Origin of the sequence: Halomonas sp. QHL1 (assembly GCF_001882345.1) — a bacterium.
Lineage (GTDB): Bacteria > Pseudomonadota > Gammaproteobacteria > Pseudomonadales > Halomonadaceae > Vreelandella.
In genome coordinates, this window is record NZ_MINL01000001.1 from 1,062,351 (window position 1) to 1,177,693 (window position 115,343).

General features: G+C 53.9%; 109 protein-coding genes, 2 pseudogenes and 1 riboswitch (1 of these 112 only partly in view). Of the genes and pseudogenes, 41 read left to right on the plus strand and 70 right to left on the minus strand.

What is annotated here, in order from left to right:
• Positions 1–13 precede the first annotated feature (13 nt).
• From QHL1GM_RS04840 to QHL1GM_RS04850, 3 genes are all read left to right on the plus strand, one after another.
• On the plus strand, positions 14–418 hold the full coding sequence (locus QHL1GM_RS04840) for a PA2779 family protein (protein ID WP_071693457.1): 405 nt from the start codon (positions 14–16) through the stop codon (positions 416–418).
• Positions 419–482: 64 nt separating this feature from the next.
• Complete coding sequence (locus tag QHL1GM_RS04845) at positions 483–1,412, plus strand: PA2778 family cysteine peptidase (RefSeq protein WP_071695918.1); 930 nt, start codon at positions 483–485, stop codon at positions 1,410–1,412.
• A gap of 292 nt (positions 1,413–1,704) precedes the next feature.
• Positions 1,705–2,907, plus strand: coding sequence for a diguanylate cyclase (locus QHL1GM_RS04850; protein ID WP_071693458.1), 1,203 nt, complete (start codon positions 1,705–1,707; stop codon positions 2,905–2,907).
• A 52-nt stretch (positions 2,908–2,959) separates the two neighbouring features.
• On the opposite strand, the gene sthA is transcribed toward QHL1GM_RS04850, so the two are convergent.
• From sthA to QHL1GM_RS04895, 9 genes are all read right to left on the minus strand, one after another.
• Entirely contained in the window at positions 2,960–4,351 is a 1,392-nt protein-coding gene (gene sthA / locus QHL1GM_RS04855; RefSeq protein WP_071693459.1) for a Si-specific NAD(P)(+) transhydrogenase, read from the minus strand.
• 63 nt (positions 4,352–4,414) lie between these two features.
• Entirely contained in the window at positions 4,415–4,669 is a 255-nt protein-coding gene (nqrM, locus tag QHL1GM_RS04860; protein ID WP_022523176.1) for a (Na+)-NQR maturation NqrM, read from the minus strand.
• A 232-nt stretch (positions 4,670–4,901) separates the two neighbouring features.
• On the minus strand, positions 4,902–6,134 hold the full coding sequence (gene nqrF, locus QHL1GM_RS04865) for an NADH:ubiquinone reductase (Na(+)-transporting) subunit F (protein WP_071693460.1): 1,233 nt from the start codon (positions 6,132–6,134) through the stop codon (positions 4,902–4,904).
• A 72-nt stretch (positions 6,135–6,206) separates the two neighbouring features.
• Complete coding sequence (gene nqrE, locus QHL1GM_RS04870; RefSeq protein ID WP_009286984.1) at positions 6,207–6,824, minus strand: NADH:ubiquinone reductase (Na(+)-transporting) subunit E; 618 nt, start codon at positions 6,822–6,824, stop codon at positions 6,207–6,209.
• Position 6,825: 1 nt separating this feature from the next.
• Positions 6,826–7,494, minus strand: a complete 669-nt coding sequence (locus QHL1GM_RS04875) for an NADH:ubiquinone reductase (Na(+)-transporting) subunit D (RefSeq protein ID WP_071693461.1) — start codon at positions 7,492–7,494, stop codon at positions 6,826–6,828.
• 2 nt (positions 7,495–7,496) lie between these two features.
• The gene (locus QHL1GM_RS04880; protein WP_071693462.1) at positions 7,497–8,318 is read right to left on the minus strand and encodes a Na(+)-translocating NADH-quinone reductase subunit C; all 822 of its coding nucleotides are present in this window, start codon (positions 8,316–8,318) and stop codon (positions 7,497–7,499) included.
• Positions 8,318–9,544, minus strand: a complete 1,227-nt coding sequence (locus QHL1GM_RS04885) for an NADH:ubiquinone reductase (Na(+)-transporting) subunit B (protein WP_071693463.1) — start codon at positions 9,542–9,544, stop codon at positions 8,318–8,320. Before QHL1GM_RS04885 ends, QHL1GM_RS04880 begins: the two co-directional genes overlap by 1 nt.
• Complete coding sequence (locus tag QHL1GM_RS04890; RefSeq protein ID WP_071693464.1) at positions 9,544–10,893, minus strand: Na(+)-translocating NADH-quinone reductase subunit A; 1,350 nt, start codon at positions 10,891–10,893, stop codon at positions 9,544–9,546. Before QHL1GM_RS04890 ends, QHL1GM_RS04885 begins: the two co-directional genes overlap by 1 nt.
• A 309-nt stretch (positions 10,894–11,202) precedes the next feature.
• Positions 11,203–12,657, minus strand: a complete 1,455-nt coding sequence (locus QHL1GM_RS04895; protein WP_071693465.1) for a glyceraldehyde-3-phosphate dehydrogenase — start codon at positions 12,655–12,657, stop codon at positions 11,203–11,205.
• Positions 12,658–12,889: 232 nt separating this feature from the next.
• Here QHL1GM_RS04895 and mfd point away from each other — a divergent pair, with 232 nt between their 5' ends.
• Complete coding sequence (mfd, locus tag QHL1GM_RS04900) at positions 12,890–16,339, plus strand: transcription-repair coupling factor (RefSeq protein ID WP_175540351.1); 3,450 nt, start codon at positions 12,890–12,892, stop codon at positions 16,337–16,339.
• 111 nt (positions 16,340–16,450) lie between these two features.
• On the plus strand, positions 16,451–17,632 hold the full coding sequence (locus tag QHL1GM_RS04905) for a L,D-transpeptidase family protein (protein ID WP_071693466.1): 1,182 nt from the start codon (positions 16,451–16,453) through the stop codon (positions 17,630–17,632).
• A 179-nt stretch (positions 17,633–17,811) separates the two neighbouring features.
• Here the strand turns inward: QHL1GM_RS04905 and QHL1GM_RS04910 are convergent, their stop codons facing one another.
• From QHL1GM_RS04910 to QHL1GM_RS04935, 6 genes are all read right to left on the minus strand, one after another.
• A complete protein-coding gene (locus tag QHL1GM_RS04910) occupies positions 17,812–18,075 on the minus strand; it encodes an Lpp/OprI family alanine-zipper lipoprotein (protein WP_008956598.1) in 264 nt (87 codons plus the stop codon).
• A 230-nt stretch (positions 18,076–18,305) separates the two neighbouring features.
• Positions 18,306–18,935, minus strand: a complete 630-nt coding sequence (locus QHL1GM_RS04915) for a murein L,D-transpeptidase family protein (RefSeq protein WP_071693467.1) — start codon at positions 18,933–18,935, stop codon at positions 18,306–18,308.
• A gap of 154 nt (positions 18,936–19,089) precedes the next feature.
• Entirely contained in the window at positions 19,090–19,554 is a 465-nt protein-coding gene (locus QHL1GM_RS04920; RefSeq protein WP_071693468.1) for a hypothetical protein, read from the minus strand.
• 48 nt (positions 19,555–19,602) lie between these two features.
• Positions 19,603–20,064: a DUF6586 family protein gene (locus tag QHL1GM_RS04925; protein ID WP_071693469.1), complete on the minus strand. Its 462-nt coding sequence runs from the start codon at positions 20,062–20,064 to the stop codon at positions 19,603–19,605.
• Entirely contained in the window at positions 20,061–22,688 is a 2,628-nt protein-coding gene (gene topA, locus QHL1GM_RS04930) for a type I DNA topoisomerase (RefSeq protein WP_071693470.1), read from the minus strand. The genes QHL1GM_RS04925 and topA overlap by 4 nt, the downstream gene beginning before the upstream one ends.
• Before the next feature lie 314 nt (positions 22,689–23,002).
• Entirely contained in the window at positions 23,003–25,585 is a 2,583-nt protein-coding gene (locus tag QHL1GM_RS04935) for a DUF3141 domain-containing protein (protein WP_071693471.1), read from the minus strand.
• A 244-nt stretch (positions 25,586–25,829) separates the two neighbouring features.
• Here QHL1GM_RS04935 and QHL1GM_RS04940 point away from each other — a divergent pair.
• Together QHL1GM_RS04940 and lipA are read left to right on the plus strand one after the other, a co-directional pair.
• Positions 25,830–26,817: pseudogene (locus tag QHL1GM_RS04940) on the plus strand (LysR family transcriptional regulator).
• Between the two features lie 177 nt (positions 26,818–26,994).
• Positions 26,995–28,059, plus strand: a complete 1,065-nt coding sequence (gene lipA, locus QHL1GM_RS04945; protein WP_071693472.1) for a lipoyl synthase — start codon at positions 26,995–26,997, stop codon at positions 28,057–28,059.
• 106 nt (positions 28,060–28,165) lie between these two features.
• On the opposite strand, the gene lipB is transcribed toward lipA, so the two are convergent.
• The 11 genes from lipB to QHL1GM_RS05000 form a co-directional block, all read right to left on the minus strand.
• The gene (lipB, locus tag QHL1GM_RS04950; protein ID WP_071693473.1) at positions 28,166–28,828 is read right to left on the minus strand and encodes a lipoyl(octanoyl) transferase LipB; all 663 of its coding nucleotides are present in this window, start codon (positions 28,826–28,828) and stop codon (positions 28,166–28,168) included.
• A gap of 2 nt (positions 28,829–28,830) precedes the next feature.
• Positions 28,831–29,142 (minus strand): YbeD family protein, encoded by a 312-nt coding sequence (locus QHL1GM_RS04955; RefSeq protein WP_071693474.1) that lies wholly within the window; start codon positions 29,140–29,142, stop codon positions 28,831–28,833.
• A gap of 112 nt (positions 29,143–29,254) precedes the next feature.
• The gene (locus QHL1GM_RS04960) at positions 29,255–30,454 is read right to left on the minus strand and encodes a D-alanyl-D-alanine carboxypeptidase family protein (RefSeq protein WP_071693475.1); all 1,200 of its coding nucleotides are present in this window, start codon (positions 30,452–30,454) and stop codon (positions 29,255–29,257) included.
• A gap of 111 nt (positions 30,455–30,565) precedes the next feature.
• Positions 30,566–31,579 carry a septal ring lytic transglycosylase RlpA family protein gene (locus QHL1GM_RS04965; protein WP_071693476.1) on the minus strand — a complete coding sequence of 338 codons (1,014 nt, stop codon included), beginning with the start codon at positions 31,577–31,579 and terminating at the stop codon, positions 30,566–30,568.
• Positions 31,576–32,637 carry a lytic murein transglycosylase B gene (mltB, locus tag QHL1GM_RS04970; protein ID WP_071693477.1) on the minus strand — a complete coding sequence of 354 codons (1,062 nt, stop codon included), beginning with the start codon at positions 32,635–32,637 and terminating at the stop codon, positions 31,576–31,578. Before mltB ends, QHL1GM_RS04965 begins: the two co-directional genes overlap by 4 nt.
• A gap of 85 nt (positions 32,638–32,722) precedes the next feature.
• On the minus strand, positions 32,723–33,883 hold the full coding sequence (gene rodA, locus QHL1GM_RS04975) for a rod shape-determining protein RodA (protein ID WP_071693478.1): 1,161 nt from the start codon (positions 33,881–33,883) through the stop codon (positions 32,723–32,725).
• A gap of 3 nt (positions 33,884–33,886) precedes the next feature.
• Positions 33,887–35,794, minus strand: a complete 1,908-nt coding sequence (mrdA, locus tag QHL1GM_RS04980) for a penicillin-binding protein 2 (protein WP_071693479.1) — start codon at positions 35,792–35,794, stop codon at positions 33,887–33,889.
• Between the two features lie 86 nt (positions 35,795–35,880).
• Entirely contained in the window at positions 35,881–36,348 is a 468-nt protein-coding gene (gene rlmH, locus QHL1GM_RS04985; protein WP_040480586.1) for a 23S rRNA (pseudouridine(1915)-N(3))-methyltransferase RlmH, read from the minus strand.
• Positions 36,345–36,731: a ribosome silencing factor gene (gene rsfS, locus QHL1GM_RS04990; RefSeq protein WP_071693480.1), complete on the minus strand. Its 387-nt coding sequence runs from the start codon at positions 36,729–36,731 to the stop codon at positions 36,345–36,347. Before rsfS ends, rlmH begins: the two co-directional genes overlap by 4 nt.
• Positions 36,732–36,809: 78 nt before the next feature.
• The gene (nadD, locus tag QHL1GM_RS04995; protein WP_071693481.1) at positions 36,810–37,469 is read right to left on the minus strand and encodes a nicotinate-nucleotide adenylyltransferase; all 660 of its coding nucleotides are present in this window, start codon (positions 37,467–37,469) and stop codon (positions 36,810–36,812) included.
• A gap of 9 nt (positions 37,470–37,478) precedes the next feature.
• Positions 37,479–38,786, minus strand: a complete 1,308-nt coding sequence (locus QHL1GM_RS05000) for a glutamate-5-semialdehyde dehydrogenase (RefSeq protein WP_071693482.1) — start codon at positions 38,784–38,786, stop codon at positions 37,479–37,481.
• Positions 38,787–38,986: 200 nt separating this feature from the next.
• On the opposite strand from QHL1GM_RS05000, the gene QHL1GM_RS05005 reads away from it, so the two are divergent.
• The 3 genes from QHL1GM_RS05005 to QHL1GM_RS05015 are packed head-to-tail and all read left to right on the plus strand — an operon-like array spanning position 38,987 to position 42,210.
• Positions 38,987–39,841 carry a hypothetical protein gene (locus QHL1GM_RS05005; protein ID WP_071693483.1) on the plus strand — a complete coding sequence of 285 codons (855 nt, stop codon included), beginning with the start codon at positions 38,987–38,989 and terminating at the stop codon, positions 39,839–39,841.
• Positions 39,838–40,770: a diguanylate cyclase gene (locus tag QHL1GM_RS05010; RefSeq protein ID WP_071693484.1), complete on the plus strand. Its 933-nt coding sequence runs from the start codon at positions 39,838–39,840 to the stop codon at positions 40,768–40,770. Before QHL1GM_RS05005 ends, QHL1GM_RS05010 begins: the two co-directional genes overlap by 4 nt.
• A gap of 42 nt (positions 40,771–40,812) precedes the next feature.
• On the plus strand, positions 40,813–42,210 hold the full coding sequence (locus QHL1GM_RS05015; protein WP_071693485.1) for a bifunctional DedA family/phosphatase PAP2 family protein: 1,398 nt from the start codon (positions 40,813–40,815) through the stop codon (positions 42,208–42,210).
• A gap of 18 nt (positions 42,211–42,228) precedes the next feature.
• Here QHL1GM_RS05015 and QHL1GM_RS05020 read toward each other — a convergent pair whose 3' ends face one another.
• Genes QHL1GM_RS05020 through mpl form a run of 3 tightly spaced genes read right to left on the minus strand, consistent with a single transcriptional unit; the run spans position 42,229 to position 44,906 of the window.
• Positions 42,229–42,852, minus strand: a complete 624-nt coding sequence (locus tag QHL1GM_RS05020) for a LysE family translocator (protein WP_175540352.1) — start codon at positions 42,850–42,852, stop codon at positions 42,229–42,231.
• Between the two features lie 3 nt (positions 42,853–42,855).
• Complete coding sequence (locus QHL1GM_RS05025; RefSeq protein ID WP_071693486.1) at positions 42,856–43,500, minus strand: flavin prenyltransferase UbiX; 645 nt, start codon at positions 43,498–43,500, stop codon at positions 42,856–42,858.
• A complete protein-coding gene (gene mpl / locus QHL1GM_RS05030; protein ID WP_071693487.1) occupies positions 43,497–44,906 on the minus strand; it encodes a UDP-N-acetylmuramate:L-alanyl-gamma-D-glutamyl-meso-diaminopimelate ligase in 1,410 nt (469 codons plus the stop codon). Before mpl ends, QHL1GM_RS05025 begins: the two co-directional genes overlap by 4 nt.
• Positions 44,907–45,179: 273 nt before the next feature.
• On the opposite strand from mpl, the gene QHL1GM_RS05035 reads away from it, so the two are divergent.
• Entirely contained in the window at positions 45,180–45,566 is a 387-nt protein-coding gene (locus tag QHL1GM_RS05035) for a glutaredoxin (protein WP_071693488.1), read from the plus strand.
• 68 nt (positions 45,567–45,634) lie between these two features.
• On the opposite strand, the gene QHL1GM_RS05040 is transcribed toward QHL1GM_RS05035, so the two are convergent.
• Positions 45,635–46,153 carry a hypothetical protein gene (locus QHL1GM_RS05040; RefSeq protein WP_071693489.1) on the minus strand — a complete coding sequence of 173 codons (519 nt, stop codon included), beginning with the start codon at positions 46,151–46,153 and terminating at the stop codon, positions 45,635–45,637.
• A gap of 299 nt (positions 46,154–46,452) precedes the next feature.
• On the opposite strand from QHL1GM_RS05040, the gene QHL1GM_RS05045 reads away from it, so the two are divergent.
• The 7 genes from QHL1GM_RS05045 (at position 46,453) to pepQ (ending at position 54,641) form a co-directional block, all read left to right on the plus strand.
• Positions 46,453–48,033, plus strand: coding sequence for an ABC transporter substrate-binding protein (locus QHL1GM_RS05045; protein ID WP_071693490.1), 1,581 nt, complete (start codon positions 46,453–46,455; stop codon positions 48,031–48,033).
• 206 nt (positions 48,034–48,239) lie between these two features.
• Positions 48,240–49,289 carry an ABC transporter permease gene (locus QHL1GM_RS05050; protein WP_071693491.1) on the plus strand — a complete coding sequence of 350 codons (1,050 nt, stop codon included), beginning with the start codon at positions 48,240–48,242 and terminating at the stop codon, positions 49,287–49,289.
• A complete protein-coding gene (locus tag QHL1GM_RS05055) occupies positions 49,286–50,242 on the plus strand; it encodes an ABC transporter permease (RefSeq protein ID WP_071693492.1) in 957 nt (318 codons plus the stop codon). Before QHL1GM_RS05050 ends, QHL1GM_RS05055 begins: the two co-directional genes overlap by 4 nt.
• Positions 50,243–50,249: 7 nt before the next feature.
• On the plus strand, positions 50,250–51,266 hold the full coding sequence (locus QHL1GM_RS05060) for an ABC transporter ATP-binding protein (protein ID WP_009287009.1): 1,017 nt from the start codon (positions 50,250–50,252) through the stop codon (positions 51,264–51,266).
• A complete protein-coding gene (locus tag QHL1GM_RS05065) occupies positions 51,263–52,336 on the plus strand; it encodes an ABC transporter ATP-binding protein (protein ID WP_071693493.1) in 1,074 nt (357 codons plus the stop codon). The genes QHL1GM_RS05060 and QHL1GM_RS05065 overlap by 4 nt, the downstream gene beginning before the upstream one ends.
• Before the next feature lie 49 nt (positions 52,337–52,385).
• On the plus strand, positions 52,386–53,297 hold the full coding sequence (locus tag QHL1GM_RS05070; protein ID WP_071693494.1) for a LysR family transcriptional regulator: 912 nt from the start codon (positions 52,386–52,388) through the stop codon (positions 53,295–53,297).
• Between the two features lie 45 nt (positions 53,298–53,342).
• Positions 53,343–54,641, plus strand: coding sequence for a Xaa-Pro dipeptidase (pepQ, locus tag QHL1GM_RS05075; protein WP_071693495.1), 1,299 nt, complete (start codon positions 53,343–53,345; stop codon positions 54,639–54,641).
• Positions 54,642–54,759: 118 nt separating this feature from the next.
• On the opposite strand, the gene QHL1GM_RS05080 is transcribed toward pepQ, so the two are convergent.
• Positions 54,760–55,356 carry an OmpW family protein gene (locus tag QHL1GM_RS05080; RefSeq protein ID WP_175540353.1) on the minus strand — a complete coding sequence of 199 codons (597 nt, stop codon included), beginning with the start codon at positions 55,354–55,356 and terminating at the stop codon, positions 54,760–54,762.
• Positions 55,357–55,569: 213 nt separating this feature from the next.
• On the opposite strand from QHL1GM_RS05080, the gene QHL1GM_RS05085 reads away from it, so the two are divergent.
• From QHL1GM_RS05085 to QHL1GM_RS05095, 3 genes are all read left to right on the plus strand, one after another.
• Positions 55,570–55,770 (plus strand): hypothetical protein, encoded by a 201-nt coding sequence (locus QHL1GM_RS05085; protein ID WP_071693497.1) that lies wholly within the window; start codon positions 55,570–55,572, stop codon positions 55,768–55,770.
• Positions 55,771–55,971: 201 nt separating this feature from the next.
• A complete protein-coding gene (locus QHL1GM_RS05090; RefSeq protein WP_071693498.1) occupies positions 55,972–56,826 on the plus strand; it encodes a MoxR family ATPase in 855 nt (284 codons plus the stop codon).
• 3 nt (positions 56,827–56,829) lie between these two features.
• Complete coding sequence (locus QHL1GM_RS05095; protein ID WP_071693499.1) at positions 56,830–58,011, plus strand: VWA domain-containing protein; 1,182 nt, start codon at positions 56,830–56,832, stop codon at positions 58,009–58,011.
• A 5-nt stretch (positions 58,012–58,016) separates the two neighbouring features.
• On the opposite strand, the gene QHL1GM_RS05100 is transcribed toward QHL1GM_RS05095, so the two are convergent.
• Both QHL1GM_RS05100 and QHL1GM_RS05105 read right to left on the minus strand, forming a co-directional pair.
• Positions 58,017–58,550 carry a cytochrome b gene (locus QHL1GM_RS05100; protein WP_071693500.1) on the minus strand — a complete coding sequence of 178 codons (534 nt, stop codon included), beginning with the start codon at positions 58,548–58,550 and terminating at the stop codon, positions 58,017–58,019.
• Between the two features lie 124 nt (positions 58,551–58,674).
• Complete coding sequence (locus QHL1GM_RS05105) at positions 58,675–59,238, minus strand: hypothetical protein (protein ID WP_071693501.1); 564 nt, start codon at positions 59,236–59,238, stop codon at positions 58,675–58,677.
• Between the two features lie 171 nt (positions 59,239–59,409).
• Between QHL1GM_RS05105 and QHL1GM_RS05110 the strand changes: the two genes are divergently transcribed.
• Positions 59,410–59,808, plus strand: a complete 399-nt coding sequence (locus tag QHL1GM_RS05110) for a RidA family protein (protein WP_071693502.1) — start codon at positions 59,410–59,412, stop codon at positions 59,806–59,808.
• Here the strand turns inward: QHL1GM_RS05110 and QHL1GM_RS05115 are convergent.
• On the minus strand, positions 59,768–61,234 hold the full coding sequence (locus tag QHL1GM_RS05115; RefSeq protein WP_071693503.1) for a cobyric acid synthase: 1,467 nt from the start codon (positions 61,232–61,234) through the stop codon (positions 59,768–59,770). The genes QHL1GM_RS05110 and QHL1GM_RS05115 overlap by 41 nt on opposite strands.
• Positions 61,235–61,857: 623 nt before the next feature.
• On the opposite strand from QHL1GM_RS05115, the gene QHL1GM_RS05120 reads away from it, so the two are divergent.
• The gene (locus tag QHL1GM_RS05120) at positions 61,858–63,201 is read left to right on the plus strand and encodes an alginate export family protein (protein ID WP_083570974.1); all 1,344 of its coding nucleotides are present in this window, start codon (positions 61,858–61,860) and stop codon (positions 63,199–63,201) included.
• Positions 63,202–64,294: 1,093 nt separating this feature from the next.
• Complete coding sequence (locus QHL1GM_RS05130; RefSeq protein ID WP_083570975.1) at positions 64,295–68,344, plus strand: Pls/PosA family non-ribosomal peptide synthetase; 4,050 nt, start codon at positions 64,295–64,297, stop codon at positions 68,342–68,344.
• 25 nt (positions 68,345–68,369) lie between these two features.
• Here the strand turns inward: QHL1GM_RS05130 and QHL1GM_RS05135 are convergent, their stop codons facing one another.
• The 4 genes from QHL1GM_RS05135 to QHL1GM_RS05150 all read right to left on the minus strand — a co-directional run bounded on the left by QHL1GM_RS05135 (position 68,370) and on the right by QHL1GM_RS05150 (position 71,369).
• Complete coding sequence (locus QHL1GM_RS05135; RefSeq protein WP_071693505.1) at positions 68,370–69,026, minus strand: 4'-phosphopantetheinyl transferase superfamily protein; 657 nt, start codon at positions 69,024–69,026, stop codon at positions 68,370–68,372.
• A gap of 398 nt (positions 69,027–69,424) precedes the next feature.
• Complete coding sequence (locus tag QHL1GM_RS05140) at positions 69,425–69,862, minus strand: nuclear transport factor 2 family protein (RefSeq protein ID WP_071693506.1); 438 nt, start codon at positions 69,860–69,862, stop codon at positions 69,425–69,427.
• A gap of 103 nt (positions 69,863–69,965) precedes the next feature.
• Entirely contained in the window at positions 69,966–70,478 is a 513-nt protein-coding gene (locus tag QHL1GM_RS05145) for an O-acetyl-ADP-ribose deacetylase (RefSeq protein WP_071693507.1), read from the minus strand.
• Between the two features lie 33 nt (positions 70,479–70,511).
• Positions 70,512–71,369 carry a bifunctional transcriptional activator/DNA repair enzyme AdaA gene (locus tag QHL1GM_RS05150; protein ID WP_071693508.1) on the minus strand — a complete coding sequence of 286 codons (858 nt, stop codon included), beginning with the start codon at positions 71,367–71,369 and terminating at the stop codon, positions 70,512–70,514.
• 220 nt (positions 71,370–71,589) lie between these two features.
• On the opposite strand from QHL1GM_RS05150, the gene QHL1GM_RS05155 reads away from it, so the two are divergent.
• From QHL1GM_RS05155 to QHL1GM_RS05165, 3 genes are all read left to right on the plus strand, one after another.
• The gene (locus tag QHL1GM_RS05155) at positions 71,590–72,510 is read left to right on the plus strand and encodes a glutaminase (protein WP_071693509.1); all 921 of its coding nucleotides are present in this window, start codon (positions 71,590–71,592) and stop codon (positions 72,508–72,510) included.
• Between the two features lie 206 nt (positions 72,511–72,716).
• Positions 72,717–73,535: a DUF1206 domain-containing protein gene (locus QHL1GM_RS05160; protein ID WP_071693510.1), complete on the plus strand. Its 819-nt coding sequence runs from the start codon at positions 72,717–72,719 to the stop codon at positions 73,533–73,535.
• A gap of 8 nt (positions 73,536–73,543) precedes the next feature.
• Entirely contained in the window at positions 73,544–74,146 is a 603-nt protein-coding gene (locus QHL1GM_RS05165) for a YqaA family protein (RefSeq protein WP_071693511.1), read from the plus strand.
• 24 nt (positions 74,147–74,170) lie between these two features.
• Here the strand turns inward: QHL1GM_RS05165 and QHL1GM_RS05170 are convergent, their stop codons facing one another.
• From QHL1GM_RS05170 to QHL1GM_RS05185, 4 genes are all read right to left on the minus strand, one after another.
• Positions 74,171–74,488, minus strand: a complete 318-nt coding sequence (locus QHL1GM_RS05170) for an antibiotic biosynthesis monooxygenase (protein WP_071693512.1) — start codon at positions 74,486–74,488, stop codon at positions 74,171–74,173.
• Between the two features lie 22 nt (positions 74,489–74,510).
• Positions 74,511–75,299 carry a slipin family protein gene (locus QHL1GM_RS05175; RefSeq protein WP_071693513.1) on the minus strand — a complete coding sequence of 263 codons (789 nt, stop codon included), beginning with the start codon at positions 75,297–75,299 and terminating at the stop codon, positions 74,511–74,513.
• 57 nt (positions 75,300–75,356) lie between these two features.
• Positions 75,357–76,718: a nodulation protein NfeD gene (locus QHL1GM_RS05180; RefSeq protein ID WP_071693514.1), complete on the minus strand. Its 1,362-nt coding sequence runs from the start codon at positions 76,716–76,718 to the stop codon at positions 75,357–75,359.
• Positions 76,719–76,993: 275 nt separating this feature from the next.
• Positions 76,994–77,401 carry a DUF4019 domain-containing protein gene (locus QHL1GM_RS05185; protein WP_071693515.1) on the minus strand — a complete coding sequence of 136 codons (408 nt, stop codon included), beginning with the start codon at positions 77,399–77,401 and terminating at the stop codon, positions 76,994–76,996.
• A 201-nt stretch (positions 77,402–77,602) separates the two neighbouring features.
• Between QHL1GM_RS05185 and QHL1GM_RS05190 the strand changes: the two genes are divergently transcribed.
• Positions 77,603–78,349, plus strand: a complete 747-nt coding sequence (locus QHL1GM_RS05190) for a class I SAM-dependent methyltransferase (RefSeq protein ID WP_071693516.1) — start codon at positions 77,603–77,605, stop codon at positions 78,347–78,349.
• A 99-nt stretch (positions 78,350–78,448) separates the two neighbouring features.
• On the opposite strand, the gene QHL1GM_RS05195 is transcribed toward QHL1GM_RS05190, so the two are convergent.
• The 4 genes from QHL1GM_RS05195 to QHL1GM_RS05210 form a co-directional block, all read right to left on the minus strand.
• Complete coding sequence (locus QHL1GM_RS05195; protein WP_071693517.1) at positions 78,449–78,940, minus strand: DUF1456 family protein; 492 nt, start codon at positions 78,938–78,940, stop codon at positions 78,449–78,451.
• Between the two features lie 94 nt (positions 78,941–79,034).
• On the minus strand, positions 79,035–79,457 hold the full coding sequence (locus tag QHL1GM_RS05200; RefSeq protein WP_071693518.1) for a Replicative DNA helicase: 423 nt from the start codon (positions 79,455–79,457) through the stop codon (positions 79,035–79,037).
• Between the two features lie 282 nt (positions 79,458–79,739).
• Positions 79,740–80,165 (minus strand): N-acetyltransferase, encoded by a 426-nt coding sequence (locus QHL1GM_RS05205; protein ID WP_071693519.1) that lies wholly within the window; start codon positions 80,163–80,165, stop codon positions 79,740–79,742.
• Between the two features lie 312 nt (positions 80,166–80,477).
• Entirely contained in the window at positions 80,478–80,903 is a 426-nt protein-coding gene (locus tag QHL1GM_RS05210) for a VOC family protein (protein WP_071693520.1), read from the minus strand.
• Between the two features lie 101 nt (positions 80,904–81,004).
• Between QHL1GM_RS05210 and soxR the strand changes: the two genes are divergently transcribed.
• A complete protein-coding gene (gene soxR / locus QHL1GM_RS05215) occupies positions 81,005–81,469 on the plus strand; it encodes a redox-sensitive transcriptional activator SoxR (RefSeq protein WP_071693521.1) in 465 nt (154 codons plus the stop codon).
• 170 nt (positions 81,470–81,639) lie between these two features.
• Positions 81,640–82,836 carry a DEAD/DEAH box helicase gene (locus tag QHL1GM_RS05220; protein WP_071693522.1) on the plus strand — a complete coding sequence of 399 codons (1,197 nt, stop codon included), beginning with the start codon at positions 81,640–81,642 and terminating at the stop codon, positions 82,834–82,836.
• Between the two features lie 57 nt (positions 82,837–82,893).
• Here QHL1GM_RS05220 and rho read toward each other — a convergent pair whose 3' ends face one another.
• From rho to QHL1GM_RS05255, 8 genes and pseudogenes are all read right to left on the minus strand, one after another.
• Complete coding sequence (gene rho, locus QHL1GM_RS05225; RefSeq protein WP_071693523.1) at positions 82,894–83,850, minus strand: transcription termination factor Rho; 957 nt, start codon at positions 83,848–83,850, stop codon at positions 82,894–82,896.
• Between the two features lie 82 nt (positions 83,851–83,932).
• A pseudogene (locus QHL1GM_RS19640) lies at positions 83,933–84,019 on the minus strand (transposase); the annotation flags it as partial.
• 280 nt (positions 84,020–84,299) lie between these two features.
• Positions 84,300–85,247 carry a DUF2971 domain-containing protein gene (locus QHL1GM_RS05230; RefSeq protein ID WP_071693524.1) on the minus strand — a complete coding sequence of 316 codons (948 nt, stop codon included), beginning with the start codon at positions 85,245–85,247 and terminating at the stop codon, positions 84,300–84,302.
• Positions 85,248–85,349: 102 nt separating this feature from the next.
• The gene (locus QHL1GM_RS05235; RefSeq protein ID WP_071693525.1) at positions 85,350–85,943 is read right to left on the minus strand and encodes a GTP cyclohydrolase II; all 594 of its coding nucleotides are present in this window, start codon (positions 85,941–85,943) and stop codon (positions 85,350–85,352) included.
• A 2-nt stretch (positions 85,944–85,945) separates the two neighbouring features.
• Positions 85,946–86,443 carry a DUF4231 domain-containing protein gene (locus QHL1GM_RS05240; protein ID WP_071693526.1) on the minus strand — a complete coding sequence of 166 codons (498 nt, stop codon included), beginning with the start codon at positions 86,441–86,443 and terminating at the stop codon, positions 85,946–85,948.
• A 417-nt stretch (positions 86,444–86,860) separates the two neighbouring features.
• Positions 86,861–87,472, minus strand: coding sequence for a cob(I)yrinic acid a,c-diamide adenosyltransferase (gene cobO, locus QHL1GM_RS05245; RefSeq protein WP_071693527.1), 612 nt, complete (start codon positions 87,470–87,472; stop codon positions 86,861–86,863).
• Positions 87,473–87,517: 45 nt separating this feature from the next.
• Positions 87,518–87,958, minus strand: a complete 441-nt coding sequence (locus QHL1GM_RS05250) for a YtoQ family protein (RefSeq protein ID WP_071693528.1) — start codon at positions 87,956–87,958, stop codon at positions 87,518–87,520.
• 89 nt (positions 87,959–88,047) lie between these two features.
• Positions 88,048–89,361, minus strand: coding sequence for a cobyrinate a,c-diamide synthase (locus tag QHL1GM_RS05255; RefSeq protein WP_071693529.1), 1,314 nt, complete (start codon positions 89,359–89,361; stop codon positions 88,048–88,050).
• 141 nt (positions 89,362–89,502) lie between these two features.
• Between QHL1GM_RS05255 and QHL1GM_RS05260 the strand changes: the two genes are divergently transcribed.
• Complete coding sequence (locus QHL1GM_RS05260; RefSeq protein WP_071693530.1) at positions 89,503–90,393, plus strand: NAD(P)-dependent oxidoreductase; 891 nt, start codon at positions 89,503–89,505, stop codon at positions 90,391–90,393.
• Between the two features lie 3 nt (positions 90,394–90,396).
• On the opposite strand, the gene QHL1GM_RS05265 is transcribed toward QHL1GM_RS05260, so the two are convergent.
• From QHL1GM_RS05265 to QHL1GM_RS05280, 4 genes are read right to left on the minus strand one after another with little or no spacing between them, the layout of a single operon-like run.
• Positions 90,397–91,167 (minus strand): ABC transporter ATP-binding protein, encoded by a 771-nt coding sequence (locus QHL1GM_RS05265; protein WP_071693531.1) that lies wholly within the window; start codon positions 91,165–91,167, stop codon positions 90,397–90,399.
• Complete coding sequence (locus QHL1GM_RS05270) at positions 91,167–92,138, minus strand: iron ABC transporter permease (RefSeq protein WP_071693532.1); 972 nt, start codon at positions 92,136–92,138, stop codon at positions 91,167–91,169. The genes QHL1GM_RS05265 and QHL1GM_RS05270 overlap by 1 nt, the downstream gene beginning before the upstream one ends.
• Positions 92,138–92,998: a cobalamin-binding protein gene (locus QHL1GM_RS05275; protein WP_368087061.1), complete on the minus strand. Its 861-nt coding sequence runs from the start codon at positions 92,996–92,998 to the stop codon at positions 92,138–92,140. Before QHL1GM_RS05275 ends, QHL1GM_RS05270 begins: the two co-directional genes overlap by 1 nt.
• A 43-nt stretch (positions 92,999–93,041) precedes the next feature.
• Positions 93,042–94,862, minus strand: a complete 1,821-nt coding sequence (locus QHL1GM_RS05280) for a TonB-dependent receptor (protein ID WP_071693534.1) — start codon at positions 94,860–94,862, stop codon at positions 93,042–93,044.
• A 144-nt stretch (positions 94,863–95,006) separates the two neighbouring features.
• Positions 95,007–95,242: riboswitch (cobalamin riboswitch) on the minus strand.
• A 75-nt stretch (positions 95,243–95,317) separates the two neighbouring features.
• Between QHL1GM_RS05280 and QHL1GM_RS05285 the strand changes: the two genes are divergently transcribed.
• Positions 95,318–95,935, plus strand: a complete 618-nt coding sequence (locus QHL1GM_RS05285; protein WP_071693535.1) for a hypothetical protein — start codon at positions 95,318–95,320, stop codon at positions 95,933–95,935.
• Here QHL1GM_RS05285 and QHL1GM_RS05290 read toward each other — a convergent pair whose 3' ends face one another.
• The 8 genes from QHL1GM_RS05290 to cobT are packed head-to-tail and all read right to left on the minus strand — an operon-like array spanning position 95,936 to position 102,090.
• A complete protein-coding gene (locus tag QHL1GM_RS05290) occupies positions 95,936–96,361 on the minus strand; it encodes a bifunctional adenosylcobinamide kinase/adenosylcobinamide-phosphate guanylyltransferase (protein ID WP_071693536.1) in 426 nt (141 codons plus the stop codon).
• Complete coding sequence (locus QHL1GM_RS05295; RefSeq protein ID WP_071693537.1) at positions 96,313–96,966, minus strand: histidine phosphatase family protein; 654 nt, start codon at positions 96,964–96,966, stop codon at positions 96,313–96,315. Before QHL1GM_RS05295 ends, QHL1GM_RS05290 begins: the two co-directional genes overlap by 49 nt.
• The gene (gene cobS / locus QHL1GM_RS05300) at positions 96,903–97,673 is read right to left on the minus strand and encodes an adenosylcobinamide-GDP ribazoletransferase (RefSeq protein WP_071693538.1); all 771 of its coding nucleotides are present in this window, start codon (positions 97,671–97,673) and stop codon (positions 96,903–96,905) included. Before cobS ends, QHL1GM_RS05295 begins: the two co-directional genes overlap by 64 nt.
• Positions 97,670–98,251, minus strand: a complete 582-nt coding sequence (locus QHL1GM_RS05305) for a bifunctional adenosylcobinamide kinase/adenosylcobinamide-phosphate guanylyltransferase (RefSeq protein ID WP_071693539.1) — start codon at positions 98,249–98,251, stop codon at positions 97,670–97,672. The genes cobS and QHL1GM_RS05305 overlap by 4 nt, the downstream gene beginning before the upstream one ends.
• Positions 98,248–99,354, minus strand: coding sequence for a threonine-phosphate decarboxylase CobD (cobD, locus tag QHL1GM_RS05310; RefSeq protein WP_071693540.1), 1,107 nt, complete (start codon positions 99,352–99,354; stop codon positions 98,248–98,250). The genes QHL1GM_RS05305 and cobD overlap by 4 nt, the downstream gene beginning before the upstream one ends.
• Before the next feature lie 8 nt (positions 99,355–99,362).
• The gene (gene cbiB / locus QHL1GM_RS05315; protein WP_071693541.1) at positions 99,363–100,355 is read right to left on the minus strand and encodes an adenosylcobinamide-phosphate synthase CbiB; all 993 of its coding nucleotides are present in this window, start codon (positions 100,353–100,355) and stop codon (positions 99,363–99,365) included.
• The gene (locus QHL1GM_RS05320; protein WP_071693542.1) at positions 100,352–101,044 is read right to left on the minus strand and encodes an adenosylcobinamide amidohydrolase; all 693 of its coding nucleotides are present in this window, start codon (positions 101,042–101,044) and stop codon (positions 100,352–100,354) included. Before QHL1GM_RS05320 ends, cbiB begins: the two co-directional genes overlap by 4 nt.
• Positions 101,041–102,090: a nicotinate-nucleotide--dimethylbenzimidazole phosphoribosyltransferase gene (cobT, locus tag QHL1GM_RS05325; protein WP_071693543.1), complete on the minus strand. Its 1,050-nt coding sequence runs from the start codon at positions 102,088–102,090 to the stop codon at positions 101,041–101,043. The genes QHL1GM_RS05320 and cobT overlap by 4 nt, the downstream gene beginning before the upstream one ends.
• 281 nt (positions 102,091–102,371) lie before the next feature.
• On the opposite strand from cobT, the gene edd reads away from it, so the two are divergent.
• The 4 genes from edd (at position 102,372) to QHL1GM_RS05345 (ending at position 107,159) form a co-directional block, all read left to right on the plus strand.
• Entirely contained in the window at positions 102,372–104,261 is a 1,890-nt protein-coding gene (edd, locus tag QHL1GM_RS05330) for a phosphogluconate dehydratase (RefSeq protein WP_071693544.1), read from the plus strand.
• Complete coding sequence (gene glk / locus QHL1GM_RS05335) at positions 104,261–105,226, plus strand: glucokinase (RefSeq protein ID WP_071693545.1); 966 nt, start codon at positions 104,261–104,263, stop codon at positions 105,224–105,226. The genes edd and glk overlap by 1 nt, the downstream gene beginning before the upstream one ends.
• Before the next feature lie 34 nt (positions 105,227–105,260).
• On the plus strand, positions 105,261–106,130 hold the full coding sequence (locus QHL1GM_RS05340) for an aldo/keto reductase family oxidoreductase (protein ID WP_071693546.1): 870 nt from the start codon (positions 105,261–105,263) through the stop codon (positions 106,128–106,130).
• 66 nt (positions 106,131–106,196) lie between these two features.
• Complete coding sequence (locus QHL1GM_RS05345; RefSeq protein ID WP_071693547.1) at positions 106,197–107,159, plus strand: carbohydrate kinase; 963 nt, start codon at positions 106,197–106,199, stop codon at positions 107,157–107,159.
• A 102-nt stretch (positions 107,160–107,261) separates the two neighbouring features.
• Here the strand turns inward: QHL1GM_RS05345 and QHL1GM_RS05350 are convergent, their stop codons facing one another.
• On the minus strand, positions 107,262–107,969 hold the full coding sequence (locus QHL1GM_RS05350) for an inorganic diphosphatase (protein WP_071693548.1): 708 nt from the start codon (positions 107,967–107,969) through the stop codon (positions 107,262–107,264).
• A gap of 149 nt (positions 107,970–108,118) precedes the next feature.
• Between QHL1GM_RS05350 and QHL1GM_RS05355 the strand changes: the two genes are divergently transcribed.
• From QHL1GM_RS05355 to QHL1GM_RS05375, 5 genes are read left to right on the plus strand one after another with little or no spacing between them, the layout of a single operon-like run.
• The gene (locus QHL1GM_RS05355) at positions 108,119–108,838 is read left to right on the plus strand and encodes a FadR/GntR family transcriptional regulator (protein WP_071693549.1); all 720 of its coding nucleotides are present in this window, start codon (positions 108,119–108,121) and stop codon (positions 108,836–108,838) included.
• Positions 108,839–108,881: 43 nt separating this feature from the next.
• A complete protein-coding gene (dgoD, locus tag QHL1GM_RS05360) occupies positions 108,882–110,030 on the plus strand; it encodes a galactonate dehydratase (RefSeq protein ID WP_071693550.1) in 1,149 nt (382 codons plus the stop codon).
• Positions 110,031–110,048: 18 nt separating this feature from the next.
• The gene (locus tag QHL1GM_RS05365) at positions 110,049–111,020 is read left to right on the plus strand and encodes a 2-dehydro-3-deoxygalactonokinase (protein ID WP_254795261.1); all 972 of its coding nucleotides are present in this window, start codon (positions 110,049–110,051) and stop codon (positions 111,018–111,020) included.
• Positions 111,021–111,050: 30 nt separating this feature from the next.
• A complete protein-coding gene (locus QHL1GM_RS05370) occupies positions 111,051–111,656 on the plus strand; it encodes a 2-dehydro-3-deoxy-6-phosphogalactonate aldolase (RefSeq protein ID WP_071693552.1) in 606 nt (201 codons plus the stop codon).
• 14 nt (positions 111,657–111,670) lie between these two features.
• Positions 111,671–112,567 carry an SMP-30/gluconolactonase/LRE family protein gene (locus QHL1GM_RS05375; RefSeq protein WP_071693553.1) on the plus strand — a complete coding sequence of 299 codons (897 nt, stop codon included), beginning with the start codon at positions 111,671–111,673 and terminating at the stop codon, positions 112,565–112,567.
• Between the two features lie 139 nt (positions 112,568–112,706).
• Here the strand turns inward: QHL1GM_RS05375 and QHL1GM_RS05380 are convergent, their stop codons facing one another.
• From QHL1GM_RS05380 to pgl, 3 genes are all read right to left on the minus strand, one after another.
• Positions 112,707–114,302: a solute:sodium symporter family transporter gene (locus QHL1GM_RS05380; protein WP_071693554.1), complete on the minus strand. Its 1,596-nt coding sequence runs from the start codon at positions 114,300–114,302 to the stop codon at positions 112,707–112,709.
• A 239-nt stretch (positions 114,303–114,541) separates the two neighbouring features.
• The gene (locus QHL1GM_RS05385; RefSeq protein ID WP_071693555.1) at positions 114,542–115,204 is read right to left on the minus strand and encodes a bifunctional 4-hydroxy-2-oxoglutarate aldolase/2-dehydro-3-deoxy-phosphogluconate aldolase; all 663 of its coding nucleotides are present in this window, start codon (positions 115,202–115,204) and stop codon (positions 114,542–114,544) included.
• Positions 115,205–115,259: 55 nt separating this feature from the next.
• A protein-coding gene (pgl, locus tag QHL1GM_RS05390; protein ID WP_071693556.1) for a 6-phosphogluconolactonase crosses the window boundary here: on the minus strand, positions 115,260–115,343 show its end. The gene runs 582 nt beyond the window's last position; 84 of the gene's 666 nt are visible here — the last part of the coding sequence; its start codon lies beyond the right edge, outside the window — the gene reads right to left on this strand; its stop codon occupies positions 115,260–115,262.

Below are 115,343 nucleotides of genomic sequence, written 5' to 3' on the forward strand. Positions count from 1 at the left end.
AAGGAAGAAGACGATGAAAACATTGCGTGCTTACCTCTCCACCCTGCTGATTGCGGCGCTCGTAATTACCAGTCTACCGGTTGCAGCGGCCCCCGCTACTCCCCAATCAATGGATTTAGTCTCTACCCAATCTGTTTTGTCAGCTGATCGTGCTGGCGCTGACCGTGAGCGCATTAATGAGATTCTGGCGCGTGCCGACGTGCAAGATCAGCTGCTAAAACAGGGTGTTGATCTCGACGAAGTAGATGCCCGCGTTGCTGCCTTAAGTGATTCTGAAGCACAGCAAATGGCTGAACAGCTTGAGATGATGCCTGCCGGTGCAGGTGGTGGCGTTATCGGTGCGCTCTTTGCCGTCTTTATCATTCTGTTAATTACCGATATCCTCGGCCTGACCGACGTTTATCCGTTTACGCGTTGATAGGCAGCTCATGACCACTAAGTCTTTGAATAGCATGTCTTTGAATACCACGTTTTTGAATAACATGCTTTCTAACGCCCGCTTCGCGGGCGTTTTTATTTTGCTGCTACTGCTTAGCGGCTGCGCACGAAATCCGGTACTACTACAAAGTACCTATCAAGCCCTACCCGCCCATACAGAAATCACCAGCGTACCGTTTTACGCCCAAACGGAGTTTCAGTGCGGCCCTGCCACGCTGGCGATGGTTCTCAATCATCAGGATGTCGATACCGACGTTGAGCAACTGATCCCACAAGTGTTTTTACCTGAGCGGGATGGCAGCGTACAGCCAGAAATGCTAGCGACTGTAAGGCGTTATGATCAACTTGCTTATCCCATTCGAGGAACCATGGATGCGCTGCTAGGTCATTTGGCAGCAGGCGATCCGGTGGTGGTAATGCAGAACTTATCGCTCCCCATTTACCCAATGTGGCACTACGCCGTGGCCATTGGATACGATCTGCCCAATGAAACGCTTATTCTGCGCAGTGGCGAAATTGAACGCCATACAATGTCGTTTAGCCGTTTCGACGCCACCTGGGCGCGCGCAGAGCGCTGGGGCTTTGTGGTGGCCGATCCGGGTACGCTACCCGCGGGTATTACTGCCCGTAACGCGCTTGAAGCCATTAGTGCCTACGAAGAGTCACACGGCCCCCGCGCTGCATTATCAAGCTGGCAAGCGTTTAACGAGCACCATCCTACCAATGCTATTGGGCAATTTGCGCTAGGCAACGCACTGTATGCTAACCAACAACCAGAGGAAGCTCGCAACGCCTTTGAACGCGCAACGGAGCTTGATGTAAAAATGGGCGCTGCCTGGCTAAATCTAGGCCTTTTACTGCTTCAACAAGAAGAACCTATCGCCGCACGAGAAGCATTAGAACACGCCGCCTCACTGACGGGCAGCTGGCAAGAAAAAGCTCGTTTAGCCTTAGAGTCTTTAAATAAGGATTAAATATCAGTTTTTAGCTGTAAAATTAATAATAACGAGCACAAGTATGATCCTGCAATTAGTAAAGTTGTGGGATGGCATACATAGCCAGTGAGTGCTTAAGTTGCATAAGGATGCTGTCTTTAACCTGTTCATTGGACTACCTAACCATTTGTGGGAGAGGAGCCATGCTGAACTGCCTTTTGCAACGGAAGCTCTCTTTTGATGATTACGTTTCTTCGCCCAGCGTTCCCACGCCTACTCAGCAGCACGCTGAGAGGGGCGATATCATTGTCAGCTTGCTGATTGCCTCGTGATGATGCTTAGCTTTCTTCGTCAGCCTGGCGGACGTTTAGCGTCCATTTTTGCCGCTCTCTTATTCGTGTTGTCGGCAGTAATGGGCAGCTATGTCTACAGTGCGAGTCAAAAAGCCAGTGCCGACTACACCACGTTGATTAGTGACATTGTACTGGCCCAACAAGCCACACCTCAGTTAAGGGACGCCCTAGAGGAAGGCAGCCGCTTGCCTAATAGCGAGCAGATTGAATACATTGATTATTTTATTTCACTTTCCAAGCAGCACTTAAATAACATAAAGAGAAGTATAGAACGCCATCGATATCTCATCTCAGATGTTGAATATCTCAATAATCATTTCAGCGAGCTTAATAGTCGCCTTTCAGATCTAAACCAGCAGGTACAAAAAGCCCAACAGCAGCCAGAACTTATTGATCCATTACAGCGCGTTGCAATGGAGATCGGTGGCGCTCAATCGTGGCTGTACAATCAACTGCTAGAAGAAGTTCGCGCTATTTCCGTTCAACAACGCCTGGTCATGCAGCGGCTCTCGATCGCCGTCAGTGTGCTACTGGTGCTGATGGTCAGCGCTGCGATCACGCTCTGCTTGGCGGTTATTTACCTGCACCGCCAGCGCAACGTCATGCATCAGTTAATGCTAACTGATGAACTGACGGGGCTATATAACCGGCGCCATTTGGTCAATGTAGCATCCGCAGCTCTCACCCAAGCGCAACGTGATCATGGATCGCTTAGCCTAATGCTGTTAGATCTGGATCACTTTAAGCACGTTAACGACACCTACGGGCATCCTACCGGCGATGAGGTACTTCGCCAGATTAGTCACCAGCTTCGCAAATTAAGCCGGCCATCCGATACATTAGCGAGAATTGGTGGTGAGGAATTTTGTTTATTAATGCCCAACACCACTACCCATGATGCCCTACAGGTAGCAGATCGGCTGCGCCGAGAGATTGAAGTTAATACGCTGAGCGGTATAGATCTGCTCGCCAACCCGACCATTAGCATTGGCGTAACAACATGCCATGGCGGCTCACTGACGTTTGAGCAGCTTTATTCGTTTGCCGACAAAGCGCTTTACAAAGCCAAAGCGTTGGGACGCAACCGTGCTGAAAGCCTGCTGCCTCCCGCTGAACCCGCATCCTATAAAGGCCCAAAAACGTATGCCCACCCCCTTATAGGTGAGCCTATCGATTCTTAAAAGACAATGACAAAGGGTAATTCTGAATAGTTGCCCAGGTTAAAAGCTCTCGTTAGAAAACCCGATTTAAGCCGTTCTGCGCAGCTACCCGGTACGCTTCTGCCATTGTGGGATAGTTAAACGTCGTATTCACAAAGTAGTTAAGTGTATTGGCCTCACCCTCTTGCTGCATGATCGCTTGGCCGATATGCAGAATCTCAGACGCCTGGTCACCGAAACAATGAATCCCGAGTATCTCCAATGTGTCCTGGTGGAAAAGGATTTTGAGCATACCCACAGTGTCACCGGTGATCTGCGCCCTGGCGGTATCTTTGAAAAAGGCTTTACCTACTTCGTAGGGCACTTTGGCTTGCGTAAGCTCACGCTCATTCGGGCCAAACGAGCTGATTTCGGGGATGGTATAAATCCCGGTGGGTACATCCCTAACAAAGCGATACTCTTTATCGAGCAACTCATTACAAGAATTCAAGCCTTGATCGTAAGCCGCGCTCGCCAAACTCGGCCAGCCAATTACATCCCCCGCCGCATAGATATGGGAAACCGCGGTGCGATAGTGCTCATCGACGCTTAGCTGCCCGCGCCCATTGGCGGTTAAGCCAATGTTCTCAAGGCCTAAGCTGTCGGTATTGCCAGTGCGGCCATTGGCCCACAAAAATGCATCAGCGCGAATCTTTTTGCCTGACTTGAGACGCACCACTACGCCCGATTCATCGCCCTCAACACTCTCATACTCTTCATTATGACGGACCAACACACCGTGCTTACGTAAATGGTAAGAGAGCGCATCGCTAATCTCATCGTCCAGAAACGACAGCAGACTGTCACGGTTATTAATGAGATCAACTTTGACGCCCAGACCTGAAAAGATCGATGCGTATTCACAGCCAATCACCCCTGCCCCAAAAATCACCAAAGTGCGTGGAGTGTGCGAAAGGCTCAAGATGGTATCGGAACAGTAAATACGCGGATGGCGGAAGTTAATATCCGCCGGACGATAGGGGCGCGAACCGGTGGCAATCACGATTTTCTTGGCCACCAACTCTTCCATGCCTTCCTGGCGGTCACGCACCAGCAGCGTGTGTTCATCTTTAAACCGGGCGACACCATGGAACAGGTCGATGCGATTACGCGCATAGAAGGTGGTACGCATTTCTACCTGTTTATCAATAGTGCCTCGTGAGCGCTCCATCACTTTGGGAAAGGAGAACCAGCGCGGTTCACCAATATCGCGGAACATACGGTTGGTATTGAACGCCATGATCTGTTTGACCTGATGGCGCAATGCTTTCGAAGGAATGGTACCCCAGTGAGTGCAGTTGCCGCCTACCTGCGCCTGCTTCTCAATGATCGCTACGCGCTTACCATGCTTTGCAGCGTTGATGGCAGCGCTTTCCCCTGCAGGCCCTGTACCGATAACCACAACATCGTAATTGTGAACCGCCATGCTCTCTGCGTCCCCTTGCAATTTTTGATCAATTATCGTCCCGTTGCATACAACGCAGTCTTGTTAGCGACGTGTAGCGTCATAGCCCAAATCGGCACCACGGCTCTCATCGCTACGGCGACGAACGCCTCCACGCTTGCGGTTCTCTTCTTCGCAAACCTCGTCTTTGCCGCCGCAGATATCGCAACCATCTTTCATACCGATTTGATTCAAACCGCCGCAAGAACCGGCGATCGGTTTGCGACCCATGATGACGCCCACGGCCATCGCACCCATAATCAGTGCCATGAAACCGAATACCAGTAGCCAAATAGTCATAACAACCTCCCAGCTTTACACTGCTTCGCTTAAAATTATTGGCCTTACCTGACGACAACAGCCGTAGTGATAAGTGCCTCACGGTCATTCATCGTTAAACTGATTATACCTTAGCCGAGCCCCTCTTATCAGCGCGTTGATAAGTCATTCCTTTCACAAGGGTTTATAAACAAACGGGGCCAGCCCAAAAGGCCAGCCCCGCTTAACGCTACTATCGACTTACGCCGACTGTTTAGCCACCGAAATCATCCAATAGGATATTTTCCGGCTCAACGCCCATATCAAGCAGTAGCTTGATAACAGAGGCGTTCATCATAGGTGGCCCGCACATGTAGTACTCGCAATCTTCAGGCGCTGGGTGATCCTTCAGATAGTTTTCGTACAGCACGTTATGGATAAAGCCTGTGGGCCCTTCCCAGTTATCTTCCGGCTGAGGATCAGAAAGCGCTAAGTGCCACTCAAAGTTGGGGAACTCTTCGGCTAACTGATCGTACTCTTCGTTGTAGAAGGTTTCACGCCAGGAGCGCGCACCGTACCAGAAGGTGATCTTGCGTTCAGACTTCAAGCGCTTAAGCTGGTCGAAGATATGACTACGCATTGGCGCCATACCCGCACCACCACCGATAAAGATCATTTCAGCGTCTGTATCACGGGCAAAGAACTCGCCGAACGGCCCCATCACAGTAACCTTATCGCCCTCTTTAAGGCTGAAGACGTAAGTCGACATCAAGCCTGGCGGATGGTCAGTGCCGGGAGGTGGCGTGGCGATACGGATGTTGAACTTGAGGATACCCTTCTCATCCGGGTAGTTCGCCATGGAGTAGGCGCGAATCACTTCCTCGTTGTTCTTGTGGGAAATTTTGAACATATCAAATTTTTCCCAGTCACCCCGGTACTCCTCTTCAATATCAAAATCAGAGAATTTGACATTATAAGGGGTAGCAACAAGCTGGACGTAGCCACCGGCGCGGAAGGCAACTTCTTCGCCTTCAGGCAGTTTCAGATTCAGCTCTTTAATAAAGGTGGCAACGTTGGGATTGGCGATAACTTCACATTCCCACTTTTTCACCCCAAACACTTCTTCAGGCACTTCGACTTTCATGTCCTGCTTCACAGGTACCTGACAAGAGAGGCGCCAGCCCTCTTTCTTCTCACGCATGGTGAAGTGAGACTCTTCGGTCGGCAGAATAGAGCCGCCGCCCTCTTCTACCCGGCACTTACACTGGGCACAAGAACCACCGCCACCGCAGGCGGAAGAGAGGAAAATGCCGTTAGCCGCAAGCGTATTTAGCAGCTTACCACCGGCCTGGGTCTTCAAAGTGTGCTCAGGGTCGCCGTTGACCTCAATGGTCACGTCCCCGCTACTCACAAGCTTGCTGCGCGCTGCCAAAATGATCGCCGTTAAGCTAATAACGATGACCGTGAACATGACAACACCGAGCAAGATGACTGTTGTATCAACCATGTCGGTTTCCTATTGCTGGAGGTTTTCTATTACCCGGTGATGCTTGGCACCACCGGGAAAAACCGGCTCCGATTAAAGCTGAATGCCCGAGAAGGACATAAAGCCCAACGACATCAGCCCCACGGTGATGAAAGTAATGCCCAGCCCTTGGAGGCCACCCGGCACATCGCTGTACTTCAGCTTTTCACGGATACCCGCCAGGGCGGCAATCGCCAGCGCCCAGCCAGTGCCCGCGCCAAAGCCATAGACCACGGCTTCGCCAAAGTTATAGCTACGCTCTACCATGAACAGTACACCACCGAGGATGGCGCAGTTAACGGTAATCAGCGGCAGGAATACCCCTAGCGCGTTGTAAAGCGACGGCACGTACTTATCAAGGAACATTTCCATGATCTGTACCAGCGCCGCAATGACACCGATGTAGGAGAGCAACCCAAGGAAGGAGAGGTCAATGTTTTCAGCACCGCTAATACCGGTCCAGGTCAATGCACCTTCCTGTAGCAAGAAGGTATAAACGAGGTTGTTAACCGGCACGGTGACGGTCAATACCACAATAACCGCAATGCCCAGGCCAATCGCTGAGGAGACTTTTTTGGACACCGCCAAGAAAGTACACATCCCCAGGAAGAACGCCAGTGCCATGTTTTCAACAAACACCGAGGCAACAAAAAGACTCAGATAATGTTCCATGTTACACGGCCTCCTTGGGCTTGGTGTTTTCCTTCATTTTGAACTCATTATCTTCTACTTGCTCAGGGTTAACGGCACGCAGCACCCAGATCAGTAGACCGATAATAAAGAACGCCGAAGGCGGCAGTAATAGCAAGCCGTTAGGCACGTACCAACCACCGTTTTGCACGGTTTGGAGGATAGTGATGCCAAATACGCTACCTGCACCCAGCAGTTCACGGAAGAAACCCACCACCATGAGTACGAAGCCATAACCGAGGCCGTTACCAATACCGTCTAAAAACGACATACCCGGCGTATTGGACATCGCAAAGCCTTCAGCGCGCCCCATGACGATACAGTTAGTAATGATCAAACCCACAAATACCGAGAGCTGCTTAGACATCTCATAGGCGTATGCTTTGAGAATCTGATCAACCACGATAACCAGCGAGGCAATAATAGTCATCTGCACGATGATACGAATCGAAGAGGGAATATGATTCCTGATCAACGATACGAACAGATTTGAAAATGCCGTTACGAAAATAACCGCCAGCGCCATAACGAGCGATACGCTCATACTGGTGGTTACCGCAAGTGCCGAACAGATCCCCAGGATTTGCAGCGCAATGGGGTTATTCTGGAAAATCGGCGCCGTTAAAACGCCTTTTGCATTTACGTCCGCCATGATCAGGCCCCCTCAACGTCTTCGAAGTTGGTATCGGTCTCTTCGGCGTCTTCCGGCTCTGTGCCACTGCGGAATTTAGCCAAATACGGACCGAAAGCCTCTTCGCTCAACCAGAACTGCAGCATATTAGTCACGCCGTTACTGGTCAGCGTAGCGCCAGATAGCGCATCGACTTCGTATTCGTCACTGGCGCCGCCTTTGGTCAGGTGAATTTCCGGTGAGAGGTCGCCCTCTTCATCGTAAATTTTCTTACCTTCCCACTGTGCTTGCCAGCGCGGATTGTTAACTTCAGCGCCCAGACCAGGTGTTTCACTGTGCTCGTAGTAGGTGATACTAACGATCGTATTGCCATCACCCTCTACGGCCAAGAAGCCCCGCATTAGGCCCCATAGACCTTGACCACGAATAGGCAGCACGATCTGTTCCGGGTCGTCTTCACCGCCAATCAGAAAAACTGTGGCATAGTTTTCGACTCGTGATAGACCTGCGATGTCCTGATCGCCGGAAAGCGTGCGACCCGAGGCTGGGTCACGGGCAGCTTCAAAGCTATCGTAGGTATCGGGATCAAACTCATCAGAGTACTCCCCCGTATCCAGGTCAACGACCCGAGCCGTTATCTCTTCGCTAAATACCGCTTCAACGTCCATGCCCGGCTCATAAAGCTTGGCAACGTTTAAGATATTGGTTTTACGATCGAGCTCCTGGTTAAGCTGCTGCATTGGACGCAAAGCGACCGCTGCGGTCGAGACGATGACGGAACACACAATACACAGTGAGAACGCCACAATCAGGACTTTTTTGATGGAGTTGTTACCTTGTGCCATTAGGCAGTCTCCTCGGCCGGAACGCCGGTACGCTTAACGCGACGCTTAATGTTGGCCTGGACGAAGAAATGGTCAATCAGCGGTGCAAACAGGTTAGCGAACAGAATCGCCAACATAATGCCTTCCGGGAAAGCCGGGTTCACAACGCGAATCAAAACGGTCATCACACCAATCAGCGCACCAAACAGCAGACGGCCTTGGTTGGTCATTGAGGCTGACACAGGGTCAGTGGCCATGAACACCATACCGAAAGCGAAACCACCGATTACCAAGTGCCAGTACCACGGCATGGCAAACATCGCGTTGGTCTCAGAGCCGATCAAGTTGAACAGCGTGCTAGTAACCACCATGCCCAGGAATACCCCCAGCATGATTCGCCAGGAGGCGATCCGCGTCCACAGCAGTACTGCCGCGCCGATAAAGATCGCTAGCGTCGAGACCTCGCCTACAGAGCCAGGGATAAAGCCCAGGAAGGCATCCCACCAGCTAAAGGTGTCGGTCAACGCAGACATACCGTCCTGAAACGCGAGAGAGAGTGCCGTCGCACCGGTATAGCCATCCGCAGCGACCCATACAGCATCACCAGAGATTTGCGCCGGATAGGCGAAGTAAAGGAATGCACGGCCAGTAAGCGCAGGGTTTAAGAAGTTTTTACCCGTGCCGCCGAAGATCTCTTTACCGATTACCACACCAAAGGTGATACCCAGCGCCACCTGCCAAAGCGGAATAGTTGCCGGAAGAACCAGAGCAAACAACACCGAAGTAACGAAGAAACCTTCGTTAACTTCGTGGCCGCGTTTGATTGCAAACAGCACTTCCCAGAAACCACCGACCACAAAGGTGACCAAATAGATGGGCAGGAAGTAGGTAGCGCCTAGAACGAAGTTAGCCCAAAAACTGCTGGGATCGTGCCCAGACGCGAACGTCATCATAATCGCTTCGCGCCAGCCGGCCATAGAAGCGTAGCCAGCGTCGATGGCGGTGTTAGCCTGCCAGCCTGCGTTCCACATACCGAACAGCATTGCTGGGAAGGTACACATCCATACGGTAATCATGATGCGTTTAAGATCGATACCGTCACGCACGTGGGCAGTGGTTTTGGCCACGCTCGGCGGTGTGTAGAAAATCGTATCTACCGCTTCAAATAGCGGATAGAACTTTTCGTACTTTCCGCCTTTGTGGAAATGCGGCTCGATATTTTGGAGTGTCTGTTGAATACCCATCATCAGGCCTCTTTCTCGATCATGGTGAGATTGTCACGCAGGATGGGGCCATATTCGTATTTGCCGGGGCAAACATACGTGCACAGCGCCAGATCCTCTTCGTCCAGCTCCAAACACCCAAGCTGCATGGCAACCTCAATGTCGCCCACGATCAGCGAACGCAGTAGCTGAGTTGGCATGATATCCAGCGGCATCACCGTCTCATATGCACCTACCGGCACCATAGCACGCTCGGAGCCATTGGTAGAGGTGGTCGGCGCATAGTTACTCAGGCCCTTAATCTTAGAGATGTAAATACCCAAGACAGAGTGACGATTAGCACCGGGAGACAGCCAACCCATAAACGTGCGCTTATTGCCTTCTTCCAGCAAGCTTAGTTGATTGCTGAAACGGCCAAGGTAGGTCAGTTGACCTTCGGCGGCAAAGCCAGAGAAAACAGAGCCGGAGATTACGCGAGTGTCCTCGGGTTTGATGACTTCTCCTGCCAGGAGTTCATCCGTACTAGCGCCAACACGTGTACGTATCAAGCGAGGATTCTCAGCACGCGGGCCACCGATGGCGACCACACGGCTCATATCCAGCTTCCCTTCTACAAAGAACTTACCGAACGCGATAACGTCCTGATAGCCGATGTGCCACACTTTTTTATGCAGTGCGACCGGAGAAAGGTAATGAATATGAGTACCGACAAGCCCAGCAGGATGGGGACCAGCAAAGCTTTCGGTTTTTACGCCGTCAACATCGCCACCCGGGATTGAGGCATTTTCGCCAGTGCATAGGAAGACGTTGCCCTCGGTCAGGCGCGCTAACACCTTGAGGCCATCCTCGAATGCCTGCGCCTGTTCATTAATGATCAGGGCTGGGTCAGGGCTAAGTGGATGAGTATCCACGGCGGTTACAAAAATATCGGCCGGGGTGCTATCAATGGCCGGAGTGCGCGAGAAAGGACGGGTGCGTAAAGCAGTCCAGAGTCCCGACTCTACCAATTGGTCGACAACAACCTGGCGCTCAAGCTGTGCTAGTGCACTACGATCGTGAGCAGCGAATTCAACCGCTTCCTCAGTTTCGTCAACCTTGATTACGACAGATAGTAAACGACGTTTTTCGCCACGGTTTATTGCAAGCACTTCACCGGCAGCGGGCGCTGTATAGCGCACACCATCAATTTTCTTATCGGTGAAGAGCAATTGGCCTAGTTTGACCTTATCCCCTTCCTGGACTTCCATTGTTGGCTTCATGCCAACGTAGTCGGTACCCAGGATTGCCACGTGGCGCACAGGACGCGCATCTTCAATACGCTGCTCGGGCGCTCCCGTGATGGGGAGATCCAGGCCTTTTTTGACTTCGATCATAGTCTCGCCCAGTTGTTGGATCGGATATACGAAGGTAAGGGGTTCGAATGCTTATTTTCTGTTCAGTGAATTGTTGTTTTCTGCTCAGATAGTTACCAGTCCGGCCCAAGCAGCACTTGAACCACCCCGAAAAATCCATCGTATTATAAAGATAAGCGCGTCCAATGACCACATCCCTGATGGTCGCCAAAAGTGCTATATGGATTAAAAAAAGGCTTTATAGAAGCAAAAAAAACGCCACCCGAAGGTGGCGCTGATGGTTTTTTGAGCGACAAAGCCCAGCATGCGGGCTTCCCTGCGCTTAACTGGTTAGCGCGGCAGCTTTAAGAACCGCACGTTAGACATTTGCTGCAAAATACGTACGACTTGGCAGCTATAACCAAACTCGTTGTCGTACCACACATAGATGACCGCATGGTGACCATTGGCAATGGTGGCCTTGGCATCGACAATACCCGCATGGCGGTTGCCTACAAAGTCCGACGACACCACTTCTGCAGAGTCAACAAAATCAATTTGCTTTTGGTAGGCAGACTCAATCGACATACGACGCAAGTAATCATTTAGCGCCGAGGAGTCAGTCGTTTTATCCAGAGTCAGGTTGAGAATGGCCATGGAGACATTGGGAATTGGCACGCGGATGGCGTTGCCGGTCAGCTTACCCTCGAGCTCAGGTAGCGCTTTGGATACGGCCTTGGCAGCACCTGTCTCGGTCAAGACCATATTCAGCGCCGCGCTGCGGCCACGACGATCACCTTTATGGTAATTGTCGATCAGGTTCTGGTCATTGGTGTAGGCATGCACGGTTTCCACGTGACCATTCACCACGCCATACTCATCGTTAAGCACCTTCAATACTGGGACGATCGCATTGGTGGTACACGACGCGGCAGAGACGATGAGATCGCTGTCGCCAATGGATTCGTGGTTAATGCCATAAACGATATTTTTAATATCGCCCTTACCCGGCGCGGTCAGCAGCGCCTTGGCAGCGCCTTTACACTTCAGGTGCTGGCCCAGGCCCTCTTCATCGCGCCAGATACCGGTATTATCAACGATTACCGCGTTATCGATATCATACTCGGTGTAGTCGATATCGCTGGGCGAATCGGCGTAAATCACCTGAATAACATTGCCATTGACCGTCAGCGTACGGGCCTCTGCATCAACCATGATGGTGCCGTCAAAAGGCCCATGTACGGAGTCACGACGCAGCAGACTGGCGCGCTTTTCAAGGTCTTTAGCCACATCCCCACGGCCACGCACTACAATAGCGCGCAAACGCAGCAGGTTACCGCCACCGGCTTTCTCAATCATCACCCGTGCCAGCAAACGACCAATGCGACCGAAACCGTAGAGCACTACATCTTGTGGTTCACCAGTGCTAGCACCCGGTTGGTAGCCATCAATAATTTCGTGCAACTCTTTGCGCAGAAAGGCTTCGACATCACCACCGCCCTGATTCTTGAACATTACCGCCAGCTTGCCTACATCTACATGGGCGGGGCCAAGGTTCAAAGCAACCATGCCATTCACGATGGGGTAGGTATCCTCAACGGAGAGCTCAGTCCCTTCTAATTTGCGCACGTAGCGGTGATCTTTGAGAATTCGGATGACCGAGCGTTTGATCAGCGAACGTCCGAACATGGTGGCAACGACGTTATTCTGACGATAGAGCTGCCCTACTAACGGGATCATCTGCTCCGCCAAGGCTTCGTTGCCTTGCCATTCTTGAAAAACGTTTTCGAGCGCTTGCTGACTCACGTGCGGCCTCATCAGGTAGTAGGAACGGAAAATGCATTATCCGGGGCAAGCGCAGTGGTCGCAATGAATGGATAGTCGCACAGCATGTAGGGGTATTACAGAAATGCCGATCTCACTACAAAACGGCCTCACAAAAACGATTCAGCCGCTACCATAAGTCGCGGCACTCTAATTGAAACGGGTGATCGTGTATGATCTCCCTTCCGTTTCAGCGCAAAACGATATCTTGCTTATGCCAACATTCTCTCTGCTCGAACCGCCCCAGCCCCAAGGGACTCGCGATACGCTTTACTGGACATCGCCGCCGGGCAGCGCGACTGCGCTGGCACTCTCCCGCGTTGCCACCAAAGCCCCGCTATTGGTGATTACTCCCAATACGGCCAGCGCGCAACGCCTTGAACAAGATCTCTACTTCTATAGCGACGTACCGGTGCTGCCTTTCCCCGACTGGGAAACGCTACCCTACGACAGCTTTTCACCCCATCAGGATATTGTCTCGGCCCGGCTACGCACCCTACGCCAGTTGCAAGATGGCGTTCGCGGCATCGTGCTAGTGCCGATTAATACTCTGATGCAGCGCTTACCCCCCGTTGAGTACATCGCCGGGCGTGTAATGACGCTTAAAAGCGGCGAACGATTGAATCGCGAAGCGTTTCGTGAATCGCTCTCCCGAGCAGGCTATCGCGCTGTGGAAACCGTGTATGAGCCCGGCGAATACGCCATGCGCGGCGCGCTGATTGACCTTTTTGCGATGGGCATGGATGAGCCAATCCGAATTGACCTGTTCGATGATGAGATCGATTCGCTACGCCACTTTGACCCTGGCAGCCAGCGCTCGACCGATAAGCTTGAATCGCTAGAACTGCTCCCCGCCCACGAGTACTCGCTAAGCCGCAGCGCGATTGCCTGTTTCCGCGAGCAATTTGAGACTCTGTTCGACGTCGATCCGCGCCAGTGCCCGCTTTATAACGATGCACTGAAGGGTATCCCCTCACCGGGGCTTGAGCACTACCTGCCACTGTTTTTTGAGCAGACAGCTTCACTGTTTGACCACCTGACCGTCGATACCCGAGTAGCACTGCTGCCAGGGGTTTTTGAGGCCGCCGAGCAGCACTGGCAGTCGATCGATGCCCGCTACGTTAATTTGGGCGTTGACCCAACCCGTCCGCTACTACCTCCTCATCGGGCGTTTTTTCCGGTCAACGACGTATTCTCGGCGATCAAAGCCCGCCCGCGCATAGAGCTAACCGAGGATAGCGAGCAGCGCCATGCGCAGCAGCCTGAAGCGGCCCCGCTCCCCACGCTCTCTATCAATGCTCGCGCAAAGCAGCCATTGGCGGAAATATCAGCCTTCCTAGACTCCCACGCCCAAACCCGGGTGTTGTTTGTGGCGGAGTCGCGGGGGCGCCGGGAAGCCCTGGAAGAGATCCTGTCGCCAATTAAGCTCGCCCTTCCGCATACCGACAGCTTCCACGACTTTCTTGCTAGCGATCATACCTATGCGATTACCGAAGGCTTGGTCGACAGCGGCTTGTGGCTAAATAATCCAAGCATTGCGGTGATTAGTGAAACCGAGCTGTTTGGAGACGTGGTACGCCAGAGCCGTCGGCGCGAAAAAGCCACCGATGACAATGAACTTGCAGTACGCCACCTGTCGGAGCTACGCGAAGGCGCGCCAGTGGTTCACCAGGCCCATGGCGTGGGCCGCTATTTAGGGCTGGAAACCTTAGAAGCCGGTGGCCAGGCAAATGAGTTCCTGGCGCTTTCTTACGCCGATGGCGCCAAGCTATATGTGCCCGTCGATAGCCTGCATATGATCTCCCGTTACAGTGGTGCTGGCGACGAACTGGCCCCGTTGCACAAACTAGGCTCGGATCAGTGGGAAAAAGCCCGCCGTAAAGCCGCCGAGAAGATTCGTGATACCGCTGCAGAACTGCTGGATGTCTACGCCCGCCGGGAAGCCCAGCAAGGGGTGGTCTACGAAGCGCCAGGCGAGGAGTATCTGCGCTTTGCAGGCAACTTCCCGTTTGAAGAGACCGCCGACCAGCACGCGGCGATTGAAGCGGTCATCAGCGATATGACCTCCCCGCAGCCCATGGATCGTGTGGTATGTGGCGACGTCGGCTTCGGCAAAACCGAAGTGGCCATGCGTGCAGCGTTTCTCGCCGTGCAGTCTGGCCGCCAAGTGGTGGTATTGGTGCCCACTACGCTGCTGGCGCGACAACACTTCGAGAACTTCCGCGACCGCTTTGCCGACACCGCCGTGAATATTGGCTTGATATCCCGCTTCACTAGTGGCAAAGAGGTCACCCAGACGCTTGAGAGCATTAAGAGCGGCCAAACGGATATCGTCATCGGCACCCACAAGCTGCTCGCCAAAAGCGTTGAGCTGCCCAAAATGGGCCTGCTGATCATCGATGAGGAGCACCGTTTCGGGGTGGCACAAAAAGAGAAGCTCAAAACGCTGCGTGCCGAAGTCGATATTTTGACCCTGACCGCGACGCCTATTCCGCGCACGCTCAATATGGCCATGAGCGGCATCCGCGACCTGTCGATTATCGCCACGCCGCCCGCCCGCCGACTGTCGGTTAAAACCTTTGTCCAGCAGCACGATACCAGTATCATCAAGGAAGCCCTGTTGCGCGAGATACTGCGTGGCGGCCAGGTCTACGTGCTGCATAACGAAGTCAAAACCATTGAGAACAGTGCCGAAAAAATCCGCGAACTGATCCCCGAAGCGCGGGTAGCGGTTGCCCATGGCCAGCTCCCCGAGCGCAGCCTGGAACGCATCATGTCGGACTTCTACCATCGGCGCTTTAACGTGCTGGTTTGTTCGACCATTATTGAAACCGGCATTGATGTGCCCAGCGCCAACACCATCATTATCGAACGTGCCGATAAATTTGGCTTGGCACAGCTGCACCAACTGCGCGGCCGGGTCGGACGTAGCCACCATCAGGCGTACGCCTACCTATTAACGCCACCGCCTAAAGCGATGACCCGTGATGCCATCAAGCGTCTGGAAGCGATTAGCGCTTCGGATGATCTAGGCGCAGGCTTTACTCTGGCCAGCCACGATATGGAAATCCGTGGCGCGGGTGAACTGCTAGGGGATGAACAGAGCGGCCAGATGGAAACCATCGGCTACACGCTCTATATGGAGATGCTGGATCGAGCGGTAAAAGCCATTCGTGCAGGCAAAACACCCAATATCGATGCGCCCTTCAATACCGGCGTGGAAATCAACCTCAACCTGCCCGCGCTGATTCCAAGTGATTATATTCACGATGTGCAGCAGCGCCTGGTCATGTATAAGCGGATTGCCAACACGCAAAGCGATAACGAGCTTAAAGAGCTTCAGGTGGAGTTAATTGACCGTTATGGCCTGCTACCCAACCCGCTGAAGAGCCTTATTCGCCAGACCAAGCTTCGCCACCGTGCAGAGCAGTTAGGCATCAGCAAGATCGAGGCTGGCGAGAGCCGCGGCAGAGTGCTGTTTGATAGCAGCACCCAGGTGGATCCCTTAACGCTGGTGACGCTCATTCAGACCTCTCCAAAGCACTACCGACTAGACGGTTCTGACACCTTACGATTTGAATTACCAATGGAAAGTGTCGACAAGCGCTTCCAGCAGCTTGAAAACCTACTCAGCACCCTTAATCAAAAAGTAGCGGCGGCGTGAAGCTTGGGGCAAACTTGCCAGTAGCCATGGCCAAGTTGACCAACAGTCGTTGATTGACCTTAATGGCCCAGCAACGCGCATCAGCAGTGAATTAACATATTAGGAACGACCATGAACATTCGCGATACCTTTACCCACTGGGGCCCTACCAGTTTGGCCGTGCTACTCGCCGCTAGCCTGGTGAGCCCCGCTTTTGCGCAACCGGCTGACGAGCAAGCAGACAACTCAGCCCAAGAGCAAGTGCAAGAACTGCAGGCGCAGGAACAAGTTGAAGAACCGGCCCAAGAGCAAGCACAGGAAATCAGCATTGACGCGGTGGACAGTGCCGCCCAAGTTGCTGACCAGGACGAGCTGCCGCGCGGCCACTTCCGCCTACCTGAAAATGGCGATGTCATTGGGGAGCGCTATACCGTCGTTGTCGAAGACCCCAAGCAGACGCTGATCGATATCGCCCGGCGTCACAACATTGGCTATGAAGAGATTCGCATGGCCAACCCGGATGTCAGTCTCTGGGTACCCGGCGTTGGAACCGAGGTGGTGATCCCCACTCAGTACATTCTGCCACCTGCGCCGCGGGAAGGCGTTGTCATTAACCTGTCTGAGCTGCGCCTCTACTACTACCCTGCCGATAAGCCCGGCATTGTCGAAACTTACCCAGTCAGCGTAGGGCGTGAAGAGTTCGCTACCCCCGTGGGCATTACCCGCACTACGATTAAGGTTAAGGACCCCGCCTGGGCGCCACCGGCATCCATGCGTCGCGAAGCAGCCGAACGCGGCGAACCAGCGCCTTCCGTGGTGCCGCCCGGCCCTGACAACCCCTTGGGCGAGCATGCAATCCTGCTGGCGATGCCGAGCTACCTGATTCACGGCACCAACCGTCCTGATGGCGTGGGCATGCGCGTTAGCCGCGGCTGTATCCGGATGTACCCGGAAGATATCGAATCGCTCTACGAGCGCTTGCCTAGCGGCACCCAGGTCAACCTAATGGATGCGCCATTCAAAGCAGGCTTTGCAGCCGACGGCACGCTGTTTGTACAGTCGTTTCCACAACTGGAAGAGAACGTGGAAGGCTTTGAGCCGCTGCTCAACGCCCTGGAGCGGGTTACTGAGCTAACTGACAATGACGCTGAAATAGATGCTGAACGGATTCAGCGCGCCGTAGAAGCCCCAGACGGCCAATTTATCGCCCTCTTTGGCCCTCAGGCACCTGAACCAGAGCCAGAACCAGAACCTGTTGAGCTGATTGACGAACTCAAGCTCAGCGCCGCCACTGACGGCGATAAAGACGCTTAACCAACCACCTAGCAACAAAAAACCCCGCCTTGGCGGGGTTTTTTGCGTAGCTAGTATCAAAACCTGCTGGTCTGACGCCTTAACTTACGACGTCTTGCTTTCAGTGTATTAACTAACTACAGCTTTCTTCCAGCAGCTGCTGAGAAAGTCAGCTGACTCCCTCAGCAGCCCAAGCAGAATTACTTCTGCATGGAACGCTGGAACATACGGTTCATTTCTTCACGGTTCTGCTCAGACATCTGCAGAGCAGCCTGCGCGTCGCGCTGGGCTTGGTTTGCAGTGTTCATAGCTTGTGAAGCCATGCTGCGTGCTTCTGCAGCGTCAGCCTGTGCAGATTCTGCAGTCATGCGAACTTCTTCCAGCGCGCCGGTAGAAGCACAACCTGCAAGAATTGCCAGAGAAGCGGCAGCAGCAGTCATCTTCAGAGTAGTTTTCAGAGTCATAATGTTCTCCTTGAGTCGTCCTTGGGTACTACGTTAAGGGTATGACAAAAATAAGACCAGTCACTTAAATTAGAATAAGTTCTTAGCTCAAATTTGTCTACCTGCGGTGCAGGTTCTTTTCAGTGACTTGTGCTGCGAAGCACGCAAGTCAAACGCTGTTTTATAATAGACCACAGCGGTTGTCTATAGCCACTTGTTTAAAACCTCGAACTTCCATCAACGGCAGTAGCTTAACGGATCACTACCCGAGTGCCAACACCCACTAGCGCTGCCAAGCGATCGATTTGCTCATTGGTAACGGCAACACACCCCTGAGTCCAGTGATAGCGCCCATGAATATCGGGGTCTGCGCTTCCAAGGCCATGAATTCCAATCGCCCCACCTAGCGCGGTGTTTTGCGGTGGTTTGCCGTAACGTCGATAGTAGTTGAAGTAATCATCATAATCAGCTTGGGAATAAATACCTTTTTCCAGCGCCATTCTAGCGTGCACTGGAGTTGGGTAATCAATACCAATGAAGGTACGCCACTGGCTTTCATAATTAAAACGGTTGATATGAAATTCGCCCATGGGGGTCACATTATCACCGCGAACCCGTTGGGTTTTAGCCCCAGCACGGCCAAGTGATATGGGCGCAAATCGCTCCAGCAGCGCGTTACCACGAAACACGCTGAGGGTGGCTTCTTTATCGTCCACCAGAACCCATAGTTCGTTGCTATGACGCGGCACATGGGCACGACTCAGCATCGTTTCTACAAGATCGCTGGCGCTGCCCTGGCTGGGCGCAGTGACAGCAGCGCTGGCCACGGCTGGTAAGCTCAACACCATGGCTAAAAATCGACGGCGATTAACTAAAAACATGACAGCTCTCGAAACAAGTTAGCCCGTGATTGACCGACTGGGCGCATCTGGTGGCTGTTATACCTTATTCCCAGTTTCGCCGTTAGTAATTTCGTCATGTGCAAGGCTGAAACTCCCAAGAGCGGCGACCAATAATCCACTGATAAAGACTCCATCAAACGCCCTGCAACTCTTCCATGCTCGCCATTATATGACGTATCTCGGAATTATGACCTTGAGCCAGGGCGTTGAAAAACTCCTCTTCAGGCTCAATTTTCGCTCGCGCAGCACGATGTTCGTAGAGCGCCTGAAGACGCTGATGCGCCGATGTGGCAGTTCTCATCGCATCGTCTATCGAGCCAGCGATCGTTTGTTCCGCCAAACGATCCAATTCAGGCGGCTGTGGGAAATCGCTCGAATCATCGAACCATAACTCCAGTACCTCTGAATGATCAGAGCCATCTTGGAAAAGGTCTTCAAGGCCCGTTTTCATTTTCAGCTCGCGGCTGGCCAAGTAATTAAACGCCATCTCTAAGCGCTCATTATCCGCTTTTTCGGCGGCTTCGCTGTACTGCCGCGCCATCCTGGCATGAAAATCCGTGGCCCATTCGATTAAATCTTTCACCTGGTTATAGCGCATCATAATCTCCTTTCATGACGACTTGAGCGATGCATAGCAATAAAAACACTACCACTCCAGGCTGGTTTCACGCAGCGCGCCTATTTCACGCTTGGCCGCCTGAAGATTATCCAGTAGCTGCTGGCGCAAACCGGTTTGATTGCCCACGGCAATCATAGCGGGGTTGTGAGTAGCGCGCCGCGATGCACCGTCGTCACTATGCAGGCGCTCAAGTTGAAACTCCAACCAGTTCAGCCAGCTTTCCGGCTGGGCTTTTAAGTCGCGCAAACGCTGCAGCTCGGCCAGGGCCGGACCATCTTGGGCCAGCAATACATTCCAGCGGTGCTCCGATAAACGCGCGTGCTCGGTCACTTCGCGCAGCAGCGACTCAAGTGCCAACTCAAACAGCGCCAGCGCACTCTCCTCCAGCGCCATCTGCCGCGCTGTGGCATGCTCATCATTCCCCGGGGGCAAGGTGGCTAACAGCTCCGCCTGGTAGAGCAACTGGTTGGTTCGTGACGGTGCATTCACTTACGCTTGTCCTCCACGTGCCATTTACCGGCATCAAACATGGCCTTCCAGCCGGTGGCCTTGCCTTCTTCGTCAGTCATCACGTACTGCTCTTTACTCTTACGCGAGTAACGGATTTGCGCTGGGCGGCCATCCGGATCTTCGCTGGGCGCCTTGAGAATAAAGTGATATTTCTCGGGCAGCTCATCAGCATGCGCTTTCAGCTCTTTCACCAGCGGCGGTCGCGTTTCACGATTTTTTGGAAATTTGCTAGCGGCCAAAAACAGCCCACTCGCCCCATCACGCAGCACGTAGTGGTCGTCAACTTTTTGACAGGCCAGCTCCGGCATTGGGATTGGATCCATTTTAGGTGGCGCCACTTCGCCACTTTTCAACAGCTTCCGGGTGTTTTTACACTCACTATTGGTACAGCCAAAATACTTGCCAAAGCGGCCTGACTTCAACTGCATCTCAGAGCCACACTTGTCGCATTCGATGATCGGGCCGTCGTAGCCCTTGATCTTGAATTTGCCACTTTCCACTTCGTGGCCGTCACAGTCGGGGCTGTTACCACAGATGTGCAGCTTACGCGTTTCGTCGATCAGGTAGTTGTCCATCGCCGTGCCACACTTGGGGCAGCGACGCTTGGCACGCAATGCATTGGTTTCAGCCTCTTCGCCCGCGTCTTCGGCTACCGCCTCTTCACCGGGAATCAGATCAATGGTGGTTTTGCAGCGCTCTTTAGGCGGTAAATTGTAGCCACTACAGCCCAGGAAAACCCCCGTGGAAGCGGTCCGAATCTGCATATGACGGCCACAGCTTGGGCAGTCGATATCCGTCGGCACTGGCTGATTGGGGCGCATGCCATCTTCACTCTCCGCCTTGACCAGCTCTTCACGGAACTCGCCGTAGAAGGCATCCAGCAGCGCCTGCCAGTTGCGTTCGCCTTCGGCGACTTCGTCCAGGCTATCTTCCATGCGGGCGGTGAACGAAAAGTCCATCAAATCAGGGAAGGACTCTTTCAAACGCTCGGTGACGATGTCGCCTAGCTTTTCAGCGTAGAAGCGGCGGTTTTCCAGTTTCACATAGCCGCGATCTTGAATCGTCGAGATGATTGAGGCGTAGGTGGAAGGCCGACCAATGCCCTGCTTCTCAAGCTCTTTGACCAGACTTGCTTCGGTGTAGCGTGGCGCGGGCTTGGTAAAGTGCTGCTGAGGATCAAGCGCCTCCAATGCCATAGGCGTGCCTTTTGGCAAGTCAGGCAAGGTCTGATCTTCATTTTTACCGCTAGGCTTCATCACCCGGGTATAACCATCAAACTTCAGCACACGGCCTTTGGCACGTAGCTCGTAGCCATCGACTTCCACACTCAGAGTGCTTGAAAGGTACTCTGCTGGGGTCATTTGGCAGGCCACAAATTGACGCCAGATCAGTTCATATAGACGCTCAGCATCCCGCTCCATACCAGCCAGATCGGACGCCTTGCGCTCTACACTGGAGGGGCGAATCGCCTCGTGGGCCTCTTGGGCACTCTCTTTGCTGCTGTAACGATTCGGTGCTTCTGGCAGGTAGCGTTCGCCGAACTCTTCACCGATATAGCTACGTACACCCTCAACCGCATCTTTCGACAAGTTGGTAGAATCGGTGCGCATATAGGTGATGTAACCCGCCTCATAGAGGCGCTGGGCCATGGTCATGGTTTTCTTAACAGAAAAACCTAACCGGCCACTCGCCGCTTGCTGCAGCGTAGAGGTAATAAAGGGTGCCGTGGGCTTTGAACTGGTGGGCTTATCTTCCCGAGAGGTAATCGCCAGCTTGGCTTTTCTAAGCTGCTCAATGCGCACCAGGGTGTCTTTTTCAGACGTGGGCTTAAAGGCTTTGCCATCCTGACGAACCAGGGCAAAACGCACCAGCTCACCCTCGGGGGAGGCTAAATCCGCATGCACATCCCAGAACTCTTCAGGAATAAAGGCGCGTATTTCTCGCTCGCGCTCGACAATCAGGCGTACCGCGACTGACTGTACGCGGCCAGCCGACAGCCCGCGCGCCACTTTCGCCCACAGTAGAGGGGAAAGCATAAAGCCCACCACACGGTCCAGGAAGCGCCTTGCCTGCTGCGCTTCTACCCGAGGTATATTAAGCGCGCCAGGCGCCTTGAACGCGTCCTGAATCGCGTTTTTGGTGATTTCGTTGAATACTACGCGCTTGTAGCGGCTGTCATCGCCACCGATGGTCTCGCGCAGGTGCCACGCAATGGCTTCCCCTTCGCGGTCCAAATCCGTTGCGAGATAGACAGCGTCAGCTTTCTCAGCCAGCTTCTTTAATTCGGCAACGACCTTCTCTTTTCCGGGCAGCACCTCATAGCGGGCTTCCCAGCCGTTGTTGGGGTCAATCCCCATCCGCCGAATTAGCTGATCTTGGCTTTTGCGCTTTTTATACTCCACCTTCTCTTCCGCCGACATCTTGCGTGTCGCTGCGGCCTGGCGCGCGCGCTCCTTGGGGTCGGAGGCTGCCTTACCTGAGCCGCTGGTCGGCAGGTCACGAATGTGACCCACGCTCGACTTCACGATGAAATCGTTGCCGAGATATTTGTTAATCGTCTTCGCTTTAGCTGGCGACTCGACGATGACCAGTGACTTGCCCATAGTGCTCCACTTTCCTAATGCACGGGCTGTCCAGCGCGTGCTCTGAATTCGGTGCCGTATCGCCGGGATGAAACCGCCCGTTAAAAAAGATACGGATGAAAAAATGCGCCTACCCTACCCCAGCCCTTAGCTAAGCGCCAGTGGCAACCAAGTCGTAGGGAGAATCCGTAGATTTCAGACAACCAAGGTTATATTTCAGATAAATAGTAGCTAGACACTAGACTGCCACCGGCATTACAGCAACCCAAAAGGCATTAAGACAAACAAAGCGCCCCCACCAAATAGGCGGGGGCGCGGTCAGCTAAGGCACTGTTCTAGCGTTTAGGCGGCGTCTTTTTGCGCTTGGAAGTGTTAGCGGGTTTAGCCGCTGGCTCACTGGCCGGTTCGTTAGCCGCAGCCGGTTTTGCCGCCGACTCCTCGGCCATGGGCTTATCCTTGGCCGCTGGTGCAGCCTTCACAGCTTGCGTCTCGGACGGCTTAGCCGTGACAGCCTTTGGCTTTGCAGGGCTAGCTTCTTCAGGGGCCTTGGCTTGAGCAGGCACCGCTTCAACACTTGACGCTGATTTCTTCGCAGCAGCAGGCTTGGCCTTCGCAACCGATTCTTTGGCTGCCGGTTTGCTCGCTGCCGGCTTGTTCGGCCTTGCTTTATCAAACAGTGCTTTAATCTGATTAAAGCGGTCAGCAGTATGCTCTGACAGGTCGCCGCTAGCAGCGAACACGTGCTCAAGGTGGCTTATATAGCCATCAATATCGTCATTACTGCTACCTGTGAGCAAATCAGGCAATGAGTTCAACGCCAGCTCGCGATCCAGCTTCAAGATAAAGAACTGCTCGCGCACAAGGCGTTTAAATTCACTCAGCTTGATGCCGGGCTCCAGCTCCGCGCGTGAGGCGCGTAGCCGCTTAAAGTTACGCTCATCCGTGGCTGGGGCGCCACCGAGCACGTAGATAAGCGAACGCATAACCGCTTCATGGGCACCACCCTGAGCAATTTTCTTGCGCAGCTCTTCCTGGCGCTGTTCAACAAAGCGGCGGTGCTCGGGCTCAGCCCCTGGACGGCGGCGATGCACATGGGCATCTCCATAAAGGCCAACCGCGGCTTGTAACAGTGGCTGCCCGTAGATCTCCATGAACATTTTTTCTGTACTGCTATCGCGTAAATCGCGCATCGCGTTGAGACTCGCGACCAGTTGATCCGACCCCATCGTTTCAAACGCTTTAAACAGGTTGTCGTGTGACACTGGGTGACGATTTTTACGCACTGCTTCCGCCATCACGGGGAGCGGCACTGAAAGCGGGTTGCGGTCAGAAAGCAGTTTGTAGCCCAAACGGATCGGATGCATACGCCGAATAAAGCGGGCAGACTCCGGCGTCATGATGGCTTTTATCCAGGGCTGCACAAAGAGCCTATACAACCCCAAATTGATTTCTGATATCCGCGCCACTGTGGCAAAGCGACGATCATCTTCAGGCTTGTGCATCACTGCCTGATCTAACTCTTCAAAGTTACGCGGCATAAATTCGAGCAGGTAGTCACGCTCAAACAGCTCAGCATCTTCGCCTTTTTCGGCCGGGGATATGGCGGTTTCATAGAGCCCTGGCGGCAATACGTCGATGTAATCCATATTGGCTGTGAATTCGGTATGCTCTTTTCGCGACACGCTGCCAGAAACAAAAATACCTAGGTGGCCGGTAGTATCGTGCTGGCAATAAACGATAGTTTGCTCGTTCGCGATGATGTCATCTGTGTTTTCATATAGATCACGAATCCAGCCCAATGCTTGAGGCGGCGGCGTAATATCGTCCCCTCGCGAGCAGAACACTACTATTGGCGAGCGCACATTGCGCAGGTCGATTCGGCGCCCATCATGGGTTACCAGTTGCGCGGTAGAGAGTCGATTGCCAACAAACAGGTTATCGACAATATACTGAATCTCATCACCGCCCAATACGACGTGCCCCCCCCACCAGCGTTCAAAATCGAGGTATCGGCCCGCTTCCGTATCGATGTTGTCGTAAAGGTGATACTGCTTTTTCCAGTAGGTATTAGCCGGATTGAGGCGCTCAAAGTTCTGCACCAGCCACGCCCCGTCAAATAGGCCATCGCCAATATCGCTAGTAAGCGCCGTAATCCAGCTGCCCCCCGCCATACCGCCGGTGTAACGCATCGGGGCTTTGCCGTGCTCACCTGCCCAGTAAGAGAGCGGCGCACCGGCAATCAGGATTGGCCCAAAAACATCCGGCTCTAAGGCAGCCGCCATCATGATTTGCCAGCCCGCCTGGCAATTGCCTACAACCATCGGCTTTTCGGTGGTTTCGGGATGAAGCTCAATCACATGACGAAGGAACGCAACTTCCGACTCAACCACATCCTCGACGGTTTGACCCGGTTCAGGGAACGGCAAAAAACCAATAAAATAGCAAGGGTGCCCCGCTTTAAGCGCTACGCCCAACTCACTGTCCGGCTTAAACCCACCGATCCCTGGCCCATGTCCCGCACGCGGGTCTACCACTACAAAAGGGCGCATTTCTGGGTCAGTTTCCGTCCCTTCGTGGGGCAGCACGCGCAGCAACTCATAGTTGGTTGGCCGCGGTAGCGTCCGCCCATCCATCATTACTTCGGTTTCAAACCCCAATACGCTGGGCTTTGTTTGCTCCATGTGCTCAAGGTACTGATTACCACGTTCGCGCATAACGTCTAGATAAAGAACGCTGCGCTCCATGCTATCGCGCCAGTAATCAAAGGCGGCACGCCCATACCCGAACGGGTCGATAAATGAAGCGATCGCCTCGCTGCCTGGCACACTTGAGGAACCACTTTGTTGCTTTAGCCATGCGCCGATAAAAGCGTTGGCAGGAAACAAAGGATTGGCGAGGGGGTTGGCAAGAAAGTTCATAGGGTCTCCCATAGGGTTGATGCACAGGCATCAGACCCGAAAGCAATGATGCTGCAATGCAATATAGTTTAGGACACTACGTCCGCGGCGTCGATCTTTAACCCTGATAATTACGCCTTATGCGACTAATTACCTCCTGTTTAGGCAGTGTCTAAGATTCAGTGTTAGCATGCTTTGCCCTGGCGATGAAGCCTGATTTTGGTATTAATCCTTACGGTACAAGGGTGTCCACTACGAGGTTGCTATGTCATCCCCTAATCTGCTCAATCGCCTTACATTTCGGCAACTACAGGTCTTTCAGGCGGTGCATCGGCAGCGGTCTTACTCCCGAGCGGCAGAGCAGCTGGGGCTTACCCAGCCCGCGGTGAGCGCACAAATACGCCAGCTTGAGTTGGCACTAGGGCAGCCACTGTTTAGATACACAAGCAAAACGCTCCACACCCTTCCCGCCGCCGACACCCTTGCCCACTCGACGCGAGAAATTTTTTGGCCAGCTTTCACGGCTGGAAATGAATCTATCGGATATTAACGGCAAAATAAGCGGCGAACTTAGTATAGCGGCGGTTTCCTCAGCCCAATATGTAGTGCCCTACTTGCTTGCCCGTTTCCGTGCTAACTACCCTGAAGTGCACGTGCGCCTTAAGGTATGCAACCGCCGCCAAGCTCTTGAACGGTTGGCCGAACAGCAAGACGATCTGGTTATTATGGCGATGGTGCCTGAAGATGACCGTCTGGTGGCAATGCCGATTATTGATAACGAACTGATTGCCGTTGTCTGGCCTGAGCATCCGCTGCTTTTAATGCCGCAACCCTCATTAGCAGACTTTGCTCGCCACTACGTACTTATGCGCGAACCCGGCTCTGGCGTACGTAACGCCTTTGAGCAAATGGCCGCCAATCAGCAGGTTGCTCTTCCCCACTGTATTGAACTAGGGACCAATGAGGCGATTAAAGGCGGTGTAATGGCTCATTTGGGTGTCGCGGTACTTCCGCGATTGGCGGTGCAGCTAGAGCTGGAACAGGGGTTACTTTTTGAGCTGGGGCTGCCTGACTTCCCCATCCACCGCTCTTGGTGCACGGTTTATACCCGTGAGCGCTTACCCACCCCGGTCGCCGAGCTCTTTTTGAGCTTTATTCGTGAGCACTTACCCGACTATCGTCGCCATTTTCAAGCTCCCTCCAGCCCCTTGCCCAGCCACGGTGTAGCCTGTTTACCGATACTTTCACCCTGAAGGCGAGTAGTGGCTTACGGTGTCTTGTTAATAGCGAGATATGTTACATTAGCCGTAACTAGCACGATAAAATATCGCGCGTACTTCGTATTAATTAGCTTTCAATTGGCAGGCTTTGAACGGGTTTAAACCCTTTTATGCCTTCGGCCTACCGCACAGAAGAGAGGCTCTGTCCCTATGAGCAATAACCCCTCGCAGCGCGTGTCCAGCGGTGAAAAATACCGTAACGAGCATGGCATGTCGGTGATCAAGGATGGCATGAAGCAGCGCAAAGCGCAGCCAGAGGCCCCTTCTGTTGAGCTTGAGCGAAAACCCAAGTGGTTGCGAGCACAGATCCCCGGCGGTGAACGTTTTGAGGCGGTCAAGAAAAACGTTGCCACCCATCGACTAAGCACCGTTTGTGCCGAATCCCACTGCCCCAATATGGGCGAGTGCTGGAGCAACGGTACAGCCACTATCATGCTAATGGGCTCGGTATGCACCCGCGCCTGTCGATTCTGCGCGGTAGACACCGGTAATCCCCAAGGCTGGCTTGACCACGAAGAGCCCGAAAACACAGCCAAATCCGTAGAGCTTATGGGGCTGCGTTATATCGTACTGACCTCAGTCGACCGTGACGACCTTGACGATGGTGGCGCAACCCACTATGCCAACTGCATTCGCGCGATCAAAGCACGCACGCCCGAAGTGGTAGTGGAAGCTTTGACGCCCGACTTCGACGGCGAGCTTGCCGCTATCGAACGCGTCGTTGACTCTGGTCTACAAGTATTTGCCCAGAACGTGGAAACCGTTGAGCGGCTGACAGGCCGCGTGCGAGACCGTCGGGCAGGTTACCGTAAAACCCTTGATGTCCTCGCCCATGCCAAGCGCTACCGCCCAGATATCATCACCAAAACCAGCCTAATGCTGGGCTTGGGTGAAACCGACGAAGAGATTTTGCAAACGTTTGACGATCTACGTGAGATTGGCGTCGATATTGTCACTCTTGGCCAATACCTACGCCCCACCAAAAATCACCTGTCGGTGGAGCGCTGGGTAACGCCTGAAGAGTTTGATCGCTACCGCGTGATTGGCCTGGAAAAAGGCTTTATGGAAGTACCGTCTGGACCGCTGGTGCGTTCAAGCTACCGCGCCGATCGCGTGTTTGAGAAAAACAATCTGGGGCTCGCCTCACCTGCCGCTATTCCCGGCCAGGAACAGGAAGCAAACCCCAATATTATTCCAGCGTTCAACGTTGGATAAGCCTAAATCAATCGCTATACGGGGCTTACTGCTACTGAGCTGGATTTAGGCCCCGCTTTATGAGTCCCGTTTTGAACCACTTTTTTAAAAAACAATGGCCCAGTCTTTACAGTGGCGATTGATCAACACTAACCAATTCACGATTTAGCCGTTTGGCCAGCGCCTCGGCCAACTGCTCACCTACTCGATGCTCGCTTGGCAACGCCACCAATTCAGCCAGCTTCACCATGGGCATACCCGCATAGCCGCAGGGGTTAATGCGCAAAAAAGGCGCTAAGTCACCATCTACATTTAACGCCACGCCGTGAAAGCTTGCCCCGCGCCGAATACGTAAGCCGAGTGAAGCAATTTTCGCCTCACCCGCTTCTGTCATCACATAAACACCGGGGGCATCGGGCCGTGCTCGGGCGCTTACACCGTAGCTGCTCAAAACGTCAATCACAGCATTTTCCAATGCAGTGACTAAATCGCGCACGCCAATTTTGCTCCGCCGCACATCCAGCAGCGGGTACAGCACCACCTGCCCCGGCCCGTGGTAGGTGACCTGGCCGCCCCGATCAACGTGCACCACAGGGATATCACCGGGCAGTAACAGATGCTCAGGTTTGCCAGCCTGGCCTTGGGTAAACACCGGATCATGCTCGACCAACCAAAACTGATCTGGGGTTTGCGCATCCCGCGTATCGGTCAGGGCGCGCATGGCCTCCCAAACCGGCAGGTAGGCTTGATGCCCCAAATCGTGCAACTCAATCGGCACGGCATTATCCACGATTACACCACCATATGCACACGGCCGGTGGCCTTGAGATCCTCAAACAGCTCTTTAATGTGCTGCTCTCCGGTCGCCCTAATTACCACACGAACCGATTGAAAACGACCATTGCGGCTGTCGACCACCTGCATTGCCGTCGCATCAAAATCGGGGGCATGGCGTACGATCACCTGGCACACACAGGCTGGAAAGTCCTCGGCGGCATCACCGACGACTTTTAACGAGTAATCACAGGGAAAGGTGATTTTAGGCGGCTCTTGAACCGCCGGTTGGCGTAAATCACGCAACCCCTGAGGAGCATCTTTTTTCATATCAAACCTATCTCGCAAAGACTGTATTTTCACAAGGACTGATTTTCACAAAGACTAGGTTCATTACAGATATACGATAGAGCCAATCAACCTAGCGGTCGTAAGGTTATAATCAATCCGTAAAATTACCAATCAGATTACTAAAGAAGCGCTGCACCTGATCGAACAAGCGCTTAAAGAGACCACCCTCTTCGATGTTTTCCAGCGCCACTAGGCGACGTTCACCGACCACTTCGTCACCCAAATGAACTTCCAGCGTACCGACCTCGTCGCCAATGGCAATCGGAGCCTGAAGGTCTGGGTTGAGGTTTAGCCGTGCGCGCAGCTCTTCGTTGCGGTTGCGCGGCAGTGTCATAAAGACCTCTTCATCAACACCAACGCGTAGCTCATTGATATCGCCACCCCATACCCGCGGGGTCGCCAGCACGGCACCACGCTCGTAGAGCTTCATGGTCTCAAAAAAGCGGAAACCGTAGCTGAGCAGCTTTTGAGTTTCCTGCGCGCGTGCTTCGTCAGAAGTGGTGCCCATCACCACTGAAATCAAGCGCATATCGTCACGCTTTGCCGATGACACCAGGCAGAAGCCTGCTTCTGTTGTCCAGCCAGTTTTAAGACCATCTACAGACGGGTCGCGCCAAAGTAGACGGTTACGGTTGGGTTGATCAATGCCGCCAAAAGAGAAAGTGCGCTGCGAGTAAATTTCGTAGTGATCTGGGTAATCATTAATGATGTGCTGCGATAAAAGCGCCATATCATGGGCAGTTGAGTAGTGATTCTCGCCCGGCAAACCAGTGGCATTCTGGAAGTTGGTATTATTCATACCCAACCGAGTGGCATGCTGATTCATCAGATCTGCAAACGGCGTTTCACCACCGGCTAAATGCTCTGCCATGGCAACACTGGCATCGTTACCCGAAACAATAATGATGCCGTGGAGAAGGTCATCTACCGATACTTGATCACCCACCTCAATAAACATTTTCGAGCCGCCGGTACGCCAAGCCTTCTCGCTAATGTTAATCATATCGGTCAGATTGATAGTACCGCGATCCAGCTCACGCTCTACCAAATAGGCGGTCATTAGCTTGGTCAAGCTCGCCGGTGGCAGGCGCTCATCGGAGTTATGCTCCGCCAGTATACGTCCACTGTTAGCATCCATGAGTATCCACGAACTTGCCGCTAACTGGGGGGCTGAAGGGATAATGGTCTGCGGCTGCGGAATCACCTGGGCTGCCGCAGGTACGGCAACTGTGGCCATGGCAGCAAAGAGGCACAGCCGTGCAGAGCGACCAATGGATGTAAACACGTTCATACGATTGTCTCACTTAACTTGAAAGCTTACCTGCAAAGCTTACTTGCAAGGCTTATTTGTAAAATACGGCGGCGCGTAAGACGCGCCACAAGGAATAAATAGGGGGGTGAATTATCGCACAACAAAGACCTGGGGGAACCCTGCTTGGCGCAGTGTTTCTCGCGCCTGAGTCTCTTGCCCTGGCGTAATGGGCCCCACTTGGACACGATAAACGTCGGCGTCGCTCATAATACGCACCGCATGGGGCTGCTCACCTTCCAAACGCTGCTGTAATTGCTGGGCGCCTTCAGGATTACCTAGCGCCGCGATCTGTAGATACACCGCGTTACCTGTCTCGCCCTGACTAGACGGTGATTGCGACACTGGTGATGAAGGAGCAGGCACTGATGTTGCAGACACCTCTGGCTGAGCAGCTGCAAGCGAAGGGGATGAAGCAGCACGTGGCTCCTCTACCTGCCTAGCCTGCGTTGAAGCGCTGCCGCCTCTGCCGCGCTCGGCTAGCCACTGTTCAGGATTGATCGCTTCAACTTTAACAGACCCGGTACCGTTCTCAAGAAAGCCCAAGCGTGACGCTGCCGCGTAGGAGAGATCGATCTCCCGGTCGCTATGGAAGGGACCACGGTCATTGACCCTGACAATCACCGACTGCCCGTTATCTAAACTGGTGACCCGCGCAAATGTGGGCAGAGGCAACGAACGGTGCGCCGCCGACATTTTATACATGTCGTAGATTTCACCGTTTGACGTCGCGTAGCCATGAAATTTTTCGCCATACCAGGATGCCGTGCCACGTTTCTCATAGCCTGATGCATCAGGCAGCACGTGGTAAGTTTTACCCCATACTTCATAGCTAGAACGGTTGCCCGCACGGGACGGCTGCTCAATGCGCGGCTCTGCATCAGGCACCTTGGTAACATCCGGCGGCTCAAGTGGGTAGGCATCACCACTCATGGCATAGCGACCACCGCTGGTATTGGCTGACGTCGAATCAGGGGCCGCCGTTGGCTTACTGGGGCTGGCGGGCGCGTCTACCCGTTGAGTGCCATTGCTGGCACAGCCGCTGACCAGCGCTAACAAGGCGATTACGCCACCTACTCGCCGGGTCATCGTCAGTTTTCTATTCATGCCTCATCCTCATGCAGCTCAGCAATCGCTTCTGCCAACTCGGCTACGGCCATGGCATAGAGGTGGCTATGGTTGTAGCGGGTAATCACATAAAAATTATACTCGCCAAATCGATAACCAGTTTCCCCATCGGCAAATTCAAGCGCCAGCGGTACAACCAATAAATCACCATCGAGTGGTTCGCTGGGCTCAAACCCATGCGAAGCCAGCTGAGCAATGCTCAACTTGGGAGGTGACGTTTGATTAAATGAGAGTTCCTGCAGTAGCTCTAGGGGCAGTACGTCGGGCCCACTGGCCTGATGGTAAATATCAGCTCCCGGCTGCCAGCTATGCTCTGCAAAGTAGTTGGCGACGCTGCCAATCGCATCGACCGGATTCTCCCAAAGATCGCGACGCCCGTCGTCATCAAAATCCACGGCATAGGCTTGGTAACTGGTGGGTATAAACTGCGGGTAACCCATGGCTCCCGCATAGGAGCCACGTAGTTCGGTAGGATCGACCTGTTGCTCATAGGCGATCCGTAAAAAGGCCGCTAGTTCACCGCGGAAAAAGGCGCCCCTTGTTGGGTGGTGAAACGCCAGCGTAGCCAGTGAATCCAGCACGCGGTGCTGGCCTTTATGCCGACCATAGTAGGTTTCAACGCCAATAATGGCGGCAATAACCTCGACGGGTACGCCGTATGTGTTTTCAGCTCGTGCTAAAGCGTCGGCGTGGGCGTCGATAAATTCCGCGCCCTCTTCAATACGCTGCTGGGTCATAAAAATAGCCCGATACTCATGCCACTTAAGGCGGCGCTCTGCGGCTCCTTCCATCGCGTCTAACACGCTCTGGGTGTAATCCGCCTGCCCCAGCGCTTCTTCAAGCCACGCTTGGGGCAACCCTTGTTCCACCAGCTCTTCCATTAGCGCTTGGGTATCTGCATTCTGCTGGGGCGCAAAGTGCTGAGGAACAACGGCTTGAGATTCCCGTGAAGGCTGATCGGCAAACACCACGGGCGTTGCACAGCAAATCAGCGCGGCCAACACATAGCTGCTCGTCTTCCCTTGAACCTTGTTCATTGGCTCTCCACTCTTGAGCTATTCATTCCAGAATCATCCATGCCTGAGTTTTCCATTGCCGAGCAACAAGGTGTATGAACCAGGGCTAGCGCGACAGCAACCGGCGGTGAGCATGTATCGACATGAGAATACCGAAACCCGCTAACAAGGTCACGCTTGAGGTGCCACCGAAACTGACCAACGGCAGAGGCACACCCACCACGGGTAGAATGCCGCTCACCATCCCCATATTGACAAACACGTAGATAAAAAACGTTAAAATAATGCTGCCCGCAACCAAGCGACCAAATGTATCTTGTGCTGCGCTTGCCATCCACAAACCACGGCTCACAATCAATAGATACAGGCACAGCAACACTAACATACCGACCAACCCAAACTCTTCGCCGAGAACGGCAATAATGAAGTCCGTATGACGCTCAGGTAAAAACTCGAGCTGTGATTGCGTGCCTTGCAGCCAGCCCTTGCCCCATAACCCGCCACTGCCTATGGCCGTGGTCGATTGGATGATGTTCCAACCAGCCCCCAGTGGGTCGCTTTCAGGGTTAAGAAACGTCAATACCCGCTGGCGCTGGTAGTTATGCATATTCATCCAGAGGAGGGGCACCCCCGCGGCTCCCAGCGCTGCAATAAATCCGATCAAACGCCACGACAAGCCTGCCAACAGCACCACAATCAGAGCTGCACTGGACACCAGCAGTGAGGTTCCTAAATCGGGCTGGATCGCTGTTAGCACAACAGGAACGCCAATAATGACCGCACACACGGCAATATCACGCAGCCGCGGCGGTAGTTCGCAGCGATTAAGATAGGCTGCAACCATTAGCGGAGCCGCCAGCTTCATCATTTCCGAAGGCTGAAAACGAATCACACCAGGAATCACTAGCCAGCGCTTGGCGCCCATGCCCACATCGCCAACCACATCAACGGCAATCAGCATGGCAACACCGACGCCATAGGCCAGCGGCGCCCAGCGTAAAAAGGTAGACGGCGAAAATTGGGCAATAATCGCCATTCCTACCAGCGCGATACCAAAGCGCACGCCCTGGGCAATCACCACATCAATGGATTGCCCGGAAGCGCTGTAAAGAACGATTAAACCGCTCCCCATCAGCAGCAAGAGCAAGCCAAGCAGCCAGGGATCGATATGAATCCGCTCCCAAATACTTTTGCGCCGGGCGATGCCACTTTCTGGCGGACGCACAGGGTGGCCACGCATAGAACGGGCTATATAATGCCAAGGCATAGCTTAGTTACCCTCCACATTGGCATTATCTTCTTCTAACACTTCGCGCACTTCATCCACGTCGGGGGCATCATCCTCAAGTAACCAGGCATCGGTCATGGCGCGCGCCAAGTGAGCCGCGTGGGTACTGCCACCGCCAGCATTTTCAACAATCACAGACACGGCAATCTGGGGGTCCTCCAATGGCGCAAAGGCCATAAACAGCGCGTGATCACGTAGCCGCTCGGCCAGCTCATCGGCGTTGTAGCGCTGATCCTGCCCTAGCGAGAATACTTGTGCCGTGCCTGATTTACCGCCCATAGGGTACTCAAGACCCACACCGGTTCGACGGGCGGTGCCTTCACGGCCACTAATCACTTTTTCCATACCGCTGAATACCCTATCCCACCAGCTATCATTGGCTAGCTGAATATCATCTAAGGTATCTGGCAGATCGCGTGGAACGGGGGTTTCCCCAATCTGCCGGGCCAGTCTCGGCTTTACCCAGTGGCCACGATTGGCCAAGGTTGCCGTGGCGCTGGCGAGCTGAAGAGGCGTTACTTGCCAATAGCCTTGCCCGATCCCCACCGAGAGGGTTTCGCCGGGGTACCAGGGCTGGTTAAAGCGCCCGCGCTTCCAATCTCGCGAAGGCATTAAGGCGGTGCTTTCTCCTTGCACGTCGTGAGCAACGCGCTGGCCAAAGCCAAAATTACTCATTTGCTCATGCAAATTATCGATGCCCAGGTCGTGGGCCAAGGTGTAGTAATAAGTGTTATTAGAGACCGCAATGGAGCGCTCCATATCGACACGGCCATGCCCCCAACGCAGCCAGTTACGGTAGCGACGGGAATCATTGGGTAACTGAAAGTAACCGGGGTCATTAATGGTGCTGTCCGGGGTGATCACGCCCTCCACCAAGCCCGCCAGGGCAAGAAAAGGCTTGATCGTAGAGCCTGGTGGATAGTGTCCGCGAATAGCGCGGTTAAACAGCGGTAGGTCAAGGTCCTCCTGCAAGCCACGGTAAGAGGCAACGTCAATTCCAGTGACAAACTGGTTACTGTCAAACCCTGGGGTCGACACCATTGCAAGTATCTCGCCTGTTGCTGGCACAATGGCCACGATAGAGCCGCGACGGCCATCCAGCAGTTCATAGGCCAGCATCTGCATGGACTTGTCTAACGTTAAGGTCAGATTCGCCCCCGGCACGGGGTCGGTGCGGCCAAGCTCCCGCAATACCCGACCGCGGGCGTTCGTTTCTACTTTGCGCAAGCCTGCCTGACCGTGCAGCTCCTCTTCGTAAAAACGCTCAATACCGGTTTTACCGATAAAGTGGGTACCCGCGTAACGGCCCGCATCCAGCGCTTCCATCTCTTCAGCGTTAATACGGCCCACATAGCCCAAGGCGTGCGCCATTATTTCAGCATCCGGGTAGTAACGCAGTGGCTGGGCCTCAATCTCAACGCCAGGCAGGCGGTGTCGGTTAACCGCCAAACGAGCAATTTGCGCTTCGCTTAGATCACTGGTGAGTAACGCAGGCTGGAAGGGACGCTGGCGTTGGCGCGAGCGCACATTGAACGCCTCTATCTCTTCTTCAGGTAGCTCAAGCAGCTCTACCAACAGCGCCAGGGTTTCGTCCAGGTTATCGACACGTTCGCGAACCAGCGTGAGGTTATAGGTTGGGCGGTTTTCAGCCAGCAGCACGCCGTTACGATCATAGATCAAGCCGCGGTTAGGCGGCAGCGGCTCGACACGCACCCGGTTATTTTCGGAGCGTGTGCTGTACATATCATGCTGAACGATCTGTAAATAAACTAAGCGCCCCGCTAGTAAGCTAGCAAGCGTCAACACCACTAATACCGCGAGCAGCGCTCTAACACGGAAAATACGCAGTTCTTGCTCGGAGTTTTTTAGCGTGTTGGGGCGCTTGAGCATGGCAACGGTGACTCTCAAATCAAACAATCAAATCAAACAAAGGAGCAGCAGGCCCAACAGTGATCGCTCACCATCTCAGTTAGCCGTTAGCGGTGATAAGGGTGACCTATCAATAATGTCCAGGCGCGGTAAAGCTGCTCGGCCAGCATAATCCGCACCAGCGGGTGAGGCAGCGTCAGCGGGGAGATTGACCACTTTTTATCTGCCATCGCAGATAGCGATGGCTCAAGACCATCCGGCCCACCCACAAGCAAGACAATATCACGCCCGGCCATGCGCCAGGCGTCGGCTTCTTGTGCCAGCTGTTCGGTGGTCCAAGGCTTACCTTTGACTTCCAGTGCTACCACGTATTCGTCGCCACGCAGCTTGTCGCGAATACGCTGCGCCTCCTGGGCGCGCGCTTTGGCGATATCTGCGTTTTTGCCACGCTGACCGAGGGCAATTTCTTCTATCTCGAGATTAAAATCTCTCGGTAGCCGCTTGCGGTAAGTGTCGACGCCCTCTTCTACCCATCCAGGCATTTTGCTTCCCACCGCCAACAGCCGGATCCTCATGACATGCCGGCTCGCTCTTGAAAGCGTTCAAGGGACTCGCCAATGGCACCCGAGTCACTCGGCAGATCGGCCCACAGCCGCTCTAAGTCATAAAGGACACGTGCCTCGGGCATCATCACGTGGACAACAACATCGCCCAGGTCGACCAGCACCCAGTCTGCGTTATCGCCACCTTCAACGCCCAGAGGCCCAAGCCCTGCAGCCTTGGCTTTTTCCACGACGTTTTGCGCCAGCGCAGCCACATGGCGTGTCGAAGTGCCACTGGCAATCAGCATGAGGTCGGTGACCTCGGTTAGTTTGGCAACATCCAACTGCGTAATGTCACGTGCTTTCAGTTCTTCTAGCGCGTCAACCGCTAGATTTTTCAATGTATCGATGTGCATGACTCCTAAAGACAACCTTATTGGTTAATCGGTCAATAAAGCCCGCCATTGTAACGGCTTCTTTGATGACTGCCAGCGCTATTCGCGCTGTCGATAAAGACCGTCCTGCTCAATGGCTCGTTCAACAGGGTCTGGCAGCAAATAGCGCACGCTTTTCCCTGCTTCCAAACGCTCGCGAATATAAGTCGCGGAGATGGCCATTAGCGATGGCAATTCCAGCGGCAGATAGCCACCACAGGGCCTCTGCATCAATGCTTCTACGCTATCGACTCTGCGATGCTCCACCAGTTCCATTAATGATGCCGGTAACGGATCGCTATAGCCTGGCCTGGCAATCACCACTAGGTGAGCAAGCTCAAACAATCGCTCTGGCTGGTGCCACTGGGTGAGCCGTAGAAAAGCATCAAAACCAATCGCCATCACCAAACGTGCCTGACCACCGACCTCGGCGCGCAGCTCGGCCAGCGTGTCGGCGCTGTAAGAGGGCCCTTCACGCCGCAGCTCGCGGTCATCGGCGACCAGCCCAGAAGTGTCACCGATGCCCGCGGCTAACAGCTCAAAACGCTGCTGCGCGGAAACCTGAGGCCGACCGCGTAACGGCGGCTGTTGGGCGGGTATCATATGCAGCCGGTCAAGCGACAGCGCCTCACGCAACTCTACCGCGCTGCGCAAGTGACCTAAATGAACAGGGTCAAAGGTGCCGCCCAACATGCCGATACGTTGCTCAGCTTGACTCATGCCACCACCCTATTGACGCACCTGACCGTCACCGAATACCACGTATTTCTGCGTGGTTAGGCCCTCTAACCCAACAGGCCCCCGGGCGTGAAGCTTGTCGGTGGAAATCCCAATCTCGGCGCCTAACCCGTACTCAAATCCATCTGCAAAGCGGGTCGAGGCATTCACAATCACCGAGCTGGAATCGACTTCCGCCATAAAGCGGCGGGCGAGTGAATAATCCTGGGTGACAATCGCATCAGTGTGGTGAGAGCCGTAGTGCTCAATGTGAGCAATCGCCTCATCGATACCATCGACTACTTTGATTGCCAGCACTGGTGCCAAATACTCAGCATACCAATCTGCTTCTTCGGCTGCTCCGGCCTGGGGCAGCAGTGCCTGTGTGCGCTGACAACCACGCAGCTCGACCTCGTATTCGGCATAAGCGCGGGCCAACTCCGGCAGTAGCAGGTCAGCAATCGGCGCATCTACCAGCAACGTTTCCATAGTATTGCAGGTGCCATAGCGATGGGTTTTCGCATTAACGGCGATGGCTAACGCTTTGGCGGGATCAGCGGTGGTATCGATGTATACATGGCAAACGCCGTCGAGGTGCTTGATGACCGGTACGCGCGCGTCACGACTGATACGCTCAATCAGCGACTTTCCACCGCGCGGTATAATCACATCGACATATTCCGGCATGCTGATCATTTCACCCACCGCCGCACGATCAGTGGTTGCGACCACCTGTACGCTTCCCGCAGGTAGACCCACATCAGCTAATCCTGCTTGAATACAGGTGCTAATGGCGGCATTTGACTGGCTGGCTTCCGAACCACCACGCAAAATACAAGCGTTGCCCGATTTCAAACATAGGCTAGCGGCTTCCAGGGTCACATTCGGTCGTGACTCGTAAATAATCCCAATAACGCCCAGCGGCACGCGCATTTTGCCCACTTGGATACCGCTAGGCCGATAGCGCATATCGCTAACTTCGCCCACCGGGTCGGGCAAGCCCGCTACCTGGTGCAGCCCTTCGATCATGGCGTCGATACGTGCATCATTTAGGGCTAAACGGTCTAGCAGAGCGCTCTCAAGACCATTCTGACGGCCACGCTGTAAATCATCAGCATTGGCATCTAGTATCGGACCGCGCGCTTCTGCCAACCGGTGCGCCATGGCCATCAGAGCGCGGTTTTTCAACCCTGAATCCGCCCGGCGCAGTTCGCTGGCCGCGCGCCGCGCCGCCTGCCCCAAGGCCTGCATATAGGCTGGCACATTCCCAGCAGACAAGTGCTGATCGGCCTCGTCTCGGAACGGTGTTGAAACGCTCATAGTGTCTCCGTACGGAAGGGTGCTTTCATTTTTTTGATAAGTCGAGTGTAGCCGTTTCACACGTTTTGCTTATATTACGGCATTTCGCCGTTATACTAAGGAAGTTTAAGGCACTAATGTGTGTCGTGTTCGCTTATTATCCTACAATTACTTTACTTGATGAGATACATCTGGTTATTCAGGACAAATAGTAAGTCACCATGCAAAGTAAGTACAAAATCCGCCTGCTACGTGCCAACCTTTTAGCCGCTGCTGTCGCCTTGGCATTATGGACACCGGCTACCCCTCCCGCTGCGGCCCTAGTGCTGTGGCTATCAGTCGGCTGGCTATTCATCACAGCTCTAATACTTGATTTTAGCCACCGCCACTCGCGGGGACTGCCATGGCAAATTGTGCCTGGCGCGCTGCTGTTGGGTTTAATTGCCGCCGCGCCAGAGCGACATAGCATTTTAATCTGGGCGTGGGCCGCGATGCTGATGCTGCCACAAAATAATTGGGTAGCCGCTTTCAATCTCAGCGCTGCACTGATTAGCGCTGTGATGGTAGCGCCTCTATTGGACGCGCCGGCGTTTATTCTGCTGATTTGTTCACTGTTGGTACTGGGCCTGCTTGCCTTATCAAGAGCCCAGCAACTTATTGATATGAACGGCTCCATTCGCCAGCGCCTGCGGTTGATTCCAGGCCTTAACCTATGGGCCGGTGAGCAACTACTGCGCGACATCAGCCGAGAACAAACGCGCTGTGAGCGTGAAGGTGTTCACGCGGAACTATTTATTCTGCACGTAAAACGCCACCAGCTGTGGCCAACGGCGCAAAAATTGTGTGAGCTGACCTATGATTTTGAGAACGTTTACCGCTTAAGTAGCACAACGCTGGTGACGTTGATTCTTGCGCGTTCACCTAAAGAAGCCTCGCAACGACGCAGCCGACTGCTCGCCGACTTACCCGACAATATCACCAGTGAGCACCTTGAACTAATTGATATCGAACCGGCAACGCTTTCGGTGTTTGAGATCAGCAAACTACCGGCTGAACGAGTGCGGGAGACGATATGATTGAGCACCACATTCCCAAGCGGTTGATGACGCTCGCCTATACCGCCAGCGTTGCGCTGATGGCAGGCTACGCGCTATGGCTTTACGCCATGGGAGATTACCGCGACCTGTTAATCCCCACCTTTATGACCATGCTGCTTATGTCAGCCCTACTAATGCATATCGGGCAAGGGGTTAAAAGCTACCTACCGCGCATTATTCTACTTTGCGGTACTTACTCTGTAGTGCTGGGCGCTTTCTACTATCAGCCTCAGGTATCGCCTATTTGGCTAGGTTTGCCCATTACCGCTGCTTTTGTACTGCTACCGCTATGGGCCGCATTACTGATCAATATCGTCGTTGGGCCATTGTGGTGGCTGCTCCCCTCGGTCGCCTCTGCACCACCGGCCATTATCGTGGGCTACGCTGCCCTAACGCTGTTGCTAGCCCTCCCACGCTGGGAACACGCCCGTCGCCGGGCGCTCCTGCGCGCCACTGACCCCAACGACAGCGACTGCAATGCATACCACATTGATACGCTAAAAGAGCGCTTACACAGCGAGTTCCAACGCGCTGCCATGCTCAATCAGCAACTGGCGGTGCTGGTTCTGCATCTGCCCCAGCTGGATATGGCAGAAGAGCAGTTTGGCCATCGCGCACAATCGGCACTGCTGGGGGCGCTGTGCGGTGAGGTGAATAGCCGTTGTCGCGACCATGACGTGCTTGGCCGCGCGGACAGTGCCACTTTTTGGCTTGTACTACCTGACACTAGTGAAAGCGGCGCTCTGTTAGTGCGCGAGCGCTTGCAAAGAGCACTCTCACAGCGTGTATTAGTAGAAACCGGCCAATTAGAAGCGCGAATAGCGGCCTGCTTGCCCAGCCGAACAGAGTCCTTTGAACATTATATCAAGCGCCTGGAATCACGCGGCGCGGCCCTCGCCAACGTCTAGCCTCCCCTTTTCAATGCCTCCTAACTGACGCTGGAGTACGCTGTGCCGATAGCCGATATGCTCCAATGGTTAACGCCATCGCCGCCGCTACTCATCTGTCTGGTGTTGGTGATTGCATTAGTAGAATCACTTGCCCTAGTGGGGTTACTGGTACCCGGAGTTGTGTTGGTCACTACCGCTGCTTCCCTTGCGGGGCACCAGGATATTGACTTGGCTTGGTTAATTGGCGCCGCCTTTATAGGCGCTGTTTTAGGTGATGGGATTAGTTTTTCACTGGGCTTTAAGCACCGAGAGCAGGTTACACAGAGATGGCCTCTGTCCCAGCACCCCGAATGGTTAGGTCGCGGGGCGCGATTCTTTGAGCGCTATGGCATATGGTCGGTGTTTATCGGCCGCTTTGTCGGCCCAGTGCGGCCCATTATTCCGCTGGTAGCAGGCATGATGCGGATGCCACCGCGAACTTTTATTTGGGCCAACGTAACCTCTGCGACGCTGTGGGCACCTGCCTATATACTGCCAGGCTACTTGCTGGGGCGTACCTGGCAGCACCATTTGGATATACCGCCGGGGTTAGAGAATGCCTTACTCATACTCGCGGCGATTATTGTCGTTCTCGCAGTGATTTTCTCATGGGGTCGACAGCAGGCGACAAGGCATGGCCGACTTTACCGGGCAATTGCCGGAAGCATTCGCCGCGTGCCGCTGCTACGCAGGCCATGGCTAGCCATGAGCCAAACCGGTGATGTTCCATTGGCTTCACTACTGCTGCTGGTAATAGCGCTAGGCAGTCTGTCTGGATGGACATTGCTGGTTATCACCCACCATGGTCCGCTGGAAATGGATCTGTTCATTCAGCAATTATCCTCCCAGTTGCAGAGTGATCTTGTTTACCTTGTGGGGAATATTTTTGCGCGAATCGGCGACACCTTGGGCATTATCGCCTTAACGCTACCTTGGGCGGCGTGGATGTTGGTGAGTAAGAGATGGGAGGTGTTGCTGCACTGGTGTGGTGCCTTTACCGGCGTCGCCCTGCTAAACATTGCGGGTAAAGGGCTGTTTGGGCGCGCTCGCCCAGATACACCGGACTACTTGATGGGGTCGTTCTCCTACCCTAGTGCCCATACGTCGACCGCCGTGGTGCTCGTTGGCCTTACAGCGGCGTTCGTTGCGGCCGAGATGCCCCGACAAAAACGCTTTTGGATATACTGGATAGCGCTTACGCTTGCGCTGCCTATGGCGCTTTCCCGCCTGGTGGTGGGCGTGCACTGGTTCAGTGACTTGGTGGGAGGTGCATTACTCGGCTTGGTCGTCTGTGCCCTCACGCTGCTGCACTGGCAGCAACAGCCCCGCCCTCCTATGCGCCCCTGCCCGTGGCTTCTGCTCAGTGTGGCATCGCTGGTGCTTATCAGCGCTCGCGTCGGCTTCTTGCCGCCGGTTTAGCTTTAAATTGACACCCCTTTAACCAAGGGCTAGCCACAGACCTACCCCAATCATCAGCGTTCCAGCGATGCGATTCAGTAGCCGAACATTGCCGCTTTTACCGAGCACATTGCGTAGCGTTTTGCCGCCGGTGGCGTAGACCAGCATGCTGGCAAACTCAATGGTCAAAATGACCGCGATCAGCAGACTGAGCTGCCCCGGCAATGGGCGACTACTATCCAAAAACGGCGGTAGCAGTACCATAAAAAATGCCCACCCTTTGGGATTTGCCACCGCGGTAACAAAGCCTTGCATAGCTAGCTGTAGGCGGCTTGCGGGCGGGCCCGCATCTAGCTCACTGGGAATCGCCATGCGTCCACGTGAGCGCCACATCATGATGCCCAAATAACCCAGGTAAGCGCCACCCACCCACTTAAACAGCGCAAACAGCTCTGGTTGACGCAGCATCAATGCGGCCACACCCGCGCCTGCGGCGGCAGCCACTAAGCCAACGCCCAGCAGCTCGCCTATCATCATCCACAGTGTACGTTTAACGCCTTGGGTCATCCCCAGCACCATGGCGAGGGTCATGCACATACCGGGGGTCAGCGAAACAAACAGAAACGTTGGTACAAAAACCGACAGCGTGGCCCACGACATCATAGATCAGTCACCCTTATCTCCAACTTCACCCCAACGAGGCACCAGCGAATGCTCGATCCCTAACTGGTTGAGGATACGCGCCACAATAAAATCAATCAGATCATCAATGCTTTGCGGGCAGTGATAAAAGCCTGGGGCTGCCGGTAAGATGACCACACCCAAGCGGCTCAATGCCAGCATGTGCTCCAAGTGAATCGGTGAAAACGGACTTTCCCGCGGCACCAGCACCAGCGTTCGGCGCTCTTTAATCGCCACATCCGCCGCCCGCTCAATCAAGTTATTGCTGGCGCCCGTTGCAACGGCCGAAAGCGTCCCCGTTGAACACGGGCACACCACCATGGCAGAGGGCGCACCCGAACCTGATGCCACCGGCGCCATCCAGTCTTCGCGGCCAAAGCAGCGAATCTGACCGGGCCGCGCTCCACTACGCTCACTCAGCGCCTCGACTAAGCGCTGGGGCTGGGCGGGCAGCTCAATATCGGTTTCCGTGGCAATCACCATGTGCGCGGCTTTCGAAATCATGACCCACACTTCATGACCTGCGGCGACCAATACATCGATCAAGCGCAAGCCGTATTGAGCCCCTGATGCGCCGGTGAGCGCCACGGTAATCGGCTTTTTGAACGCTACGTCAGCTCTATCCGTCACGCTTTACCCTCCTTGGCGGCGGCTAACGCGGCGAGCAAGCGTTCATGCACGCCCTCAAAGCCACCGTTGGACATCACCACAATACGGTCTAGCGGTGAAGCTTGTGTGACCACTGCCGCCACCAGCGAATCGATATCGCTAAACAGCTGGGCATGCGCCCCTTGCGTGGCGACTAGCTCGTCCATCGACCAGTCGAGCCCGGCGGGCTGAAACCAAAAAACGCCATCAGCGTCAGCCACGCTCTCGATTAACCGCTCGCGCAGAGCACCTAAACGCATGGTATTGGAGCGCGGCTCGATGACCGCCAGCAGGCGTCCTTTCGTGGTGGCCGCCCGTAGCCCTTTGAGCGTCGCGGCAATCGCCGTGGGGTGGTGGGCGAAATCATCGATTACCTGAATGCCATTGATTTCGCCGCGCACTTCCTGGCGCCTTCTGGGTGTTTCAAAACGCGCCAGCGCCGCACAGCCACGGGCTAGATCAACCCCACACAAATGCGCCGCCGCCAGCGCTGCCAACGCATTGCGGGCGTTATGCTCGCCGGTCAGCGCCCACTCAACGACCCCGTCTTCATCTTGGCCATTTGTATCCTGACCAGGCTCACTACCGCTATAAATCACCTGGAAACGACTGGCGTCGTCGCGCTCTAATTTCAGCTGCCACTCGCTCGCATCCTGATCACCAAAGTGCGCTACCGGTGTCCAAACGCCCTGGCTCAACACACGTTCAAGGGCGGGCTGCTCATCAGCAACTAATAGGTGCCCCTGGCTTGGCACGGTGCGCACAAGGTGGTGGAACTGGCGCTCAATAGCGGCCAGGTCGGGGAAGATATCGGCGTGGTCAAACTCAAGATTGTTGAGTATGGCGATATGCGGACGGTAGTGAACAAACTTGGAACGTTTATCGAAGAACGCCGTGTCGTACTCGTCAGCTTCCACAACAAACGGCGCTTGCGGATCACCCAAGCGCGCCGACACGCCAAAATTACGCGGCACGCCACCAATCAAAAACCCTGCCGCTAAGCCAGCACTCTCCAACAGCCAAGCCAATACGCTTGCGGTGGTGGTTTTTCCGTGAGTACCCGCCACGGCAATAACGCGTCGGCCGGGCAGCACATGCTCCGCCAACCACTGCGCCCCTGAGGTATACGGCAGGCCGCTATTGAGTAGCGCCTCAACCTCTTCATTGCCCCGTGACAAGGCGTTGCCCACCACGACAAGATCCGGCGCTGGCGAAAGGTGCTCGGCGTGGTAGCCCTCCATTAAGGTGATGCCCGCATCAACCAACTGGGTGCTCATAGGTGGGTAAACATTCTGATCGGAGCCACTCACCTGGTGCCCCATTTCACGCGCCAGCAGTGCTAGGCTACCCATAAAGGTGCCGCAAATACCCATAATATGCAGATGCATGGCTATCGCCCCGTTAATCGCCAGTAAACTATTTTACTAAAAGCCAAAAAATGGCGTAAAAATAACTAAATGGTTTAAAAATAGCTAAGCAGCCTAGCATGTTGACTCTATTTGCTCATCTACTCATCGCCATAAACGCTGATGAAGCGCCCCCCAAGTGACAAATCCCTTTAGTTGTTGCAGGATGCGGCCACTGTTTATTAACAATGACTATCTCTTTCTTCCAACTCGTCACGTTGATGTAAGCCAACACATCAGCATAGGAGCCTATCGATGCGCATTTTAATTCGCTATTTTTTCCGCGGCCTTCGCTTGGTGCTCGCCCCGGTCATGCTGATTTCCGAGAAGCTCTCCACACCTAAGTCAGTAGAGCGAACGCCTGAAGAGCAAGCCAAGGTAGATCAAGAGTGCCAGAACCTCGCGCTGTACCAATTTCGCACCTGCCCTTTTTGCATCAAGGTGCGCAAAGAGATCGCGCGGCTGGGTTTAAACATTGAGGTACGTGATGCTCAACTTGATCCTGCGCATAAGCAGGCGCTCTTGGAAGGGGGCGGCAAAGTCAAAGTGCCCTGCTTGAGAATCACCCACGACGATGGGCGTGAAGAGTGGATGTACGAATCTGACACCATCAATGCCTGGCTGCACCAGCAGTTTGCTTAAGCGCTTTTGATGGGCATGGATAGTCACTTAGGACTTTTCACCAGGTCGGCGAAAGTCGACCTGGGGGATTAGAACTCTATTTTTTGCGCCTCCACATCGAACGTCACATCAATCTCAATACCCTCCTCCTGGCTTGGCGGTTCGCCTAGCTCGACTTGCAGTCCCAGCACCCCCTCTATCTTGCCAGCGACATGAACCGTTTGGCTGGAGCGTTCATAGCGAGTTAGCGTTACTACCACTTCTCCGCCTTCAGAAGTGAATAGCGGCGGGGAAATAGACGCCCCAATCGAGTAAAGCACCACCGAATTGAGCAACTGCTCTTCGTTCACGGTCAGGCTAATCGTAAGCGCCTCTTCGCCTTCCCACACCTCATCGTCAACAGAGCCCGTGATATCGATATTGATATCGTCGCCTAACTCTACGAATGAAGCATTTGAGTCACTGCCATGACTTAAAATAAACCACTCGCGTTGCTCACCATCCAACGACCCCACTATTTCAGGGGTTGGTTGGTCCGCGTGCTCTGTGGCATTACTACTGACAGGTAGCCAAAAAGCGATCAGCGTTATTCCAATTTGTTTCCACATAAGGCTTTTTCTTCCTGTTAGGGCTATCTTTTTACTTACGACTTTCGTCTTAAATAACGCCCTCCGCGTGCCGCTATTAGCCCCATCATTCAGTAGACGAATGATGCCTGTCATTATTTCGATTGTATGACGCGATAGGCACTCTCTATGTTGTAAGCCTAGGTTGTACGCTTGTTTTGTAAATAGGCTTACCAACTGACCGTGTCTGTTTTGCTGACGCTTTCCGGCTTGATAAGGGTGCTTATAGCCTAGAAAACGGTGGTAAAACGAACAATAAACAATGATCTAAGGGAACGATAATGACGCTCAAGAAAACCTTACTGGCTTCCGTTATTGGTGCAGTGGTTGCGGGTACAACGTTGCTGCCGATGACCGCAAGTGCTGAAACACTACGCATTGGCTACGCTGCTGACCCTGAAACTCTCGATATCCATGAGCAGCTTTCTGGCGGCATGCTGCGCTTCTCTCACCTAGCGTTTGACCCGCTGGTACGCTGGACGAAAGATTTTGAGTTTGAACCACGCTTAGCCACCGAGTGGGAGCAGGTCGACGAAACCACCATGCGCATGACCTTGCGGGAAGGCGTTACTTTCCACTCTGGCAACGAACTTACTGCCGAAGATGTGGTTTGGACCATTGAGCGTCTGAAAGAGAGCCCTGACTATCGTGCTATTTTTGAGCCGGTTGCCAGCGCCGAAGCCGTTGACGACTACACCGTTGAGATTGTCACCAGCGAACCTTACCCGCTGCTACTCAACCTAGCTACCTACATCTTCCCGATGGATAGCAAATTCTATAGCGGCGAAACCGACGAAGGCAGCGACAAAGCTGAAATCGTCAAAGCCGGTAACTCCTATGCTTCGCGCAATGTTTCCGGTACCGGCCCGTTTATAATCACCGACCGCCGCCAAGGGGTCCGCGTTGACTTCAAACGTTTTGAAGATTACTGGGATACTGAAAGCGAAGGCAACGTTACCGATATCGTACTGACTCCTATCGCTGAAAACGCTTCACGAGTGGCTGCTCTGCTCTCCGGTGGCGTCGACTTTATTGATGCCGTACCGCCCAACGATCTGGATCGCGTAAGTGAAGCAGATGGTGTTAATCTTATTGAGATTGACGGTACGCGTATCATTGGCTTCCAGATGAACGAAGAGCGTGTTGAAGCCTTCCAGGATGCCCGCGTTCGCCAAGCGGTTGATTTGGCTATTAATCAGGAAGCCATTGCTGACCGCCTCATGCGCGGCTTTGCTAACCCAGCCGGGCAATTTTCACCGGAGGGTTACTCAGGCCATAACCCAGATTTAACGCCGCGCTACGACATTGAACGCGCCAAAGAGCTGATGGCCGAAGCGGGCTACGAAGAGGGCTTCAGCGTTGAAATGATCGCCCCGAATAACCGTTACGTGAACGATGCCCAGATTGCCCAAGCCGTCTCGAACATGCTGGCCCAAATCAACATTAACGTTGAACTGCGCACTATGCCGCTAGCCCAGTACTGGCCTGAGTACGATACTCGCCAATCCGATATGGCGATGATTGGCTGGCACGCCGATACTGAAGATAGCGCTAACTTCTTCCAATACCTCACTTTCTGCTTCGATGAAGAGACCGGTGCTGGCCAATACAACTACGGTAGCTACTGCAACGAAGAGATTGACACACTGGTAACTGAGGCGGATAGCGAAACCGACCTTGAAAAGCGCAACGAAATGCTGCGTGAAGCCGAAGCGATGCTCTATGAAGACACTGGTTTCATCATGTTGCATTGGCAGAACCTGGCTTATGCCGCGGCGGACGGAGTCGAAGCAGAGCCCATTGTCAACGCCATTGACTTCCCCTACCTGGGTGACCTGGTCATTAATCGCAGCGACGACTAAGTATTTACATCGCTGATTATTTGCGCAGCGTTAAATCAAAAGAGTCACTGCAGCGTTAACAGCCAGCAAGTAAACCGCAAGGATGCTTCGCTCCCTAAGCGTTTTTAGGGGGCGAAGCCTTTTGTTTGGCGGTTTGTGTCCGAGAGAACTCTGCATAACATGCCCCTACTTCCTTTGATGAACCCTTCACATAGGTGGCGTACGCCATGATTGCCTTTTTAATCAAGCGGCTGATGCACGCGATTTTGGTGATGTTTGTCATCAGCGTGCTGGCCTTCGCCATTCAGGATAACCTGGGTGACCCCGTACAGCAGATGGTTGGCCAGTCGGTGCCAGAGAGCGAGCGTGAAGAGATTCGCGAACGCTTTGGCCTCAATGACCCCTTCCTGGTGCAGTACGCTCGTTTTGCTAAAAACGCCGTACAAGGCGATTTCGGCTACTCCTACTTCTATCGCGAACCGGCGTTAGAAGTGATTGCCCGCCACTTACCCGCCACCCTGGAGCTGGTATTTGCCGCGACGTTGATTATTGTGCTGTTTTCAGTCCCCATAGGGGTGTATAGCGCTATCAAACCGCGCTCACCGATTTCACGCCTGTTTATGGGTATATCGATTATCGGCATCTCGATTCCGGTGTTCTTGACCGCAATCGTACTGATTCAAATTTTCGCCATCGGCGTCACCGTCACGCTGTTCCCCGAAAGTACCGGCTGGGGCGCATGGCTGAACGACTTCTTCTCCACCGAAGGCAATATGCCCTCCTTCGGCCGTGGCTATGACCTCGTCAATGTGGTGGGCAACTGGGACACCAATCTGGCAACCTGGAACGGTTTGCAGCATCTAGTGCTACCGGCGGTCTCATTGGCCTCCATTATGCTACCGCTGTTTATCCGCCTGATTCGTGCCGAAATGATGGAAGTCCTGCAGTCAGAGTACGTCAAGTATGCCCGCGCGAAAGGCATCTCTATGCGCCGGGTCTATTTCGTTCACGCGCTCAAAAACACCATGCTACCGGTGATTACCGTGGGCGGCGTGCAGATCGGCACTATGGTGGCCTACACCATTTTGACCGAGACCGTTTTCCAATGGCCCGGCATGGGTTTGATGTTTTTGGATGCGATTAACCGCGCCGATATACCGCTGATTGTGACCTACCTGATGATCGTCGGCGTTATTTTTGTAGTCACCAATACGATTGTGGATCTGATCTACGGTCTGGTGAACCCCACCGTTAAACTGACTGGGAAGCCCGCATGAGCATCACAAACAATTCCTCCCCTGCGAGCGCTTCACCCAGCCGCTGGGAACGTCTGCGCGACTCCTATATCTGGTACAGCTTCAAACGCGATTATACCGCCCAGCTCTGCTTGGCCGTGTTTATTTGCATGGTCATCGCTGCCTTTGCCTCACCGCTGCTGGCGCCCACGAATCCTTATGACCTCTCCCAGATCGATATAATGGCATCCGAGTTACCGCCCTTCTGGATTGATGGCGCCGATGACCGTTACGCCTTGGGCACCGACGCCCAGGGGCGCGATTTGTGGTCAGTTGTGCTTTATGGCACCCGTGTTTCGCTGCTGATCGGCTTCGGCGCGGTTATTTTGCAGGCTCTGCTAGGGGTCACCTTCGGCCTAATGGCGGGGTATCTGGGCGGTCGTGTTGATACTATTTTAATGCGCCTGGCGGACATTCAGCTCTCATTCTCGACGCTAATGGTCGCTATCGTAGTGGGCGCTTTGGTTAAAGCGACCATGGGCAGCGCTTTCTATAGCCAGTACGCGGTGATGATGCTGATCCTGATTATCGGCCTGGCCGAATGGCCCCAGTATGCCCGTACCGTGCGCGCCTCTGTGCTGGCAGAGAAAAACAAAGAGTACGTTGACGCCGCCCGCGTAATGGGGCTGCGCAGCAAACGGATTATGTTCCGCCACGTGCTGCCCAACACCATGTCACCGATCTTTGTTATCTCTACCGTGCAGATCGCCAACGCGATTATCTCTGAAGCGGCGCTGTCGTTTCTGGGACTGGGAATGCCGGAAACGCACCCGTCGCTTGGCTCATTGATTAAATCAGGCTTTGACTACATCCAGTCCGGTTCCTGGTGGATCACCTTGATCCCGGGTGCAGTTCTGGTGGTGTTGGTGCTGTCGATCAATCTACTTGGCGATTGGCTGCGTGATGTCATGAACCCACGACTCTATAAAGGCTGAGGACACCATGGCACTACTTGAAGTCAATAACCTCGATGTCCGTTTTGCACTGCGCCAGGGCGAAGTACACGCCCTACGCGATATTTGTTTCAGCCTTGAGCGCGGTGAGCGCTTGGGCATCGTCGGGGAATCCGGCGCAGGCAAGTCAGTTGCTGCGTTTTCGCTGCTCAACTTAATCGCCAAGCCAGGCTTTATCGCTGGTGGTACGGTGACGTTTGACGGTCAGGTGCTTAACCGCATGTCTGAGCGTGGCCTGCGTAAAGTACGCGGCAACCGCGTTTCGATGATCTTTCAAGATCCAATGATGACGCTGAACCCGGTGCTCTCCATAGGGGAGCAGATGGTTGAGTGCTTAAAAGCGCACCGGCGCATTTCCTCTAAGGAAGCTCGCGCGATTGCCCTGGACAAACTACAGCAGGTGCAAATCCCTTCGCCGGAAACGCGTCTGGATCAGTATCCTCATGAGCTTTCAGGCGGTATGCGCCAGCGGATTATTATCGCCATCGCCCTGCTGCTTGACCCGGACATTATCATTGCCGATGAGCCCACCACGGCGCTCGACGTGACCATTCAAGCCGAGATTATGGCGCTACTGCTTGATCTCTGCGAGCAGCACAATGTGGGGCTTATTCTGATCACCCACGACCTGGGCGTGGTCAGCCAGGTCACCCAGCGCATGCTGGTCATGTACGCGGGACGAGTCATTGAGCAGGGCCCGACGCGGGAGATTATTAACGACCCGCAGCACCCTTACACCCAGGGGTTAATCAACGCCCTGCCCCAGATGGCAACCCCCGGCGAAAAGCTCAATCAGATTCGTGGCAGCATGCCGTCGCTCTCAAACCTGCCCAGCGGTTGCGCGTTTCATCCGCGCTGCGATTTTATCAATCGTGCCGATGGTCAGCCCCGCCCCGCCTGCACCCAGCAGGTGCCTGAGTTTGTCGAGTCCGGCAACTGCCGTGTAGCGTGTCATATGGTGGCTGAAATGCTTGAAGATCGCCGTTTGAAGGAGGAAACCTCATGAGTGCGCACGCTGAGGCCATAACGGACAGCCATAATCCTACCCCCCGTCAGAACGAAGAGAGCGCTGATTCACTGCTGCAGATTCGCGATCTGAAAAAGCGCTTCTCCCTCTCTGGGGATTTCCTCGATCAGCTGCGTTTTAAAGGCGGCAAGCTGGTTCGCCACCAAGAGCATGTCCATGCCATTAATGGCGTGAATCTGGATATCAAACGCGGCGAAGCGCTGTGCGTAGTTGGCGAGTCGGGCTGCGGCAAATCCACCGTGGCGCGAACCGTCATGGGGCTGCTGACCCCAACCGAGGGTGAGATACGCTACGACGGCAACCGCATCGACAACTTGAGCTCTCGCCAACTGCTGCCGTATCGCAAGCGGATGCAGATGATTTTCCAGAACCCTTATGCGTCGCTCAACCCGCGCATGACCATTCAACAGACCCTGGAAGAGCCGCTGCGCTTGCACCACCCTGATTGGAAACGACCGCAGATCCTCGACAAGGTAGAAGAAGTGATGGGCTCGGTGGGCATCGACCCGGACTGGGGCAAACGCTTTGGTCACGAGTTCTCCGGCGGCCAGCGTCAGCGTATAGCCATTGCCCGCGCCCTGGCCGTTGACCCTGAGTTCATCGTTGCCGATGAGCCTATTTCCGCGCTCGACGTCTCGATTCAAGCCCAGGTACTCAACCTGCTGATGGAAGCCCAGCAAGAGCGCAACCTGACCTATCTGTTCATTACCCACGACCTAGCCGTCGTAGAGCACTTTGGCACCCGCGTGGCGGTGATGTACTTAGGCACGGTGTGTGAAATTGCCACTACCGCGACGCTATTCGATAAGCCACGCCACCCCTATACCCAGGCGCTGCTCTCGGCGATTCCACGCTTGAAGGACGACCGTCCGCAGCACATTCGTCTCACCGGCGAGGTGCCGACCCCGGTTAACCTGCCTAGCGGCTGCGTTTTCCATGGCCGCTGCCCGCATGCCAATGCACGCTGTAAGCAAGAGATCCCCGTGCTGCAAACACAGGATGACGGAACCCGCGTGGCGTGCCACGCTGTCGAAGAGGGGCGCCTATGAAGCGGGCGTCATATTCGAAACAGCGAACCCAGGCGCTGAGAGGTAGAGCATGGAAATTCGCTGGCTAGAAGATTTTATCGCCCTGGCCAGAACGCGGCACTTCTCACGCGCAGCAGATGATCAAAACGTTACACAGCCCACCTTCTCCCGGCGGATTAAACTGCTTGAGGAGGAGATGGGCGTAACGCTGATCAATCGTCAAACGCTGCCGCTTTCGCTCACCCCGGCCGGGGAGGAGTTTTTGACCCTGTGCGAACAGGTGACCGAGCGAGTGCGCCTGACCCGTGACCGCGTACGCGAAATTAACGCCGGCCAGCAGCGGCGTATTATGGTCGCAGCGCCACAGAGCTTGCTGCCGCACTTTTTACCTGAATGGCTGGCGTCTACCGGGTGGCAAGATCGCGTACAGCCGTATTTGCGGGCGACTGGCTGGGTGGCCAACGACTACTTTCAAGCCTTAGCGCGCGCCGAGTGCGACCTGGCTATCTGCTACTGGCCGATTGGGCGCTGTGATCTGGATATTGACACCAGCGCCTGCAACTATCGTGTGATTGGTCATGAAAGACTGATCCCAGTGACTGGATTAAACCCAGAGGGAGAACCGCGGGCATTGCTGCCAGGGTCGCGCCACCAGCCATTGCCTTGGCTTGCCTACCCAAAGCGTGGGTTGTTGGGGTCTGCGGTTAAAGCGCACCTAGCCAGACTCTCCCAAACTACCTATTTAACCGCGCAGAGTGAAAACCTTTACGCGGCGGGTATTAAAGAGCTGGTGTTACTTGGTTACGGCATGAGTTGGTTACCAGAGCGCAACGTCGCTGCAGAGCTTGCCCAAGGTACACTGGTAAGAGCGGGCGATAGTCGCTGGGATGTGCCCATGGAGCTACGGCTATACCGCCATCAAAATCATCGCCACGCGGAGCTGGATAGCCTGTGGAGCGAACTTGCGCCGCCCCGTCTATGAACCCGCATTTGAGAAATGCTTACTTAAGAGAGGGCACAGTTTTGTATGTCAACCACCCTATTTGACCTGCAACGTGAGCATATAGCGCACCTGCAGCGTGCTTATTCGGATATTTTGACCGACCACGGGTTTGATAGTCTGGCAATTTACAGTGGTCATACCAGCGTACACTTTGCTGATGACCACGCGCCCCCTTTTCAAACCTACGGGCATTTCATGCACTGGGTGGGGTTAGCCGATGTGCAGCATAGCTGGTTGATTATTCAGCCAGAAAAGCGCCCACAGCTGTACTTGTATGCGCCAGCCGATTTTTGGCACTTGCCTACTCACCTACCCGAAGAGCCCTGGGTAGCCGCGTTTGATATCCACTTCTGCAGCGAGAAAATCACCCCACCGCTTTCGGGAAATGCCGCCGTCATTGGCGATATTGACCGTCTTGCCAGCAACATCCGGCAGGCGCTAAAAGCTGAGTGTCACCCTGAGCAAATAGTGCATGCCCTTGATGAATTACGGCTGATTAAAACGCCCTATGAGATCGCCTGCATTCGTGAAGCCAACCGTTTAGCGATAGCGGGCCATCAAGCAAGCCAGGCAGCTTTTATTGGCGCATCCGGTGAGTTGGATATTCAGTTGGCTTATCTAGGGGCCAGTCGTCAGCGCGAATCAAACGTGCCTTACCAAAATATTATTGGTTTAAATGAGCATGCAGGCGTGCTGCATTATCAACACTACGACCTTAACGCGCCTAAGCAGCGCTACAGCCTGCTAGTCGATGCAGGTCGACGCTTTCGCGGTTACTGCGCCGATATCACACGTACTTATGCGGGCCCCGACGCTCCCGCAGCGTTTGGCGAACTAGTCACCGCCATGCATGGGCTGAAAGATGAGTTAGTCAAAGGCGTAGCCCCGGGGGTTAGCTTTGTGGCACTGCACGAACAGATGCACCACCACCTGGGTGAAATATTGGTGGCTAGCGATCTGTTTAAAGGCACCGCCGAACAAGCGGTTGCCGAAGGCGTTACGCGGGCATTCTGCCCTCATGGGCTGGGGCACTCTCTTGGTCTTCAAGTGCACGATGTGGCCGGATTACGCCACCCTGATGGTACTCCCGCCCCAGCGCCAGAGCAGCACCCAGCGCTGCGACTTACACGCGCTCTTCGCCCTGGCATGGTCGTTACCATTGAGCCTGGGCTCTATTTCATTGCCATGCTTCTCGCACCACTGCGCAACACCTCACTGCCAATTAACTGGAGTTTGGTCGACCAACTCTCATCCTGCGGTGGCATTCGTATCGAAGATAATGTGGCGGTGACGGAGAGTGGTTTTGACAACCTAACACGCTGAGCAATTCAGCAATGTTTTCTATTGCCTCAAACGAGCAACGCCCGGCACAAGGCCGGGCGTTGATTGATTACCAAGTACCAAACGGTATTGAATTAAATGGCACTTAGGCAAATAAAGCTTAGAAGCGGTAAGTAATACCACCGCCAACGGTGACAGGTTCGATGTCGACTTCACCACCAACATTGATATCCGAATTCACGTCAGCGTAGCTTGCGTAACCATTAAGCATGATGTTGTTGGTTACGGCCAGATCGATACCCACTTGACCGATAGCACCGTAGCTCTCTTCAATGCTCACACCACTTGGCTCGCCGGAGAAACGTGTGTAGTTAAGGCCAGCACCAACGTAGGGCTGTATACGTGAATCCAGGCCGCCCATCGGGTAGTAGTTAACCAATAGGTTAACCGGGAGGCGATCAACACTACCTAAATCGCCACCAGTAGCGGTGCTGATATCGTGCTCAAATTTCTCTGAGCTATTCAGTTCAACGCCAACCTTGTCGGTAAACAGGTAGCCAGCACCGAAAGTGAATCCCCGTGCATCATCTACACTGAGTTGATCACCAGCCACGTCACCATTACCTGAACCCGTGTCCGTTTGGGCAACGCCGCCACGAACGAATACGTCACCAGCGTTATAAGCGAGTGCCGCTTGGCTTGCCAGTGCGAAACTAGCGGTGATAACAGCGGCAGAAATCAGTTTCATATTACTCATCAGGGTCATCCTCTGTATGCAGCGCAGTTCCTTGCGCTTGGGATTGCGGTAGTTGCTATCCAACTTTCCTGTACAGAGCTTAGTATACGAACACTGTTTCCAAATTGCTTGTAAAATATTGTTATAAGAAACTATCCCCCTGATAGTTTTTCTATACATGCAATTCAGACATAAAATCCAGGCTTAAAAAAAGGCCCCCCGAAGGGGACCCAGGTGGAGCACGCCAGCTCACTCGGTTTATCACTACTAGATGGTAGCGACATGAATGAAGAAGGGAGAGAAGCTTTACGTCGTAAGTTAGATCCTGGACCTAGCCACTCTATTCACTCATCCTTTGCCATATACTGCGATCTGCGTGCCATTTTTTTAAAAATCTATAAAAAACAAAATTTTATACAAAAATTACTTATTTAGTATCAACTCCCAACGCACTGCAACATATAAAATGCACCAGCATTGCGCGCTGTGAAGCTTTTTTGCATCACAAAGTATCAATATAGCCATGGCCATTAAGGGCGGCCCATCCCCCTTGGCCTGGAGGGTGGCCCTCACGTACACTTGTTTGAATCCATTTATCCTTTCATAACCCCGCTTCCGACAAGCCGAGGCTCTCCCATGGCGTTTGATTCCACTTCTTCCTATATCGCAACCGATGCGCTTAAGCAGGCGGTGAATGCTGCCGTGGTGCTTGAGCGGCCGCTATTGATCAAGGGCGAGCCGGGCACCGGCAAAACCCTGCTGGCTGAAGAGTTGGCCGAGTCTCTCGATACTCAGTTGATTACCTGGCATATCAAATCCAGCACCAAGGCGGCCCAGGGTTTATACGAGTACGATGCCGTCAGCCGCCTGCGTGACTCTCAGCTTGGCGTTGAAGGCGTAGAGAACGTTGCCAACTACATCAAGCCCGGCAAGCTTTGGGAAGCCTTTACCGCCAATCAACGGGTGGTGCTACTGATCGACGAGATCGATAAGGCCGATATCGAATTCCCCAACGACCTGCTACAAGAGCTGGATCGTATGGAGTTTCACGTTTATGAGACCGGTGAGACCATTCGCGCTGAACAGCGCCCGATTATCATCATCACCTCAAACAACGAAAAAGAGCTGCCGGATGCCTTTCTGCGTCGCTGTTTTTTCCACTACATCGAATTCCCCGACCGCGAGACCATGCAGGCGATTGTCGATGTGCACTTTCCGGCGATTGCGCCCAAGCTGGTCAGCGAAGCTCTAGAGGTGTTTTTTGAGCTACGTAAAGCGCCAGGCCTGAAGAAAAAGCCTTCCACGTCAGAACTAGTCGATTGGCTCAAGCTACTGATGGCTGACAATATTGCTCAAGAGGCGCTCTATAACCGTGACCCGGCCAAAGCGCTGCCGCCCATGGCCGGCGCCTTGGTCAAAAACGAGCAGGACACCCAACTGCTGGAACGCCTGGCGTTTATGATTCGTCGCCAGAAAGGCACAGGCCGCTAAGCCATGTTTATTGGCCTATTTGAAACACTAAAACGTGCGGGCGTTCCGGTATCGCTACGCGAGCTGCTGGATCTTCACTCCGTGGTGGAACGCGGTGTTGTGTTCGCAGACATGGAGGCCTTCTATAAGGTGGCCCGCACGGTGATGGTCAAAGACGAGCGCCACTTTGACCGCTTTGATCGCGCCTTCGCCGCCTGGTTTAAAGGCCTTGAGGACATGGACGCCGCCATTGAGGCGCTGATCCCCGATGAGTGGCTGCGCCGGGAGTTTGAGAAGCAGCTAACGGAAGAAGAGAAAGCCAAAATCGAATCCCTGGGTGGCCTCGAAGAGCTCATTGAGACGTTCAAAAAACGCCTGGAGGAGCAAAAAGAGCGCCACGCGGGGGGCAACAAGTGGATCGGTACCGGCGGCACCAGCCCCTTTGGCGCCTACGGCTACAACCCGGAAGGCATTCGCATTGGTCAGGATGGCTCTCGTCACCGCCGTGCCACCAAGGTCTGGGACGAGCGGCGCTTCCGTGATTACGATGATTCCCTGGAGTTAGGCACGCGCAATATCAAAATGGCGCTACGCCGCCTGCGCAAGTTTGCCCGCCAAGGGGCATTAGATGAGTTTGACGTGGATAGCACCATCCGTGAAACCGCCAAGGACGCCGGGCTACTCAACGTGCAGATGCGCCCAGAGCGCCATAACGCGGTGAAGGTGCTGCTGTTTTTGGATGTGGGCGGCTCGATGGATGACCATATACGCGTCTGCGAAGAGCTTTTTTCTGCCGCCCGCTCAGAGTTCAAGCATCTGGAGCACTACTACTTCCATAACTGCCTTTACGAAGGAGTTTGGCGAAACAATATTCGTCGGGGTAACGAGCGGATCCCGACCATGGATGTTTTGCACACCTACGGTGCGGATTACCAAGTCGTGATTGTCGGTGACGCGGCCATGTCTCCCTATGAGGTCACCCACCCCGGCGGCAGCGTCGAGCACTTCAACGACGAAGCGGGCGGCGTTTGGCTTAAGCGTTTATGCGAAACGTTTCCCCGCCTAGCGTGGCTTAACCCGATGCCGCCCCGAGCCTGGGAGTACACCTACTCGACTACGCTCATTCGCGAGATTATCGAAGACCGTATGTACCCCATGACCATGGAGGGCCTGGAAACCGCCATGCGCGAGCTAGCAAAGAAGTAGCTTACTTATCTGGCCATGCGCGTCAGCACATCGTGGTGAGTCAGTTTGCGATGCAAAATGGCCATCACGACGTGCCCTACGATCAGCGCCAACAGTGTCCAACCCAGCTCACCGTGAAGCAAACTGCCGAGATCCGTCATCCAGGTGATCTCCTCGCCCTCAAAACCTGACATCAGCGTAATGCCAAATACCTCAAGCGAACGGCCCGAACCGTACTGGCGAATAAGCGCAATCGTCGGAATCGCGATCATCAAGCCGTAGAGCGCAAGATGGCCCAACTTTGACATAACGCTCACCGATGGCGGGCGACGCGACGCATTGGCTATAGCCCATATCACTCTCAGCACGACTAAGGTAAGTAGCAATACACCCACCGGGTAATGGGTTCCCCAGAAGAACTCTTCAAAGGGGGTGTCGGGTAACAGCCAGTGCGCCGTAGCGCTAGTAAACTGCCAAGCAAACAGCAGCGCCATCCCCCAGTGCAACAAGCGGCTAATCGCACCATAACGTTGGCTGTTATCCATTATCGGTAATGCCATGAGCTTCTCCCTTCTTTTAATAAGCTAGTCGTAATGCTCATTTTATCGGGCTAACACGGAAAAAACATGACAACACCGTGCAACTTGGTTGCATCAATTGGAACGCAGCGTTTTCTGATGGCGATTAAAGCGTTTGTGGAAAATCGTTTAAACCCTTCAAAAAGGCCTGTTTGGCAGCTTCAAACGCCTTAGGGTCATGTTTAAAGCGGCGTAAAATGAGCGCTTCATCCAAAACCAGGGTGGGTGCCAGTTCGCTAACACTCTTGGCTGGGTGGCGAGCGCCCAAGCCAATACGCTTTCCATCCACCCCGCCGAACCAGCGCTTAATGCCACTTTTTTGATAGAACGCCTCTTGTTCGGCGTTATCCACTTCGACACGTAGCGGCGCTTTCAGAGTCAGCTCGCTGATCAAACGCTGCTGGGCGTCTGCTTGGTCAAGCGCGCAGGCATGAGTCACCGTCATGCCTTCGCCCTCCTCGTCCAGCACTAGCAGCGCCAGCGCTTGAGGTTTACCCAGTCCATCAACAGCAGCAAACAGCCGCGCTGCTTCTTGCGGAAAAAACACACTGCAGGTGCCGGTGAACACGACCAGCGGCGTAAGACCCGACTCTTGTCCGTAAACCTCAGCGCATAATCGCGCCAGACAGGCGTTGCGCTGGGCCTCTGCGTTAACGTGTACGACCTTCATTTGAATCATCCTCACCGACTAAAAACCCGCAAGCCTAGAGCAAACATCACCGTTTTGACAGCGCGACGTGCCTCACCGCGACGTCCATTCATTTTTACTGATACTGAACACTACTGTTAACAATCTGTCGAAGAGAACTGTAAGCGTGAACATCACTTAGAAGGAGCTAGTATGCCCACCTTTATGAATGACCCTACCATGCCCACACCAAATTTCCCCGGTAGTCACATGGTAGTCGATGATCACTACATCTTTATCTCCGGGCTGACCGTCGCCGACCTTTCAAATGGTCATGCTGCCCGAGGCGACGTTAAAGAAGAGACTCGCCTTGTGATGCGTTCACTCTCGCGGATGCTTGAAATGGAAGGTGGTAGCCTTGCAGACATAGTGCGGGTGGATATCCATCTCACTGACCTTCACGCCATCCAAGACATGGATAGTGTTTACGCTGAGTACTTTGAGCCTGGGCACTACCCTGCCCGCACTTGCACCGAATCCCCCAATATCTGCGGTGGCAGCAGTATTGAAATTACTGTGATGGCGAAGCGCCAGCATCAATCAGCGCAATAACCGTCTCGATATCAATGTGGGTTTCCAACATATCGGCTAAACGGTCAAGCTCACGCTCACGGTGAGCTTGATAGTCGCTCTGCTCTCCATTAACCATGCCCAACTGCTTTAGTAGAGCTTGGCAGGCCTCCGGGAGATCAAATAACCCGTGCAGGTAAGTACCAATGATTTGGCCATCCTCACTGACCGCGCCTTCTGGTCGTCCGTCTATTTCAAATAGCGGCGAACAAAGCGCCTGGCCTTCACTAATGCCGTTATGAATCTCATACCCTGTGACAGTAGCGCCCTCTGCCACGGTTAAGCCACTCACGTTGCGAAGTTGCTTGCCAGCGACCATGCGCGTTGTGAGGGATAAAAACCCCAATCCCGCTACTGTTCCTGGCTTCCCCTCCAAACCTTCTGGGTCATCCACCTTCTCGCCCAGCATCTGAAAGCCACCGCAAATACCCAACATCTTCCCGCCGTAACGCAGATGGCGCTGGATTGCCTTATCCCAGCCCTGGCGTTTCAGCCATTCAAGATCACTGGCAGTACTTTTACTACCGGGCAGAATGATCACATCGGCGGCGGGTATCGGCTGGTCGGGCCCCACAAACGTCAGCGATACCTGCGGGTGCAAACGCAGGGGGTCAAAGTCGGTGTGGTTACTGATACGCGGTAGCGCGGGAACGATCACGTTAAGCGTCTGGCTAGCCTTTTCGGCGTGGGTTAAGCCAATACTATCTTCCGAATCGAGCACCAAGCCTTGTAAATAAGGCAACGTGCCCAGTACAGGTTTTCCAGTGCGCTCCTCGAGCCACTCAAGTCCAGGATTGAGCAGCGCAATATCACCCCGAAAGCGGTTGACAATAAAGCCCTTGGTGCGCGCCTGTTCGCTCTCGCTCAATAGCGCTAGCGTACCCACCAATTGGGCGAATACCCCACCACGATCAATATCACCGACGAGTAATACTGGACAGTCAGCCGCTTCAGCAAAGCCCATATTGGCGATATCGCCCTCACGTAGGTTGATTTCAGCGGGGCTGCCAGCGCCTTCGGCAATAATCACATCAAAGCGGCTTTCCAACGCCTGCCATGCCGCCATCACGCTCTCTTTCGCGGTGCGTTTATAGGCGTGGTAATCCAGGGCATCCATATGGCCATGCACCTTACCGCGCAAAATCACCTGGGCGCCGCGGTCGGTTTCCGGCTTTAGCAGTACCGGATTCATATCGCTGTGGGGTGCCAAATAGCAGGCTTGTGCTTGTAAGGCCGTAGAGCGGCCAATTTCACCGCCATCCTCAGTCACCGCGCTATTCAACGCCATGTTCTGGGGTTTAAACGGCGCCACCGATACTCCACGCCTTGCCAGCACGCGGCAAAGAGCAGCCACCACGGTGCTTTTACCTGCATCCGAGGTGGTGCCTTGAATCATCAGTGTGGCCATAAAGAGGTCTCGCCCAGGTGAACAAGAGCGAGACTTTAGCGGGAGGCGCTAAGTGGTGCAATGAGTAGTGACGTATGAAGCCTAGCTAAGCAACTTAATAGCTAAGATCTTCCATCAGGGCGCTAAGTCCACCGCTTCGCTATAGCTGCCTTATCCGCTAACGATCCCATCTCGTTGCTCCTACTAAATGTGTATTCATTTATCTGCACCAGGAACCTGTCTCGGCGGGTGACCTTCTTCTTGTTCTGGTGCTCAGCCTCGGCGAACGAGCCCTGCTTCATCAGTTGGCTATATTAATCGTTAGCAGAAAGTTCAGAATGTACCCCGTCGTTGACAGCCAGGCAGCAGCGGCGAGATCACTATAGAGCTTCCCTAATTTAAACGTTCGAATGTTTTACAAGACTGATTTTTGCCATCCGCTAGGACATACGTAATTAACAGAGCGAGCGTAGCCAGCAAGGTTGACCCCCGGCGATTCCTGGCACATGCTCAAACAGAACCCAGTGCCGTTGTACAACATGTTCACGCTCCAGCGTGACCGTAAGTGGACGCTTGTTCGGCTGACCAACAGCCTCGCAATGCGAATCAGTAGTCAATGATGTCTTCCTCGGGGGTGCTAGAGCATGACATGCAATTCACATCCGCTCCGATTTATCCTTCATGTAAAGCTTTTTCATCGATGGAAGAAGACGTTCAAAATCCAAGCCACTGTTATATGTTGCCATTTGATGGGCGCTTCTACACTCCTGCTTGCCGATCAAGTGGAAGAGTCGTCAGCTAGTGATCGCTTCTGGACCGAGGTATGGTTAGATCTCAGCTATGAACGCCTCGCAAATCGCGATCTCGATGATAGAACGTCTGATGATTTGTCGGCACTAATGCCCGAAATCGGGTTGGGAGTTGATTTTCAGTTCAGTGAAAATATAGAAGGTTATTTAGAAATTCTGGGAGAGGGATGGCATGTAGTGGAACGTGAACGCGATAGTGAGCTAGAAGAAAATGAATATACTCTCAGTTTGACACAACTTTATCTGGATGTTGATGTTGATGAGGTGGTAGAGGGGTTGTCATTTCGAGTCGGTCGTCAGGGGTTCTATGATACTCGAGAGTGGTTGTACGTAGAAGAATTGGACGGCATCAGGGCATTTTACGAACTGGAAAATTTTTTAGTAGAGTTGTCAGCCAGTCGCGAGCGTCTCTACAGAGAAGATCTATTTGAGGATGACACTTCTGATGAGCGTGTCAATAATTATATCCTTTACGGTAGTTATCAAGTGGCGGAAGAGCACCTTGTAGGAGCTTATGCTCTTGTTCGCGACGACTACTCCGAAGATTCAGATAATCCAAGGTTCTTCGGCCTGCAAGCTAGTGGAACTGTAACGGATGTTCTTGACTATTGGCTTGAGATGGCTCATATGCGTGGGCGCGATGGCTCCACTCCTTTGCAAGGTTACGGGTTCGATATTGGTGGAACTTATCGCTTTAAGGCTCCTCTTGAGCCATCGCTAACCCTTGCATATGCCTTTGGGAGTGGAGATTCCGATCTCAATGATAATGTAGACCGTCAGTTTCGACAGACAGGTCTTCAGGATAACTCGTACCGTTTTAACGGAGTACAAGATTTCAGCTATTATGGTGAAACCTTAGACCCTGAATTAAGCAATCTTCGTATATTTACCGCTGGGCTCGGCATCCGTCCAAGTCAGCAGAGCTCCATCGACCTGATTTACCATAAGTATCAACAGGATGTGGCTTCAAATGACTTTATCGAAGGTGCATTGTTTTTGGTCCCGCCAAACGGTGAGAGCCGGGATGTGGGTCAAGCAATAGACCTGGTTATCGGTTATCACGAGTTTTCGAATGTCAGATTGAGATCCAAGTTTGGTTACTTTATTCCGGGTGATGCTTTCGGCGCTTCTGCCAGTAATACATACTCATTAGTGATGGGCATTGAATACAGCTTCTAGATACCATCTCTCCTACCCGGTCACAAACCCAGCATCAGATGGTTTGTGACCGATATTCGGTTTGGGTCTTGAGGACGCCATAAACGATGTGGAACAGCTTCCGTATCGCCGCCCCCAAGGCCGCCCCTCAGCATACAACCAGTAAGCCAGTGTTTCGTTATAGATGCCGGTAGTTTCCAGCAGGATGTGCAGCCGATCACGCGGCTCGCCAGCCTGGTGATCAAGCCATTCAAACAGGCGGGGAAAATCTTGCCGGCGGTTAGCAAATGCTCGAGTCTTGACCTTGCCGGTTGCCTCATCGCGCAACCAGGCGCAATCGGGCTCCTGCTTGCTGACGTCGATACCTCAGGCTTTGTGGATGCTCACCCTGATACCAGGGCCTGCTGGTAGCTAATCAACAAGCCCTGAGAGACACACGGCGATGTGCTTGTATTGTTAACCTATCCCCTGTTATCAAGAAAAAATTGTTCAACATTTTTGATTTACTCTGCGTACGCGAATATTTCATTGTTAATGAATATTTTTATAATGTTAACAAAAATGATAACAATGCTTACCTGTTTAGGCATAGTTTTACAATAATTATTTTATTGTATAAAACTTTCCATTATCCGTTGTTTCTTGAGAATCAGTAGTAGAAAAGGTCAACTAAAGCAATGATTGTTTGAGTTTATTTATGAGTGTGTTTGCTGCGCAAATTTTCTTTGCTGGTGATCATTTTCTGCACTATAAGTTATTCGACGTAAAGGCAACTAATGCAATGCAAGCATAGTGTTAACGCATCTCAATTGAGATGCGGTGGATTGCTTGGTCTTGAAAATCAAAGAATCAAGGAAGCTCACTATTAATAATTAGATATCTCATTCTCGGATAAAAAAAGAATGGGTTTGGTGAATGGAATCCCTGTTTCGGCTGTGTCACAGATTCGATACATATCTCGTGGCTAGCGAGGCCAGGTAGTTGTAAGTAATGCTGAAGTAAAATGAAGTATGAGGGGTTATTCCACTGGTGCCGTGGATGAAGTCTCAGAGTTCATAAGAGGCTGCGGATAGTATCCGGTGGTTCGACATTGGGCTGTTAGCAGGGGTTAATTATGAACAATTCCAATAACACGTTAGAAATAGATTCCATTGATCTCGTTGATGAGTTTCCTACCATTTTGACCAGAAGTGGTGATACGAGACCAAGGTGGATGCCCGGTGAGCGCCTGCACCACCTATTCGAAGTGGTGGCAGAGCAGAGGCCAGATGAGATCGCTATCGAGACCGAGCAGGGAAACATAAATTTTGGCAGCCTCGAAGCAGAGGCAAACCGACTAGCATGCTTGTTAATAGATCAGGGACTAGAAGCCGGCGATGTGGTGGCACTCCTGTTCGACCGGAACATCGAGGCGTACATTGCCTTGCTTGCAGTACTGAAGATAGAGGCGGTTTATGTGCCGCTCGACCCCAAGCTTCCGGCTGACAGACTACAGTACATAACTCGGGATGCAGGTGTCTCAATCGTCCTAACGGTAGCTAAGTATGTCGACTTGGCTAATGTGGCCCAACTACCTGTGCTTAGTCTTGACACGCTCGTCGAAGAGCGGTCGCGATATTCCCCGGCTCGAGTTGAGCCTCGTATACCAACAAACGATCTTGCCTATATCATCTACACCTCAGGGTCTACCGGTAAACCGAAAGGGGTAAAAATTCAGCATCATTCGATCGTCAATTTCGTCCGAGTGGCGGCAGAAACCTATGGCTACCGACCAGGAGACCGAGTCTATCAGGGACTCACTCTGGCATTTGATTTTTCGGTGGAAGAGATCTGGGTGCCCCTCCTAGCTGGTGCGACTCTGGTACCCAGCGAGTCCGGCGGTAGCCTAATGGGTGAGGAGCTCCATACGTTTCTCGCAGAACGTAAAATTACGGCACTCTGCTGTGTACCCACGTTGCTTGCCACTATCGATGAGGAGTTGCCCGATCTGCCTGATCTCCGGCTTCTGATCGTCTCGGGTGAAGCCTGTCCGGAAGAGATTGTTCGCCGCTGGCACTGCGACACCAGGATTATTCTTAACGCCTACGGGCCGACCGAGGCGACGGTGACCGCGACTGTCGCGGTGCTGCGTCCTAGCGAACCCGTGACCATTGGCAGCCCGCTGCCGAGTTACATGATTGTTATCCTTGATCCGAACGGACCTGCTGCGCTGAGGCAGGGGGAAGTCGGGGAAATCGGGATTGCCGGTATCGGTCTCTCGCCCGGGTATGTCGGGCGTGATGACTTGACAGGGCTAGCCTTCATCAGGGATTTCCTTGGACTTCCTGATAACCCCTCGGGCCGTATCTATCGGACCGGGGATCTAGGGCGTATAGATGAGGCAGGACAGGTCGAATACCACGGTAGGATCGATACCCAAGTCAAGATACGGGGCTACAGGATCGAGTTGACGGAGATCGAGTCCGTCATCATGCAGTGTTCGGGAGTTGTGCAAGCGGTGGTGGATACTTTCGAGCCCAGGCCCGGTATCAAGGAGTTGGTGGCGTATTACACGACGAATATGCACGTGACGCCTGAAGAGGTGGCACATACGCTATCACAGCAGCTGCCCACCTATATGGTGCCTACCTATTATGAGTGTCTAGAGTCGATCGTGATGCTTCCGTCCGATAAGGTGGACCGTAACGCATTGCCACCGCCGTCGGGAAAGCGTCTGATACGCGGGTCAGCCGATTACGTGGCACCTCAAGGGGCACTTGAATCGCGGCTTGCCGAGATGCTTGCCGAGCTGCTTAACATGGAGTCAGTTTCGGTAACGCATGACTTCTTCGGTGATCTAGGCGCCAATTCGCTACTGATGGCGCGTTTCAGCGCACGAATTCGCCGCGATTTTCAGACGACCGGCATTTCCATGCGCGAGATCTATCAGGCACCAACAATTCGACAACTGGCAGCCATTCTTAATAGTCATACTGAACCCCTGGCACGGGAGCATGATAGGCAAGTTCTATATGAAGCCAGCTACTTCGCCTACTGGGGTACAGGGGCCTATCAGGTTATCGTGTCTTTTTGCTACGCTTGGGTCTTCTTTATAATTTTTATCCAGGGATTTCAGTGGTGTCTCGCGGGTGGGGTGGGATTTGAAATGTACCGACGAGCGGCCGCCTTTTCGGTTGGCCTCTTGGTGTTTATGTCTGTATTTCCCATCGCTGCCAAATGGCTCTTAATCGGTCGCTGGCGGTCAGAATCTTTTCCGATATGGGGGATGACCTACGCTCGATTCTGGACAGTGAAAACCTTGGTCAATACGTCTCCGCTAGCCATGATTCCGGGGACTCCACTCTACAATGCTTATTTGAAAGCGCTGGGTGCCCGCATAGATTGGAGTGCCGTAGTGTTGTGCAGTCCCCCTATCTGCACGGACCTTATCCATATCGGTCCGCAGGCGGTGGTGGGTCGTGGAGTCAAGATCATGGGTTACAAGGCAGTCGATGGTCGAATCGTCACCGGCCCGGTAAAGGTGGGGGCACGTACTTATATCAGCGATGGTGCCGTCCTGGACATCAATACGCAACTTGAAGACGATGCCGAACTTGGGCATTCCTCCTCCCTGCACGACGGCCAGATCGCTAGGGCCGGGTTAAGTTATCATGGCACACCGGCTGTCGTGACATCGTCGCGTTTCCGGACCTTGGAGCCTGGACATGTTTCATTGATCAGGCGCCTTGGCTATTCGGTTGCCCAGCTCGGCACATGGTCCTTCGGGCTAGGGCTCGTAATGATCATGATCATTACATACTTGTATCGACCCGAGACAGCCAGAGCACCTGGTCAGTCTCCGACACTGGGATTGCCAGTTGATACTATCACGGCGCTTCCCACCCTTGTCGGCTACTCGGTCGCCGTCTTTGCGGGATCGATCGCGCTGGGCTTGGTCTGGACGTTGGTCACCCCTCGGCTGGCCTGGCTATTCCTGCGAGAAAACAAGGAGTATCGCCTGTTTGGATTACGGCACTATATGTTGCAGGTGATGATACAGAGCTCCAACTCCCGGTTCTTTAATCTATTATTCGGGGATAGCTCCTATATTATTTATTATTTGAAAGCGCTGGGTTATCGATTCAATGGCGTGCGGCAGTCTGGGTCAAATTTCGGAGTTCAACAACGCCATGATGTACCATTTCTCTGCGAATTTGGACTCGGCACTATGGTTTCAGACAATCTTATTATGGCAAATGCGGAGTTTTCCAATGCATCCTTTCGTCTTGGGCGAGTCCGCTTCGGGGAGGATAATTACCTTGGAAACGAAATAATCTATCCTAGCCGCGGAAAGACCGGAGATAACGTGCTTTTTGGCACTATGGCGATGGTGCCTATTGATGGAGAGCCTCGTGAAAATACCGGATTGCTGGGCTCGCCAGTTTTTGAGATTCCCCGCAAGGTAGTACGGGACACAAAATTCGATTACTACAAAGAGCCGAATATATTAGCTGCTCGATTGAGATTAAAGAATCGCTCAAATCTGGTCACGATAGGTTTGTTTTTGGCCGCCCGCCTAGGGCTGCTTGTACTGCTGGTAATCATCGGACATGCTTTAATTTTTGGATTGGGACTTAGCAGCACATTTGGACTTGCCGTTACCAGCCTATTATTGTCGCTTGTCTCTATCGGATATGTGGTGCTGATCGAGCGTCTCTCCTACGGTTTTGGTGACCATGAGCCCCAGTACTGTTCAATTTATGATGACTACTTCTGGTGGCACGAAAAGTTCTGGAAGCTTGTCGTCTCCACTCACCTTTCCTTGCTAAATGGCACCCCATTCAAGGGGCTAGTGTGGAGAGCACTCAATGTCCGTGTTGGTCGCAAGCTCTACGATGAGGGATGTTCTATCACAGAGAAGAGCCTGGTAACGATCGGAGATAATTGTACACTGAATACGTCGACTACCATGCAGGCGCACTCCCTTGAGGAGGGGACCTTCAAGTCGGATCATATCATCCTGGGTAGCGGCGTGACTCTCGGGGTCAAGGCCTTCGTTCATTATGGCACCGCGGTTGGCGATAACACACTGGTCGAGCCGCATAGCTTCTTGATGAAGGGGGAATGCACAAGCTTGGGGTCTCGGTGGTGTGGCAATCCGGCGTTCCTGAATTCCGTGCAATAGCTCACATGATCGGAGTGTCCACTAACTAAAGCAGAAGCGGACCCTGCATAAGTGCCAGAGCGTAGCGGTGCTTACCGATGCAAAAGTGGCAGTGAAAGGCCGTCCCGCCGTCGGGGCGGTCGATCAGCCGACCAGGGGGTGATCGGGCATATGACGAAGTGTCCAGGCTGTCGGTGTCGCCGATCAGCCCAATGCCCTGCTCCTTGGCCAGAGCCTCTTTCAATGTCCATACCCTCAAGAACAAAGTGGGACAATCGTGGACGAGAGTGGTCTCGGGTTCCGAAAGCAGATATATAGGGAAATCATCATCGAACTGGCCAGGGAGAGGTTCCAGATCGATGCCAACGAGCCGGTGCTGGGCGGTGGCGACGCCACAAATGGAGCCCGCGTATGCTATCGAAACATGAAAGCCCAGTTCTGGACCCAGCACCAAGGGCTTACCCTGAGTGCTCGAAGCCAGGATCCACTCTTCGGGGGGGATGCGATGTTGAACCTGCATACTGAGAAGGATGCGGAGTGCCCGGCGAGACACCTGGAATCCCCGATGGCCGGCCTTATAGCCGGAGTGTGCGGGTGGGTCGCCAGCTTTGCCCCTTGTGATACCCCGTCGTCCAGTCAACGAAGCAACACGAAGGTTCAACTGCTGGCTATAAAGTTCACGGAGGTTGAAGGTATGCTGCATCGTGAGCCCTCCACGTGACACTTCACTCTTGGATGTTTTTTCCTGTTTCTGAGTTGAAACTAGGCGTTGATAAATCGTGACCCATTGTTCCCCACTTATCCAGCTTCCTTTGAATCGCCCTGGATATTCTAGACACCCGTTAAACGGGCGCTGGGATGGTGCCCCCGCGAGGAAAACCAGAGCCCGTGGGATTACACCGCGAAGAGGTCAGCGAGCACGTGATGCCCTTAATGCTTGCGATACACTGCCGCCTGCCAAAATAGTCATCGAGTTTACCGATGCCAGCCGCTGCCAATGAAACCTCAAGCCCCCCGTACTACTGTTCGACGTGTTCAAGACGCTAGTGCTGTTCAACGGCGATCACGTCGGGGATGCCACCTTCGTGCACGGCCATGCCTTTAAAAGAGGCTTGGCGTTAAGTCCACCGCTGCGCTATAGCTACCGTCCATATAAAAAGGGACAGAAGAGTGATGACAAATGATTTTCCAGCTCTCATTCAATTTCTGAAGCGCCATCGTGCTACGAAACCATATATCTTGAGCTTCGCTGCTTTGAAACCCGCTTATCCGGTTTAGCGCGGAGAAGTGCGCCAAATGGCCATCAATGCGCAGTTCGATGTCCTTGGCATCGATGCGAATAGGGCCATCCCATGTAGCCAGCCAAGCGACAAGTCGACTCCGATTCATGCCGTGACGACCCAGCGGTGGTGCTAAATCAAAGATACGCGCTTCTGGCGCATACACTTCCATTATGCTGTCAATGTCATGGTCTGCATGGGCCCTTGTCAATTTCGCTAACAGCTCCTCAATCGCTGCTTTATCCGCTAACGATCCCATTTCGTTGCTCCTATTAAGTGTGCGTTCACTTAATGGTCGGGTGACGTTGGGCTAGATCGACAGCTTTTAGAAATATTTTATCGGCTTTCCCCTTCCAACTACGCTAGCGGCTTAACTGATTTAGACACGCTTGATAAACCGTAAAGTCTTCCGCGGAAAAACAACAGAAAGTCACGGATTCGACACCAGAGGTGTCTTCTAATACGGCATTGACCGTTGCAACGGCAATAGTGGCAGCCTTGCCAATAGGGTAACCGTAAACGCCAGTACTAATACTTGGAAAAGCCAACGAACGGGCTTTCACTGAAGCAGCCAAGGCCAGTGAGCGCCGATAGCATGAAGCCAGTAACGCCGCTTCACCCCGCTCCCCTCCTTGCCAAACCGGACCAACCGTATGGATGACATAGCGAGCTGGCAAATTAAAGCCTTCAGTAATCTTGGCATCGCCAGTAGCACAGCCACCCAGCTGCCTGCATGCGGAAAGAAGCCCTGACCCGGCAGCGCGGTGGATCGCACCATCGACACCGCCGCCACCGAGTAATGAGGTGTTGGCAGCGTTAACTATTGCGTCAACGTTAAGACTAGTGATATCCGCTTGAATGGCATTGATATGCATAAAAGTAACCTCCCTGTTTTCAGGCCTGACAACTTATAGACAGCGCTCAGCCACAGGGGTTTTAGCGCTTACCTGCGCCAGCTCCCAGGCTTGCACCATCTGTTTTTTCTCTAAGCCCCAGCGGTAGCCGCCGAGCGCGCCGCTTTGCTGGATTACCCGATGACAGGGAATCCATAGCGCGATGGGGTTAGCACCCACCGCATTGCCCACGGCACGGGACGATTTAGGTGTACCCAATGCCTGGGCAATATGGGAGTAGCTGGCTAGTTGCCCTTCAGGAATCGTCAGCAGCGCTCGCCAAACCGCTATTTGAAAGTTAGTGCCTGTGACATGCAGCGACAAAGCGGCAGCTCCCTCTTCAGATTGGGTAAATAGCGCTTCCACCGCGTAGCGGGTAGCCTCTGGGCTATGCCGAAAGGTGCTGCGCGGCCACTCTTTGGCAAGCCTTGCCAGTAACTCCTCCGAATTAGTCACATCGACAAAGCCCATTCGGCAGATACCCCGCGGCGTTACCGCGACAAATATGCTCCCGAGGGGTGTTGCATGAACGCCGTAAGCGATCTCCACTCCTTCACCCTGGCGTTTATACTCGCCGGGGGTGACCGCCTCTAACTGCACGAAATGGTCGTAAAGCCGCGAGCCACCGCTAAGCCCCAGGGTATGGGCTATATCCAACAAAGAAGTGGACGAATGCATCAACTGCTTGCCGCGCTCTAAGGTGAGCGCCTGTAAAAAGCGTTTGGGGCTAACCCCCGCATAGCGGCAAAACAGCCGCTGGAAGTGAAAGGCACTCAAATGAACGTGAGCAGCCACCGTTTCCAAGTTGGGCTGTTCTGCCGCATGGGCCACCATATAGGCCATCGCTTTTTCGATACGCTCATAATCGTTCATTTTAATATCTCTCTAGCCGTCATAAAGGGGCTGCTTACTTACCTATCAGCCTAAGCGTTCACGGGCTAGTTGCCGACCCGAATCTTGCGCACTGACGGGTGATCAGACACTCTGGTTTAATAAAGACACTAGTTTAAAAGAGACGCTATGTTTAACAGACATTTCCACTAATTTTCGCTAGGGTGATGCCCCGCCTCAATTGACGGTACACGATACGCCCATGCAAGACTTGATCAATGATATTGCAACGTCCATGGCGAAAGCAGAAGAGCGTGGCAAGGTCGCAGACTATATTCCCGAGCTCGGCCATGTTGACCCACGGCAGTTTGCCATTTCGCTCGCCACTGTGGATGGCAAAGTGTACTCGGCGGGTTGTGCTACCACCCCCTTCTCGATTCAGAGTATTTCGAAGGTGTTTACGCTGACCATTGCGCTTGGGCAGATGGGCGACTCACTTTGGACAAAAGTGGGCCGTGAGCCCTCGGGCGACCCCTTCAACTCCATCGTTCAACTTGAGCACGAAAGCGGCAAACCGCGTAATCCGTTTATCAATGCAGGCGCCATTGCGGTGGTCGATGCGATTATGATGGGCCATGAACCCAAAGAGACCCTGGGCGAGATTCTCAACTTTGTACGCTATGTCGCCAATGACGACAGCATCTGTTTTGACCACGCCGTCGCCGCTTCCGAAATGGCCCACCGCGACCGCAACGCTTCACTGGCGCACTTTATGAAGGCCTTTGGCCATCTACGCCACGATGTCGATAAGGTGCTAGGCACCTACTTTCACCAGTGCGCTATCGCCATGAGCTGTGAACAGCTTGCCCATGCGGGGCTGTTTTTGGCCTCAGACGGTATCAACAAACCCAGCGGCATTCGCGTGGTAGCGCCCCAGCGGGCGCGCCGTATCAACTCGCTAATGATGATGTGCGGTCATTATGACGCCTCGGGGGAGTTCGCTTTTCGGGTTGGTCTGCCCGGCAAAAGTGGCGTGGGTGGCGGCATTCTGGCGATTGCTCCGGGACATGGCTCTATTGCGGTGTGGTCACCGGGGTTAGATCCCTACGGCAACAGCTTACTAGGCACCCAAGCACTCGAAATGTTTGTGCAGCGCACCGGTTGGTCAGTGTTTGGGCATTAATGGAATGGCTTGTTGCGCTATTTTTTAAAATAGTCACAGGGCTTTACTCTTACTCTGCTCCCACAACTGAAAAATAGTGATTAGCCGAGTCACTTTGCCTAGGCTGGACAATAGCGCAGCACAAGGCCAGTATGGGCCGCTTATACGCTCCACATGAGCTAAATTGCATAGGGATGCGCAACGCCATAATAAGTCAGGAGGACCCCATGGCCAACAGTATGAATAACCCCGACCACCGTGATGCTATTACTCTTTTCGCCCGCATGGGCTATGCCTCACGCGGCACTGTGTATGTATTAGTAGGCGGCCTTGCAGCGCTGGCAGCCTTTGGGCAAGGCGGACAAACGGAAGGCAGCCGGGGTGCCTTAGAGCGCTTGCTCACCGCTCCCTTCGGAAAAGTCTTGTTAGCCATTATGGCCATAGGTTTGGTGGGCTACGCTATGTGGCGGACTATCCAGGCAGTCAAAGACACCGACCATCACGGCAACGACGCCAAAGGCTTGGCTATTCGTGCGGGCTTATTGGCCAGCGCCATTACCCATACGTTGTTAGCATTCTTTGCCGCAACGCTCATCTTCCAATTCGCGGGCTCTTCTGGTGATTCAGGCGGCGGCTCGCAGGGTGTAGCGGGCTGGCTGATGCAGCAGCCTTTCGGGCGCTGGCTGGTAGGCGGGGTTGGCGTAGTCATGATTGGCGTAGGTATTGCCCACGCGCTGAAAGGCTACAAGGCCAAATTCGATAAACACTTTGCTATGCCACCACAAACTCAACAATGGGCCTACCCCATCTGCCGTTTCGGCTTAGTGATTCGCGGCCTTGTGTTTGTGATCGTGGGTAGCTTTTTCATCATTGCCGCCTATCAAATCAACCCCGATCAAGCAGGCGGTATGGGCGAAGTGTTTAGTACGCTGCGAAGCCAACCTTACGGCCAGTGGTTGCTTGCGTTTGTCGCTTTGGGGCTGTTCGCATTCGGTCTCTATAGTGTGTTAGCGGCTATTTACCGCCGCATTAATCCCGAATCGTAATCACCACCATGGCCCTAACATCAGAACGGACTAAACAGTGGTTCGAGCGCATTCACGGCTCGAAGCATATGCTGTGGTTACTGGGCACCCTCTCCTTTCTCGAAACGATCATTTTACCCATCCCCATCGAGCTGGTTTTGATACCGCTGATGGCCGTTAACAAGCAGCGCATTTGGCTGCTTGCTACCGTCACCACCGCTGGGTGCCTCGTTGCTTCACTGGTTGGCTACAGTATTGGCTTAGTGCTGTATCAGTCGGTGGGGACGTGGTTTATTGAATTTATGGGGATGGAGCAAAGCTATCAGTCGTTCCAAACCTTCTTCGATCAGTACGGTTTTGCCGCGATTTTAGCCATTGGCATACTGCCCATCCCCTTCCAGGTGGCGATGATTACCGCGGGGCTTTCCGGCTACCCGATTGTGATGTTTGTATTGGCGACGTTAATCGCCCGAGGCTTGCGCTACTTCGGCCTGGCTTGGCTGGTTCACCGCTTTGGGCATGGTGTGCTGGTGCTATGGAAACGCCATGCCTTGGTAACCAGTTTGGTGGCGGGGGTCACTGTACTAGGGCTGGCGGCAGGAATGCAGGCGCTGGCGGGGCGAGTGGTATAACCAATTGAACAGGTGGTTTGCCACCTATATGCCGTAATCCCGCTCGACTTTGGCAATACGGGTTTTGAAATGCTGATACCACTGCTGATGGCCCAATCGCTGGGCCTCTAGATGTTCGGCGTGAGCCTTCCACGCTTTGATAGAGGCAACATCAGCCCAGTAAGAGACCGTGACACCTACGTCGTTTCTGGCCGACTCCACACCTAAAAAACCCGGCTGCTGCGCTGCCAACTCGACCATTCTTGCCGCCATCTCGTCGTAGCCGTTCTCGACCTCGGTGCGCAGTGAGGTGAAAATAACTGCGTAGTAAGGCGGTTCGGGAGTGTTGGCAATTAAGGGCATAAGGTTTTCGCGCTCGTTAAGATCACTCCTCCAGTTTATCGCCACTTGGCGCAGGTGACGAGTGTCTAAGCTTCATGTCCCTAAACGCTTCCATAATATCCATGGGTAACGGGAAGAAAATCGTCGACGCATTTTTATTGCTCATATCACTCATGGTTTGCAGATAGCGCAGTTGCAGCGCAGCCGAGTTCTCCTGCATCACATTGGCTGCCTCGACCAGCTTTTTCGAGGCCTGCAACTCCCCTTCAGCGTGGATCACTTTGGCCCGGCGTTCCCGCTCGGCCTCTGCTTGGCGGGCAATGGCGCGGATCATGCTCTCATCCAGATCCACATGTTTGATCTCAACATTAGCCACCTTAATGCCCCATGCCTCGGTCTGGGCATCGATAATTTCCTGAATATCACTGTTGAGTTTATCGCGCTCAGAAAGCATCTCATCCAAATCATGTTTACCCAGCACGGAGCGAAGCGTGGTCTGGGCCAACTGGCTAGTAGCCTGGGTGAAATTTTCCACCTGGATAATCGCCCGTTCAGGGTCGACCACGCGAAAATAGAGCACGGCATTTACCTTAACCGTCACGTTATCCCGAGAGATCACGTCCTGCTCGGGCACGTCCATGGTAACGACACGTAGATCAACCACTTCCATCTTTTGAATACCGGGAATCACAATGATTAACCCAGGCCCTTTAACCTTCTGAAACCGGCCAAGAAAGAACACCACGCCACGCTTATACTCAGGCAGTATGCGTATGGAGGCGGCAATCAGCATCAACACCAGCACTACTGGAACTAAATACGAAATAATCATGGATCACCTCATCAAGTTGCTGGACTGTCACATGAATAACGCACGACAACTGAGGGCCTAGTGGGGCGAGACGTATACCGTCAACCCTTCGAGGCGTTTCACTGTAAGCTGATCGCCCTGCTTAACCGGAACATCACTTACCGCGTTCCAGCGCTCACCGTGCAATCGCACGTGGCCGTTGGTATCGAAATCCTCCAGGGCAATGGCGTCTGCGCCAATCAGCTGCTCCGCGCCGGTATGCACCTGGCGGTGACGAAGCGTTGCAAAGCGCATCAGAGTCCATAGCATTAGGCCTCCTGATACCAGTGCAACACCCACGATAAGCGGCACTGAAATAGCCAGATACTCGGCATCCATTAGCATGACCGAGCCGAGCACAAAGGCAACGATGCCTCCTGCCCCCAGCACCCCGAAGCTGGGCAGTAGCGTCTCGCCTACCATTAGCGCCAATCCCACCACCATCAACGCTAGTCCGGCGTAGTTAATCGGCAGCACCTGGAACGCAAACAGCGCCAACAGCAGGCAAATGATTCCGATGGTGCCAGGAAATAGGCTACCGGGACTGGCAAGCTCATATATCAGCCCGTAAAAGCCCAGAATCATTAAAAAATAGGCGATATTGGGGTTGGTAATCAGCGAAAGTAGTTGGGTACGCCAATCCGGGTCGAAGCGCTCAATGGCAAGATCAGCGGTGGCTAAGGTGTATTCCCCCCGCTCCATGACCACTGTCATGCCATCTAGCTGCCCTAGCAGGTCTTCAATATCACGTGCTACCACGTCGATGACGTTTTGCTCTAATGCCTGGCTAGCGTTGAGATTCACTGCATTACGCACTGCGTCTTCAGCCCAATCGGCGTTGCGACCGTGGCGCTCAGCCAAACTGCGGATGAAGCTCACCGCGTCTTCCATGACCTTACGCTCCATGGCGCTACCTTCACGGGCCGGCCCATCAGACGCATCTTGATCTTCTTCGGCATCGCTACCAGGCATACCGCCACCGCCCATTTGTACCGGAGTTGCAGACCCCAGATGGGTCGATGGTGCCATCGCTGCCACATGACTGCCATATAGCAAGTAGGTACCCGCGCTTGCGGCTCTCGCCCCGCTGGGGAATACGTACATCACGACCGGGATGTCTGCATTGAGCATCTCTCGAATCATGTCGCGGGTGGTGTCTACCAACCCGCCGGGGGTATCGAGCTCAACTATCACGACCTCGCTACCCTGCTCGCGAGCATGGCGCAGGCCGCGCTCTAGATAATCTTTTGTCGCTGGGCCAATGGCGCCTTGAATACTAAGCACCACAGCGCTGGAAGACGAAGTTTGCGCTACGGCCTGCCACGTAAACGAAAGCGCAGCCATTAACAGACCAGCAATGAATAGCCAGAGCCAGTGCGATTTGAGAGAAAGGATTTGCATATCCACTCCTCGCGCTCCGCGCCTTTAAACCAATATCCGAGCGCCTACTCTATTGACCGCCGTAGCGCCCTTTTGTCTCGCAAGCTTCTTAGGGAGTTTGAAAAAACAATAACGCTGCTGGGGTTTGTACAAAGCAGAGGGTACATACACAACGTAGCACTCACGTTGGGCTTCGTCATGAAGTGTGATGGGAAGATCTTGGTGCGCAGTACTTTCAAATGCAGGGAGCGTTATTTAAAGCTGTTCGGGTAGTTATGGGCACTTATAGGTGAGTATCAGTTCACATAGTAGCCGCTTACCCGCCATGTGCCTTCTTCCAAGTGGGGAGTGATGGTTTCCGTGATCTGCGGTCTGTTTTCAAAACGTGTTTGGAACGTCAAAACCGAGTAGTCACCTCTTGGAGCCCCTGGCATAGAGGTTTCGCGGACAGCGCTTACTCGCCGACGCGACTGAACAGCACCAAAGTCACGACGCGCTGCACCAATTGTCCGTTCTAACATGTGTGGCGAAAGAGGCTTTTTTAACAGCGGAGATGAAGATTCCCATGCCTGCTCATACTGACCGCTATCGATGGCTTCTAGCCACGCCAACGCCGCCGCCTCAGCATCATCTTTGTGAGAGTGGGCATGCGTGGATAGCACCAGGAGCAAGGGTGCGAATATAAAGGTCAGCATTTTGAGCATAGAGGCCTCTCTTGGCATTTAACAACGACCAGAGAAATCTCGATGGTCTTAGTTATATATCGGTAAGCGTCCGGGTTTCTTTAGGGTCGCAGGGTCTATTTGCGTAACAGTAACGCCCCAAGCTATACCCGCTTCTCAAACCCTACCCGCTCGTTTACTATGCGCCACCCAAACTATTTCAGCCGCCACTAATAGGTCACTATGTCCGTCAACGCGCTCTATACCGACCTTTCTGGCTACTACGATTTGATGTGCGTGGATATCGATTACCAAGCGCAAAGCAACGCCATTCGCAGGCTGCATCAGATTTTCGGTAACGACGGAACAACACACCTGGATTTAGCCTGTGGCACCGGCCCACACGTGCGTCATTACATTGATTTTGGCTACGCCAGTAGCGGGCTTGATATCAATCAACCCATGCTGGATATCGCCGCCACGCGTTGCCCAGAAGCTCAGTTCACCCTGCAAGATATGAGTGGCTTCGCGGTTAACGATCCCCAAGACTTAATCACGTGTTTTTTATACTCGATTCACTACAACGATGGGATTGAGAAACTTAAAGCGTGCATTTCCAGCGTGCACCGCGCACTCAATTCTGGCGGTATTTTCTGTTTTAACGCGGTCGATAAAGACAAAATCGATAACGGTTTATCTGTTAAACACAGCGCAAAGCAAGCGGATGACATTTTCACGTTCCGCTCGGGATGGCACTACAGTGGGCAGGGTGAAAAGCAGTCGCTTAGGCTAAGCATTGAGAAGGCTAGCGCAGCAGAGACACAAATGTGGAACGACGAACACCCAATGGTAGCGGTTAACTTTGCGGAGTTAATTGCTCTTTTAGCGCCTCATTTCGAGGTCCATGTGTTTGAGCACAACTACGAAACAATCATTCCCTGGGATAATGCTTCTGGCAATGCGATTTTCGTCTGTGTGAAGAAGGAATAGCTGACCACTGCTGCATTTTGCTCGATAAAACAGAGAGGGTTGCATTGCTAACCCTCTTGCCTCTGCGGAGGTTCAGATTATTGCCGCCGAGTTACGAGTTCAGACTTCTGCATCTGGACTTGTCACATCCTGGTTGGGTCGTAGCTGCAGTTGGACGCCGAGCAAAAAATTTCGCAGCACCTGATCTTTGCACTCTCGATAGTTCTTATGGCTCGGCTTGCGGAAGAACGCACTTAATTCATGGTTACTTAGATTAAAACCCGCCAGCTCAAAAACAGCCAAAATATCGTCAGCCTTTAAATTCAGCGCAATGCGCAGCTTCTGGAACACCATATTGTTGTTCAACTGCGCTTCTGGCGCGGGCTGCGGGCCTTCGCGCTTGCCACGCTTATAGCTAATAAAGCCGTTCAAAAACGCCGCCAGCTCTTTGTTTTTCATGGTCACAAAGGCGTCGTCTTCGTCCTTTTTCAGCCAGGCCGTTACCTGCTCTTGAGCCACGCTGACCTCTGCCAAGGCGAAGATATCCACGATGGTGCGATCTTTTAAATCGAAGGTGTAACGTATACGGCGAAAAATATCGTTATTGGTCAAAATAGTGTCCCTAGTCTTAGGCAAACCCAGCACAAACAGTCTTTATGTGCATCTACGTTTATCGTGAATATGATTAAAACCAGCAGCTTAAAAACTAACCTGTTGTCAGCTTTCCAAGCAGCTCATCAATTTCGTCTTTAAGCTCGCCATCTTCAATTTTATTGGCGGTAGCTTGGGCATTTTTAAGATTGCTGATAGCCGCGTCGGTCTGGCCCAGCTCAACTTGCAATTTTGCCATGGAAAAGGCGATGGACGACATATGGTCTTTGGAATTAATCGCGACGGCTTTTTCGAAGGCTTTTTCGTAGACAGCCAGCGCCTCTTCTAGCTCTTCAGTAAAATCAGCCAGCGTTTCCCACTGCTCTGGGTGATCTTTATCGCTGTTTTCGTTCTCGGTGCAAATAGCTTCCAACTCGGCATAGAGCGCATCGAAAGCCTCCCTATCCTCTTTATCAGCAGCCTTCATGAGCTTTTCGGCGAGTTCGTAAACCGCCTTGTATATTTTGGTGTTAATCATGAACGACTACCTTTTATCTATTTAAAAACAGTAACAAGTAAACAAACCTGCCGAAAATCAACGTTTGTAACACAGTCACCCCACCGTGACCGGTGACATTATACCCCTTGGGGATGGCCCTCGGGGCGATCATTTACGGCTTTATGGTGGGGTGTTGATGAAGGCCCATCCTTGGGCTGCTGCGCTGAAAAGTGCTGATTTCTGATTGACCAGAAACCAGCGGAAGTGACCTTTCCCCTAAATTAACACCATGAACTCGATGAGATTTACCGCTATGCATGGTTAACAGTAATTTTCCATGACGAATTCTGGCTGGCCAGTACTTTCATCAATTTGCTCAACTAATGAAATAAATCCATGTTTCTTATAAAAATTTATGCTGGGTGCGTTCTGTCTGTAGACGCTTAGCTGCAAACACGCCCTTCTGCTCTTGGCATCATCCATTAACGCTGATCCTATACCATTACCCTGCAAGCTTGGTGACACAAAAACCGCTGCCAACGTATTTCCATAGAGGCAGTAAAACCCTGCTATCTGCTCATCAGCTTCAAATACAAAGGTCTCGGATGCAGGTATGTATACATCACGCATTTCGCTAACTTTTGACTTCCAAAATTCTGATCCAACAAAGGAGTGAGATTTAATCGATGCTGAAAGCCAAATATCCAAAATTTGTTCAATATCCGCCTCTCGGTATTTACGAATCATCTAGATGTTCCTAACGATGGTCAACGGCGCCAATGGCGTTACTGAAAAGCTGCCTAGCCCTGGGATAGGTTTGCACCTGTACCAGCGCTAGACAGCTTCATAAAATAAGGCGGGAATGCTTTGCCTTCCTTAGGGTAAATCTGTTCCTTCCAGTGGCTTAAGTAGCGCCCTTCACTTTCTAATAGCCTTTTTGCTTTTAATTCCCACTGAAAGCGAAAAGGGATTTTACCAGATTATTCAAAAGATATTTTATGGTGCATAAAATCTAAATCTATTACGGCTCAGCACCCCTGGAGGGTGCTGAGCTGATTATTAATGGGCATCGCGGTTTAAATTCCGCTCCGCCGGGATGTCACTTAGGTACTCGACAAACTCCACCTCAAACCCGGCCGGATCGACAAAATAGACATTTTTGCGAAACGGCTCTATAGCCCCAGGTTTAGCAATGGCATAGCCCGCGTTATTTAACCTGGCCACAACGGCATCAATGTTATCGGTCACATAGGCAAAATGGGCCAGCCCAACGCTATGGCCTTTCAGATCGCGGTTCTCCCCTTCACCGTGATCGCTTAACGCCAGGTAATGTTCGTCGTCCCCGAAGTGTACCCATTTACGTGGTCTGCCATACCACTCGCCATGGCCTTCATCGCGCACCCGCCAATGCGGGAATACGGCACGGTAAAAATCCAGCATGGCATCCATATCAGCAACCACCAGATTCACGTGTTCTAAGTACATAAGTATCTCCTTGCATTAAGTGAGATCACAGGCTAAAACCTCAACATTAGTTGAGGTAAAGCTTTTTTGAGAACAAACGGCAAAAAATTCAGGGGCGTGTGATGGCAGAGGCTATTTGGAGTGTCGGCAAGGTCGCCAAGCGCTGCGGCATTAAAGTCAGTACCTTGCACTTTTACGAGCAGCAAGGCCTGATCCACAGCTGGCGCAATGCAGGCAACCAGCGCCGCTATAAGCCAGAGGTGTTAAGGCGGATTTCGGTGATCAAAGCGGCGCAGAAAGTCGGCGTCAGCCTGGAGGAGATCAAGCGGGCTTTTGAATCACTGCCCAATAACCGCACGCCGACGGTTGAAGACTGGCAACAGCTTTCAAAAAACTGGCAGCAGATACTGGATGGCCGTATTGCTTACCTGCAAAAGCTGCGTAATAACCTGGCCGGGTGTATTGGCTGCGGCTGCTTGAGCATGACCAGTTGCCCACTTTATAACCCGAATGACCAGTTAGCAGAGATCGGTAGCGGGCCGGTGCTTTTGGATCAGGCTGAGCAGCAGGCTGGGGTGGAACGATAGGCCGGTTAACGTGCACAAACCGCCTGATGCTGGTTGATGTTAGAATCGTAACACCAAGGATGGGCTTCTAGCGCCTCAATTAGCCTCCGCTTCAGCGGTCGGCTGCTTTTACTTTATACTGCCTCATCTTTTATTTTCGACACACCTACGACAATCTGTCAGGGCGCCTTATGCCATTTGCAAAACTAGGATTATCCACTCCTCTTGTTCAAGCGATTACCGAACTAGGTTACCAGACGCCAACGCCCATCCAGGAACAGGCGATTCCTGCCATTCTTTCGGGTAAAGACTTAATCGCCACCGCTCAAACCGGCACAGGTAAAACCGCTGCCTTTGTTCTGCCTCTGCTAGAACGATTCAGCAACGCGGGGACGTTACGCGGCAAACGCATACGTGCGCTGATTCTCGTGCCGACCCGTGAGTTAGCGGTTCAGGTCGAAGCCAACGTGGCTCAATACGCTAAACACACGCACCTAACCTCGATGTCGATGTATGGCGGTGTGGATACCGAAGCTCAAAAAGAGCGCCTAATCAAAGGAGTGGATATTCTGGTCGCCACGCCGGGCAGATTGCTTGATTTGGCTCATCAGCGTGCGCTGCACTTTGATGAACTTAAAGTCCTGGTATTGGACGAAGCGGACAGAATGGTCGACATGGGTTTTGCCGACGATATCCATAAAATCATAGAGCGCCTACCTGAAAACCGTCAGAACCTACTGTTTTCGGCCACAATCACAGACGACGTTCGTGCACTCGCCTACGATTTTTCAGATAGCAAGATGACCGATCTGGCGGCTGAAATATCCATTTCTCCAAACGTCCGCGCCGCCGCTAATGTCAAACAGTGGCTAATCACCGTCGACAAAGACACTAAGTCCGCCTTGTTGAGTCACTTAATTAATGAGCAAAAGTGGGATCAGGCGCTTATTTTTACCGAGAAAAAACACAATGCGGCCAAGCTTGTTGCTCAGCTGGAAAAACGCGGCATCACAGCGGACTCTATCCATGGCGATAGAAGCCAAGCAATGCGCGAAAAGATTTTGGCTCAGTTCAAATCTGGAGAACTAAAATACTTGGTCGCCACGGGGGTTGCCGCGCGCGGTTTGGATATTGATGAATTGAGTCGTGTGGTGAATTACGATTTACCTTTTCAGCCAGAAGAATACATCCACCGCATTGGCCGAACCGGCCGCGCGGGTGCCTCAGGTGAAGCCATCTCTTTAGTCGACATGAGTGACTTTAAAAATCTTTGCGCTATTGAAAGGCGTTTAAAAAGTATTATTGAGCGCAAAGAGATTGCAGGCTTTCCGGTTCGAAAAGCAGTACCTGAATCAAACTTAAATTATAATAAACAAAGTAATCGTTAAAACTTACCCAAGAAGCTCGCCTCTTAAAAAAAGGTGAGCTTCTTTATTATAGATATTTCACGAACTTGGTAAAAACGCATCTAATAGCTCGGCATTAGTGGGATATTTATCCAATAACTCAAGCAACTTCTGCGCGCCGTCTACTGGCTTAAGCGTTGTCAAACCTCTGCGCAACGTCCTTACTTTTTCAATATCTTTGGCATCAATCAAAAGCTCTTCTCGACGGGTACTGCTTTTGGCAATATCTATCGCAGGGAAAATCCGTTGATTTGCCACATCCCGGGATAACACGAGCTCCATATTGCCCGTGCCCTTGAACTCCTCGAAAATCACCTGATCCATACGGCTTCCCGTATCTACCAGCACGGTGGCCAGAATGGTGAGCGATCCGCCGTTTTCGATCTTTCTCGCAGCGCCAAACAGTTTTCGGGGTATTTCCATCGCTCGGGAATCCAGCCCACCCGACATAGTGCGGCCATTGCCCCGCTGCTCGGCATTATGAACCCGCGAGAGTCTGGTAAGAGAATCGATCACAATCATCACATCATGCCCCTCACCTGCTTGCTTACGCGCCGTCTCAAGCAGCTTATCAGCCATATTTACATGGTGTGTGTAGCTCTCGTCTGAAGACGATGCATGTACTTCTGCCGACACACTGCGCTTAAAATCGGTCACTTCTTCAGGGCGCTCATCAATCAGCAAGGCATACAGCTTTATTTCAGGATGAGCTTCTGCCACGGCCTGACAGATATGTTTTAACATCGTCGTTTTGCCAGAACCTGGCGGCGCAACAATCAACCCTCGTTGCCCCATCCCAATGGGCGTAATCAAATCCATTGCTCGCACAGTACGCTGCTTAGAACCAGGCTCTAAATAAATGCGTGGGGAAGGATGAATAGCGACGCCATTTAAAAAACGTTTTTCGGGATCATTAGGAAATTGATCTTCAACTTCGTCGGCGGGCTTGGCATCTATCTGTCTTTTCACTTTCAAACCTAGTATTTTTCTCGCCATAATATTGATTTATCGCCTTGAATAAACTGAATTTATAGATTACTGAAATAAAAATAGCTGCATCATAGCCATCTATCCAGTTGGCGACCTCGGCAACGCGATGGCCGCGCTCTAATACCTGTTTAACGGATTCGATTTTGAATTCTTCATTGTAACGGGGACGGTTCATGGATCCTCCTAGATGCCTTTAGCATAAGGCCTGGAGGTGGCTACGAAACCCGCAGCAAGACATCAATCCGGCAATTCCTGGGTGGCAGCTACGGCAAGGGCCTCCATGCGCGTCGGATCATTCGGCACCCAATTCTTGATCTGTGTTTCGTAGTCCATATCTATGCCTAACGTTTGGTTAAGGGGCGCGCTTTAGCCCGTCCCAAATGAACGAAGCGAGCGGCTTGAAAATCTTGGTAGACTGGTAACTAGGTCAAATGTTATTGCGCTAATGTGAATTTTCAAGAGCCCAGCAAAGTAAAATCGAAGTTATCAGGTTTGTATCCAAAAGCATCGCTTTTTTCCACGCTTATTTTTGGACAAGCGCGGCGGATTATTTTTTCCTGTTCAGATGATATGTAGTGGGGGGCTCTAGGGTCGAAACATATGGCATCTATGAAATCTATTGGAATTGGAACGTGAATGATGTCTGGTAATTCTGTAGAGGCTGGGTAGTGATGGGTTGCAGTGCCAAAAATAAAACTGGCCTTTTCATGGTTCTCTCGGTTTTTCCATTCGCTTGCAGGTAAGTGATTTCTTAAGCAAATAGCAATGCTCGCTCGAATTTCCTTTTCATGACTAAAGCAAGCGTCTTTCAAGAAGCTGGCTTGTTCGTGATTAATTACTCTGGCTTGCTCAACTGCATTTATGTTTTTAAGTAGTGCTTCCCTGCTAGTGGTGTTTTCATTTTCGACAAGTTCAACGCAGGCGGAAGCATACCTCTCATATTTATTTTTGATCTGTTGAGAGATTTCTTCAAAATGAACATAGTGTACGGGCTTTATTTCTGGGAATCTTGGTAATTGAATTGTTCCTGCTGGGGACTCAATGTGTTTTGTCCATAAATTTTCATTTGCGTATTGCTTTACTGCCTGTTCCAATTTTTCTTTAGTTGTTTTTATTCTAATTGAATCATGCCTTTTTGAGTAAAGTAGCCACATTGCCATCAGATTTGGCTCTAAGGTCCATGAACTTATGTATGTCGACCCTCGAATATGGTCATGGTGCTCTTTTATCTTTTCTTTCCGTTGAAGGCTCCAGCTATATGTAAATGATTCTTGAAAGCTAAGGACGCTTCCAAGGCCTTCATTGAGGTCATCCATCAGCATTAGGCGTGCAAACTTAAGTTTCGATTCGCTGAGTAAATTATGGAGTTCTGTTAGTGGCAGGAATCGATATATATCTGTCATTTGCTACTCGCAATTTTTATTTGGCCTATCGCCATTCACAGCGGGGCGAGGCTTGAGCGTCCGGCACCGTAGGTGCGAACTGATGCAACTTGTTATACGTTTTCACTTGAGGAACTCTGAAAGCATGTGACCCATCTTTTTAGCTTTTGTCTCAAGATATGGAGATGAATGCTCGTTTGATTCTATTTCTAACGGCTCTCGCGCAACCAAAATATTACTTGAATTTATACCTTCAACTTTACGCGGATTGTTGGTTAGGAGGCGAATTTCACTAACGTTAAAGTAATCAATAATTTGAATGACCCTATCATATTCACGAGGATCTTGCTCTAACCCTAGATGATGGTATGCATCAGATGTATCTAGCCCATGTGTTACTCCAAGTTCCATTCCTTTCACCTTGTTAAGTAAGCCAGCACCTCGTCCATCACAGAGCATATAGATTAGATAACCCCCATGTTTTGAAATTTTTCGCTGGCTTTCACTGAGTTGCGCATGACAATCACAATCCAAACTTCTAAATATCTCAGCCGTATAACATGCACTCTGAACCCTAACTAGAGGAACTGATTCGTAATTTGGATTAACTAGAACCAATATATTATCCTCTTCGTGCTTGTCCCAGCAAAAGCAATAAAAATCGAACTCACCTAATTGGGTATTGATATGAGTTTTCTCGACTTGATACTTATCCATTTCTATTGCTCGCTTGATGAATTTTGTGGTGCAGATCTAATGTCTTCAGGGTTTGGAACCATTGGCAGCCATGAATAGTGCGCATCTAATGCTATGTGGGCCACTTTCTCAATTAGAAGCTTATCGGGATCAGGGTACTCAGAATATTCAGCAACTTTATATTGATACTTGTAGAGATTATCTTCTAATTCTCTTTGTGATGTTCGGTATAACGCCCACAGTTGTTGAGGTTTTCGAAGTTGAAGCCATGCGGTTGAAAAAGCAACTGCAAAAGATAATAACGTAGGAATTAGTTTCGAAAAAACAAAAACGGAGCCGTACTCTCCAAACAATTGGGCTATGTCTTTACCCAGCGTTACAAAAACAGGTGCGGCAAGTGCGCCACCCATTGAAAGCCAGAAACAAAGCATTGACTCATTCTTATTGTGAGTCGATTTTTCTTTGAATCCATTAATTATTGCTTTGCAAAACTCTTCCGGAGTTTTTGGTTCTTCTTTCATATCTGGTTTTTTTCAAAAACTTGATCATCTAATCATAGCTCGATTATTGGTGACGTATAACAGTGATTAGACTGCACGTTCTGATATTGAGTAAACGCCCCGCACTATTCAACATTCTTATCAAGCGCGCCGAAATATCCCTAACCATCTGATATTTAAGAAAATTATTAATGATTTAGCAGCACGTCAACAATTCACTTACGCGCTCGCTTTCTGATCTAATCATACTCTATTCATAATATTGGCTTAGGTCACGTGGCTTTGCAGAAAAATATGCTGCCGCGGGCTTTGGGCAGCTGGCGCCGCCTTCGCGTGTTCCTTTGGCTCGTTCCTCGCCAAGCGTTACGCCGCGCTACAACTTCACTCCGGGCCATAGCCGCGGCATTATATTGCCCCTCATACCCTCCCTCCTCATCTTCAAAGCTCAATCCCTTTCTGGGCCTTAATACCTTGGTCTTTAAAAGCATGTTTGACCACTTTCATTTCAGTAACGGTGTCGGCGAGGTCGATGAGCTGTTGTGGGGCGTAGCGGCCGGTGACGACGGCGTGCTGCATTGCTGGGCGGGCTTGCAGGTCGTCGAGTACTTGGTCGAGGTCTAGGTACTCGTAACGAAGTGCGATGTTGAGTTCGTCGAGCAGTACCAGGTGGTAGCTTTCGTCTTGCAGCATGCGTTTGGCTTCTGCCCAGGCGGCGTTGGCGGCGGCGGCATCGCGTTCGCGGTCTTGAGTGTCCCAGGTGTAGCCCTGCCCCATTACGTGGTAATCCACGTTTGGCAGGTTACGGAAGAATGCCTCTTCGCCGGTACTAAACGCGCCTTTAATAAACTGCACCACACCCACTTTCATACCGTGGCCCAGGGCGCGGGCGAGCATGCCAAAACCGGAGCTGCTTTTGCCCTTACCAGGGCCGGTGAGCACTAGCAGCACGCCCTGCTCTTTATCGGCGCGGGCGATGCGCTCGTTCATGATTTTCTGCTTGGCCGCCATGCGCTGGGCATGGCGTTCGGGGGTTTTGGCATTCTCGCGCATGGGGCGTCCTCTTTATTAAGCTCTTTATTTAAGCTATTTATAAATTCAGGCTTTTAGTATGTAGCGCAACGTCTCAACCACTTGATCGGTCGTGGTGCACCAGGCTTGGGCTTGCGCGTCGACTTCTTTAAGCGGGTGAACGATGTCTTCGCTGTGTAGCGTGATGTAGGGCTTGGCCAAGGCGGCGCAGTAACCTGCATCGAAGGCGGCGTTCCATTGCTTGTACTGATCGCCAAAACGAACGACAACGAGGTCAGCCTGCTCGATCATGGTGCGGGTGCGAATGGCGTTGACCTTGGATGACTGGTGATCACGCCAGAAGCCATTTTCCGGTTTACCCAGGTGGTCACCGGCGGCATCAGAGGCTGCGTGGTCCGTTACCGGGGCGGTAAACACGATATCCAGACCCGCTGCGTCAGCGCCGCGCTGAATCTCTTCGCGCCAGTCAGTGTGAATCTCGCCGGAAAGGTAGACGTAAAAGCTCATGGTGTTCTCCTGCTGAGTTGCATATAGGTGTGAAAGGCACACAGCATAGCGCAGATCAATTTTATGGAAAAATCTTCCACATATTTTCGTTAGCCGTTATTGATGCTGATTGGCTGCCCGGTAAAAATATCCGCGACCAGCTTGGGCGCAGAGGGAAAGTAGCCGTGGAAGTAGCTCGCCACCAGCCCGCCTTCACGGTAGATCGGTTCGGCTTCGCTTCCCGCCAGTTTGCGAGTGCGTGCTAGCGGCGTCATCGCGGTTTCAAGCAGCGAGTGGTGATAGGTATGGCCGCGCAGCTCGCCTGCCCCGGCGTGTAGGCTTTGCAGCCCTAGCGCGGTGAGTTTACCGGCCATTTTCGCGGTGCCGTTGAGAAGCCCGAGCATCCCGTGGCTTTCGCCCTCACCATCCACCAATTGCTCAACGCAGGCCATCAGGCCCCCGCACTCTGCGAGTATCGGTTTGCCCACACGGTGATGGGCGCGAATCGCCTCGAACATGCTGTGGTTGGCGCTCAATCGCGCCGCGTTAAGCTCGGGATAACCGCCCGGCAACCAGAGCGCATCGCATTCGGGTAACTGACGATCATTAAGCGGTGAAAAGAAGCTGACCTCTGCGCCCATGGCGCGCAGCACGTCTACATTGGCGCGGTAGATAAACGCAAAGGCGTCGTCTCGGGCAATCGCAATTCGCACGCCGCTAAGGTAATCCGGCACCGCCGCTGGCGGCTCCTCAGTTAACGTGACCAATTTGGGCAAACGGCCCAAGCCCGCCTCTTTTAATACCTCAGCAGCGACATCTAGCTGCGCATCCAGGCCGCTTAATTCACTGGCTTGCACTAGGCCCAAATGGCGATCGGGAATCTTCATTGCCTCATTGCGGGGAATGGCCCCCAGCAGCGCAATGCCTTCCGGCATGCTGTCAGCGAGAAGTTTGCCGTGGCCGGGGCTGCCGACGCGGTTGGCGATCACTTCATGAATAGCGAGGTCTGGGTGGTAGTTGGCCAGGCCTTGAGCCACCGCGCCAAAGGTTTGCGCCATGCCCCAGGCATCAATCACCGGCAGCGCGGGAATGCCCGCCAAAATCGCCAAATCAGCGCTGGAAGGCGAGCCATCAAACAGGCCCATGGAACCTTCGACCAGAATCACATCTGCTTCCTGGGCGGCTTCGGCCAAGCGCCAGCGGCACTCCTCTTCGCCGGTCATCCAGGGGTGAAGCTGATACACCGGCTGGCCGGAGGCCACTTCCTGAATCATGGGGTCAAGGTAATCGGGGCCGTGTTTGAACACCCGAACGGTAAGCCCGGCATTGCGGTGCAGCCGTGCCAGCGCCGCGGTGACCATTGATTTGCCCTGGCCGGAGCCAGGCGCACTAATTAGCGCTGCATGTGCTTTACCCTGAAACATAACGATCCTTTTAACGGTTAATGGTTATCCCATTTCCATGCGTTAACGGCTGAGTGTCGGCGGGTCGAACCTTTCTTTGCTAAGGTGAAGGTGTTTGTTTGATTCAATTTTCCGCTTCGTTTCACCAACCGGGGTTACCGCATGCGTCTTCTGTTTACTGGCGGCAGTGGCAAGGCTGGCCGCCATGCGACCGCTTATCTTCGCGATCAAGGTCACCGAGTCACCAATCTGGATTGGGTGACGTCTGACGTATCCGGCATCACTACCCTGAAAACCGACCTGACCGATGCTGGCCAGGTGTTCAACGCGTGCCAGGCCTACGCCGGGTTAGACGAGCTTGAGCCAGGCACCGGCGTGCCGCGTTACGATGCCATTGTTCATTTCGCCGCCATCCCTGCCATCCTGCACCGGCCGGACAATGAGACCTACCGCATCAATACGTTGAGCACCTACAACGTGCTGGATGCCGCCACCAAACTGGGCATTCCCAAGGTTATCTTCGCCTCCAGCGAGACCACCTACGGCGTCTGTTTCGCCGATGGGGAGAAGAAACCTGACTACCTCCCCATTGATGAAGAGCACCCCACCGTGCCTCAAGATAGCTACGCCATGAGCAAGGTGGTCAACGAAGTAACGGCACGCTCCTTTCAGGCACGTTCAGGCATCGACATCTACGGCCTACGCATCAACAACGTTATCGAGCCCCACGAGTACCGTCAGAATTTTCCGGCCTACATGGATAACCCCGCCCTGCGTCGCCGCAACATATTCGCCTACATCGACGCCCGCGACCTGGGCCAGATGGTCGATTGCTGCCTCAAGACGGATGGCCTGGGCTATCAAGTGTTCAACGTCGCCAATGACGATTTGTCGGTTAGCCTAACCAACGCCCAAGTAATTGAGCGCTTCTACTCCGGGGTACCTATCAAACGCAAAATGGGCGAATTCGAGACCTTCTACAGCATCGAGAAAGCCCGCCGCCTGGTCGGCTTCGCACCCCGCCACACCTGGCGGGATGAACTGGCGCAGTAGGCACTATCCTTTTATCGGCACAAATACCGGTGCGCCATCCACCTCTACCACCGCTAGCTTTTGGCGGTAGAGGCTTTCTAAAGCACTGGGCACCAGCATGCTATCTCGCGGGCCCCAGCACGCCTCGCCGCTGGGATACATCAGCAACACGTGGTCGCACCAGCGGGCAGCAAGGTTTAGGTCATGCAAACACATGATGACCGCCTGGCCCTGGGCGGCCTGTTCGGCCATTAGCGCCATCACGGCACTCTGATGATGTAGATCCAAGTGGTTAGTCGGTTCATCCGCCAGCCACACATTGGGTGCCTGGGTCAGCACGGTGGCAATCGCCACCCGCTGGCGCTCACCGCCGGAAAGCGTGCTCACCAAGCGGTCACGCAGGTGTGCTACATCCATACGCTCAAGGGCGGTTTCCGCGCGGGCGTAGTCATCGGCGCCCTCCATCTGCCACGGTGAGAGGTAGGGATGACGACCAATCAGCGCGGTTTCCAGTACGGTCGCGGGAAAGCCATCCTGGCGATCTTGAAACACCAACCCCAATCGCTGAGCAACATGGCGGCGGCGCAGCTGACCAAGCGCCGACTCGTTAAGCTGAACGCTGCCTGAACGCGGCGCCTGAAGCCCGGCCAGGGTGTGCAATAGCGTCGTTTTGCCAGCGCCGTTAGGCCCTAACACACCCCAAACCTGGCCTGGCTCGATGGTTATATTAAGCGGGGTGCCGCCTTCGCGGCCGGGCACGTCGATGATGAGATCGCGGGTAGCCAGTACGCTCATCAGCGGCTCCGGTAGAGCAGAAACAGGAAGGTGGGTACGCCCAATAGCGCGGTAATGACCCCAACGGGCAGCTGTTCCGGAGCGATCATGGTGCGCGCCAGGGTATCGGCTAGCACTAACAGCGTGCCACCCGCCAGTGCGCAGGCGGGCAGTATCAGCCGCTGGTCGTTGCCTAACAGCAGACGCAGCATATGTGGCACGACTAAACCGACAAAACCAATACTGCCAGCCGTGGTGACTGCAGCGGCGGTCAGTAAACTAGCGGCAACGTAGATACACCACTCAAGCGGCCGCACCGCCACGCCCAGCGCGGCGGCTTGCTGCGGGCCACGGGCCAGCACATTCAGGCTACGCCCAAGCGGAATCAACACCACGCAGGTCGCGAGTAACAGCAATAGCGGCGGCCAAGGCGTGCGCGCATAGGAGAGATCGCCCATCAGCCAGTAAAGCATTCCCGGCAGGCGCTCGGCGGGGCTCAACGCCAGCATCAGCGTAATCACTGCGCCCCACCCTGCGGCAACGACGACCCCGGTAAGCAGCAGCCGCGAAGGCGTCCAGCCGCCGCTACCATGGGCCAAGCCGAAGACTAAAAACGTCGAAAATAGTGCGCCGCCAAACGCCGAACTTGAAATCGCCAGCCCGCCTAGCCCACCGAGCATGGCCGCCAGGGCGCCAATCGAGGCACCGCCGGAAAGTCCGAGTACATAAGGGTCAGCGAGGGGATTGCGCAGCAGCACTTGCATCAACGCCCCCGCTACCGCCAACAAGCCGCCAACGGCAAACGCCGAGAGCGCCCTGGGCAAGCGCAGCTCCATCACCATAGTGCGCGCCAATGCATCGCCCTCGCCTTGCAACAAGTCCCAAATTTGCGCAGGAGAAATCTGCGCGCTCCCAACACCAAGCGCTAAGAGTAGCGCTGCCAGCGCCGCTAGTAATAGCAGGCTAAGCGGGAGACCCAGGCGCGCTAGCATTAGCTGCGCTCTCGTTTTTGGCGGGCGATGTCGAGCTTTTCACACAGGAGCTGAGTGCCCTCCATCAGGCGCGGCGTGGGCCGCTGAATCAGTGAAGGCGGCACAAAGAAAAGGTTATCTTCCGCAACCGCCTTCAAGTTAGGGTACTGCTCCCAATGGGTCAGCCAGTGGCGGTTCTCTTCGCCCATGCCCCCGGCAATAATCGCTTCAGGATTGGCTGCCAGTACCGCTTCATCATCGATGCGCGGCACCAGGCGAGTTTGTTCGCCAAACACATTCTTACCGCCACAAATCTCAACCACCTGGCCGATAAGGTGATGGTCGTTAACACTCATTAACGGCTCGTCCCAGACTTGGTAGAAGGTAGGCACAGGTTCGCGATCTCGATAGCGCTCTTCCAGGTCATTCATGGTAGTACGGAAATTATCGGCCACCGCCTGTCCAGCTTCTTCGGTGCCTGCCAGCCGCGCCAAGCGCTCGATGGCGCTGGCAACGCCGTCCATATCGCGAGGCTCAATATAGAACACCGGCATGCCTAAGGCTTCGAGGGTTTCAAGCTGTTCAGCGGGGTTGCCGGTTACCCACCCAATCACTAAATCCGGCGCCAAGCCCACCAGCTTTTCTAAATCAATCCGGGTGTGGCTGCCCACCGAGGCTACTTGTTTAGCTTCCGGTGGATAGTCGCTATACGAGACGACGGCGACTACTTGATCGCCGGCGCCAGCCGCATAGGTCAGTTCAGTAGCGCCGGGTGAAAGAGTGGCAATGCGATGAGCGGAATTGTAAAGGCAGACCTCACGGTCACGATCATCCACTGCGCAACGCGAGTGGTCGTGTGCCGGTGCAACCGTTGTCATCATTAGCAGCGCGAGGCCCAGGGCCCCGCGCGCTAAGCCATTTTTTCTATTGGCCAAAGTGGACACTCAAGAACCCTGCCCGGCCGGCGTTAATGTAATCACTCGTCGTTTCATACTCTTTATCAAAGGCATTTTCTACCGTAACACGAGCCGTCCAGAGCGGCGCAAACTGCCAGCCTGCACGCAAGTTAACCAGCCCATAGCCATTCAAGCGCTCGGTATTGGCGGCATTATCGTAGCGGTGATTCTGCGCGACTAATGAACCACCCAGCGACCAATCACCAAGCTCGCGGTCTGCATCCAAACGCACACTTTGGGTGGCGCGGCGGGCTAATCGATTGCCGGTATCCTGGTCTTCTGGGTCCAGGTAGGTAAAGGCGGCCTGCAGTGTCCATTCGTTAACTTCGACGCCGCTTGAAAGTTCGGCACCGCGAATGCGCGCGTTATTAACGTTTTGCGGCGCGAATAAGCCACTTGGGGTCGGCGCCCAGGCAATAAGATCGTCGTAATCGTTTTGGAAAGCGGCCAAGTCCCAGAACCACTGGTTGTATTGGCCGCGAACGCCCACTTCAATAGTTTCTGAGCTTTCCGGGTTGAGATCAGGGTTGCCAGAATTCGGCCAATAGAGGTCATTAAAACTTGGCGCTTTAAACGCAGTGCCTACGCTGGCACGAAGCGTGTGGTAGTTATCTAGATCGTAACCTATTGCCAGGCTACCGGTGACTTCATCGCCGTAAGCTTCATTGTCGTCGTAACGCAGGCTTACTTGAATGGCGAACGGAGAGAAGTCGAGCAGCCCTTGGGTAAACACAGCAGTATTATCGCGACTGGTGACATCAAAATCATTTGTGCTTGAAACGCGGTCTTCGCTGATTTCCGCCCCAGCAATTAACTCATGGGCGCCAAATTGGAGATTGTTCTGCCAGCGGGCGGTTTGGGTGCGGGTATCAATGACCGAGCTACCGAAATTATCAATTGTGTCCAGCTCATCACGGGCTTCGCTAAGGGTGACGCGACTGCGCCAGGTATCGGTTATCGGCAATTCGCCGTAAATACCTGCTACCTGCTGGACAAAGTCATTCTCACCGCCATCATATTCGTTGTTACCGCGAGCACGCAGTGCCAGCACGCCCACTTCAGCGCCACTTTCAAAGGTGTGCGACACCCTCGCAAGCGCAGAGGTGTTGTCGTAGCCTTTGTCTTCACCACCCCTGCGAATGGGCTGGCCGTCGGTATTGAAATGGCTACCGGCAAAGCTGTAGCGCGTGCCTCCCTCGCGGCCAGAAACACCTGCGCTTATTCGCTGGGTATTAAATGAGCCACCGCCGACTGACATTCTGGGTTGCGGACCCTCTTCATCACCATCAGGCGTAAAGAGTTGAATAACGCCGCCGACTGCATCGGCGCCGTAAAGGCTACCGCGCGGCCCGCGCACGATTTCCGCACGGTCAAACATGCGTGGGTCTAAATACTGGAATGCTGCCCCACCCGACGTGGCGGAGCGCAGACGAATGCCATCAATCATTAGCACGGAGGCATCGCTGGGCGCACCGCGCAGGTAAACGCTGCTGCTTTTGCCAAAACTGCCGTTGCTAGTGATATCAACGCCCGGCTGGCCGCGCAGAAGATCGGTCAGGCTAGTGGGGTCTTGGCGGCGAAAAGTGGCTTCATCCAGCACGCTGACAGGTGAAAGGCTCTCGTTGGCAGTGCGAGGCGCTAACGCAGCAGTAACAACGACAGGATCTAGCGCCGCTAATTCGGTCGTCGCTTCAGCATATTGGGCCTGGGCAGAAAAGGAGATGGCTAGCGGTAACGCAGCCATACAAAACGCCGCCCGTTTGGCGGTGGTGTGGAAACGGTGATTCATGTGAGATCCCTTGCTCGTCGTGCTCACCCGCACAACGCAGTTTTTTTGACCGAACGCAGGGAAAAGCAAGGGAGTAACGATAGCGTTGCGCCACCGTTCACTGCCCTAAGAACGCCCTCCGCGCCTCGGCATGGTTTGGTTCAGTTAGAACCATTACTCTCGGGCCGGTCTCCGGGCTGACGAGCGAAAGATGTCTCTAGCAAACAGAGCCACTCTTTTCCGAACGACCACCTTCCCGTGCGTGAGCACAGTGGCGTATTGGCCGTTCTTATCTCGATCACCGTTGCGGGGGCAGCGTTGGAATCACGCGAGGCGTTCACCAACTTCCCGTTTCACTAGCGGCTTTATCTACCGCCAGCACCTGAGAGTGGGCGTAAACTAGCAACTTGCCGTGGGGAGGTCAATTCATGATGAGCTGCTAGAGTAAAGGGCACCGCACGGAACAGGAGACGGTCATGATCGATTCCTCGGCAGCCGGTGTGCCGCGCTGGCTAAAGCTGATGTTTACGCTGTGGATCCTGATCTGGGCACCGAGCTACGTAGTGCTGCTGGGGGCGCAGAACTTCTTTTGGCTGTGTAACGTGGCGAGTTTTCTGATATTGGCGGCACTTTGGAGCGAGCATCGCACTCTGATGTCGATGCAATGGCTAGCGGTGGCACTGGTCGGCAGCTTATGGAGCCTGGACGTCGCCACGGCTGCGCTCACTGGCGTGCATCCCATCGGCGGCACCGAGTATATGTTCGACCCGGAGCATCCACCCATGGCGCGAGCCATGTCGCTCTACCACATGGTGCTACCGCTGGTGGCGGGTATCGGCATAGCGAGACTTGGCTATGCGCGCCGCGCCTTACTTTGGCAGACCTTACTAACCTGGATGGTGTTGCCATTGACCTATCTGCTTACCGACGCCGAGCGCAATATCAACTGGGTGCACGGGCCCTTCGGACAACCCCAGGATAGCCTCGACCCGTTGCTCTATCTTTTCCTGCTCACGCTGATCTGGCCCGTAGTGGTCTATCTGCCAGTGCATCTGCTGATGATTGGCTGGCAGCGCTGGCGGAGACAGGCTTAGCTAATTTAAAGCCATCACTAACCCATGGCGGACATACCAGACCTGCTCAGCCTGGGCAGTGGCGTCTTGGGTGAACCAGCCATTGAGATCACGCAGGCGGCGCTGTTCGGGCTGCATGGGCACAATTCCGCGGCCCACTTCGCTAGCAATGATGATTAACGGCACATTTAGCTCGTCGGCGCGCTGGCAGAGTGCAGTCATATCGTTCTGCCACTGCTGGCGCAGGGCATCGTTATCGTCACGTTCAAGAGCAGCGCCCAGCCACTCAAGCACGCCTGTGATAACCAGCGGGGTATTGGCTACCAGCGCTTGCTGGCTATCGCTTAATGGCTTATCAATATCAAGACGCCACCCGTTCGCATTGGAAAAGCGTGCGGCTACGGCGTCGCGTTTGCCAGCGCAGGCACCGCCGATGAAGAGCTGCATTGCCATTCCCCTTTGCCATGTTCGTCTTGCTGATAAATAAGCTGCCAGCGCCTGCCTTGGGCCTGAAGCACGGTACCGTCCCAAAAGTGAATCGTTTCAAAGCGGCGGCGCAGTTCACGAATCACACCGCCATGGGTGACGGCCAATACTTTTTTGTGCCCATCGGCGCGGGCATTAACTGCTAGGTCATGGAGCCAAGCGTCTAAACGCTCACGCAATTGGGCCGCCGATTCGCCGCCGGGAATTTGCAACTCGCCCACACTATCAATCCAGGCGCGGTAATGGGGTAAGTCCTTTAGCTCATCGTAAACTTTACCTTCGTACTCGCCGAAATCGAGCTCGCGCAGGCGCGACTCAAGCGAAAGTGGCACGCTGGCCTTGGCTACTTCAGACCACTCCAGGGTTTGCTGGCAGCGATTAAGATCGCTTGAGTAGATGGCATCGAACCGCTCATCCACCAGTGCGTCACGCAGTGCCAGCAACCCATCTTCAGCATCGGGAAACAGCAGCGGAATATCCTGCTGGCCTTGATAACGGCGCTCTAAATTCCAAGCGGTGATACCGTGGCGAACTGCCACCAGCTCCACAGTAAGATCAGTAGCCAAAGCTCTCCTCCTTCAATGGTGGCGCCTACCATATCGCCGTTAATCCCGTTAAACAGTCGCAACATTAGCCAGCGCATTAGTACCACAAAAACAGTGACCGTTAGCATCATCAACACCAGTGCGGGCGCGAGCAGTGCTATCAACGCCAGCGGTATCAATGCCAGCGCCACATCTTGAGCGCTAAGCGACTGCTGCCAGCTCCACGCCAAGCCCTGCTGCTTGGCGCAGGGTGTTAGCACCAGTAATGCAACGCCTGCCCAGCGACCTAGCGCGGGGACTACTAATAGCCACCAGAGAGGCGCCTGGTAGGTCAGCAGCGCCCACACCAGCACAGCCTTCCAGGCGAATAGAAACACCAGCGCCAGCATTCCGAAGCTGCCGATTTGCGGGTCTTTCATGATTTCCCAACGGCGCGCTAATGGCTGATTGCTGCCTAACGCATCGGCGATATCCATTACGCCGTCCAAATGCAGCCCACCCGAGAGCGCCACCCACACGCTTAGTACCGCCAAAGCGGTGATCGGCGTGGGAACGTTGTGCATAGCAAACGCTATTAGCGCCAGCACGCTGCCTATCATCAACCCCACTAACGGATAGGCGCGTATTGCCCAGCGGCGGGTATCGGGCGTCCAAGGGCAGGTAACAGGAATGGGGATGCGGGTAAGAAATTGCAGCGCCAGCAAGACACCGAAAAAGGCATTTTTCAAGCGCTGACCTCCTTACCATGCTTCCACTGCTTATCTTTCCACGTCAGTACACTGCCTGCGACGATTTCGAGTACCGTGTCGGCCTCTGCCGCTAACCAGCGATGGACGCGCTGGAGAAATGCCAGATAACGCCAGGTTTCCGCATCGGTAGGCGGCAGCGCTTCGTTAATATCATTGGAAACAATCACCAAATGCACGCTGCGTGCTCGGGCATCAGCCAGTGCGTTTGCCAGCAACACTAAACCTTCTTCTTCGCATAGTTCTTCGCTTAGCTCACTGGCATACAAGACCTGACTGGCCCAGAGGGTTAAGCAGTCCAGCAGCACGGCGCTTCCATCTGGCACCTTGGCAATCGCTTGATCAATTCGTAGCGGTGCCTCTATGGTTTTCCACTGCACGTTCTGCCACTGCTCTTGCCTGGATTGTCGGTGGCGAGCCACTCGTTCGGCCATTTCGTCGTCGTACACTTCTGCGGTGGCTAAGTAGTAACAGGGCGAACTGCCCGCGGCACTCACCGCTCGCTGCTCGGCTATCTGGCTTTTGCCCGAGCGCGCCCCACCGCTAACGAAGACAATCATGCAGTTCCTTTTTCCAAAACATTTTTCAACACGCTTATCAGCCGACGATTTGCAGCTTCGTCGCGTAGCGCCACCCGCAGCCAGTCGCCGTTGAGCCCAGTAAAATTATGGGTATGACGAACCAAAATACCCTGGCGTAGCAGCTGCTCAAAAAGCGCATCGCTGTTAATTTCATGCTTGGCGCTAGGCCGGATAAGAAAAAAACACGCGTGGGTAGGCACGACTTCTAACCCTAACTCAGTAAGCGCTTGAGCCATACGCGGACGCTCGCTGGCCAGCCACCGCTGCGTGCGCCGGGCAAAGGCATCATCCGCTAGCAGCGGCGCTACCAGTTCAGCCGCGAGGTGATTAACGCTCCAGGGCGGCTGGTGGGTCTGGGCCGCTTGAGCAGTCGCCGCATCCGCCAGCAGGTAGCCCAGCCGAAGCCCTGGCAGGGTATAAAACTTGGTCATGGAGTGCAGCAGAATCAGATGCGGATAGGGCGCCAACAGCGGTGCCAGCGAAGCCTGCTGTGGCGACTCACCCACCATATCGATAAAGGCTTCGTCGACCACAACGCGGCAACCAATCGCAGCGGTGTAATTCAACAAGGCCTCCATTGCAGGAATATCGATAAGCGTAGCGGTAGGATTATTGGGTCGGCATAGAAACAGCAAATCAGTGCCACTTAACGCTGCCAGCAGCGAGTCAATGTCCAGCGTAAAGTGCGGCGCGGGCAGCGCGATCTCGCTGATTGAAAGCCGATGGGCACGACAAGCGCGGACATACTCGCCAAAGCTTGGGGTAATAATCGCCGCGCGCTTCCCCGCATGCAGCGCGGCGGCGAGGAAAATAGCCTCAGCGCCGCCGTTAGTCAGCAGCACCTGTTCCGGCTGTAGCTGGTGATGGGTGGCGATGGCCTGACGAGCAGCGGGATAATCGGGCGTGGGGTAGCGTTCAAGACCTGTCAGCTGTTTTGCTAACCAATCGCTAACCCACGCTGGCGGCCCCAAGGGATTGAGGTTGGCGCTAAAGTCGTCCAGGCGTTGATCTGCAGGTAACCCAAAGTGGGCTAACAGTGCCTCGGCCTGGCCGCCGTGGCTGGGCCATATTAATTTGCTCATAATAGCCCCTAAAAAATGAATAGCAGCCCCATTATCACGACCACCGACAGCAACATAAATAGCATCCAGGCGCCGTGCATTAAGCTAACTGTAGCGGTGATATGGGCAACACGCAGCGACTCTAACGGCTCGCCCAAGGTCGCCCGGTGGGAAGCCACGTTTTGGTAAAAATTAGTACCCCCTAGCTGAACACCTAGCAGCCGGGCAACCATGGCCTCTGGCCAGCCGGCGTTGGGGCTAGGGTGACCCGGTGCATCTCTGCAGGTGCCGCGCAGTGCGCCTTGCCAGCGCAGGGTCAAAACACCTGAAACATTGAGTAGCAGACCAGCGAGCCATAGGCACAGTGCGGTCAAGCGTGCGGGCACACAGTTAACCATATCGTCCAACTTGGCGGAGGCATATCCAAAATCAGCATAGCGCTGGTTTTTGTAACCTACCATCGAATCCAGGGTATTAACCGCCTTATACGCCAGCGCTAGTGGCGCCCCGCCGATAAGCGCAAAAAACAGCGGCGCAGTAATGCCGTCAACGGTATTCTCCGCCACGGTTTCCACCGTGCCCCGGGTAATCTCCGCTTCATCTAAGTTTTGCGTATCGCGGCCTACTATCATGCCCAGCGCCTTCCGGGCGGCGGGCAAATCGCCTTTGGTCAGCGGTTCAACTACGGCGCGGGCCGCGTCGCCCAAGCCTTTGATCGCTAGCGTGGTGGAGAGCAGCCAAAGCTCGGTGATCAATGCTAGGCCAGGATGCAAGCGTTCCAGCAGCGCCAGCGCTAGCCAGCTAATTCCCCAAACGCCGCCGACGACAATAATCGTTAGCAGGAAGCCACTCACTCTGCGCTGCTGCACCGTGCCACGATTCCACAGCCGCTCAAAAGCGCTGATAAAGCGCCCGATTAGCACCACCGGATGTGGTATTGAGCGTGGATCGCCAACCACTAAATCGATCGCTATCGCAAGCATCACCATGACGATGCTTGATAGCGTGAAAGGCATGTTCATAGAGGCATCTCATTAGCGCTGGCTAGCGAGTTCAGCGTTGCCTGATACACCGCTCTTCCAATCGCTCGACCCAGAACCGTCCCTGAACCGGCATAGGGAGTGAGTTCTCCGCGTTGGGTGGCTGCCATACAGACACAATCCGTCGACGTGCCGGTAGCCGCTGTACCGCTATGTGTATCGATAACGCCAGCCATATAGAGCGCCTGAACCTTAGCCTCTGTAATCGACAGGCACGCATTCACCAGCGCACCATCGGTCAGGTGGGCATCGACAAATACAAAAACGTTGATAGTGCCTGCAACTAAGCGGGGATCTTGTGAGTGAATCGCGGTGATATCCACCGCATTGCCCGCTCCCGCTGTTACCAACGCCATAACGCCATGGTCTAGATGCGCTAATGGCATGCTGACGATGGAGGCATTGCTTAAACGCACTGCGGTCATCATGGCGACCGATGAAGCGGGCATACCCGTGTCACCCAACCAGGCGCTAAGATCCGCCTTTGGAGCGCGCCCATCGTAACGGTAATCAACATGAAAGTTGGCAAAGTGCTGCTTGCTGCCAAAACCATCGCCTATCAGCGCGCTGCTCAGAGTGCGTAGCGGTAACTGAGAGGTTATCGCCAGACACTGTTCGCTTTGCGAGAGCGTTAATGGCTGACTAAAGGGAAGTCTCTCCAACATACTCATAGGGTGGCTTTATCACTTACACCGGCATCTGCGAAAGTGGCCATTTCTGCCATCATCGCTGCCGCTGCTTGTAGCAATGGATACGCCAGCGCCGCGCCGCTCCCTTCTCCTAGCCGCATGCCCATATCGAGCAGTGGCTTGGCCTCCAGCGCTTTTAACGCGACATCGTGGCCTGGCTCCTGTGAGCTATGACCAAAAATCAGGTAGCCACGCACTGCGGGGCAGAGTCGGCAGGCAGTGAGCGCGGCGACGGTGGCAATAAAGCCATCCACAATGGCGGGTAAGCGTTGGGCCGCTGCGGCCAAATAAGCGCCGGTCATAGCGGCAATCTCCAGGCCGCCCAGTTTGGAGAGCACCTCAAAAGGTGCCAGCGGGTCAGCGTTGCGCGCAGCGATAGCACGTTCAATCACCGCGACTTTGTGCGCCTGCTGCTGCTGGTTAATCCCCGTTCCCGCGCCTACCACGCTTGCCACCGACTCACCCGTTAGTACTGCTAATATCGCGCTACTGGCAGTCGTATTGGCAATGCCCATTTCACCGACGATAATGCACTTTGCACCCGCCCTTTTTGCTCGTTCCACGGACGCCACGCCCACATTAATAGCCTCAATGGCTTCAGCCGATTGCATCGCGTCTTCCTCCACCATATTGGCGGTGCCGTGGCGCACCTTGGCAGAGGTCACACCAGGCAGTGTTAACGGCGAAGCTACGCCCACATCCACGATCTCGACCTGTGCGCCTATCTGACGGGCAAAGACATTAATCGCCGCCCCACCGTTGGCAAAGTTAGCCACCATCTGGGCGGTCACTGCTTGAGGAAAGGCAGATACCCCTTCTGCGGCAACGCCATGATCGGCGGCAAACACAATCACCGCTGGCGGCGTTACGCTGGGCTTTAGCTCACCGCTGATATCGCTCAGCTGAATAGCTAACTCTTCTAAGCCACCCAAACTACCTGGCGGCTTGGTCAGCGTATCCAAGTAGCGACGCGTCTCTTCACCGGCATTGAGATCAACTGACTGAATGTGGTCAACAATGGCGTGCATGCAAGCTCCGAGTCGGTGGGGTAATCAAAAATTCAAAGGCAAAGCACAAAATGGTAGCAAAAGCCGGGGTGCTATACTTGCTATTTCATTGGCCGATCTTCCACCCTGTCAGGGTCTTCTAGATATATCTATGCTTCTTGGCGTGCTGCTACTTGCACATCAAATTCGGGTAATAAAACTACAACTAGAGTTTTTATTGCCGTAAAGTCTCTTATATCGACGCCAAAAAATGTAAAATAACTACAAGCTTCACTCACCGTCTCTATCATGCAGAGGTCACTATGCCGAGCTCAACACCTGCCACTTTAAACCCCACCGTTGCTGAGGTTACCCAGCGCATTCGTGAGCGTTCTGCTGAGCGTCGCGCCCTCTACGAGCGGCGCATGGCTGACCAGCACAAACGTGGCGTGCACCGTGCTGAGCTAAGCTGCGGCAATCTGGCCCACGGCTTCGCTGCCTGCAACCCGCGTGATAAGGGCGAACTGAAGCTGATGAACAGCGCCAACTTGGGCATTATCTCGTCTTACAACGATATGCTCTCGGCACACCAGCCGCTCGAAACGTTTCCCGAAACCATTAAAGCAGCTGCACGGGATATGGGCTCTACCGCCCAATTTGCCGGTGGCGTTCCGGCTATGTGCGACGGTGTAACCCAGGGCCAGCCGGGTATGGAGCTATCGCTGTTTTCCCGTGATGTAATTGCCATGTCCACCGCGGTGGGTCTCTCACACAATATGTTTGATGCCGCGCTTTATCTGGGCGTGTGCGACAAAATTGTTCCGGGGCTGTTTATTGGCGCGGCGCGTTTTGGCCACCTGCCCGCCATGTTTGTACCGGCGGGCCCCATGCCCAGCGGCTTGCCCAATAAAGAGAAGGCACGTATCCGCCAACTCTATGCCGAGGGTAAAGTCGGCCGTGCTGAACTGCTCGAAGCCGAGTCAGACTCTTACCACAGTCCCGGCACCTGTACTTTCTACGGCACCGCCAACTCCAACCAGCTCATGATGGAGATGATGGGGCTACACCTGCCCGGCACTTCTTTTGTGAACCCAGGCACTGAAATGCGCGAAGCCCTGACGCGCTACGCCACCGAACAAGCGATTCGCAACACCGAACCCGGCGGCGACTATCGTCCGTTCTACAAGCAGATTGATGAGCGTGCGATTGTTAACGCCGTGGTAGGTCTACTGGCCTCGGGCGGCTCGACCAACCATACGCTCCACCTGATTGCCATGGCGGCCGCTGCGGGCATTACTCTGAACTGGGACGATTTTACCGATCTTTCAGCGGTTACCCCCAGCCTCATGAGGGTTTATCCCAACGGCCAAGCCGATATCAATCACTTCCAAGCGGCGGGTGGCATGAGCTACCTGTTCCGCGAATTGCTGGGCGCGGGCTTGATTCACGGCGATATTCCCACCGTATTCGGCACCGACCTAACCGCCTACACCCAAGAGCCGTTCCTTGAAGATGGCAAAATCGTTTGGCACGAAGGCCCCGAAAAAAGCCTTGATGAAGACGTGCTCAGCCCGGTATCGACACCGTTCGCGCCGACGGGTGGCTTGACGGTCATGAAAGGCAACCTGGGCCGCGGTGTGATCAAAGTCTCCGCAGTGACGGAAGAGCATCGCGTGGTAGAAGCGCCGGTGAAGATCTTCGAAGATCAAAACGAAATGAAGGCCTCTTTCGAATCCGGCGAGCTGGATCGCGACGTGATTGTGGTGGTTCGCTTCCAGGGCCCCAAAGCCAACGGCATGCCCGAGCTGCACAAACTGACGCCTTTCCTGGGCGTGCTGCAGGACCGTGGCTTTAAAGTGGCACTGGTCACCGATGGCCGTATGTCTGGAGCGTCCGGCAAAGTGCCTGCGTCCATTCACATGAGCCCCGAAGCCCTGGACGGCGGTCCGCTGGCCAAACTGCGCGATGGCGATATTATACGCCTGGATGCCAACGCCGGTACGCTGGAAGCCAAAGTCGACCCCGCCACCTGGGCTAAACGGGAACTGGCCATTGGCAATCTGGATCACTACCACGTGGGCTTGGGTCGTGAGCTGTTTGGTGGCTTCCGCCACCTGGCCATGCGCGGTGAAGAAGGCGCTGGTGTCTTCGGTGGCTTTGAAGCCGATGATCTCGCCCGTCAGCAGGGGCAAATCTCAGAAGAGGATGCCTGATGAGACCGGCCCTTATCGGCGATATCGGGGGAACCAACGCACGCTTGGCGTTGGTCTCTCCCGGTGAAATAACCCCGCACGATATTTTGAACCTGCCCTGCGCCGACTACCCTGGTGTTGTAGAAGCGGTTCAAGACTACTTGAACCGTGTGGGTGCCACCGGTGAAAACGCGCCTCAAGAGGCGTGCTTAGCCTTTGCCTGCCCCGTTCACGCTGAGCGGGTCAAGATGACCAATAACCACTGGGATTTTTTGAAAAGCGACGTTCAGCAATCGTTGAATCTCTCGCTATTCAAAGTGATTAACGACTTTACCGCCCAGGCACTGGGCGTTCCCCATGTGGCAGCCAGTGATTTGGTCGAGGTTCAGCCGGGGCAAACCCAGGCGCACTCCACACGCTTAATCATTGGCCCGGGCACCGGGCTGGGCGTTGCCGGGGTGTTTCCTGGCCAACACGCCTGGATTCCGCTGCCCACCGAAGGCGGTCACGTCACCTTTGCCCCCACGGATAGTACCGAGCGGGCACTGCTGGATGTATTTCTACAGCGTCACAAACGGGTGAGCGTAGAGCGCATCTTGTGCGGTCAAGGCTTACTGGAGCTTTACCAAGCCTACTGCACCCTTGAGGGAATTGAGCCAAGCCTCAACAGCCCCGCAGAGGTAACCTCAGCGGCCAATGAAGGCGATAGCCTTGCCACCGCTGCCCTGCTGCGCTTTCTAAAAATTCTTGGCGATGTGTGCGGTGACGCCACCTTAACCATGGGCGCTCGAGGCGGGGTTTATCTATGCGGCGGCATTCTCCCGCGCCTGCTGGAGTGGCTGCCGAAGAGTGAACTGCGCGCTGCTTTTGTCGATAAAGGCCGTATGGGCGCTTATAACGCTGACATCCCCGTGTGGGTAGTGACCGCGCCCTGGACCGGCCTGCTAGGTGCCGCCGAAGCGCTGCATAACGAAGAAGTCTTCTAAAAACATTCCTAACAATATCAATTTGGAACCTGCTATGCCCGCCGCCACTTTTAACGTGCCGTTTCTTCTCGGCATGATGCGTCTGCACGAATCACCCGCCATGCACGACCCCGAACTGTTGGCAGACTGGATCGAAGCACGCCTGGAACAGGGCCTTCACTGGTTTGATCATGCTGACATCTACGGCAACGGCCAAGGAGAGACCCTGTTTGGCGCCGCGCTACGAGCGCGCCCTGCCCTAGCTCAGCGGGTCAATATCGTGACCAAAGCGAGCATCGCCAACGACAACCCCGAACCCGGCTCGGGCAAGGTAAAGCACTACAACGCTAGCCCTGCTTATCTTAATAGCGCCATTGATGCCTCGCTGGCGCGGTTAAATGTCGAACGCCTCGATCATTTCCTGATTCACCGCCCCGATCTGTTGATGGACGCGGAAGCGACCGGCCGGGCGCTGGACGACGCCATTGAAGCAGGCAAAATTGGCGCCGCGGGAATTTCCAATCATCTGCCCAGCCAGTGGCGGCGCTTGCAAGGCGCCATGCATCAACGCTTATCAGCCAATCAGATCGAACTCTCGATTGCCCATACAACGCCGCTGTTTGACGGCAGCTTTGATGAGCTATGTGCCGATGGCCACGCACCGATGGCGTGGTCGCCACTGGCAGGCGGGCAGCTGATGCAAGGCGCCGTTGGCGACTGTTTGGCTAAGTGGGCAACGGAGCTTGATAGCTCCCCCAGCGCTTTAGCGCTGGCATGGCTACGTAGTCTTCCTAACTCGCCGGTACCGGTGATTGGCAGCGTTAAGCCAGAGCGAATCAGCGACATGCTCAAAGGCCCTGCCACGCTGCCCCGGGAAGTGTGGTATGAATTGCTTGAAGCTGCCCGTGGCCACTGCGTGGCATAAGGCTATTTTGTATAAAACGACGCGGTACAAAACAACTATTACGTTAATTACACTAAGGAGCCACTTATGACGCCAGTTATTGCGTTTGGCGAAGCCCTGGTTGATATGCTCTCCAGCCGTTTAGGGGCGGCTTCAGATGCCCAGCAAACCTTTACGCCCTACGCCGGTGGCGCTCCCGCTAACGTGGCAGTCGCCTGCGCCCGCCTGGGCGTTCCTAGCCAATTTTTAGGCATGGTGGGCGACGATACGTTCGGGCATTTTTTGGTGCGTGAACTCAAAAGCCACGGTGTAGACACCAGCGGCGTGGTATATACCCGAGAAGCCCGTACGGCGCTGGCGTTCGTTTCCCGGGATGACGTGGGCGAACGCACTTTTGATTTCTATCGCCCGCCCGCTGCTGACCTGCTTTATCGCCTTGAGCATTTACCCCATGGCGTATTCGAGAACCCTGCCATTCTGCACTTGTGCAGTAACAGTCTGACCGACCCAGAGATCGCCGACGTTACCCTGGCGATGGCCACCATGGCAAAGCGCGCAGGCTGCCTGGTCAGCGTAGATGCCAACCTACGCCACAACCTGTGGCCCGACGGCGAAGCCGATGCCAGCCTAGTTACGCAACTGCTAGACGGCGCTGAGCTGCTCAAGCTGTCACAGGAAGAGCTCGACTACTTACGCGCAGATCATCCTGCAGAATCGTGGCTATCAGAGCGACTGGCGGCCGGGGTAAAAGTTATTTTGATTACCGACGGCCCCAATGACGTGGTACTCAAAGGCGTCGGTATTGACCAGCGCATCGCACCACCCAAAGTGGAAGCAGTCGATACCACCGCGGGAGGCGACGCCTTTATTGGCGGGCTATTGGCGGAGCTCTCGGCCCACGGCATCAATGAAAACTGGCAGAGCGATGCGGATTTTCTCCACCGCGCGGTGGATACTGCCTGCCGCTGTGGCGCCCATGCCGTTACTCGGCCAGGCGCTTATGCATCACTCCCTACCCATGCGGATATCGAAGCACTTCTAAACACTTAATGGTTATCCAGTTCGGTGACCGCCTGGGCGGTCACCGATGTTAGTTAGGCAGTAGCAACGATAAGCTAAAAGGCTCTACTCCCGATTACTGCAATTTGGCCATTATTGCGTCGCCGCGAAGTTTTCAGCGGCGGCTTCTAACGCCTCCCTTGCCACTTCCGCATCCTCAAACCCTAGACCTTCCATACCGCCATCCGGCCCTTTGTAACTGGCAAACCACAGATCAATGATCTGACTAACACCTGGGTACTCGCGATCCAACTGCGTCATGCTTTCAATATGTGCAAAAGGTGAATCCTGGGTGAGAACGGCAATGAGCTTGTCGTCTTGCTCTCCGTCATCCAGCATTTTCAGAACACCAATAACGTTCACATCGACAATTTCACCTCGTGGAACGGCTTGGCCCAAAACAATCACATCGAGTGGGTCGCCGTCACCGCCCAACTCTTTTGGCAGAGCAGTGCCTGGAATAGCGCCATAATTGCCGGGGTAACCTAGGTAATTCACAACGCGTGGCTCACCGTCTTTATATTCCCAATAAACCGCTTTGGGATCATCTTTACTGACTTCCCATTTCGCCGATGTGCCCGTGGGTATTTCAACAATGGCTCTTACCGAACCATCGGCATTGATGGCATCCATAGACATCAAGTCGACATCACCCACAATAGTGAACTCATCGGTTGCGTTCATGTTATGGGCAATGGGCGTGGTGTCAGAAAACGCCAATCCGCCTAAAGACTCAGCCTGAGCCGTGGATGCCAAAGCAGCAATGCACGCTAGAGAAGTAAGTAATAGTTTTTTCCGCATGATGTTCTCCGTTAGTTATTCAAATACGTTAGCGTGGAGAAATGACGGAGTAATGACAGACTTAAATGGAGGCAACCATGTCACGACTTGTTTAAATGTCAGACATTTACTAGACTAGAATTCATCCAATAAAAAACAAGAGATCACCGATGACGCTGGACGCTCTGCCGCCCCACCAGGGTGGCGCTGAACAGTTAGCCCGTTTGCTCGCCCAGGCTCTGCTGGCAGGCCATTGGCAGCCAGGCGATGTTTTCCCTCGGGAGCTGGATATCGGCAAACACTTTGCCGTTAGCCGTAACCAAGTGCGTAACGCACTCACCAGCCTCACCGCGGCGGGTTTATTAGAGCGCACTGCGGGCCGCGGCACGCTGGTTCGCGAAATGGGTGATTGGCATCTACTCGACCCACTGATGAGCGAATGGATGACCGGTCTGGTCGACCTTGACCCGCAATTGATCAGGGCCATTTACGCCTTTCGGTTTTCTGCTGAACCGGTGGTTGCAGGACTCGCTGCACAGGCAGCCCAGGCTGAAGACATAGAACGTCTGGAGAGCGCCTATGCAGGAATGAAGAGCAGCGCAGGCAGCGTTGAAGCGCGTGCGGAGCATGCCGAGTACGACGTCGCCTTTCACGACGCCACCTACCGGGCCAGCCACAATTTAGTCTGGCGGCAAATGGGCCACTTACTGCGACCTTCGATCATGGCGCTGATACACCGCTCGCAACACCGCACTGGCCCCTTAGACGACAGTCTCGCGCGCCACCGCCAGGTGCTTGACGCTATCCGCAGCCGCGATGCCAGCGCCGCAGAATCCGCCGCAAGAGAAGTGCTGCGCCGCACGGCCATCGACCTTGGCATCGTCAGCTGACAATTACGCAATGAATACCTCCTATTCAGAAGGATGACCGAACATGAAAATTACCAAACTCAAGACTTGGCAAGTTCCCCCGCGCTGGCTGTTCCTTAAAATAGAGACTGACGAAGGCTGCTACGGCTGGGGTGAACCGGTGATTGAAGGCCGCGCGGCAACCGTTGAAGCCGCCGTACACGAGCTTTCTGACTACTTGATCGGCCAGGACCCGCACCGCATTGAGCATCTGTGGAACATCATGTACCGCGCCGGTTTTTATCGCGGCGGCCCTATTCTGATGAGTGCGATTGCCGGTATTGACCAGGCGCTGTGGGATCTCAAAGGCCGCGATCTGGGTGTGCCCGTTCACCAGCTATTAGGTGGTGCCGTGCGCGACAAAATGCGCATGTACGCCTGGACCGGTGGCGACCGCCCAAGCGACGTGGGCTCTGGTGCCAAAGCGCTGGTCGACAAAGGCTTCACGGCCTTCAAAATGAACGGCACCCCCGAAATGCAAATCGTCGACTCACATCGCAAGGTCGATGAAGCCGTCGCTCGGGTGGCAGAAGCGCGCAACGCCGTTGGGCCAGATGTAGGCATCGGCATCGACTTTCATGGCCGCGTGCACCGCCCCATGGCCAAAGCACTGCTGCGCGAGTTAGAGCCCTTCCACCCGATGTTTGTGGAAGAACCGGTCGCCCCCGAACATCTACCCTGCTTGAAAGATATTGCCGGTGGTTTGGGCTACCCATTGGCAACTGGCGAGCGGCTGCATACCCGCTTCCAGTTCCGCGATTTGCTGGCCGATGGCATGATCGACATTATCCAGCCGGATATTTCCCACTGCGGCGGCATCAGCGAAGGTCTCAAAATCGCCGCCCTGGCCTCCGCTTATGACGTCGCCTTAGCGCCCCACTGCCCGCTCGGCCCGCTAACACTGGCCGCGTCTCTACAGCTGGATGCAGTCAGTCACAACGCATTTATCCAAGAGCAGAGCATGGGCATTCACTACAACCAGGGCAACGATGTTCTCGATTACCTGGTCGATAAATCCGCCCTCGCCATTGAAGACGGCTTCTGCGCCATTCCCCAGGGCCCAGGCCTTGGTGTCGAGATCAACGAAGAGTTCGTTGAGGAGCGCGCCAAGGTGGGCCACCGCTGGCGCAACCCGGTCTGGACTCATGAAGATGGCTCTATTGCGGAGTGGTAAGCCATGGGATCAACCGAGATGAGTGAAACAGCTGACATTGCAGACCAATTAACCTGGATTGCGGTTGACTGGGGCTCTAGCAACCTGCGCGCCTGGGGGCTGGATCAACACGACCAGGTGATTGCCCAAGCCAGTAGCGACAAGGGCATGCTGTCGCTAAAGGCCGATGAGTACGAAGCCGAGCTGGAGCGGCTGGTGGGTGATTGGCTGCCTACTGCCGGGCAAATTGATGTGATGGTGTGCGGTATGGCGGGCGCTCGTCAGGGCTGGCTGGAAGCCGCCTATTTGCCGGTACCCACGCAGCTCGACCAGCTTAGCCAAGGCGCAGTGACGCCAACGCTTACGAGCGACCAGTTACGTGTTTACCTGCTGCCTGGTTTAAGCCAAACCCGCGGTATCGCGACTCACTTTGATGTGATGCGCGGTGAAGAGACCCAGTTGGCAGGACTCGTCGCTGATTCGCCAGAGTTTACTGGCCTCGCCTGCCTGCCCGGCACCCACGCAAAATGGGCAACCCTGGAAGCGGGCGCGGTGAGCGGGTTTTCGACCTATCTGACCGGCGAGCTTTACCAGCTATTGGCCAACCAATCGGTCTTGCGCCACTCAATCGGCAACGATGAGCTTCAAGACCCAGCTTGCTGTGAGGCGTTTATTTCGGCAGTTAGCGAGATCTACGCGGCGCCCGAAACCTTTAGTAGCCGCCTGTTCGGCCTGCGCGCGCAAGATTTACTCGATGGCCGGCTACCGGCTGGCGATACGCGTGGGGCCGTGCTGGCGGCCAGGCTCTCTGGGCTCGCCATTGGCCTTGAGCTTGCTGGTGCCTGCCGTGAGTGCCCCAGCGATAAGCCCATCATGCTGATTGGTAACCAGGCGCTTAGCCAGCGCTATACGTTGGCGCTCAATGCGATCGGCTATCAGACGCAGCATATGGATGGCGACTTAGCCGTGCTGGCAGGTCTATGCCTTGCCCACCGTGCGCTCAAGGCCTAAAGCCACTAACTATTTATGGGGAGATTTGCTATGTCGCTGCCACTGATTGGTATTTTACGCGGAGTTAGCCCCGACGAAGTCGTTGAAATCGCAGGTGTGGTGCTGGCCGCGGGGATCACCCAGATCGAGGTGCCACTTAATTCACCCAACCCGCTAGAGAGCATTCGCCGCTTGGTAGACGCATATGGCGATCGTGCGGTCATTGGTGCAGGTACGGTGCTCACTTCGGCTCAGGTGCGTGAAGTTCATGCTGCCGGTGGGCGCTTAATCGTTTCTCCCAACTGTCGGCCAGCGGTGATTGAAGAAACGCATAAGCTCGGCATGGCTAGCTGGCCGGGTATTGTGACCCCTTCAGAAGCCTTCGATGCGCTGGATGCAGGCGCCACCGGGCTTAAACTCTTCCCCGCGGTGCAGGTAGGCTTAGAAGGTATGAAAGCGGTTCGTGCGGTGCTACCCGAAGGCACACTTTTATATGCCGTCGGCGGCGCTGGGGTCGATAACTTCGCCGAATGGCGCGCAGCGGGTGTCGATGGTGCAGGCCTGGGCAGCGCGCTATACAAACCCGGCCAAAGCGCTTCTCAGGTAGGCAAACAGGCACAAGCCCTAGTCGATGCCTGGCTAGCAGGCGAACAATAAGGAGAACAATCACAATGAATACGGGTACGAGTGTTCCAACGTGGCAGGCCGAGTTAGCGGTCGATTGCCGTTGCTCGCTGGGTGAAGGCCCGCAGTGGGATGCCAAAAATCAGCGCCTTTACTGGTGCGACATTCTTGAAAAACTGCTGCACTGGCTCTCCCCCGCCAGCGGGGAAAGCGGCCACTATCAGCTTGATCATAGAGTGTCACTGGCAGCCCCCATTGACGATGGTGGCCTGCTGTTAGTCGGTGAAGACCGCTTAAGCCGCTTCGACCCCAGCAGCGGCAGTATCGAAAAGTGGTGTGATTTCGAGGCCGATAACCCCATCACCCGCAGCAATGACGCACGCATTGATCGCCACGGCAGCCTGTGGCTTTCCAGCATGGGTAAAAGCACTGAAAGAAACGCTGGAAGCCTTTACCGCCTGCATCGCGGCGAGCTCTCGCGGCTGCGTTCAGGCCTAACGATTCCCAATGCTATCTGCTTCTCTGAAGATGGCGAGTTCGCGTGGTTTACGGATACGGTGACGGGTGTAGTGATGCGCTGGGCGCTGGATAACGAGGGCTGGCCACAAGGCGAGCCACAGCCTTGGGCGGATTTTTTCTCCAGCCAAGGTAATCCGGATGGTGCGGTGATGGATAGCGAAGGCTGCCTATGGCTAGCACTGTGGGGGGCTGGGCAGGTCGTACGCTTGAACCCTAACGGCGAAATAATTGGCCGCGTTGAGCTACCAGTCAGCCAACCCTCCTGCCCGGTTTTTGCTGGCCCTGATCTAAAAACGCTGTATATCACCACGGCGCAAGAGGGTTTCAGTGCTGAGCAGCTTGCCCAAGAACCCACCGCAGGCTCGCTCTATGTGGTTGAAACCGGCATTAAAGGATTGGCCGAGCTGCCGCTGCGCCTAGAATAGGCTGTTGCCATTGTCCCAAGCTAACCCTCTGTCATTGCGAGCGAAGCGAAGCAATCTCGGGGGATCTGCTACCGAAAGTTGAGATTGCCGCGTCGCTGCGCTCCTCGCAACGACGCGGCCTCGTCCCGACAATCCCAGTTTAGCCAGCGAAGCTTATATACATAACGATGACTAACACGACCAGGACGATACCGGCGGGTACCGCGCCTTTCCAGGGCGTTAGATCCACATCGCCACTGTGCTGCTGAATCCAATCAGTTTCACGCGGGCGAAGCTTGCCGATAATCAGCATCACCGCCACCAGTAATACAAAGACCAGCGCCACGAAGTGGAACTCGTGCATGATCTGCGGCAGTAGCGTAAACGGTGGCACAAAGTAACCAGCGGCAATCAATAAACAACCGCCCACCAGGGCAATTTTGGCCGCCATAGGCGGAACACGTTTAGTTAATAGCCCGACCAGCACCACGGCAAGAATGGGAATAAAGTAGATCGCGTTCATCTTCTGTAGGTAGCCGAAAAGGCTATCCTGGCCTGCCAACAGCGGCGCGATGATCATGGTAATGATGGCCATGATCCAGCCAAAGACTTTACCCGATTTAACCACCTGCTCTTCCGTAGCCTCTTTGTTCAGCACCCCTTTATAGATGCCCAGGCTGAAAATCGTGGTGGTGCTGTTAAGCGCGGAGTTAAACGACGACAGGATCGCACCGACCATAACAGCAGCGAAGAACCCTGTAAGATACGGCGGCAGTACGTTAAACACCAAATGACCGTAGGCTTCATCGGCACGTACGCCCTGATCGGCATAAAGGTGGTAAGCAATGATGCCGGGCAGTACTAGGTAGAGCGGTCCCAGCAGCTTGAAGAGACCGGTCAGGAGCACGCCCTTCTGACCTTCGGCAAGGTTTTTGGCCGCAAAGGTACGCTGAATTATCTGCTGGTTGGTGCTCCAGTAGAACAGGTTAATCAGGAAAACGCCGGTAAACAGGGTAAAGAACGGCACCTGCTGATCAGCACCGCCAATCGAATTCAGCTTGTCCGGGTCGCTCTCTTTGAGAATGCTCCAGCCTTCCATTACGCCGCTGCCGCCACTCACAGCCTGCAGGCCGAAATAGACGATCACGAAACCGCCGATCAGCAGCCCGACGCCGTTAAGCGTATCCGAGACAGCGACCGTGCGTAGCCCGCCAAACAGTGCATATACCGCACCGATAATGCCGACGATCCACACCGTTAACCAAAGCAGTGTAGTAGTAGACTCAATGCCGGTTAACCCCGGCAGGTCGAGCATACCCTGCAGGCCGATGGCACCCGAATAGAGAATAATCGGCAGCAAAATCACCGCGTAAGCTATCAGGAAAATGATATTGGTGATTAGCTGGGTAGTCTTATCGAAACGAATTTCGAGCAGCTGCGGCAGCGTGGCAATACCACTTTTCAAAAACCGCGGAAGGAAAAATAGCGCCAACGCCACGAGTGCGATAACCGCCACGACTTCCCAGGCCATCACACTTAAACCATCGGCAAAGGCCGCCCCATTGAGCCCCACCATTTGCTCGGTGGAGAGATTGGTCATTAGCAGAGAGCCTGCAATCAGCGGGAAGGTTAGCGTACGCCCTGCTAGAAAGTAGCCGCTGGTGCTGGAGTGATCATCTCGGCGGGTGATTCGCCAAGTGATAAAGGCGACAAGCCCTGTAAAAAACAGGAAGGACGCCAGGGTCAACGCGTGCATTTTGAATCACCTCATCATCATTGTAAGTGGCACGCACGTTACTGTATGCGCGTATAGCGAAATGTCAGACAAATCGTGTATTCATTTTAGTTGAGCTGAATATAGCCCGTTATACACCTTTGGTCTTATATTGAGCTTTATCACTCTTCAAGGCTGCGCTAAAGCTATAAAAAAGCCCCAGCTATGTTTTTTAGAACAATGAACTGGGGCTATCTTTTTAACTCAGCGCTAGTGCCTATTTAGTGATGAAAACGCTCCGCTGACTGACGGGCCAACTCACGGATGCCATCCCAATCTTCTGCTTCCACCATCGCTTTAGGCGTTAACCAGGAGCCGCCTACGCACATCACATTGGGCAGCGAAAGGTAATCTTCGGCATTATCGACGGTGATACCGCCGGTGGGACAGAAGCGTGCTTCAGGAATCGGCGCGCCAAATGCTTTGATCGCTTTGGCACCGCCGCTGGATTCCGCCGGGAAAAACTTAAAGCGGCGGTAGCCGTACTGCCAGCCGGTCATCAGCTCAGAAATCGTCGAAACACCCGGCAGCATGGGCACTGGGCTTTCAACGCCGTAGCGATAGAGGGCTTCCGTTGCGCCTGGTGTCACTACAAAGTCAGCGCCAACCTGCTCGGCCTGGCGATACTGGGCAGGTGTCAGCACCGTGCCCACACCAATGCTGGCACCTGGCAGCGCTTCACGCATACGCTTAACCGCTTCAAGAGCACAGTCGGTACGCAGGGTAACTTCCAGTACGGTTAAGCCCCCTTCTACTAGGGCACGGCCTAGCGGTACCGCGTCTTCCAAGCGCTCGATAGTGATGACCGGAATCACCTCGGCTTTTAAGCAGATGCTATCCAGCTCTGCAGTGCGTGTAGAGGGTAACTGTTTGTCGATAGTCATTAGTGAGTCTCCAAGCAAATTGTTATTGGCCTGATAATTACTATTAGGGCTAAGGCTAAGGCGCCCAGTAAATTGCCAACGGGCAGGTTAAAAAGGCACGAATAGGCAGCTGACGCACGTCGTCGCCGTTTAGTGCCTT

Coding starts and splice junctions, on each gene's coding strand:
- QHL1GM_RS04935 (WP_071693471.1), bottom strand. CDS start 25,585: ATGAACTTTCTTGCCAACCCCCTCGCCAATCCTTTGTTTCCTGCCAAC.
- QHL1GM_RS05000 (WP_071693482.1), bottom strand. CDS start 38,786: ATGAGCGTTTCAACACCGTTCCGAGACGAGGCCGATCAGCACTTGTCT.
- QHL1GM_RS05210 (WP_071693520.1), bottom strand. CDS start 80,903: ATGTACTTAGAACACGTGAATCTGGTGGTTGCTGATATGGATGCCATG.
- QHL1GM_RS05145 (WP_071693507.1), bottom strand. CDS start 70,478: ATGCATATCAATGCCATTCAAGCGGATATCACTAGTCTTAACGTTGAC.
- QHL1GM_RS05150 (WP_071693508.1), bottom strand. CDS start 71,369: ATGAACGATTATGAGCGTATCGAAAAAGCGATGGCCTATATGGTGGCC.
- QHL1GM_RS05350 (WP_071693548.1), bottom strand. CDS start 107,969: ATGCGGAAAAAACTATTACTTACTTCTCTAGCGTGCATTGCTGCTTTG.
- QHL1GM_RS05035 (WP_071693488.1), top strand. CDS start 45,180: ATGCGCATTTTAATTCGCTATTTTTTCCGCGGCCTTCGCTTGGTGCTC.
- edd (WP_071693544.1), top strand. CDS start 102,372: ATGCCGAGCTCAACACCTGCCACTTTAAACCCCACCGTTGCTGAGGTT.
- cobT (WP_071693543.1), bottom strand. CDS start 102,090: ATGCACGCCATTGTTGACCACATTCAGTCAGTTGATCTCAATGCCGGT.
- QHL1GM_RS05220 (WP_071693522.1), top strand. CDS start 81,640: ATGCCATTTGCAAAACTAGGATTATCCACTCCTCTTGTTCAAGCGATT.
- QHL1GM_RS05095 (WP_071693499.1), top strand. CDS start 56,830: ATGTTTATTGGCCTATTTGAAACACTAAAACGTGCGGGCGTTCCGGTA.
- QHL1GM_RS05140 (WP_071693506.1), bottom strand. CDS start 69,862: ATGGGATCGTTAGCGGATAAAGCAGCGATTGAGGAGCTGTTAGCGAAA.
- mpl (WP_071693487.1), bottom strand. CDS start 44,906: ATGCATCTGCATATTATGGGTATTTGCGGCACCTTTATGGGTAGCCTA.
- cobO (WP_071693527.1), bottom strand. CDS start 87,472: ATGCGCGAGAATGCCAAAACCCCCGAACGCCATGCCCAGCGCATGGCG.
- sthA (WP_071693459.1), bottom strand. CDS start 4,351: ATGGCGGTTCACAATTACGATGTTGTGGTTATCGGTACAGGGCCTGCA.
- QHL1GM_RS05355 (WP_071693549.1), top strand. CDS start 108,119: ATGACGCTGGACGCTCTGCCGCCCCACCAGGGTGGCGCTGAACAGTTA.
- QHL1GM_RS05105 (WP_071693501.1), bottom strand. CDS start 59,238: ATGAAGGTCGTACACGTTAACGCAGAGGCCCAGCGCAACGCCTGTCTG.
- QHL1GM_RS05020 (WP_175540352.1), bottom strand. CDS start 42,852: ATGATGTCGTGGGCCACGCTGTCGGTTTTTGTACCAACGTTTCTGTTT.
- mfd (WP_175540351.1), top strand. CDS start 12,890: ATGCCAACATTCTCTCTGCTCGAACCGCCCCAGCCCCAAGGGACTCGC.
- QHL1GM_RS05385 (WP_071693555.1), bottom strand. CDS start 115,204: ATGACTATCGACAAACAGTTACCCTCTACACGCACTGCAGAGCTGGAT.
- QHL1GM_RS05170 (WP_071693512.1), bottom strand. CDS start 74,488: ATGCCCTTAATTGCCAACACTCCCGAACCGCCTTACTACGCAGTTATT.
- QHL1GM_RS05275 (WP_368087061.1), bottom strand. CDS start 92,998: ATGATGACAACGGTTGCACCGGCACACGACCACTCGCGTTGCGCAGTG.
- QHL1GM_RS05155 (WP_071693509.1), top strand. CDS start 71,590: ATGCAAGACTTGATCAATGATATTGCAACGTCCATGGCGAAAGCAGAA.
- QHL1GM_RS05135 (WP_071693505.1), bottom strand. CDS start 69,026: ATGCAGCATACCTTCAACCTCCGTGAACTTTATAGCCAGCAGTTGAAC.
- QHL1GM_RS05160 (WP_071693510.1), top strand. CDS start 72,717: ATGGCCAACAGTATGAATAACCCCGACCACCGTGATGCTATTACTCTT.
- rlmH (WP_040480586.1), bottom strand. CDS start 36,348: ATGAGGATCCGGCTGTTGGCGGTGGGAAGCAAAATGCCTGGATGGGTA.
- QHL1GM_RS05230 (WP_071693524.1), bottom strand. CDS start 85,247: ATGACAGATATATATCGATTCCTGCCACTAACAGAACTCCATAATTTA.
- QHL1GM_RS05340 (WP_071693546.1), top strand. CDS start 105,261: ATGCCCGCCGCCACTTTTAACGTGCCGTTTCTTCTCGGCATGATGCGT.
- lipA (WP_071693472.1), top strand. CDS start 26,995: ATGAGCAATAACCCCTCGCAGCGCGTGTCCAGCGGTGAAAAATACCGT.
- QHL1GM_RS05365 (WP_254795261.1), top strand. CDS start 110,049: ATGAGTGAAACAGCTGACATTGCAGACCAATTAACCTGGATTGCGGTT.
- QHL1GM_RS04845 (WP_071695918.1), top strand. CDS start 483: ATGCTTTCTAACGCCCGCTTCGCGGGCGTTTTTATTTTGCTGCTACTG.
- QHL1GM_RS04965 (WP_071693476.1), bottom strand. CDS start 31,579: ATGAATAGAAAACTGACGATGACCCGGCGAGTAGGTGGCGTAATCGCC.
- QHL1GM_RS05270 (WP_071693532.1), bottom strand. CDS start 92,138: ATGCTAGCGCGCCTGGGTCTCCCGCTTAGCCTGCTATTACTAGCGGCG.
- rsfS (WP_071693480.1), bottom strand. CDS start 36,731: ATGCACATCGATACATTGAAAAATCTAGCGGTTGACGCGCTAGAAGAA.
- QHL1GM_RS05265 (WP_071693531.1), bottom strand. CDS start 91,167: ATGAGCGTACTGGCTACCCGCGATCTCATCATCGACGTGCCCGGCCGC.
- QHL1GM_RS04890 (WP_071693464.1), bottom strand. CDS start 10,893: ATGATCGAAGTCAAAAAAGGCCTGGATCTCCCCATCACGGGAGCGCCC.
- QHL1GM_RS05130 (WP_083570975.1), top strand. CDS start 64,295: ATGAACAATTCCAATAACACGTTAGAAATAGATTCCATTGATCTCGTT.
- QHL1GM_RS05290 (WP_071693536.1), bottom strand. CDS start 96,361: ATGCAGCTCTTCATCGGCGGTGCCTGCGCTGGCAAACGCGACGCCGTA.
- QHL1GM_RS05285 (WP_071693535.1), top strand. CDS start 95,318: ATGATCGATTCCTCGGCAGCCGGTGTGCCGCGCTGGCTAAAGCTGATG.
- QHL1GM_RS05080 (WP_175540353.1), bottom strand. CDS start 55,356: ATGAGTAATATGAAACTGATTTCTGCCGCTGTTATCACCGCTAGTTTC.
- QHL1GM_RS05040 (WP_071693489.1), bottom strand. CDS start 46,153: ATGTGGAAACAAATTGGAATAACGCTGATCGCTTTTTGGCTACCTGTC.
- nqrE (WP_009286984.1), bottom strand. CDS start 6,824: ATGGAACATTATCTGAGTCTTTTTGTTGCCTCGGTGTTTGTTGAAAAC.
- nqrM (WP_022523176.1), bottom strand. CDS start 4,669: ATGACTATTTGGCTACTGGTATTCGGTTTCATGGCACTGATTATGGGT.
- QHL1GM_RS05185 (WP_071693515.1), bottom strand. CDS start 77,401: ATGCTCAAAATGCTGACCTTTATATTCGCACCCTTGCTCCTGGTGCTA.
- QHL1GM_RS04915 (WP_071693467.1), bottom strand. CDS start 18,935: ATGTTTTTAGTTAATCGCCGTCGATTTTTAGCCATGGTGTTGAGCTTA.
- rodA (WP_071693478.1), bottom strand. CDS start 33,883: ATGCCTTGGCATTATATAGCCCGTTCTATGCGTGGCCACCCTGTGCGT.
- QHL1GM_RS05240 (WP_071693526.1), bottom strand. CDS start 86,443: ATGAAAGAAGAACCAAAAACTCCGGAAGAGTTTTGCAAAGCAATAATT.
- nqrF (WP_071693460.1), bottom strand. CDS start 6,134: ATGGTTGATACAACAGTCATCTTGCTCGGTGTTGTCATGTTCACGGTC.
- mrdA (WP_071693479.1), bottom strand. CDS start 35,794: ATGCTCAAGCGCCCCAACACGCTAAAAAACTCCGAGCAAGAACTGCGT.
- QHL1GM_RS05305 (WP_071693539.1), bottom strand. CDS start 98,251: ATGATTGTCTTCGTTAGCGGTGGGGCGCGCTCGGGCAAAAGCCAGATA.
- QHL1GM_RS05090 (WP_071693498.1), top strand. CDS start 55,972: ATGGCGTTTGATTCCACTTCTTCCTATATCGCAACCGATGCGCTTAAG.
- QHL1GM_RS05205 (WP_071693519.1), bottom strand. CDS start 80,165: ATGATTCGTAAATACCGAGAGGCGGATATTGAACAAATTTTGGATATT.
- QHL1GM_RS05200 (WP_071693518.1), bottom strand. CDS start 79,457: ATGATTAACACCAAAATATACAAGGCGGTTTACGAACTCGCCGAAAAG.
- nadD (WP_071693481.1), bottom strand. CDS start 37,469: ATGAGTCAAGCTGAGCAACGTATCGGCATGTTGGGCGGCACCTTTGAC.
- QHL1GM_RS04910 (WP_008956598.1), bottom strand. CDS start 18,075: ATGACTCTGAAAACTACTCTGAAGATGACTGCTGCTGCCGCTTCTCTG.
- QHL1GM_RS05280 (WP_071693534.1), bottom strand. CDS start 94,862: ATGAATCACCGTTTCCACACCACCGCCAAACGGGCGGCGTTTTGTATG.
- QHL1GM_RS05005 (WP_071693483.1), top strand. CDS start 38,987: ATGCAAAGTAAGTACAAAATCCGCCTGCTACGTGCCAACCTTTTAGCC.
- QHL1GM_RS04850 (WP_071693458.1), top strand. CDS start 1,705: ATGATGCTTAGCTTTCTTCGTCAGCCTGGCGGACGTTTAGCGTCCATT.
- QHL1GM_RS05045 (WP_071693490.1), top strand. CDS start 46,453: ATGACGCTCAAGAAAACCTTACTGGCTTCCGTTATTGGTGCAGTGGTT.
- QHL1GM_RS05250 (WP_071693528.1), bottom strand. CDS start 87,958: ATGAGCTTTTACGTCTACCTTTCCGGCGAGATTCACACTGACTGGCGC.
- cobD (WP_071693540.1), bottom strand. CDS start 99,354: ATGAGCAAATTAATATGGCCCAGCCACGGCGGCCAGGCCGAGGCACTG.
- QHL1GM_RS04960 (WP_071693475.1), bottom strand. CDS start 30,454: ATGAACGTGTTTACATCCATTGGTCGCTCTGCACGGCTGTGCCTCTTT.
- QHL1GM_RS05380 (WP_071693554.1), bottom strand. CDS start 114,302: ATGCACGCGTTGACCCTGGCGTCCTTCCTGTTTTTTACAGGGCTTGTC.
- QHL1GM_RS05115 (WP_071693503.1), bottom strand. CDS start 61,234: ATGGCCACACTGATGATTCAAGGCACCACCTCGGATGCAGGTAAAAGC.
- QHL1GM_RS05050 (WP_071693491.1), top strand. CDS start 48,240: ATGATTGCCTTTTTAATCAAGCGGCTGATGCACGCGATTTTGGTGATG.
- mltB (WP_071693477.1), bottom strand. CDS start 32,637: ATGAACAAGGTTCAAGGGAAGACGAGCAGCTATGTGTTGGCCGCGCTG.
- QHL1GM_RS05110 (WP_071693502.1), top strand. CDS start 59,410: ATGCCCACCTTTATGAATGACCCTACCATGCCCACACCAAATTTCCCC.
- QHL1GM_RS05180 (WP_071693514.1), bottom strand. CDS start 76,718: ATGCAAATCCTTTCTCTCAAATCGCACTGGCTCTGGCTATTCATTGCT.
- QHL1GM_RS05345 (WP_071693547.1), top strand. CDS start 106,197: ATGACGCCAGTTATTGCGTTTGGCGAAGCCCTGGTTGATATGCTCTCC.
- soxR (WP_071693521.1), top strand. CDS start 81,005: ATGGCAGAGGCTATTTGGAGTGTCGGCAAGGTCGCCAAGCGCTGCGGC.
- QHL1GM_RS05320 (WP_071693542.1), bottom strand. CDS start 101,044: ATGAGTATGTTGGAGAGACTTCCCTTTAGTCAGCCATTAACGCTCTCG.
- pepQ (WP_071693495.1), top strand. CDS start 53,343: ATGTCAACCACCCTATTTGACCTGCAACGTGAGCATATAGCGCACCTG.
- QHL1GM_RS04920 (WP_071693468.1), bottom strand. CDS start 19,554: ATGCGCTATAACCAGGTGAAAGATTTAATCGAATGGGCCACGGATTTT.
- QHL1GM_RS05175 (WP_071693513.1), bottom strand. CDS start 75,299: ATGATTATTTCGTATTTAGTTCCAGTAGTGCTGGTGTTGATGCTGATT.
- glk (WP_071693545.1), top strand. CDS start 104,261: ATGAGACCGGCCCTTATCGGCGATATCGGGGGAACCAACGCACGCTTG.
- QHL1GM_RS05100 (WP_071693500.1), bottom strand. CDS start 58,550: ATGGCATTACCGATAATGGATAACAGCCAACGTTATGGTGCGATTAGC.
- QHL1GM_RS05375 (WP_071693553.1), top strand. CDS start 111,671: ATGAATACGGGTACGAGTGTTCCAACGTGGCAGGCCGAGTTAGCGGTC.
- QHL1GM_RS04880 (WP_071693462.1), bottom strand. CDS start 8,318: ATGGCACAAGGTAACAACTCCATCAAAAAAGTCCTGATTGTGGCGTTC.
- QHL1GM_RS05260 (WP_071693530.1), top strand. CDS start 89,503: ATGCGTCTTCTGTTTACTGGCGGCAGTGGCAAGGCTGGCCGCCATGCG.
- QHL1GM_RS05065 (WP_071693493.1), top strand. CDS start 51,263: ATGAGTGCGCACGCTGAGGCCATAACGGACAGCCATAATCCTACCCCC.
- QHL1GM_RS05190 (WP_071693516.1), top strand. CDS start 77,603: ATGTCCGTCAACGCGCTCTATACCGACCTTTCTGGCTACTACGATTTG.
- QHL1GM_RS04875 (WP_071693461.1), bottom strand. CDS start 7,494: ATGGCGGACGTAAATGCAAAAGGCGTTTTAACGGCGCCGATTTTCCAG.
- cbiB (WP_071693541.1), bottom strand. CDS start 100,355: ATGAACATGCCTTTCACGCTATCAAGCATCGTCATGGTGATGCTTGCG.
- QHL1GM_RS04955 (WP_071693474.1), bottom strand. CDS start 29,142: ATGAAAAAAGATGCTCCTCAGGGGTTGCGTGATTTACGCCAACCGGCG.
- QHL1GM_RS04840 (WP_071693457.1), top strand. CDS start 14: ATGAAAACATTGCGTGCTTACCTCTCCACCCTGCTGATTGCGGCGCTC.
- topA (WP_071693470.1), bottom strand. CDS start 22,688: ATGGGCAAGTCACTGGTCATCGTCGAGTCGCCAGCTAAAGCGAAGACG.
- QHL1GM_RS05120 (WP_083570974.1), top strand. CDS start 61,858: ATGACATGCAATTCACATCCGCTCCGATTTATCCTTCATGTAAAGCTT.
- QHL1GM_RS05060 (WP_009287009.1), top strand. CDS start 50,250: ATGGCACTACTTGAAGTCAATAACCTCGATGTCCGTTTTGCACTGCGC.
- QHL1GM_RS05235 (WP_071693525.1), bottom strand. CDS start 85,943: ATGGATAAGTATCAAGTCGAGAAAACTCATATCAATACCCAATTAGGT.
- QHL1GM_RS05010 (WP_071693484.1), top strand. CDS start 39,838: ATGATTGAGCACCACATTCCCAAGCGGTTGATGACGCTCGCCTATACC.
- QHL1GM_RS04885 (WP_071693463.1), bottom strand. CDS start 9,544: ATGATGGGTATTCAACAGACACTCCAAAATATCGAGCCGCATTTCCAC.
- QHL1GM_RS05165 (WP_071693511.1), top strand. CDS start 73,544: ATGGCCCTAACATCAGAACGGACTAAACAGTGGTTCGAGCGCATTCAC.
- QHL1GM_RS05370 (WP_071693552.1), top strand. CDS start 111,051: ATGTCGCTGCCACTGATTGGTATTTTACGCGGAGTTAGCCCCGACGAA.
- rho (WP_071693523.1), bottom strand. CDS start 83,850: ATGGCGAGAAAAATACTAGGTTTGAAAGTGAAAAGACAGATAGATGCC.
- QHL1GM_RS05070 (WP_071693494.1), top strand. CDS start 52,386: ATGGAAATTCGCTGGCTAGAAGATTTTATCGCCCTGGCCAGAACGCGG.
- QHL1GM_RS05255 (WP_071693529.1), bottom strand. CDS start 89,361: ATGTTTCAGGGTAAAGCACATGCAGCGCTAATTAGTGCGCCTGGCTCC.
- QHL1GM_RS04905 (WP_071693466.1), top strand. CDS start 16,451: ATGAACATTCGCGATACCTTTACCCACTGGGGCCCTACCAGTTTGGCC.
- dgoD (WP_071693550.1), top strand. CDS start 108,882: ATGAAAATTACCAAACTCAAGACTTGGCAAGTTCCCCCGCGCTGGCTG.
- QHL1GM_RS05055 (WP_071693492.1), top strand. CDS start 49,286: ATGAGCATCACAAACAATTCCTCCCCTGCGAGCGCTTCACCCAGCCGC.